The sequence below is a fragment of the Clostridium sp. BIOML-A1 genome (genome assembly GCF_009874105.1).
GTDB lineage: Bacteria > Bacillota > Clostridia > Lachnospirales > Lachnospiraceae > Coprococcus.
The window spans coordinates 1-115,343 of sequence record NZ_WWTL01000004.1 but is presented as its reverse complement, the minus strand read 5'-3'; the positions used below and the strand labels follow the sequence as shown (position 1 = coordinate 115,343).

At 41.3% G+C, this 115,343-nt stretch carries 94 protein-coding genes, 1 tRNA gene, 2 pseudogenes and 1 riboswitch (1 of these 98 running past the window's edge); of the genes and pseudogenes, 80 read left to right on the top strand and 17 right to left on the bottom strand.

The features are described from left to right. Window positions 1-222 carry the final stretch of an elongation factor P gene (gene efp, locus GT641_RS04350; protein WP_044946272.1) on the top strand. 336 nt of this gene lie to the left of the window's left edge, so only the last 222 of its 558 coding nucleotides appear in the window; its start codon lies beyond the left edge, outside the window; its stop codon occupies window positions 220-222. A gap of 91 nt (window positions 223-313) precedes the next feature. After that, window positions 314-2,731, top strand: coding sequence for a leucine--tRNA ligase (gene leuS, locus GT641_RS04345; protein ID WP_008403056.1), 2,418 nt, complete (start codon window positions 314-316; stop codon window positions 2,729-2,731). Between the two features lie 331 nt (window positions 2,732-3,062). Here the strand turns inward: leuS and GT641_RS04340 are convergent, their stop codons facing one another. From GT641_RS04340 to GT641_RS04330, 3 genes are all read right to left on the bottom strand, one after another. After that, window positions 3,063-3,320, bottom strand: a complete 258-nt coding sequence (locus GT641_RS04340; protein ID WP_117785442.1) for a hypothetical protein — start codon at window positions 3,318-3,320, stop codon at window positions 3,063-3,065. A 77-nt stretch (window positions 3,321-3,397) separates the two neighbouring features. Beyond that, on the bottom strand, window positions 3,398-4,009 hold the full coding sequence (locus tag GT641_RS04335; RefSeq protein ID WP_119962711.1) for a hypothetical protein: 612 nt from the start codon (window positions 4,007-4,009) through the stop codon (window positions 3,398-3,400). Window positions 4,010-4,331: 322 nt separating this feature from the next. Beyond that, a complete protein-coding gene (locus tag GT641_RS04330) occupies window positions 4,332-4,580 on the bottom strand; it encodes a hypothetical protein (protein ID WP_008403060.1) in 249 nt (82 codons plus the stop codon). Between the two features lie 262 nt (window positions 4,581-4,842). Here GT641_RS04330 and GT641_RS04325 point away from each other — a divergent pair, with 262 nt between their 5' ends. The 3 genes from GT641_RS04325 to GT641_RS04315 are packed head-to-tail and all read left to right on the top strand — an operon-like array spanning window position 4,843 to window position 7,635. Beyond that, complete coding sequence (locus GT641_RS04325; protein WP_008402956.1) at window positions 4,843-5,829, top strand: hypothetical protein; 987 nt, start codon at window positions 4,843-4,845, stop codon at window positions 5,827-5,829. 1 nt (window position 5,830) lies between these two features. Then, complete coding sequence (locus GT641_RS04320; protein ID WP_008402955.1) at window positions 5,831-6,718, top strand: TPM domain-containing protein; 888 nt, start codon at window positions 5,831-5,833, stop codon at window positions 6,716-6,718. Between the two features lie 5 nt (window positions 6,719-6,723). Continuing rightward, window positions 6,724-7,635 (top strand): hypothetical protein, encoded by a 912-nt coding sequence (locus GT641_RS04315; RefSeq protein ID WP_161116907.1) that lies wholly within the window; start codon window positions 6,724-6,726, stop codon window positions 7,633-7,635. A 68-nt stretch (window positions 7,636-7,703) separates the two neighbouring features. On the opposite strand, the gene GT641_RS04310 is transcribed toward GT641_RS04315, so the two are convergent. Beyond that, a complete protein-coding gene (locus tag GT641_RS04310) occupies window positions 7,704-8,129 on the bottom strand; it encodes a hypothetical protein (protein ID WP_008402953.1) in 426 nt (141 codons plus the stop codon). Window positions 8,130-8,394: 265 nt separating this feature from the next. Here GT641_RS04310 and GT641_RS04305 point away from each other — a divergent pair, with 265 nt between their 5' ends. Both GT641_RS04305 and GT641_RS04300 read left to right on the top strand, forming a co-directional pair. After that, on the top strand, window positions 8,395-10,200 hold the full coding sequence (locus tag GT641_RS04305) for a DNA mismatch repair protein MutS (protein WP_243143691.1): 1,806 nt from the start codon (window positions 8,395-8,397) through the stop codon (window positions 10,198-10,200). Between the two features lie 183 nt (window positions 10,201-10,383). Next, complete coding sequence (locus GT641_RS04300; RefSeq protein ID WP_008402949.1) at window positions 10,384-12,456, top strand: hypothetical protein; 2,073 nt, start codon at window positions 10,384-10,386, stop codon at window positions 12,454-12,456. A gap of 214 nt (window positions 12,457-12,670) precedes the next feature. Here the strand turns inward: GT641_RS04300 and GT641_RS04295 are convergent, their stop codons facing one another. Continuing rightward, entirely contained in the window at window positions 12,671-13,177 is a 507-nt protein-coding gene (locus tag GT641_RS04295) for a YqeG family HAD IIIA-type phosphatase (RefSeq protein WP_008402948.1), read from the bottom strand. Window positions 13,178-13,300: 123 nt separating this feature from the next. Between GT641_RS04295 and ribD the strand changes: the two genes are divergently transcribed. The 12 genes from ribD (at window position 13,301) to proC (ending at window position 25,864) form a co-directional block, all read left to right on the top strand. Continuing rightward, a complete protein-coding gene (gene ribD, locus GT641_RS04290) occupies window positions 13,301-14,395 on the top strand; it encodes a bifunctional diaminohydroxyphosphoribosylaminopyrimidine deaminase/5-amino-6-(5-phosphoribosylamino)uracil reductase RibD (protein ID WP_161116906.1) in 1,095 nt (364 codons plus the stop codon). Between the two features lie 33 nt (window positions 14,396-14,428). Further along, a riboswitch (FMN riboswitch) is annotated at window positions 14,429-14,560 on the top strand. A 357-nt stretch (window positions 14,561-14,917) separates the two neighbouring features. Then, window positions 14,918-15,574: a riboflavin synthase gene (locus tag GT641_RS04285; protein WP_119962705.1), complete on the top strand. Its 657-nt coding sequence runs from the start codon at window positions 14,918-14,920 to the stop codon at window positions 15,572-15,574. A 29-nt stretch (window positions 15,575-15,603) separates the two neighbouring features. Next, complete coding sequence (locus GT641_RS04280) at window positions 15,604-16,800, top strand: bifunctional 3,4-dihydroxy-2-butanone-4-phosphate synthase/GTP cyclohydrolase II (RefSeq protein ID WP_008402942.1); 1,197 nt, start codon at window positions 15,604-15,606, stop codon at window positions 16,798-16,800. 37 nt (window positions 16,801-16,837) lie between these two features. Next, window positions 16,838-17,299, top strand: a complete 462-nt coding sequence (gene ribE / locus GT641_RS04275) for a 6,7-dimethyl-8-ribityllumazine synthase (protein ID WP_008402941.1) — start codon at window positions 16,838-16,840, stop codon at window positions 17,297-17,299. Between the two features lie 124 nt (window positions 17,300-17,423). Next, entirely contained in the window at window positions 17,424-18,227 is an 804-nt protein-coding gene (locus GT641_RS04270) for an HAD family hydrolase (RefSeq protein ID WP_161116905.1), read from the top strand. Next, on the top strand, window positions 18,227-19,039 hold the full coding sequence (locus GT641_RS04265) for a DUF1189 domain-containing protein (RefSeq protein ID WP_161116904.1): 813 nt from the start codon (window positions 18,227-18,229) through the stop codon (window positions 19,037-19,039). The genes GT641_RS04270 and GT641_RS04265 overlap by 1 nt, the downstream gene beginning before the upstream one ends. Before the next feature lie 25 nt (window positions 19,040-19,064). After that, window positions 19,065-19,595, top strand: coding sequence for a CYTH domain-containing protein (locus GT641_RS04260; protein WP_161116903.1), 531 nt, complete (start codon window positions 19,065-19,067; stop codon window positions 19,593-19,595). 22 nt (window positions 19,596-19,617) lie between these two features. Next, on the top strand, window positions 19,618-20,163 hold the full coding sequence (locus GT641_RS04255; RefSeq protein ID WP_008402936.1) for a DJ-1 family glyoxalase III: 546 nt from the start codon (window positions 19,618-19,620) through the stop codon (window positions 20,161-20,163). A gap of 32 nt (window positions 20,164-20,195) precedes the next feature. Continuing rightward, window positions 20,196-22,739, top strand: a complete 2,544-nt coding sequence (locus GT641_RS04250) for a helicase C-terminal domain-containing protein (protein WP_243143690.1) — start codon at window positions 20,196-20,198, stop codon at window positions 22,737-22,739. A 150-nt stretch (window positions 22,740-22,889) separates the two neighbouring features. Continuing rightward, window positions 22,890-24,257 (top strand): UDP-N-acetylmuramoyl-tripeptide--D-alanyl-D-alanine ligase, encoded by a 1,368-nt coding sequence (gene murF, locus GT641_RS04245; protein WP_044946221.1) that lies wholly within the window; start codon window positions 22,890-22,892, stop codon window positions 24,255-24,257. A gap of 252 nt (window positions 24,258-24,509) precedes the next feature. Beyond that, window positions 24,510-24,989 (top strand): DUF6465 family protein, encoded by a 480-nt coding sequence (locus tag GT641_RS04240; RefSeq protein ID WP_119962700.1) that lies wholly within the window; start codon window positions 24,510-24,512, stop codon window positions 24,987-24,989. An 80-nt stretch (window positions 24,990-25,069) separates the two neighbouring features. Next, a complete protein-coding gene (gene proC, locus GT641_RS04235) occupies window positions 25,070-25,864 on the top strand; it encodes a pyrroline-5-carboxylate reductase (protein ID WP_192919798.1) in 795 nt (264 codons plus the stop codon). 187 nt (window positions 25,865-26,051) lie between these two features. Here proC and GT641_RS04230 read toward each other — a convergent pair whose 3' ends face one another. Continuing rightward, window positions 26,052-26,390 carry a P-II family nitrogen regulator gene (locus tag GT641_RS04230; RefSeq protein ID WP_008402931.1) on the bottom strand — a complete coding sequence of 113 codons (339 nt, stop codon included), beginning with the start codon at window positions 26,388-26,390 and terminating at the stop codon, window positions 26,052-26,054. A 369-nt stretch (window positions 26,391-26,759) separates the two neighbouring features. Between GT641_RS04230 and clpX the strand changes: the two genes are divergently transcribed. The 11 genes from clpX to GT641_RS04175 all read left to right on the top strand — a co-directional run bounded on the left by clpX (window position 26,760) and on the right by GT641_RS04175 (window position 43,707). Beyond that, window positions 26,760-28,175 (top strand): ATP-dependent Clp protease ATP-binding subunit ClpX, encoded by a 1,416-nt coding sequence (gene clpX / locus GT641_RS04225; protein WP_347562847.1) that lies wholly within the window; start codon window positions 26,760-26,762, stop codon window positions 28,173-28,175. 52 nt (window positions 28,176-28,227) lie between these two features. After that, window positions 28,228-30,120 carry a DUF885 domain-containing protein gene (locus tag GT641_RS04220; RefSeq protein ID WP_119962698.1) on the top strand — a complete coding sequence of 631 codons (1,893 nt, stop codon included), beginning with the start codon at window positions 28,228-28,230 and terminating at the stop codon, window positions 30,118-30,120. Window positions 30,121-30,180: 60 nt separating this feature from the next. After that, on the top strand, window positions 30,181-31,911 hold the full coding sequence (locus GT641_RS04215; RefSeq protein ID WP_008402928.1) for a S8 family peptidase: 1,731 nt from the start codon (window positions 30,181-30,183) through the stop codon (window positions 31,909-31,911). Between the two features lie 174 nt (window positions 31,912-32,085). Then, window positions 32,086-32,844 (top strand): hypothetical protein, encoded by a 759-nt coding sequence (locus GT641_RS04210; RefSeq protein WP_161116899.1) that lies wholly within the window; start codon window positions 32,086-32,088, stop codon window positions 32,842-32,844. A 24-nt stretch (window positions 32,845-32,868) separates the two neighbouring features. Further along, window positions 32,869-34,287 carry a DUF512 domain-containing protein gene (locus tag GT641_RS04205; RefSeq protein WP_008402926.1) on the top strand — a complete coding sequence of 473 codons (1,419 nt, stop codon included), beginning with the start codon at window positions 32,869-32,871 and terminating at the stop codon, window positions 34,285-34,287. A 171-nt stretch (window positions 34,288-34,458) separates the two neighbouring features. Next, complete coding sequence (locus tag GT641_RS04200) at window positions 34,459-35,571, top strand: 4-hydroxybutyrate dehydrogenase (protein ID WP_161116898.1); 1,113 nt, start codon at window positions 34,459-34,461, stop codon at window positions 35,569-35,571. Between the two features lie 342 nt (window positions 35,572-35,913). Beyond that, window positions 35,914-36,738: a sporulation transcription factor Spo0A gene (spo0A, locus tag GT641_RS04195; RefSeq protein WP_008402922.1), complete on the top strand. Its 825-nt coding sequence runs from the start codon at window positions 35,914-35,916 to the stop codon at window positions 36,736-36,738. 171 nt (window positions 36,739-36,909) lie between these two features. After that, window positions 36,910-37,722, top strand: coding sequence for a sporulation transcription factor Spo0A (gene spo0A, locus GT641_RS04190; protein WP_161116897.1), 813 nt, complete (start codon window positions 36,910-36,912; stop codon window positions 37,720-37,722). 184 nt (window positions 37,723-37,906) lie between these two features. Next, window positions 37,907-38,851: a M14 family metallopeptidase gene (locus GT641_RS04185; protein ID WP_008402919.1), complete on the top strand. Its 945-nt coding sequence runs from the start codon at window positions 37,907-37,909 to the stop codon at window positions 38,849-38,851. After that, complete coding sequence (locus GT641_RS04180) at window positions 38,844-39,782, top strand: M14 family metallopeptidase (protein WP_117807395.1); 939 nt, start codon at window positions 38,844-38,846, stop codon at window positions 39,780-39,782. The genes GT641_RS04185 and GT641_RS04180 overlap by 8 nt, the downstream gene beginning before the upstream one ends. Window positions 39,783-39,951: 169 nt before the next feature. Next, on the top strand, window positions 39,952-43,707 hold the full coding sequence (locus GT641_RS04175) for a phosphoribosylformylglycinamidine synthase (protein WP_119962695.1): 3,756 nt from the start codon (window positions 39,952-39,954) through the stop codon (window positions 43,705-43,707). A 9-nt stretch (window positions 43,708-43,716) separates the two neighbouring features. On the opposite strand, the gene GT641_RS04170 is transcribed toward GT641_RS04175, so the two are convergent. Beyond that, complete coding sequence (locus GT641_RS04170) at window positions 43,717-44,757, bottom strand: LysR family transcriptional regulator (RefSeq protein WP_161116896.1); 1,041 nt, start codon at window positions 44,755-44,757, stop codon at window positions 43,717-43,719. A gap of 416 nt (window positions 44,758-45,173) precedes the next feature. On the opposite strand from GT641_RS04170, the gene leuC reads away from it, so the two are divergent. The 10 genes from leuC (at window position 45,174) to GT641_RS04120 (ending at window position 57,482) form a co-directional block, all read left to right on the top strand. Further along, window positions 45,174-46,439, top strand: a complete 1,266-nt coding sequence (gene leuC, locus GT641_RS04165) for a 3-isopropylmalate dehydratase large subunit (RefSeq protein ID WP_044946197.1) — start codon at window positions 45,174-45,176, stop codon at window positions 46,437-46,439. A gap of 244 nt (window positions 46,440-46,683) precedes the next feature. After that, the gene (leuD, locus tag GT641_RS04160) at window positions 46,684-47,169 is read left to right on the top strand and encodes a 3-isopropylmalate dehydratase small subunit (RefSeq protein ID WP_008402914.1); all 486 of its coding nucleotides are present in this window, start codon (window positions 46,684-46,686) and stop codon (window positions 47,167-47,169) included. Between the two features lie 397 nt (window positions 47,170-47,566). Continuing rightward, window positions 47,567-48,652, top strand: a complete 1,086-nt coding sequence (leuB, locus tag GT641_RS04155; RefSeq protein ID WP_161116895.1) for a 3-isopropylmalate dehydrogenase — start codon at window positions 47,567-47,569, stop codon at window positions 48,650-48,652. A 15-nt stretch (window positions 48,653-48,667) separates the two neighbouring features. Further along, window positions 48,668-50,344: a dihydroxy-acid dehydratase gene (gene ilvD, locus GT641_RS04150; RefSeq protein WP_008402912.1), complete on the top strand. Its 1,677-nt coding sequence runs from the start codon at window positions 48,668-48,670 to the stop codon at window positions 50,342-50,344. Between the two features lie 25 nt (window positions 50,345-50,369). Further along, window positions 50,370-52,052: a biosynthetic-type acetolactate synthase large subunit gene (gene ilvB, locus GT641_RS04145; protein ID WP_161116894.1), complete on the top strand. Its 1,683-nt coding sequence runs from the start codon at window positions 50,370-50,372 to the stop codon at window positions 52,050-52,052. 34 nt (window positions 52,053-52,086) lie between these two features. Further along, window positions 52,087-53,169 (top strand): 3-phosphoserine/phosphohydroxythreonine transaminase, encoded by a 1,083-nt coding sequence (gene serC / locus GT641_RS04140; protein ID WP_119962692.1) that lies wholly within the window; start codon window positions 52,087-52,089, stop codon window positions 53,167-53,169. Window positions 53,170-53,185: 16 nt separating this feature from the next. Then, the gene (locus GT641_RS04135; RefSeq protein ID WP_008402909.1) at window positions 53,186-54,349 is read left to right on the top strand and encodes a phosphoglycerate dehydrogenase; all 1,164 of its coding nucleotides are present in this window, start codon (window positions 53,186-53,188) and stop codon (window positions 54,347-54,349) included. A gap of 26 nt (window positions 54,350-54,375) precedes the next feature. Continuing rightward, a complete protein-coding gene (asd, locus tag GT641_RS04130) occupies window positions 54,376-55,461 on the top strand; it encodes an aspartate-semialdehyde dehydrogenase (RefSeq protein WP_008402908.1) in 1,086 nt (361 codons plus the stop codon). Between the two features lie 210 nt (window positions 55,462-55,671). After that, the gene (locus tag GT641_RS04125) at window positions 55,672-56,466 is read left to right on the top strand and encodes a glycosyltransferase family A protein (protein ID WP_008402907.1); all 795 of its coding nucleotides are present in this window, start codon (window positions 55,672-55,674) and stop codon (window positions 56,464-56,466) included. Between the two features lie 68 nt (window positions 56,467-56,534). Further along, window positions 56,535-57,482 (top strand): glycosyltransferase family 2 protein, encoded by a 948-nt coding sequence (locus tag GT641_RS04120; protein WP_161116893.1) that lies wholly within the window; start codon window positions 56,535-56,537, stop codon window positions 57,480-57,482. A 61-nt stretch (window positions 57,483-57,543) separates the two neighbouring features. Here the strand turns inward: GT641_RS04120 and GT641_RS04115 are convergent, their stop codons facing one another. Both GT641_RS04115 and GT641_RS04110 read right to left on the bottom strand, forming a co-directional pair. Beyond that, a complete protein-coding gene (locus GT641_RS04115) occupies window positions 57,544-58,419 on the bottom strand; it encodes an FkbM family methyltransferase (protein WP_161116892.1) in 876 nt (291 codons plus the stop codon). Between the two features lie 6 nt (window positions 58,420-58,425). After that, window positions 58,426-60,411: a hypothetical protein gene (locus tag GT641_RS04110; protein WP_161116891.1), complete on the bottom strand. Its 1,986-nt coding sequence runs from the start codon at window positions 60,409-60,411 to the stop codon at window positions 58,426-58,428. A gap of 1,611 nt (window positions 60,412-62,022) precedes the next feature. Here GT641_RS04110 and GT641_RS04105 point away from each other — a divergent pair. The 18 genes from GT641_RS04105 (at window position 62,023) to GT641_RS04020 (ending at window position 83,705) form a co-directional block, all read left to right on the top strand. Beyond that, on the top strand, window positions 62,023-62,589 hold the full coding sequence (locus tag GT641_RS04105) for an AAA family ATPase (protein ID WP_008402902.1): 567 nt from the start codon (window positions 62,023-62,025) through the stop codon (window positions 62,587-62,589). Between the two features lie 151 nt (window positions 62,590-62,740). Next, window positions 62,741-63,976, top strand: a complete 1,236-nt coding sequence (locus tag GT641_RS04100) for a DUF1015 family protein (protein ID WP_161116890.1) — start codon at window positions 62,741-62,743, stop codon at window positions 63,974-63,976. Window positions 63,977-64,003: 27 nt separating this feature from the next. Continuing rightward, window positions 64,004-65,917: an alpha amylase C-terminal domain-containing protein gene (locus GT641_RS04095; RefSeq protein WP_119962686.1), complete on the top strand. Its 1,914-nt coding sequence runs from the start codon at window positions 64,004-64,006 to the stop codon at window positions 65,915-65,917. Window positions 65,918-65,921: 4 nt separating this feature from the next. Next, window positions 65,922-66,857 carry a mechanosensitive ion channel family protein gene (locus GT641_RS04090; RefSeq protein ID WP_161116889.1) on the top strand — a complete coding sequence of 312 codons (936 nt, stop codon included), beginning with the start codon at window positions 65,922-65,924 and terminating at the stop codon, window positions 66,855-66,857. A gap of 302 nt (window positions 66,858-67,159) precedes the next feature. Beyond that, window positions 67,160-68,266, top strand: a complete 1,107-nt coding sequence (locus GT641_RS04085) for a GTP-binding protein (RefSeq protein ID WP_119962684.1) — start codon at window positions 67,160-67,162, stop codon at window positions 68,264-68,266. Window positions 68,267-68,275: 9 nt separating this feature from the next. After that, window positions 68,276-69,238 carry a GTP-binding protein gene (locus tag GT641_RS04080; RefSeq protein ID WP_243104384.1) on the top strand — a complete coding sequence of 321 codons (963 nt, stop codon included), beginning with the start codon at window positions 68,276-68,278 and terminating at the stop codon, window positions 69,236-69,238. A 160-nt stretch (window positions 69,239-69,398) separates the two neighbouring features. After that, a complete protein-coding gene (locus GT641_RS04075) occupies window positions 69,399-70,982 on the top strand; it encodes a YifB family Mg chelatase-like AAA ATPase (protein ID WP_243143689.1) in 1,584 nt (527 codons plus the stop codon). After that, window positions 70,972-72,072, top strand: coding sequence for a DNA-processing protein DprA (gene dprA / locus GT641_RS04070; RefSeq protein WP_161116887.1), 1,101 nt, complete (start codon window positions 70,972-70,974; stop codon window positions 72,070-72,072). The genes GT641_RS04075 and dprA overlap by 11 nt, the downstream gene beginning before the upstream one ends. 113 nt (window positions 72,073-72,185) lie before the next feature. After that, window positions 72,186-74,261: a type I DNA topoisomerase gene (gene topA / locus GT641_RS04065; protein WP_044946190.1), complete on the top strand. Its 2,076-nt coding sequence runs from the start codon at window positions 72,186-72,188 to the stop codon at window positions 74,259-74,261. A 182-nt stretch (window positions 74,262-74,443) separates the two neighbouring features. After that, the gene (gene codY, locus GT641_RS04060; RefSeq protein WP_008402891.1) at window positions 74,444-75,208 is read left to right on the top strand and encodes a GTP-sensing pleiotropic transcriptional regulator CodY; all 765 of its coding nucleotides are present in this window, start codon (window positions 74,444-74,446) and stop codon (window positions 75,206-75,208) included. Between the two features lie 24 nt (window positions 75,209-75,232). Further along, window positions 75,233-76,345, top strand: coding sequence for a hypothetical protein (locus tag GT641_RS04055; protein ID WP_161116886.1), 1,113 nt, complete (start codon window positions 75,233-75,235; stop codon window positions 76,343-76,345). A gap of 35 nt (window positions 76,346-76,380) precedes the next feature. Further along, window positions 76,381-76,995 (top strand): hypothetical protein, encoded by a 615-nt coding sequence (locus tag GT641_RS12955; protein WP_192919797.1) that lies wholly within the window; start codon window positions 76,381-76,383, stop codon window positions 76,993-76,995. Between the two features lie 295 nt (window positions 76,996-77,290). Next, a complete protein-coding gene (gene rpsB, locus GT641_RS04045) occupies window positions 77,291-78,028 on the top strand; it encodes a 30S ribosomal protein S2 (protein WP_044946188.1) in 738 nt (245 codons plus the stop codon). A 42-nt stretch (window positions 78,029-78,070) separates the two neighbouring features. Next, window positions 78,071-79,141: a translation elongation factor Ts gene (gene tsf / locus GT641_RS04040; protein WP_117807412.1), complete on the top strand. Its 1,071-nt coding sequence runs from the start codon at window positions 78,071-78,073 to the stop codon at window positions 79,139-79,141. 102 nt (window positions 79,142-79,243) lie between these two features. After that, complete coding sequence (locus tag GT641_RS04035) at window positions 79,244-80,227, top strand: alpha/beta hydrolase (RefSeq protein ID WP_243143688.1); 984 nt, start codon at window positions 79,244-79,246, stop codon at window positions 80,225-80,227. A gap of 223 nt (window positions 80,228-80,450) precedes the next feature. Beyond that, complete coding sequence (locus GT641_RS04030) at window positions 80,451-81,836, top strand: condensation domain-containing protein (protein ID WP_161116885.1); 1,386 nt, start codon at window positions 80,451-80,453, stop codon at window positions 81,834-81,836. Window positions 81,837-81,863: 27 nt separating this feature from the next. Continuing rightward, window positions 81,864-82,106 carry a phosphopantetheine-binding protein gene (locus tag GT641_RS04025; RefSeq protein WP_008402883.1) on the top strand — a complete coding sequence of 81 codons (243 nt, stop codon included), beginning with the start codon at window positions 81,864-81,866 and terminating at the stop codon, window positions 82,104-82,106. A 54-nt stretch (window positions 82,107-82,160) separates the two neighbouring features. Next, window positions 82,161-83,705, top strand: a complete 1,545-nt coding sequence (locus GT641_RS04020; RefSeq protein WP_161116884.1) for an AMP-binding protein — start codon at window positions 82,161-82,163, stop codon at window positions 83,703-83,705. Here the strand turns inward: GT641_RS04020 and GT641_RS04015 are convergent. After that, window positions 83,702-84,280 (bottom strand): TetR/AcrR family transcriptional regulator, encoded by a 579-nt coding sequence (locus GT641_RS04015; RefSeq protein WP_161116883.1) that lies wholly within the window; start codon window positions 84,278-84,280, stop codon window positions 83,702-83,704. The two genes, GT641_RS04020 and GT641_RS04015, sit on opposite strands and share 4 nt — an antisense overlap. 175 nt (window positions 84,281-84,455) lie before the next feature. On the opposite strand from GT641_RS04015, the gene GT641_RS04010 reads away from it, so the two are divergent. Next, on the top strand, window positions 84,456-85,274 hold the full coding sequence (locus tag GT641_RS04010) for an HAD family hydrolase (RefSeq protein WP_161116882.1): 819 nt from the start codon (window positions 84,456-84,458) through the stop codon (window positions 85,272-85,274). A gap of 166 nt (window positions 85,275-85,440) precedes the next feature. After that, window positions 85,441-86,895 (top strand): NCS2 family permease, encoded by a 1,455-nt coding sequence (locus tag GT641_RS04005; protein ID WP_161116881.1) that lies wholly within the window; start codon window positions 85,441-85,443, stop codon window positions 86,893-86,895. Window positions 86,896-87,350: 455 nt separating this feature from the next. Here the strand turns inward: GT641_RS04005 and GT641_RS04000 are convergent. Beyond that, window positions 87,351-87,422 (bottom strand) — tRNA-Arg (locus GT641_RS04000). 143 nt (window positions 87,423-87,565) lie between these two features. On the opposite strand from GT641_RS04000, the gene GT641_RS03995 reads away from it, so the two are divergent. Then, the gene (locus GT641_RS03995) at window positions 87,566-88,297 is read left to right on the top strand and encodes a hypothetical protein (protein WP_161116880.1); all 732 of its coding nucleotides are present in this window, start codon (window positions 87,566-87,568) and stop codon (window positions 88,295-88,297) included. Between the two features lie 176 nt (window positions 88,298-88,473). Here the strand turns inward: GT641_RS03995 and GT641_RS03990 are convergent, their stop codons facing one another. After that, a complete protein-coding gene (locus GT641_RS03990) occupies window positions 88,474-88,941 on the bottom strand; it encodes an Lrp/AsnC family transcriptional regulator (RefSeq protein ID WP_119962675.1) in 468 nt (155 codons plus the stop codon). 266 nt (window positions 88,942-89,207) lie between these two features. On the opposite strand from GT641_RS03990, the gene GT641_RS03985 reads away from it, so the two are divergent. From GT641_RS03985 to GT641_RS03970, 4 genes are all read left to right on the top strand, one after another. Further along, window positions 89,208-90,026, top strand: a complete 819-nt coding sequence (locus GT641_RS03985) for a pseudouridine synthase (protein ID WP_008402876.1) — start codon at window positions 89,208-89,210, stop codon at window positions 90,024-90,026. Beyond that, the gene (gene ligA, locus GT641_RS03980) at window positions 89,996-91,957 is read left to right on the top strand and encodes an NAD-dependent DNA ligase LigA (RefSeq protein ID WP_161116879.1); all 1,962 of its coding nucleotides are present in this window, start codon (window positions 89,996-89,998) and stop codon (window positions 91,955-91,957) included. The genes GT641_RS03985 and ligA overlap by 31 nt, the downstream gene beginning before the upstream one ends. A gap of 51 nt (window positions 91,958-92,008) precedes the next feature. Continuing rightward, window positions 92,009-92,935, top strand: a complete 927-nt coding sequence (metA, locus tag GT641_RS03975) for a homoserine O-succinyltransferase (RefSeq protein WP_008402874.1) — start codon at window positions 92,009-92,011, stop codon at window positions 92,933-92,935. Window positions 92,936-93,041: 106 nt separating this feature from the next. Beyond that, a complete protein-coding gene (locus tag GT641_RS03970; protein ID WP_161116878.1) occupies window positions 93,042-95,372 on the top strand; it encodes a hypothetical protein in 2,331 nt (776 codons plus the stop codon). A 149-nt stretch (window positions 95,373-95,521) separates the two neighbouring features. Here the strand turns inward: GT641_RS03970 and abc-f are convergent, their stop codons facing one another. Then, window positions 95,522-97,453 carry a ribosomal protection-like ABC-F family protein gene (gene abc-f / locus GT641_RS03965; RefSeq protein WP_161116877.1) on the bottom strand — a complete coding sequence of 644 codons (1,932 nt, stop codon included), beginning with the start codon at window positions 97,451-97,453 and terminating at the stop codon, window positions 95,522-95,524. A 239-nt stretch (window positions 97,454-97,692) separates the two neighbouring features. Here abc-f and GT641_RS03960 point away from each other — a divergent pair, with 239 nt between their 5' ends. The 14 genes and pseudogenes from GT641_RS03960 (at window position 97,693) to GT641_RS03900 (ending at window position 109,781) form a co-directional block, all read left to right on the top strand. Further along, entirely contained in the window at window positions 97,693-99,480 is a 1,788-nt protein-coding gene (locus GT641_RS03960) for a hypothetical protein (RefSeq protein ID WP_161116876.1), read from the top strand. Window positions 99,481-99,558: 78 nt separating this feature from the next. Next, a complete protein-coding gene (locus tag GT641_RS03955) occupies window positions 99,559-100,197 on the top strand; it encodes a hypothetical protein (RefSeq protein ID WP_161116875.1) in 639 nt (212 codons plus the stop codon). Between the two features lie 162 nt (window positions 100,198-100,359). Next, window positions 100,360-101,460: an FAD:protein FMN transferase gene (locus GT641_RS03950; RefSeq protein ID WP_161116874.1), complete on the top strand. Its 1,101-nt coding sequence runs from the start codon at window positions 100,360-100,362 to the stop codon at window positions 101,458-101,460. Beyond that, the gene (locus GT641_RS03945; RefSeq protein ID WP_161116873.1) at window positions 101,457-101,822 is read left to right on the top strand and encodes a NusG domain II-containing protein; all 366 of its coding nucleotides are present in this window, start codon (window positions 101,457-101,459) and stop codon (window positions 101,820-101,822) included. Before GT641_RS03950 ends, GT641_RS03945 begins: the two co-directional genes overlap by 4 nt. 44 nt (window positions 101,823-101,866) lie before the next feature. Continuing rightward, window positions 101,867-102,433, top strand: a complete 567-nt coding sequence (locus GT641_RS03940; RefSeq protein ID WP_119962666.1) for a Gx transporter family protein — start codon at window positions 101,867-101,869, stop codon at window positions 102,431-102,433. 96 nt (window positions 102,434-102,529) lie between these two features. After that, the gene (gene rsxC / locus GT641_RS03935; RefSeq protein WP_044946183.1) at window positions 102,530-103,855 is read left to right on the top strand and encodes an electron transport complex subunit RsxC; all 1,326 of its coding nucleotides are present in this window, start codon (window positions 102,530-102,532) and stop codon (window positions 103,853-103,855) included. A gap of 11 nt (window positions 103,856-103,866) precedes the next feature. Next, a pseudogene (locus GT641_RS13165) lies at window positions 103,867-104,802 on the top strand (RnfABCDGE type electron transport complex subunit D); the annotation flags it as partial. Between the two features lie 42 nt (window positions 104,803-104,844). Further along, on the top strand, window positions 104,845-105,456 hold the full coding sequence (locus GT641_RS13160) for an RnfABCDGE type electron transport complex subunit G (RefSeq protein ID WP_243104387.1): 612 nt from the start codon (window positions 104,845-104,847) through the stop codon (window positions 105,454-105,456). Beyond that, window positions 105,456-106,112, top strand: a pseudogene (locus tag GT641_RS13155) (electron transport complex subunit E); the annotation flags it as partial. The gene GT641_RS13160 and the pseudogene GT641_RS13155, both read left to right, overlap by 1 nt. A 743-nt stretch (window positions 106,113-106,855) precedes the next feature. Continuing rightward, window positions 106,856-107,431, top strand: a complete 576-nt coding sequence (locus tag GT641_RS03920; RefSeq protein ID WP_117785396.1) for an RnfABCDGE type electron transport complex subunit A — start codon at window positions 106,856-106,858, stop codon at window positions 107,429-107,431. Between the two features lie 12 nt (window positions 107,432-107,443). Further along, window positions 107,444-108,235, top strand: coding sequence for an RnfABCDGE type electron transport complex subunit B (locus GT641_RS03915; RefSeq protein WP_008402862.1), 792 nt, complete (start codon window positions 107,444-107,446; stop codon window positions 108,233-108,235). A gap of 140 nt (window positions 108,236-108,375) precedes the next feature. After that, window positions 108,376-108,624: a YlmC/YmxH family sporulation protein gene (locus GT641_RS03910; RefSeq protein ID WP_008402861.1), complete on the top strand. Its 249-nt coding sequence runs from the start codon at window positions 108,376-108,378 to the stop codon at window positions 108,622-108,624. A gap of 56 nt (window positions 108,625-108,680) precedes the next feature. Beyond that, window positions 108,681-109,148, top strand: a complete 468-nt coding sequence (gene nrdR, locus GT641_RS03905; protein ID WP_008402860.1) for a transcriptional regulator NrdR — start codon at window positions 108,681-108,683, stop codon at window positions 109,146-109,148. Window positions 109,149-109,160: 12 nt separating this feature from the next. Beyond that, window positions 109,161-109,781 carry a YigZ family protein gene (locus tag GT641_RS03900; RefSeq protein WP_161116870.1) on the top strand — a complete coding sequence of 207 codons (621 nt, stop codon included), beginning with the start codon at window positions 109,161-109,163 and terminating at the stop codon, window positions 109,779-109,781. A gap of 258 nt (window positions 109,782-110,039) precedes the next feature. Here GT641_RS03900 and GT641_RS03895 read toward each other — a convergent pair whose 3' ends face one another. From GT641_RS03895 to GT641_RS03880, 4 genes are read right to left on the bottom strand one after another with little or no spacing between them, the layout of a single operon-like run. Beyond that, window positions 110,040-111,071, bottom strand: a complete 1,032-nt coding sequence (locus GT641_RS03895) for an ABC transporter permease (RefSeq protein WP_161116869.1) — start codon at window positions 111,069-111,071, stop codon at window positions 110,040-110,042. A 21-nt stretch (window positions 111,072-111,092) separates the two neighbouring features. Further along, window positions 111,093-112,211: an ABC transporter permease gene (locus GT641_RS03890; RefSeq protein ID WP_161116868.1), complete on the bottom strand. Its 1,119-nt coding sequence runs from the start codon at window positions 112,209-112,211 to the stop codon at window positions 111,093-111,095. A 24-nt stretch (window positions 112,212-112,235) separates the two neighbouring features. Further along, window positions 112,236-112,874: an ATP-binding cassette domain-containing protein gene (locus tag GT641_RS03885; RefSeq protein WP_161116867.1), complete on the bottom strand. Its 639-nt coding sequence runs from the start codon at window positions 112,872-112,874 to the stop codon at window positions 112,236-112,238. A gap of 1 nt (window position 112,875) precedes the next feature. After that, on the bottom strand, window positions 112,876-113,148 hold the full coding sequence (locus GT641_RS03880) for a hypothetical protein (RefSeq protein ID WP_008402855.1): 273 nt from the start codon (window positions 113,146-113,148) through the stop codon (window positions 112,876-112,878). A gap of 279 nt (window positions 113,149-113,427) precedes the next feature. On the opposite strand from GT641_RS03880, the gene GT641_RS03875 reads away from it, so the two are divergent. Next, window positions 113,428-115,137, top strand: coding sequence for a trypsin-like peptidase domain-containing protein (locus GT641_RS03875; protein WP_243143687.1), 1,710 nt, complete (start codon window positions 113,428-113,430; stop codon window positions 115,135-115,137). Window positions 115,138-115,343 lie beyond the last annotated feature (206 nt).

Sequence of the window (115,343 nt, the reverse complement as noted above, 5' to 3'; positions counted from 1 at the left end):
CTTGTTTCTCACAATGGTTCTGTATTTGGTGTAGAGCCACCTTTATTTGTAGAATTACTGATCACAGAGTGCGAGCCTGGTGTAAAGGGTGATACAGCTACAGGTGCTACAAAGCCTTGTGTAGTTGAGACAGGAGCAACACTCTATGTTCCTTTATTTGTAAATGAAGGAGATACGATCAAGATCGATACACGTACAGGCGAGTATCTTTCAAGAGTTTAATCCGATCAGAATATAAGAGAGATAGTAGGAGCTGGTCATATATGATTAGGCTCCTATTACACTTTACAAACATTTTTCAGGAGGAAATGACATGGCAACAGCATATAATCATAAAGTTGTTGAGAAGAAGTGGCAGAAGGTCTGGGATGATAACAAGGCTTTTGCTGCAACAGATGATTACAGTAAACCAAAGTATTACGCATTAGTTGAGTTCCCTTATCCATCCGGACAGGGACTTCATGTTGGTCATCCAAGACCATATACAGCACTCGATATTGTAGCCAGAAAGAGAAGAATGCAGGGCTATAATGTTCTTTATCCAATGGGTTGGGATGCATTTGGACTTCCGACCGAGAATTATGCGATCAAGAACAAGATCCATCCAAAGGAAGTAACAAAGAATAACGTAGCAAGATTTAAGGCACAGCTTCATTCCCTTGGATATTCATTTGACTGGGATCGTGAGATCAATACAACAGATCCGGAATATTACAAATGGACACAGTGGATCTTCCTGAAGTTATTCAAGGCAGGTCTGGCATATAAGAAAGAAATGCCGATCAATTGGTGTACATCCTGTAAGGTTGGTCTTGCAAATGAGGAAGTTGTAAATGGTGTCTGCGAGCGTTGCGGTGCGCCGGTTGTCCGTAAGGTCAAATCCGAATGGATGTTAAAGATCACAGAATATGCAGATAAGCTGATCGAAGGGCTCGATACTGTTGATTATATTGAGCGAGTAAAAGTATCACAGAAGAACTGGATCGGACGTTCTACAGGTGCGGAAGTAGATTTCCGGATCAAAGGAAAAGAAGATAAGCTTCGTATCTACACAACCAGATGTGATACATTATTTGGAGCAACTTATATGGTTGTATCACCGGAGCATCCATTGCTTGATAAATATAAAGATGAGATCAAGAACTGGTCTGAGATCGAAAGCTACAGAGAGCAGGCTGCCAGAAAGTCCGATTTTGAGCGTTCCGAGCTTGCAAAGGATAAGACCGGTGTAGCTATCGATGGTCTGGTAGCGATCAATCCTGTAAATGAGAAGGAGATCCCAATCTGGGTATCCGATTATGTACTGATGTCATATGGTACAGGTGCGATCATGGCGGTTCCTGCACATGACGAAAGAGACTGGGAATTTGCAAAGAAATTCGACCTGCCACTTATTCAGGTAGTAGCAAAGGACGGAGAAGAAGTAGATATCAATGAAGCAGCATTTACAGATGTTGCAACAGGTGTTCTGATTAATTCCGGCTTCTTAAATGGCTTACAGGTAAAAGATGCAAAAGAGAAGATGATCGAGTTCCTGGAAGAAAAGGGAATCGGTAAGGCAAAGGTTAATTATAAGCTCCGTGACTGGGTATTCTCCCGTCAGAGATACTGGGGTGAGCCGATTCCGATCATTCACTGTGATAAATGTGGTTATGTTCCTCTTAACGAAAGCGAACTTCCGTTGATGCTTCCAGAGGTAGAGAGTTATATGCCGACTGATAACGGAGAATCACCGCTTGCAGCTATGACAGACTGGGTAAATGTGAAGTGTCCATGCTGTGGAGGACCCGCAAAGCGTGAGACAGATACCATGCCTCAGTGGGCCGGTTCATCATGGTATTTCTTGAGATACACGGATCCAAAGAATACAGAAGCACTGGCAAGCAAGGAAGCATTAAAATACTGGCTGCCGGTTGACTGGTACAATGGTGGTATGGAGCATACAACACTTCATCTGCTTTATTCCAGATTCTGGCACAAGTTCCTGTATGATCAGGGTGTTGTTCCTACACCGGAACCATATCAGAAGCGTACTTCCCATGGTATGATTCTTGGTGAGAATGGCGAGAAGATGAGTAAGTCCAGAGGAAATGTTGTAAATCCGGATGATATTGTAAATGCATATGGTGCAGATACATTAAGAACATACGAGATGTTCATCGGAGCCTTTGATCTTGCTGCATCATGGTCAGATGATGGTGTAAAGGGATGTCGTCGTTTCCTTGAGAGAGTATGGAAGCTGCAGGATATCGTAGTAGATGGTGATGCTTACTCTAAGGATATGGAGACAAAGATGCATCAGACGATCAAGAAGGTTTCAACTGACTTTGAGAATCTGAAGTATAATACAGCTATTGCTGCTATGATGGCACTTGTAAATGATTTCTATAAGAAGAATGCAGTAACAAAGGGCGAAATGAAGACGCTTCTTACATTATTGAACCCGGTTGCACCGCATATCACAGAGGAAATGTGGAGCATTCTTGGTTACGAAGGATATCTTTATCAGGCATCCTGGCCGACATTCGATGAGGCAAAGACAGTTGAGTCGACAGTAGAGATCGCAGTTCAGATTAATGGTAAGATGAAGGCGACTCTTGCTATCAATAAAGACGATCCAAAGGATGATGTTATTGCAAAGGCAAAAGAAGCTATCGCAGACAAGCTGACCGGTAACATCGTAAAAGAAATTTATGTACCGGGAAGAATCGTAAACATTGTGATGAAATAAATCTGTCAAGCAAATAAAAAACAACATAAGCATGTAGAGCGGATGCTCGGAATGCGCATGTTGTGGGATGATTTCGGGAGTTCGAAGAACGTAGAAATCATATTATTTCATAAATAAAAATACAAAATAAGCAGTGTGCCTGCAAGGCAGGCAAAACTGCTTATTTATTTGACGGAAAAAACAACATAAGCATGTAGAGCGGATGCTCGGAATGCGCATGTTGTGGGATGATTTCGGGAGTTCGAAGAACGTAGAAATCATATTATTTCATAAATAAAAATACAAAATAAGCAGTGTGCCTGCAAGGCAGGCAAAACTGCTTATTTATATTTTACAGGAAATTGCGGAACATAGCGATCTTCTGGCGTTCGGCAGGGGAAGCCTGTTCCATCATAATATCCATGATAAGATTGGATTCCTCTTTTGAGAAAGACAGATTACGTTTTTGAAGCTCCCGGTTTAACTGCATGATCTGAGGGAGCATCTGTTCCATAGTAGCATTGTGGGAACCGTTTGCAAGCTCCAGAATAATCTGACGTTTCAGGGGCATAAGATTTTTCAGGCGGGGGTCGTTTTCAAATTGATTCATGGCAATGGATCGTCCTTTCTGTTTTATAGGATTTATTTTGATTCCGGTTATATGTATGGATAATCTATAATGACCGGTTAGATTGCAGACCGGGTGTTCGTGTCGTATTCCTGTAACAACTGCATGATGTGATCCATGGAATTGTCGCTATGTTGGGATGATGACTGATCAGTTGTATCAGTATTTTCCGTGTTTTCATGTGTGGAGGAATCGTGAATTTTCTCATCTGTTCTGTTCCCCTGTATGGATGGATTATTATTTGTATATTCTGTATCTGTGGATATAGATGTATTATCCGGTGCAGCTTGAACGGTTTGGTCATAAGCCTGGAAAATGCTTTGAAAATCCGAAAACGCAGAATCGGTCCGGCTCATATCATTCATAACCTGCATCATATTCATTGCCTGCTGCATATTTTTCATTTGATCGGCGATATCCGGAAAACCACATTGAGCTAACGATGCCAGAATATCATTCTGATTATGGAAATCGCGGTTGAAATCACACTGACGAACATAGGACTGGTTGTTGATCACACGCATGATCTGTTGGAGTTCCATCATTTTCAGATAGATAATGAGCGGCATACGCATAGGTCCGTCAACAAAGGGGAGAATTGCTTCCAGAAGAAACAGACGATCATCGGATATTAATTTGTCAAGAGGATGAGAATGTGGTATCTGTGCCATACAATGCAAGGCTCCCTTCATTTCTTCAAAAGTAAGAGACGGTTTATCCGGATGGATTTTTCAGGTATGTAATGTAGTGCTTACAATTATTATTTATGAAAGAAATGGATATATAATGCATAAAAATATGAAAAAGAAATAACAACAGAATGAGTTGTTCCCTGTCTGTTATAAAGGAACAACCGGAATTATCAGGCGATTTCGGTGATAATTCCGGCATATAGTTCTTTTTTTACAGTTTTATATCCGTACAGAGGCTTTATAGCTGTTAAGGATATAGAACTGATATAGCTTATGACAGTCGGGGGTCAGAATTTCAGGATTAGCATCCACATCCACAACCGCAGTCATTTCCGTTGCCGCATCCACCACAGCAGCAAAGGAGGATCAGGATGATCCAGATGCAGTCGCATCCATTACTTCCGCCGCCACAGCCACAGTCATTTCCAAAACCATTTCCGCAGCATGAGAAGAGAAGAAGAAGGATGATGATGCAGGAGCAGCTGCCTCCGCCGAAACCAAACATTCCGTTTTTTCCACAACCGCACTGTGTTGCTGATAAATCACTCATGGTAAATACCTCCAATTTTCTTTATGCTATAGACTATTCGGTATTGATTCAAATGTTACAAAAACAGAAAAACAATATACGAAAAAAAAAGGATATGATATAATGAACGCAAAATTATTTGCTCGCAAGAATGCTGATTTTGCGAAATGCATAGAATGTGCGAAGCATATGATATAATGAGTGCAAAATCACTTGCCTGCAAGGATGCAATAATTATCAAAAATTAATGTTAAAAAGGGGTTAACCCGGGAGGAGAGAATACATGATTTATAAGTGCATGAATTGTGGTGGAAATGTTGTGTATGATCCACAAAGCGGACATATGAAATGTATGAGCTGTGGTGGAAGTGACTGCGAACAGAGTATTCCATCCGAGACACCGATGATATGTCCTGCGTGCGGAACACAGATTACATACCGGAACGAGTACGGATCTGCCGGTAAATGTCCGGCTTGTGGGGTGCCGATCATCAGGGATGATTTTATCGTATATCCATATGGACCGGATGTAATTCTGCCATTTAAGGTGTCAAAACGAGATGCAGAAGAAAAGTTAAAACAGGAATTTGGAAAGAAGCTGTTTCTGCCATCTGATTTCCTGTCTACAAAGACACTGGAGCGGCTTCGAGGAGTCTATGTTCCGTTCTGGCTGTATGATTTTGATACAAACGTAGATTATAAAGCCGTTGGTACAAAGGTTCGTACATGGACCTCCGGCGACAGAAAATACACAGAGACATCCTATTTTGATGTCTACCGCAAACTGCATATCAAGTATAACGGTATCCCTGTTGATGCTTCGATCGAGATGCCGGATGGTATTATGGATCAGATGGAGCCATATGGTTATGATCAGCTGACTCAGCATGATAACAAATATCTGTCAGGCTTTGAGGCGGAGATATATAATTATACGCCGGATCAGTTATCGGGAAGAGCAGTAACCAAGGTAAATGATACATCAAAGAAATGGGCAGAGCAGAAAGCTTCCGGTTATACCAGCCTGACATCTGAGAATATGAACGCAAATAATAAACTGCTGGCGAACCGATTTGCATTGATGCCTGTATGGATCTATGAATATCGGTATCAGGGACAGAATTATATGTTCTATGTAAATGGTCAGACAGGTAAGTGTGTGGGTACACCACCGAGAAGCGTCAGCCGTGCGATCGGACTTACAGCAGCATTTGCTGCATCGGTAGCTGCGTGTGCTTCCGGCATAGCTATGATCCTGGAGGTGATTTAATATGAAGAAATATAAGATCACCGTTTTAGTATTATTTGTTATCGGATTTGTTCTGATGATTGGAAGTGCGCTGATCAGCAAACAGAATCTGAAGCATGATAAGAGAAGCAACACAGAATGTCTGACGGATCAGAGAGTATTTGATTATGCAGACAAACTTACATCTTCTGAAGAGAAGAGCTTGGAAGATGTCATTGCAGAATATGAAGATAAGATAGGTGCGGATATCGTAGTTGTAACGATCAACAATGAACAGGCACAGGATATGTTTGATACATATTGGTCTGATACATATTATGCCGAGTTTGAAGCAATTAAAGCAGTTGCAACGGCAATGTGTGATCAGAACCGTTTCGGTTGGGAGAACTGGGAATATGATCCTTCAAGCAATCGGAGCACAAGTGATGGCTATGTTCCGAGTGACAGTATTGTAATTGCAGCTAACTATGAGGCCGGAGATGTATGGATGAGTACATCGGGAACCAGAGTGCGTGCCCGGATCAGTGATTCAAAGGCATCATCATTAACCGAGGCCGGTGGTAAATATCTGCGTTCGGATGCCGAGAAAGGATTTACGGTCATGATCGAGAAAGCTGCTATTTGCATGAAGAGTGCAAATGGCGGAGGAATTCATGTATCACCGTTGTTTATATTTGTAGCGGTTATAGTATGTGCGGTAGTCTTCTTTATCACCAATATGTCAAAGAAGGCGGGCAAGGATACAACTACATTAAATACATATGTAAATGGAAATGTAGAGCTTCTGGATCATCGTGATATCTTCATCCGTAAAGATGTCACAAGCGTAAAAATTGAGTCGTCAAGCAGCGGTGGCAGCAGCGGTGGCGGTGGAGGCGGCAGCCATGGCGGTGGCGGCAGTCATTTCTAAGGCTTATGATGCAGAATAAACGATTAAATCTGTTTTTATTAAAAAATACAGTCATGTCGCTGCTTGGAAGTGCAGTTATAATGGCAGTTCTCACAGGCTTGATGGTACAGTTTCATCTGCTTGGAAATTTTACATTTCATACCATAAAGCAGCTATCAGATATTCCGGGATTGTATAATTCCGGAATATCGAATGTAGAGATGGCTTTTGATAAGCTTCAGTATATGGGGTATGATTACTGTATGGATGGTAAACGTGTCGGGGGATATTACTGTGCATGGATAAATGATAAATTCATGATCGTGTTGATCGATGATACGGAGACTGTTATAAGAGATTATACGGTGCAGGGACAGTTGAAGAAAGATCCGGCTACCTGTAGCTATATTTTATCCCAGTGTGCGGAAAGTGCGGGAATAAGCAAGGAGCAGCTTGAAAAGATAACATATGATTATATGATCAGCGAGATGGATTATCCGAAGACATTTTACGGAATTGTGAAGCTGGCATTTTATCTTGCACTTGCTATGATGGCATTATCGCTTGTTGAGATCGTCTGCTGTATCTTTTGTCCGTGGTATCATCCCCGGATCAGACACTTACAGGGAGTGTTTGACAGGAAGCTGGTTGTGCGTGATATAAACCGCCAGCTGCATGATGCGGTCGTATATGAGAGTCATAATTGTTATGTGACAAAGAAATATCTGATCATCAGTACGTTATTTCGAACAGACATTGTATTGTTAAGGAATATAGAAGTAATTTCAAAACATACAGAGCGTAAGGGCAGGACAGGACATAATATTTATAAGCTGATCATATCAAATGCTGCCGGAATGATATATGAGCATAATTTTAAATCTGAGAGCATCGTGGATGATATAATTCCATTGATACAGAAGAAAAACACCCGTTGATCCGGATGTGCTGTTGTACAGTGTGACAACGATTCGGATCGGACGGGTGTATTTGTTTTTAATTGATATTAAAGATCCAACTTATCCTGTTCTTCGATAACATCGAGATCCTCGGATACATCGGATAATCCCTCGTTTTCATAGAGGATAGGGCTTTCTTCTTCCGGTGCAGCGTCTTCCGATGTGGAAGGTATATCGGAGAGAAGATCGTCTACTTTGGCGGTAACATCTGATACACTTTCAGCTACAGTAGCAGCTTCAGCGTTTGTATCGGTATTATCGACAGCATCATCCAGAGAGAAATAATCGCGGTCTGCGGTTTCTTCTTTTGCAGGCATCTTTTCCTTGATCGTATGCTTAACCTTTTCTACCTTATCATCCATATCTAAAGACTGGTATACGGTAGAATTCTTGATCTTGTCCCTGAATACATAGCAAACACCGCCGATCGCAGCGATCGTAGCAGCGGCTTTGAATAATTTACCTTTTCCCATAATGCATAATCTCCTTCTATATATGATGTAAAAGTCGTTATAAATAACGTTTCCATAATTTTAATATGTATACACTTAAAAAGCAAGAAAACATTGATAAACAAAAGGGATGACAGGCAGATTTTACGAACTTTTAACATTTGCCTGATAGGATGAAGTATGCTATAGTTTTCAAAGATATACAACGTATATGAAAGATAAATGTGATGATCGGATTAAAGCTGATCAAAAGAAATTAAGAAGACAGGATCAAGGAGAGATAGAAATGACAGAGAGCAAAGGGGGACGCGGTATGGAACGTTTTAATACAGAATTGGAAGAATTAAAAAAGAAACAGAAAGAATTGGAAAGCCGTTATTCCGGCATCGGTACGATTCGTTTTCTGATGTTTTTGGTGATGGCAGGCGGATTGATCGTTGGTTTATATGATTCCAATATACCATTTCTTATAGCAGGAATTCTTGCGGTGGTGGCCTTTGTATTCTTAGTATTTAAGCATGGCAAATTAAATGAACAGCTGGAATATAACAAGGCAAAGGTAATAGTATATGAACGTTATCTGAAACGTTACGATGACAGCTGGAAAGAATTTGAAGAAGACGGATCAGAGTATCTGACCGATGAAGATCTGGTCGCAAAGGATCTGGATATTATGGGTAAAAATTCGCTCTATCAGTTTATCTGCGTAGCAGGAACGGAGGATGGCAGACAGCTACTTGCGGAGACGCTCAGACAGCCGGAATTTGCATCAGAAGACAGAAAGAAACGACAGGATGCTGTAAGAGAACTGACAGAGAAGCATGATTTTTCAATGGGATTTGAAACCTTATGTGTGAAGTCCGGAATGGGTAAGAAGAAAAAATATTCATCTGATGAATTTGTTGCTTATTGTACCAGCGATGAACATATATCAGGAATATTTAATATACTTCGTTTCCTGCTTCCTCTTGTGACGATCGTTTTACTGATCCTTGGCATCATGGGAAAAGTAAATCTCGGATATTCCCTGATTTCATTTTTTGTTGTTTTGTTATTTGCATGGATCACTTCGGGAGTGGCAGGTCAGGCTGTTATGCCGATGATCTCATTCGGTTATGTGATCGATGATTATATTAAAATGTTTGAACAGATATCGGATGAGAATTTTGATTCAGAGCTGTTAAAGGATATAAAGAATACGATCTCAGAGGATACAGGTGCTTTAAACGCTGTAAAGAAGCTGGAGCGGATCAGTTCGGCATTTAATATCCGCTATAATCCGATCATCCATCAGGTTCTCTGCGGTCTGCTTTTATGGGATTTTCATCTGGGCTTTATGATGGATAAGTGGAGAGATCGGTATGGAAGTCAGGTGAAAGACTGGATCCATGCAATCTCAAGAATGGAAGAACTGTTATCATTTGCGGCACTCGCACGGACCAGAGATGTATCATATCCTGAGGTGACAAGACGCGATAAAGTAGAGGTAACGGCAGAGAATATGCGTCATCCGCTGATCGATCCGTCAAAGGTAGTTCCAAATGGTGCAGCATTTAAGGGCGGAACGACTATCATCACAGGATCGAATATGTCAGGTAAGACGACATTCCTGCGTACTCTTGGAATCAATCTGATCCTTGCATATGCAGGCGCACCTGTATGTGCGGAGAATATGCACGCGGATTACATGAAGATTTTTACATCGATGAGAGTAACAGATGATGTCAGTAATGGTATATCCACGTTCTATGCAGAGATCCTTCGGATCAAATCCATGGTAGAGTATAAGAAAAATGATATGCCGATGTTATGCCTGATCGATGAGATATTCAAAGGAACCAATTCGGCAGATCGTATCGTGGGAGCGTCTCAGGTTATTAAAAAGTTATCGGATGATAATTCTATGACAATCGTGTCTACCCATGATTTTGAATTATGTGACCTGAAAAATGAAGCCGGTGTGCCGGCGGTAAATTATCATTTTGAAGAATACTACGAAGGTGATCAGCTGCGATTTGATTATAAGAAGAAGGATGGCAGATGTACGACGACAAATGCAATGGCGATCCTTCATATGGCAGGACTTGATTAGTAAATACTGACAAAACGTTTTTTGATTCATGTGATTTGAATTTTCAGCAATTATGCACAATGCTGATTTGTAGAAATTACCAAAAATTCATTGAACAGTAAAATGTTTTGTGATATAGTTATAAATATGAAAGTGATTTTATCGAAAGCATACAAAGAATAGACAAAAAAGGAGGAATAGAATATGCTACCAGCTAACATTGCATCGGACAATGATAATAATGTTCTATCCATAGCAGCATCCAATAATAAAGGATTATTGATCAGATTTTTGAATGAACAGGTTGAGGACGGATTTTATGCACTTGTTATCGATTATCTGAAAGACAGTAATTTTGATTTATCATCCATGATGGTTGATGACGAGGTAAAGGCTCAGTGTACAAAGTTATACGAGCTGGCTGAGTTTGTTGATTTTAACATTAAAGCGACCGGTCGTTATGAGATCGAAGAATGGATAGAGCCATTGTTCAAATTCATATATGGTGATATTGATCCGGCTGATATTGATGCACCTATCAGTGCAACCGGCATTTACAGATACAGTATCTGGTTGATCTACTTATATCAGACAGAGAAGTTCTCGGAGGCTATGCGCCTGATCGGGGAGCGTATCGCCCCATTACTTATCAATGTAAGCTATCAGATCTTAGAGGACGATGACAGACCTAAGAATTTTGATAAGGCGGTTATGGGATATCTGGATCTGATCAATGTTGTTATGGAGATGGGACTTCCGCTTTCAACAGCAAAGTCAGATGCATATATCAATAATCTGGAAGTACTTTTTGATTATGTAGTAGAAGACCCACATGTTGGGAATGATTACAAGATCCAGTTCAGCATTGGCTTATTTAATGCATATATCAATGATAAGAATTATGCAAAAGCATTTGAGTTCTATGGCTTGAATGCAGAATATATCCCTATTGATAATCTTGCGGTATACGAGAACTTCAAGGAACTGATCCGTAACTGTAACAGTGCACAGAGTACAAGCGTGTTGTCCAGAAGCGTTGTATCAGCTATCTCCAAGCAGGAGATCTACAATAAGAGAATTGACACCCTTCTTACAGAAGTCGCAGGCTTTATCAAGAAGGTATACAAGTATATCGAAGACGAACCTGAGATGAAGAAGAATCTTCAGACTCTCGGAACCGGTTCTCAGTTAAATGGTAAGACCAATATCTTTGAAGGATTATATGAATATAACCTCGTTTTCTATGAATGCGGTATCAAGGCCATTGTAAATCAGGATATGTCATCTCGTTCATGGGAAGAGAAGTATGAGATGCTTGAACTTCTCTATACAACATTAAACGTAGTATTTGATGGTTACAATGTATATGAGATTTCAAATAAGATAGAGCATCAGTACATTGAATTAACATGGATCAACAATTATGTGAATGCAAATCCTAACCTTCTGAAGCAGTTCTTCAGTGTAAAAGAAAAGATTAAAGCATTCAAGGTTCGTAAGAATTCAATCCTTGAAAAGAGCAAGACTAATTATGAGATCAAGAAGATGATCGATGACAGACAGAAGCATCTGTTATTCATGGCTGCCGAGGACATGGTTGTAAACGGACTTGGTGGTGGTAAGATACAGATCATCAGTTCGGGATATGATTTGAATACTGCAAAGAGATATTTACAGGAAACTTATAATAAGATTGTTTTACCTGCAAAATATGGTCAGGAGACTCAGACTTCCGGTGGCGGATTCTTTGGAAAGAACAAAGGCTCAGCTGCAGATGCTGACCTTGCAAGATTATTACGTGATGCTTCCGTGGAAGAGATGTTATGCAAGTCCGAATGGTTATGGAATCAGCATAATGATAAGGGACTTGAGAAGCCGACTGCAGAAGAAGCTACTTATGCCGTTGCATGTCTTGTAAAAGTAATTCACAGAATGCTTGACAAGAAGGGAACTTCGAAGGCTGCAAGCTCTCCGAATAAGAAGGTAATCATTACCAAGACAGGTAAGGTTATCGAGTTATCTGATGAATCAGGTCAGTCACCTGTAAAGCAGCAGGAGTCCGGTGTGATTGAAGCAATCGATAACATCGTAGTTCTTCTGAAAGACAAGTCAGAAGAAAACGTAAAATATGTAAAGGCGTATATCGAAGATCTGTTAAATGCACTGATGAAGACAAAGTGGGACAAAGATACCATGCTGTCACAGTTTGATGCAGAAGAGCTTCGTGCAAAATCCTTCCAGGTAATCAAACGTCTGAACATGGATATGTTAGTATAATATTTATTATGCTACAAATTAATTGTGTAAATAAAAATGAGAGCTGATACTATTATTATGGAACAAGCCTACCTGAGCGTCGGTACTTAGGTTGCGTATTTTGCAACCTTATGTACCGTTACGTCGAAGGTAGAGCGAAAGCGACTTGTGTAATAATAAGTAGTATCAGCTCTCATTTTATATAGATACATATTTAGAAGGAAGCCTGCCTGATTTACCGTACAATCTGATGCTTTTTCAGGTAGGAATGTAAGATCCACTTTTCAGGAATCCGCTTCAGGATAATCTGGATCTCCTCTTTTTTATCGATTGGCTGCACTAACAGTGAAGTGATACCGGTGTTATTTGCGCCCCAGAGATCTGTAAACAACTGGTCTCCGACAAAGAGAGTATTTGTAGTATCGGTGCCGAGAAGCTGCATGGCTTTCTGGTAGCCGGAGCGTTTTGGCTTCCCGGCTTTATAGATGTACTTTACATCCAAAGGCTTGTTGAATTCCGCAACTCTTGGCTCTTTGTTGTTGGATACCAGACAGATACCAAATCCAATCTCTTTTAACCGGTGGATAAGTCTGATTGCTTCCTTTGTTGCCGGAGCATTATGGGGAACAAGGGTATTGTCAATGTCAAATAAGATGCCACGATAGCCTTTTTTATAATATTCGGCAAAGTCAATGACATAGGTTGATGTATAATATTCTGATGGATAAAATTTCTGAAACATGTTAAACTCCAATAGTATAAGATAGTGAAATTATAAATAGTGTAAAACAGATTTGTCAAGAAGTATACAGGAAGTAAATAAGAAGCAGATAATGATCAGATAAGGAATACGAGGTTAGACAGTATGCAGGAAACATATATGAGGAGAGCCATCGAATTGGCAAAAAAAGGAATCGGAGCGGTAAATCCAAATCCGCTGGTCGGAGCAGTGATCGTAAAGGATGGGCGGATTATTGGAGAGGGATATCACAGAAGATACGGAGAGCTTCATGCGGAGAGGGATGCATTTGCACATCTGACAGAGGACGCAGCGGGAGCGGAAATGTATGTGACGCTGGAGCCATGCTGCCACTATGGCAAACAGCCTCCGTGCGTGAATGCGATCATCGAGCATAAGATCAGCAGAGTCTATGTCGGATCGGATGACCCAAATGCGCTTGTATCTGGAAAGGGATATCAGATACTACGGGATGCAGGGATTGAAGTTATCACACATGTATTAAAAGAAGAATGTGACAGCCTTAATCCAATATTTTTCCATTATATTGTAAATAAGACACCATATGTCGTAATGAAATATGCAATGACTATGGATGGTAAGATCGCAACCTACAGTGGAAAGAGTAAATGGATCACCGGCGAAGAAGCAAGAGCCCATGTGATGGAGCAGAGAAATGCACTTACAGGTATCATGGTTGGAAGCGAGACCGTGATAAAAGATGATCCGGCACTTACCTGTAGGAGAGCAGGAGGCAGAAATCCGGTCCGTATTATTTGCGACAGCAGACTTCGGATTCCTATGGATTCACAGATCGTAAGAACAGCGTCTGAAGTACCGACGATTCTTGCAACCATACAGTCAGAGGATCAGACAGATAAGAAGCAGAAGCTGATCGGGGCAGGCGTTGAGATCATCGAGACGGAGAATGTGGATGGTCATGTGGATCTGCAGGAACTGATGAGACAGCTCGGCGCAAGAAACATAGACGGAATTCTGCTTGAAGGTGGCGGAACCTTAAATGAAAGTGCATTAAAAGCAGGTATCGTAAAAGAGGTCGATGTCTATATAGCACCGAAGATCTTTGGAGGAAGTGCAGGTTATACACCGGTCGGTGGTATGGGAGTAGAATCACCGGAAGAAGCCTATCCGTTTGAGCTTGGTTCCGTTCAGAGGTTTGGAGCAGACATCATGCTTCAGTATTTTCAGATAACAGCTTGACAAACATAACAAACTGTGCCAATATAACCATGTTGAAGTCTTCAGGGCGGGGTTCGTTTCCCCACCGGCGGTGTACATAGTAATTTATGTGAGCCCGCGAGCCGTAAGGCATGATTTGGTGAGAATCCAAAGCCGACAGTAAAGTCTGGATGAAAGAAGAATGCAGATAACAGGTATCAGCATGCGTAGAATCTGCACCAACATTTCATAACAAACAACCCGCCGGAGACATAGTCTCCGGCTTTTTTATGTTAAGTTATATGGAAACTTAATATGTTAAAAGAAGAAATTCAGCAAGTAAGTTGTTAATTAATCAGGTTGATGTTTTTTTAAACAATCAGTTCGTTACTCCATTGATCTTGTGCAGTAAACCTTTTTTCATGTCGGTTCTTAACGAACTGCAAAGGGCAGTGAGTTTAGTACCGTTACATGAAAATAGAGCGCAAGCGTTTTGCGGAACAAGAGTCAATGGGGTGACGAAATGACTGTTTGCAAAAAAACGTCCCCGAAAAGGAGGCAGTCATGTTCACAGGCATTGTGGAAGAGACAGGCACGATAAAGAAGATAGAAAAAGGCACATCCTCCGGTCGCCTGACCATAGAGGCTGACAAGGTTCTGCAAGGAAGTAAGATCGGTGACAGCATAGCTGTCAATGGGGTATGCCTGACGATCACAGGAATGTCGGGGCATTTGTTTACGGCAGATGTGATGGCAGAGACGATAAGAAGAAGCAATCTGGGTACCTTAAGCTCCGGCAGCAAGGTGAATCTGGAGCGTGCGATGGCGGCAGATGGAAGATTTGGCGGACATATCGTATCCGGGCATATCGACGGAACCGGGGTGATCACAGATTACACCGGAGAAGAAAATGCGATCTGGGTGACAGTAACATGTGATAAAAAGCTGTTAAAGTATATCATCGAGAAGGGATCGATCGCGATCGATGGAATCAGCCTGACGGTTGCTTATGTCGATGACCGCTGCTTTAAGGTTTCGATCATTCCACATACGGCAGAGGAGACAACGCTGATCCGCAGGCAGACCGGAGCAGTGGTCAATCTGGAAAATGATGTGATCGGCAAATATGTAGATAAGCTGCTTCATTTTAAAGACAAAGAAGAATCGGATACAGGAAAAAAAGTAGATATGAATTTCCTGGCAGAGAATGGATTCTTATAAAATAAATATTCCTATGGAGGTAAAGACAGATGGAATTAAACAGCATAGAAGAAGTATTAGCTGATCTGGCAGCCGGTAAGGTTGTCGTTATGCTCGATAATGAAGACAGAGAGAACGAAGGAGATGTCATTTGCGCATCTGAATTCGCAACCACGGAGAATGTGAACTTTATGGCAAAATATGCCAGAGGCCTGATCTGTATGCCGATGGATGATTCTTATGTGGAGAAGTTAAATCTTCCGCAGATGTGCATCACAAATACAGATAATCATTGTACTGCATTTACAGTGTCGGTTGACCATGTAAGCACTACAACCGGAATCTCAGCGTATGAGCGTGGCATTACAGCCAGAAAGTTCGTAGAAGAAGATGCAAAGCCGGAGGATTTCCGCAGACCGGGTCATATGTTCCCATTACGTGCAGTTCCGGGCGGCGTGATCGAGAGAGGCGGACATACAGAGGCAACGGTCGATCTGTGCAGACTTGCAGGCTTGAAGCCATGTGGTCTGTGCTGTGAGATCATGAAGGATGACGGTACAATGGCAAGAAAGGACGATCTGCTTGCATTTGCTGAGGAGCACAACCTGAAAATCTCCACGATCGAAAAGCTGGTTCAGTACCGTAAGGAACATGAAGTATTTGTAGAATGTGTAGCAAAGGCAAAGATGCCGACCAGATATGGTGAGTTCACGATCTATGGATATATCAATAAATTAAATGGTGAGCATCATGTAGCACTGGTAAAGGGCGATATCACCGATGGAGAGCCGGTATTATGCAGAGTTCATTCTGAATGTCTGACCGGAGATGCACTTGGTTCAGCCCGTTGTGACTGTGGCCAGCAGTATGATGCAGCGATGAAGATGATCGCAAAGGAAGGCAGAGGCGTGCTTCTGTACATGAGACAGGAAGGACGTGGAATCGGTCTGATCAATAAGATCAAAGCATATCAGTTACAGGATCAGGGCTTAGATACCGTAGAGGCAAATCTGAAGCTTGGCTTCCCTGAGGATGCAAGAGATTATACGATCGGAACACAGATCTTGGTTGACCTTGGTGTCAGGAAGATGAGACTGCTTACGAACAATCCATTAAAGGTATATGGTTTGTCAGGATACAATCTTGAGATCGTGGAACGAGTACCGATCCAGATGCAGCCGGGCAAGTTCGATGCATTTTATCTGAAGACAAAGAAAGAAAAGATGGGACATATACTTGATCTGTAAGATGATATAATGAACGTAATAACAGGAGGATAATAAAATGAAGAAGATTGAAGGAATGATCGTAGCAAATGGTGCCAAGATCGGTATTGTAGCAGCAAGATTTAATGAATTTATCGTATCAAAACTGGTAAGCGGTGCAGAGGATGCATTATTACGTCACAGCGTAAATCCGGATGACATATCTGTTGCATGGGTCCCGGGAGCATTTGAGATTCCGGTTGTAGCTAAGAAGATGGCTATGTCAGGAAAATATGATGCAGTGATCTGCCTTGGCGCAGTTATCCGCGGAGCAACCAGCCATTATGATTATGTATGCAATGAAGTGTCCAAGGGAATTGCATCTGTTTCACTTGAATCCGGTATCCCTGTTATGTTCGGTGTAGTAACAACGGAGAACATTGAGCAGGCAATTGAGCGTGCCGGAACAAAGGCAGGTAACAAGGGTTATGATTGTGCAATGGGCGCACTTGAGATGATCGACCTTATGAAGCAGTTATAAAAATTGCATAGCATAAAATAATGTTCAGGGTTTTATGATGCAAAAAAGGTCATAGAACCCTGAATGCATTCATACTGCGTGGAGCGCTTTTGTTCTTATGCGGTAATAACCGGAGGAAATAGACATGAATAAGACAAGAAAGATTCTTTTTTTTGATATCGACGGAACTCTGATCACGGATGATGGAAAACGATATTTTCCGGACAGTGCAAAAGAGGCAATACAAAAGGCAAGAGAGAACGGACATCTGGCATTTATCAATACGGGAAGAGTATTTTGTAATGTAACGGAAGAAATCAGAAGCGCAGGCTTTGATGGTTTTGTCTGTGGCTGCGGAACTCATATTGTGTATAATGGTGAGACATTGTTTCATCACGTTACGCCATATGATGTCTGCGCAGGTGTGATTCGGAAATGTCGTGAATATAAAATGGATGCCGTATATGAACATGCGGACAAAGTGTTTACAAGCGCTGCTTTTTCCGATAATGAGCATTTAAAAGAACTAATCAGTTATTTTAAGGCAACTAGCACCTATATGGAATATGACGATCCTGCAAACGATCATATCTTTGATAAATTTTGTGCATGGTATGATGCTGACACTCCGTATCTGGAAGTGTTTAAGACATATCTGGAAAAAGATTATATGTATATCCAGAGAGAGGGAAATTTTTGTGAGGTCGTACCAAAGGGATATACGAAGGCAACCGGTATCCGGTATCTGCTTGATTATTTTGACCTGCCATTGGAAAATGCATATGCATTTGGAGACGGAAGTAATGATGAACCGATGTTGGCATATGTGCCAAATAGTATTATAATGAAAAAAGGTCCGGAGTATCTGAAGAAGAAAGTCCGTCTCGTAACGGATGATGTCAGAGAAGACGGAATCTATAAAGCTATGAAAAAAATGGAGATTATCTAATGGACGAAGAATATTCAAAAGTAACGATGGTCGATCAGTTAGCTATCGCAGTATCCAGCCCGAAAAATTATAAGCATCTGACGAAGTTAAAAGCGAGCAAGACGGTAGGATTTATGATATTGATCGCTTTTATCCTGACCTTTATCGAGTTTGGAATCGGTGTCATTACCTTTATAATGCATGTGGGAGGGTTAAATAACCTGATCACGAATAAGGTTCCGCAGTTTGTGATCGAGGATGGTAAGCTTACGGCAGAGGCGGAGATGTCACTCGATATCGGAAATGCAACAATCTATATGAATACGGATTATGACAGGATCACACTCGATGATATCAAGACAAATGGCGTGTATATCGCATTTGGCAAAGAGAACGTAGTCATGGGAATGATAAACGGCGGACAGACGTATGAATACTCGACGATGGATCTCGACAAATTATTCTATGATGGATTTAACAATGAACAGCTTGCATCCGCAGTACCGGCGTTCTATGTTGCGATTATCATTATGTATATTGCTATGATGTTCGGAAGTGTGATCAGGATGATCTTCCTTGCACTTGTATTTTCGATCGTTGCACGGACGCTTGCGAAAGGACTTCACACAGGTTTATCTTATGGGAATGTATTCCGTGTATGTCTTTACGGACTGACCTTGCCGATGCTGCTGACATCGGTAAATACCTGTCTGGATTTTCTTATACCGTCATCTATTATGTTTGTGATCACCTTGATCCTGGCATTTTCTATGATAAACAGGGGAATCGCAAGCCATGTGGGAACAACGGCACCACCGGAGGACTGGTTATAAAGTGCTGATATAAAAGGAGGCTTTTATGGAGATTGAAAGAAAATATCTGATAAAAGAGATACCGTTTTCACTGGAAGCGTATCCATATAAGGAACTGGAGCAGGGGTATATCTCGACCAGCCCGGTGATCCGTATCCGAAAGGCAGATAAACAATATATTCTTACAGTAAAGTCGAGCGGATTACTGGAACGACAGGAATTCGAGCTTCCGATGAATGAAGCAGATTATAAACGACTGCTTGGCAAGGTTGAAGGGAATCTGGTGACGAAACGCAGATATATCATCCCGCTAACGGATACAGAGGGTACAACAGGTGATAAGCAAAAGGATGCAGGACTTAAGATCGAACTGGATGTCTTTGAGGGGTTGTATCAGGGACTGATCTATGCAGAAGTCGAATTTGAGACGAAGGAAGATGCAGATAATTTCGCAGCACCGGCATGGTTTACCAGAGATGTATCGATGGATGGAGCGTATCATAACAGTGCATTAAGCAGTATGAATGAGGAACAGCGACTTGCATTTATGACAGGTGTGTCGAAACTCGGCGAATAGTATAGATAGAAATGGAGGAAGAATGATGAAAGTCAGAATGTTATTTGAAACAGGATATGAAGAAGTAGAAGCATTAACCGTTGTAGATCTGTTAAGACGTGCAAAGGTTGACTGCCTTATGGTGGCGGCAGACGATCAGGATACGGTTACAGGTTCACATGGGATCACAGTAAAGATGGATGAGAAGATCAGTGCACTTACCGATGATGCAGATATGATCGTACTTCCGGGTGGTATGCCCGGTGTGACAAATCTGATCGCAAATGAGAAGGTAAAGAATCTCGTATGCGGACAGTATGAAGCAGGAAGATATGTTGCAGCGATCTGTGCGGCACCGACTGCCTTTGGAGTCTTTGGCATCTTAAAGGATAAGGAGGCTACCTGCTATCCGGGAATGGAAGCGGGACTTCATTGTGCGAAAGTATCATATGAAAATGTAGTAACAGACGGTAAGGTGATCACAAGCCGCGGTATGGGAACAGCTATTGATTTTGGTTTGAAACTGGTTGAGATCCTGACAGATCGGGAGACAGCAGAGAAGCTGGCAGCAGCCATTGTTTACAAATAAGAATTATGGAATTTAAAGTATCGGTCAGGCATATGGTAGAATTTATATACAGATGCGGCGATATTACAAGCAGCAGTAATGGGACTCTGTCAAAGGAAGCGATGAATGCGGGAAGTAAGATGCATCGAAAGCTTCAGAAAATGGCAGGGTCTTATTATGATGCGGAAGTTCCTTTAAAGATCACGATGAAGAAGGGAATTCATGATCTGGATGTCACGATAGAGGGCAGAGCAGATGGGATCATAGATCTGAGAGATGAAAAGAATCGAAGCAGGAAGAAGAAGGAAATCGAGCGGCAGGTGATCCGGGTAGAGGACAGATATTGGGACCGGCTGCTGCTCAAAAAAACGGAGAGCCCGGATCCGGAAGCAGTTGAGAGCCTCATGGAACCAAATGCTGCCGAAGTGACCGGTCAGATGCCGGAAACGGATGAACCTGCGGATGTTACGATCGACGAGATCAAAGGCGTGTACAGAAAACTTGCCGATATCGAAGTACCGGAAACAGTTCATGTAGCCCAGGCAATGTGCTATGCCTATATTTATGCAAAAGAACAGTCTTTGGATCAGATCAATGTACAGATCACATATGTGAATCTGGAAAGTGAAGAGGTAAAACAATTTTTTTATGTATTTTCTTTTTCATTTCTTGAGGAATGGTTTCATGATACAGTGGATGAGATGATGAAATGGATCGATCATGCCATATCACATGCAAGAATCAGAGATGCTTCGATTACAGAACTGGAATTCCCATATGAATACAGAAAAGGACAGAAGCAGATGGCTGCCTGTGTGTATAAGGCGATCGAAGGGGAGCACAGATTGTTTGTACAGGCTCCGACCGGAATCGGTAAAACGATGGCGGCAATGTTTCCTTCCGTTAAGGCATTTGCAACCGGGCTGGTATCGAAGATTTTTTATCTGACGGCCAAGACGATCGCCGGAACCGTACCGGATCAGGCACTTACATTGCTGCGGAAACATGGATTGAAGTTTTCTTCCGTTATGCTGACTGCCAAAGAGAAGATATGTCTGAATGAGACAATGGAATGTGACGCGGAGCATTGCCCTTATGCAAAGAGACATTTTGATCGTGTCAATGCTGCATTATTTGAAATGATCACGCAAGAGGAAAGAATGGATCGGGAGGTTATCCGTTCTTATGCGGAAAAGTATCGGGTCTGTCCGTTTGAACTGGGTCTGGATGCGAGTCTGTTCGCAGATACTATCATTGGAGATTATAATTATGTATTTGATCCGAGGGTGAATCTGAAACGGTTTTTTTCTCAGACAGCATATGATACAGGACGGTATGTATTTCTGGTGGATGAAGCACACAATCTGGTGGATCGTGCATCATCCATGTACAGTGCGACTTTGTATAAAGAAGATTTCCTTGCAGTGAAAAAACTTGTAAAGCCATATAGTAAGAAGCTTGTTCGAGGTCTGGAATCCTGCAACCGGGAGCTTCTGGAATTGAAGAAGCGATGCCCGGAGCATGGATATCAGATTCTAAATGATATCGGGGTTCTGTATCTGAAGCTGCTGCAGCTTCATACGACGATGGAGACATTTTTAGAAGATTACAAACAGATCCCGGAACGTAAGGAGATACTGGAGTTTTATTTTGCACTTACGACATTTTTAAATATTGCGGATCTGATCGATGAAAGCTATGTGATCTATGATGAGCTTACTTCGGATGGCAGATTTATGGTGCGGTTATATTGCGTCCATCCGGCGAATAATCTGAAGCTTTGCCTGGATAAGGGGGTATCGACTGTTTTCTTTTCGGCAACGATCCTGCCGGTAAAGTATTACATGGAGATGCTGTCCGATACGGATACCGATCAGGCTATCTATATTCCTTCTCCGTTTGATCAGAAGAAACGACAGATCATGGTCGGCGTGGATGTATCTACGAAATATACCAGACGTTCGGTAAAGGAGTATAAACGTGTGGCAGAGTATATCAGACATCTGTTTAAAGTACATCCCGGCAATTATATGGTATTTCTGCCATCCTATAAGATGCTTCGGGAGGTCTATGAGCAGATGACGGCTGAAGATTGTTCTGTTATGGAACTGCTGTGTCAGGAACAGAATATGAAAGAGGCAGACAGAGAAGCATTCCTGGAGCATTTCTCATCACAAAAGAATGTAGTCGCCTTTTGTATCATGGGTGGTATATTCTCTGAGGGAATCGATCTGACCGGGGACAGATTGATCGGATCGGTTGTAGTAGGACCGGGACTTCCGCAGGTGTGCAATGAGAGAAAGATCATGATGGATTATTTCAATACCGGAAAGAGGACGGATACAAATGCGGATTCGTCTGTTGACGGTTTTAAATATGCGTATCTGTATCCGGGTATTAATAAGGTATTCCAGTCAGCCGGGCGGGTGATCCGGACAGAAGATGATACCGGAGTGATCCTGTTATTGGACGAACGATTTGGCACCGGGGAATATAACTCGTTATTTCCGGTGGAATGGCAGGATGCGGTATTTGGAAATTTTGACCGGCTTGCTCAGAAGGTGGAGAATTTCTGGAAAAGAGAGGAAGAACCTTAATCTTTCTTCAAAATGGGAATATGTACACAAGAATACTGGAAATTCGCATATATATGTGATAAAATGGACGCAGGCTTTTTCTACTGGCCTGCATGCAGTGCATGCTTTTATATGAAATATGAAACTGTTCTGGAAAGGCAGATAGGGGAAATGAAAAATATTACAGTAAAAGATATTGTGAATGCAACAGGAGGGTTCCTGCTCTGTGGCGATGAAGATACACCGATTACAGGTCTGTGTATTGATTCAAGAAAAGCACAGGCGGGAGATTTATTTATTCCTCTGTTGGGTAATAAAGTTGACGGACATCGTTTTATTGAGCCAGCGATGGAGAGAGCTTCGGCAACTCTGACATCAGAGCATGATAATGTCGTTATTTCGGAGAAACCATTTATCCGTGTTGATGACACGATGAAAGCGCTTCAGGCGATTGGAAAAGATATCCGCGGTCGATATGATATTCCATATATCGGAGTGACCGGAAGTGTGGGAAAGACAACGACCAGAGAGATGATCGCAGCGGCTGTCGGCACAGGCAGACATTGTTTTCAGACAAATGGAAATGAGAATTCTCAGATCGGTGTACCAATGACGCTTTCCAGAATGACAGACGGATATGATGCAGCGGTGATCGAGATGGGTATCAGTGAACCGGGACAGATGGAGATATTATCTGATATCGTAAGACCATCAATCTGTGTAGTGACAATGATCGGTGTTGCACATATAGAATTTATGAAGACGCAGGAGAACATCAGAGACGAGAAGCTTTCTATTGTGAATCATATGAAGGAGAATGGCTTATTGCTGTTAAACGGTGATGATCCGTTACTGCGGGAGATAAAAGATGATATGTCATGTCAGACACTTACTTTCGGTATCGATGAGGTCTGTGATTTTCAGGGATCCGATGTACAATGCGGAGAGCAGGGTATGGAGTTCGACTGTACGCATAATGGCGAGACAGTTCATGTTGTTATGGATGTACTGGGAAAACATAATGTAAGGAATGCACTGGCGGGAATCGCAGTTGCATATCAGCTCGGGATTCCGATGGCAACAGCCGCAAAGGCTTTCGAACATTTTGAAGGACAGAGACAGCGGATCATTCGTATGGAGAATCGATATACGATCCTTGATGATACTTATAATGCAAGCCCGGATTCGATGAAGGCAAGCATTGATGTACTCTGTGATCTGGATTGTAAAGGGAAAAAATATGCAGTCCTTGCCGACATGAATGAACTCGGAGATGACAGTGTATCTTATCACAGACAGATCGGGGAATATCTTAGAGATAAGAAGATTGATGAAGTGATCGTGGTTGGAGAAAAAGCACTTGATATCAAGAAAGCTTTAGATGAATGTGATACAAAATATGCAAAGACCTTCTCCTTTATGGATAATGAAGAGGTTGCGTTGTATCTCATGGCAATCATGAAGCCGGAGGATATTGTATTATTAAAAGGCTCCAATAGTATGAAATTAAACGAAATAGTCAAAATTCTCACTAATTAATTATACAAATTGTATAAAACGACCATAAAAGCTACCAAAGTTCATAAAATTCGGTAGCTTTTATTGTTTAATATGACTTTGTATTTTTGAAAAAAACACATGATGTGAGACAAAACGTAGAAAAACAGGCACCTATATTGAAAAAACACGGAAAATGGAGTAATATCAAATCTAGCTTGAGTAAGATATACATAAATAAAATTAGGCGTACGTAAAATGATAGAATAAGATTTAAAACGGAGGGTTTTAATTATGGCTACAAAGAAGACTGAAGATGCAAAGAAAGTTGTAACAGCAAAGGCAACCGTAGCAGGAGTTATGGCAAAGGCTGAGGCAGCAAAGAAGGCAGAAGCTGCTAAGGAAGCAAAGGCAGCAGTAAAGGCTGAGCCGGTTAAGGCAGAAGTGAAAGAAGAAAAGAAGCCGGCAACAAAGAAAGCACCGGCAGCTAAGACCGTAGCAACTAAAGCTGAACCGGCAAAAACAGAAGTTAAAGCCGAAGAAAAGAAGCCTGCAGCTAAAAAGCCTGCAGCAAAGAAACCGGCAGCAGTTAAGACAACTGAGACAGTTTTCATTGAATATAACAATGGTCAGATCAATGTTTCTGACATTGTAGCAAAAGCAAAAGAAGCACTTGGCAATAAGGCAGTTAAGGAATTGAACGTATATTACCAGCCAGAAACAGGTATGGTATACTATACAGCTGATGGAGAATCAGGTTCTTACAGTCTTTAATCTATAAATAGTTTGAAGGGCAGCGTTCTTAACATAAGGATGCTGCTTTTTCTGTATAAAAGGAAAGGAAGAATATGCATATGAAGATCGGTTTTGTCGGATGTGGCAATATGGCGACAGCTATCATAAAAGGAATTATTAAGAAGCAGATTATTGAAGAAGAGAATATCATGGCTTCGGCAAAGACAAAGACAACATTGGAACGAGTTCAGCGAGAACTGGGCATTAAGGTATCGCTGGATAATTCGGAAGTCGTTAAGAACAGTGATATCGTTGTTTTGGCGGTAAAACCACAGTATTATCAGGAAGTGATCGAACAGATCAAAGATACAGTAAGCGATAACCAGATTATTATCAGTATCGCACCCGGCAAGACTCTTGCATGGTTACAGGATTGTTTTGGTAAGAATGTGAAGCTGGTACGGACGATGCCGAATACACCGGCGTTGGTAGGCGAGGGCATGACAGGTGCATGTCGGAATGAATATGTTACCGATGAAGATTATGCAACAGTTCTTCAGATCCTTGGAAGCTTTGGTGAAGTAGAGACGATACCGGAGAACCTTATGGATGTCTGTGTATCCGTCAGCGGAAGCTCTCCTGCATATATCTATATTCTTATAGAAGCAATGGCAGACGGGGCAGTAGCAGATGGAATGCCAAGAGCGCAGGCATATAAGTTCGCGGCACAGTCTGTTCTTGGAAGCGCAAAGATGGTACTTGAGACAGGAAAGCATCCTGGTGAATTAAAGGATCAGGTCTGCTCCCCGGGTGGAACGACAATGGAAGCTGTCCGCGTATTAGAAGAAAAAGGCTTCCGTTCCTCCGTGATCGAAGCAATGAAAGCCTGTGTCCGCAAAGCCCGCGGGTTATAATAATTGACTACAAACAAATCCGCTGTGCTATACCACATCTGTTATTCCGCAAAACACTTCCGTTCTAGTCCTCGTGCAGCGGTACATAAAGTTGCAAAAGACGCAACTTAAGTACCGGCCTCGGACAAGGTTTGCTTCATAACAGTGTGGCATAGTACAGCGGATTTGTTTGTATGCCGGATAGATTTTATAAGGCGGTGTCACCGTGTTCCCCGGTACGGATACGGATGACGTCGGCAACGTCATAGACGAAGATCTTGCCATCGCCTACTTTTCCGGTTGAGATCTTTTCACATACCTTAAAGATGATGTTGTCCGCAACATCATCCTTGACGATGGTTTCAATCTTGATCTTCGGGATCAGATTGACCACATATTCACTTCCGCGGTATGTTGTTTTATAACCCTTCTGATTTCCATATCCCATAATATTTGATACTGTAGCACCGGTTGACCCGCATTCGTCCAGAATGGCTTTTACATCATCCAGTTTTTCAGAACGGACAATAATTGATAATTTCTTCATATATATAACCCTCCATTCTATACTTGTAACTGAGAATATGATACCATATTCTTTTTTTCATTTCTACAGGTAGGGCATAATGAAAGTTTTTGTATATTATCTGAAGAAAAAGCAGAGGAACAAAGAGATATAAGAGCAATTACACTTAATTAAATTAACAGATGCGGATGATATGAAATTTATTTAGAAAAATTTAACTGCTTTACCGGAAATAATACTGTTTTCATATAGGTGGAATCTGTGGTATCATGTAGCAAAGTTATATGATGTAATATAGATAGCTTTTTTAGGCAGAAAACGAAAGTGTGGAGGATAAAAATGTCTGATTATAGAAATGATGATGAGAATAAAGAACTGACCGGTCAGACCATGTCTGATGATCATAAAACAGAAGAAAAGCATGAGGATGAATACGAGAAATACTGTTATCTGTGCAGGAGACCGGAGAGCGTGGCCGGTAAGATGATCGATATGCCGGGTAATATACATATCTGTGCAGATTGTATGCAGAAAACCATGGATACAATGAATAATAACGGATTCGGGGGAATGCAGTTCCTGGATCTTTCGAATATGCCGAATTTTGGGAATATTGATCTTTCCAGATTTATGGGACAAACGGATATTCCGCAAAAGCAGAAGGTTAAGAAAAAAACAGAAAAGCCAAAGAAAAAAGAGGTAGAATTGTCACTTGCGACCATACCTGCACCGCATAAGATCAAGGCAATGTTAGATGAATATGTAATCGGTCAGGAATATGCCAAGAAGGTAATGTCTGTTGCGGTATATAACCATTACAAACGGGTGCTTACAGATTCTATGGACGACATCGAGATTGAAAAGTCCAATATGCTGATGGTGGGACCTACCGGTTGTGGAAAGACCTATATCGTAAAAACGATCGCGAAGCTGTTAAATGTACCACTTGCGATTACGGATGCAACGACGCTTACAGAGGCAGGTTATATCGGTGATGATGTAGAAAGTGTACTGTCCAAGCTCCTTGCGGCAGCAGATAATGATGTAGAAAAGGCTGAAAAGGGAATTGTGTTCATCGATGAGATTGATAAGATTGCAAAGAAGCAGAACAGTAACAGCCGTGATGTAAGCGGAGAATCCGTTCAGCAGGGCTTGCTGAAGATCTTAGAAGGAGCAGAGATTGAGGTTCCGGTAGGTTCGGGAAGTAAGAACGCAATGGTTCCGATGACGACGATGAATACAAAGAATATTTTATTTATCTGTGGAGGTGCGTTCCCGGCGATCGAAGATATTATTAAAGCAAGATTGAATAAGCAGTCCTCGATCGGTTTTCGTGCAGACTTAAAGGACAAGTATGATAAGGATCCTAATATCTTAAAACAGGTGACAAATGAGGATCTCCGTGAATTTGGTATGATACCTGAGTTCCTCGGACGACTTCCGGTTCTGTTCACCTTGGATGCATTGGATAAGGACATGTATATTAAAATCTTAAAAGAACCGAAAAATGCGATCTTAAAGCAGTATAAGAAGCTGCTGGCTCTCGATGAAGTTGATCTTCAGTTTGATGATTCGGCATATGAAGCAATTGCGGAAAAGGCAATGAAGAAGAATACAGGAGCAAGAGCACTCCGGGCGATCATTGAAGAATTTATGTTAGATATCATGTATCAGATCCCGAGAGATGACAGCATCGGGCGTGTGATCATAACAGGTGATTATGTAAATGGTAAAGGCAGCCCGATCATTGAGCTGCGTGGTGTAGAACCGTTGCAGATCGAAGCCTGTGCAACAGAAAATAAATAGAATGGCGTATCTTTGGGTAAGATAAAGGGAAAGGTTTGAAAAGGAGAAAGGTATGTTTAAGAAAAAAATGCTCAGATGCCGCAGGCAGATTCTGGCAGCTGCTTTATGTGTATCAATGACGTTGGCACTTTCTGCTTGTGGAGAAGACAGCGGAGAGCGTAAGCATCTCTCGGACGGTCAGGGAACAGATAGAACAACCGAGACTGTAACAACTGAGGAGGAACAGGAAGTTTTCTCAGAGAATGCAGAGAAGGTGCAGAAGGAATTTGAACAGTATCTGGATGATTATTTTAAAGATGCTGTTACAGAAGATACAATGACCTATAACTATTCTATAAAAAATGGTGCAGATTATGGAATCGAGGAGCCGGAGGTGACACTCGGTGACCCGGGCATGACCGAAGAAGGAATCAAGGAAGATAAGGCGGAATTTGATAAGTGGGTAGATGAACTGGAGAAAATTGACAGAGCATGTCTGACAGAAGACCAGAAGCTGACATACGATGTGCTTGATGAGTATTTTGACGTTGCAGCAGGTGTATATGATAATGTATATCTGTATGAACCGTTTTCTCCGATGAGAGGACTTCAGGCGAATATTGCTTCGATGTTTACCGACTATCGGTTTGATGATAAGGGTGATGTTGAACGATATATAGAATTACTGGGGCAGATCCCGGAGTATTTTCAGGAATATCTGGATTTTGAAAAAGAAAAATCTGAGAAAGGATATTTTATGAGTGATGAAGTCTGTCAGAAGGTAATCAATCAATGTCAGACTTTTATAGAGAATAAAGATGATCATTTTATGGTGACCGTATTTAACGATAATATGGATCGACTTGATTTTCTGTCTGATGAGGAAAAGACGGAATTCAAAGAGCAGAACAAAGAGGCTGTTCAGAATTCTCTTATTCCTGCTTTTGAGAATATCATAACTGTATTTACAGACCTGAAGGGAACAGGAAAGAACCGGATGGGGATCTGTAACTATGAAGGGGGTAAAGAGTATTATGAATATCTGCTGAAGACATATGCAGGGACTTCAAAGAGTGCGGATGAAGTGATCGATATGTTAGATAATGAGCTTAAGAACCTGATGACAGATATTTATCAGGTGTATTTCATGAATAAAGATGCTTATGAATATTTTGCATCCAATTATGATGATATCTTTGCAGCTACAAATGAGATGTCTGCTTCTGATATGATCGATCGGATGATGGAGGACGCATCGGAGAACTATCCGGATATCGGAACCATACATTATCAGGCAGAGCCGCTTGATAAGAGTCTGGAAACAATCATGGACGATGTATTAGCTTATTATATGGCACCTGCTATTGATGATCCGGATAACAATCTGATCCGTTACAATGGCATGCATACAGATGGTATGTGGACAACTCTGGCACATGAAGGGTATCCGGGACATATGCTTCAGAATGCATATTATATGTCTACAGATCCGGAACCGGTAAGAACCCTTATGAGTTTTCTTGGTTATAAAGAGGGCTGGGCGATGTATGCATGTTATGATTCCCTGTACTATTATCAGTATGAAGAAGAGTCATATGGAGATGCCATTGCAGATCTGTATAAATTGAATGATGAGATGAGTTATCTGATCATGGGAAGAATTGACCTCGGAGTTAATTACGAGGGATGGTCATTGGATGAGACGAAGCAGTACCTGACGGAACAGGGCATGGATGCCGGTAGTGCAGATGAGCTTTACTATACATTAGTGGGGGATCCTGCGGTATACCAGAGCTATTCAACCGGATATTATGAGTTGAAGGAACTGCGGGATTATGCTGAGGAGAAGCTCGGTGATGCATTTGATGTAAAAGAGTTCAATACGATCATTTTAGAGACCGGACCATGTCAGTATGACATATTAAAGAAGCAGATCGATAAGAAATTACAGGGAAATGTGATCTAGGAAATATATTTTTGCCTTTTTCGGAATATGTTTATTATAAAGGGAAAAAGGATCTAAAATATGATATGCGATGATGTTGCTTACCGGGAAGATTATGTGGACTATCTGATTGAATACAATGGAGAAACCGAAACGGTTCTGGATATTTATAAAGATACAGGATGTGTTAATTTTATAGATGAGCGGTTTGCCGTGTTATACCGTCCGAAACCGGATGATTATATGGAGAGTTTTTCCAGACTGGAATATACATTGTTTCCCAAGTTATACGGATTGATGGATACCAGCAGCGTAGAGGCTGTTGGAGCAGTGAATGTACAGCAGGAGAATATTTTGGGATTGACAGGTAAGAATATCATTATCGGAATCATAGATACCGGAATTGATATACAGAACCCGTTGTTTCAGAATGCGGTAGGTCAGACGAGGATTCTTGCTGCATGGGATCAGTCCGTGCCGGGAGGAGAACAGACCGGAGAGTTTCCCGGATATGGAACCGTGTATACCGGAGATGAGATAAATGAAGCGATCCGAAATGGTACTTCTGTTCTGCAGGATGAGAACGGACATGGAACTTTTCTTGCCGGAATAGCGGCCGGAGGAAAGACCGATGATTTTACAGGAGTCGCACCGGAGGCAGATTTTGTAATTGTCAAATTAAAACAGGCAAAACAGAATCTCAGAGGGCTCTATGGTGTACCGGAAGATGTAGATGCCTATCAGGAAAATGATATTATGATGGGCATCTCTTTTTTATGCAGACAGGCAAGCATAGAACAGAAATATCTGTCGATACTGGTTGGAGTCGGTTCGAACAGTGGAAGTCATACAGGAGCATCGGCATTGGAATCCCTGATTGCAAATGTTGGTATTATGACCGGAATTGCAGTGTCTGTTGCGGGAGGAAATGAGGGCATCGCAGGGCATCATTTTCATGGTATGATACCGAGAGATCGGTTATATACGGAGATGGAGATCAATGTAACCGGGAATGACAGCTTTACCCTTGAGATATGGGGAGCGGTTCCTAATATATATTCAGTTGCTTTTGAGATTCCGGGTGGGGAATATGTGAGCCAGATTCCACCCCGATTTGATAAAAGTGAGACAATACGTCCGATCTTTGGTGGAGGTATCATCTATGTTGATTATTTTCTGGTCGAGGATCAGTCGGGAGAAGATCTGATCATGATGCGCTTCTTTGATCCGCCGAACGGTCTGTGGAGAATACGTGTCTATGGTGTGGGAGATACCGATAAATCTTTTCATGCATGGTTGCCGATCACACGATTTTTATCGGAGAATACCAGATTTGTAAGTCCATCACCGGAAACTACACTTACGAATCCTGCGACGGCAGTTATTCCTATGTGCGTATGTGCCTATGATCATTATTCAAACAGTCTTTATTTGAATGGCAGCAGGGGATATACGGCAGCAGATGATATCAAGCCTGATTTTGTCGCACCGGGAGTGGATGTCTATGGACCGGGAAAAGCACGCACATTTGTACGAAGATCCGGGACTTCGGTTGCAGCAGCCCATTGTGCCGGTTGTGCAGCATTGATCCTGCAATGGGTAAGAGATCGTGATATTACACGTTTTATTAATGGAAACCAGATCAGGAATTATTTTATACGTGGAACGATACGACCGGGAACGGATCAGGCTCCGATCGAGAATATCGTACATGAGGGAAGCGGGTATGTCTATGCGAGAGAATATCCAAATCGTGAATGGGGATATGGAATATTGAATATCTATAATACATTTGACAGACTTCGTACCTGACCGGTTATATCATGAAAATTGTATCTAAAATGTGAAAATTGTAAAAGATTTATAATTTTTAACAAAATGGTTTTACAGAATTTGAGAGGTGTATTATACTATACATGTTTGTAAAAGAAATGTATAAAAAAATTAAAAAACTTATGAAAAATTGTAATGATTTCGGAGGATTTTATGGATAAAGATCAGGAATTACTGGATCCATTTCAGGATGATTTGGATATTTCTGAAGTATTGGATGATTCGGAGGATGAGATATATGATTCCGAAGATGATCCGGAAGCTTCAGAGGAAGACGAAACAGAAGAATACGAAGAAAACGAAGAAGCCGAAGAAGACGATTCTGATTTGAATGATAAAAAAGCGAAAAGAATTCGTGCTATTCATATTGCGGTCGTTGTACTTGGTGTATTGATCGTTTGTGAATATACTTTTTTCGGAGTGTTCTTCCATAATAATAAGAAAAAGTATGAAAAGGCGCAGAAAGCAGCTTCGGTCACGGAAGCAGAGGCAGAAGAAGATACGGAAGAGAATGTAGTAACGGAAGCCCCGCTTCCTACTACAAATGTAAATGATGACCGGACAAGCACGACAGCTGAGGCAACGACAGAGAATAGAACATATGAGCCTTCGACCACCTCAACAGAGAGCCAGAGAACAGAGAATCCGACTGAGGCTCCTACGACAGCATCAACAACAGAAGAAGTAACAACTGAGAAACCTACAGAGAAGCCGACGGAAGCACCTACAGAGAAGCCAACGGAGGCACCTACAGAGGCACCGACGGAAGCCCCTACAGAGAAGCCTACTGAGAAACCAACGGAGGCACCGACGGAAGCACCTACAGAGGCACCGACGGAAGCCCCTACAGAGAAGCCAACGGAGGCACCGACGGAAGCACCTACGGAAGCGGCTGTTGAGAGCGTAGAATAAGCAGAATATGAGTGAGGAACTACGTTGAAAAAAAATGAGCATTTAATTACTGTAGTCTATCCCGGCTCCATAGCGGAAGAAATGGAGATTGAAACGGGAGATTATCTGCTTGCAATAAATGATAAAGAGATAAAAGATGTATTCGATTATCGATACATGATAAAAGATGAATATATAGAGGTTCTGATTCGTAAATCCTATGGAGAAGAATGGCTGCTTGAGATTGAAAAGGATTATGATGATGATCTGGGTGTGGAATTTGAAAATGGTCTTATGAGCGATTATCGATCCTGCACCAATAAATGCATGTTTTGTTTTATTGATCAGATGCCTCCGGGAATGAGGGAGACACTTTATTTTAAAGACGATGATTCCCGTCTGTCCTTTTTACAGGGAAATTATATCACACTGACAAATATGACAGATGAGGATGTTGACCGTATTATAAAGATGCAGCTTGCACCGATCAACATATCTATTCAGACGACCAATCCTGATCTGCGGTGTAAGATGCTGCATAATCGTTTTGCAGGCGACCGGTTAAAATATCTGGATCGTCTGTTTGAAGGACATGTAGAGATGAATGGCCAGATCGTTCTCTGTAAGCATGTAAATGATGGAACGGAGCTTGAACGGAGTATCAGGGATCTGGGGAAATATCTGCCTTTCATGCGCAGTGTATCTGTTGTTCCGGCAGGACTTACGAAATACAGACAGGGGCTGTATCCGTTAGAATTATTTACGAAAGAAGAAGCGGGACAGGTCATTGATCTGATCGAGAGTTATCAGAAAAAATTTTATGAGCAATATTCGCTTCATTTTATCCATGCAAGTGACGAATGGTATATAACGGCCGGGAGGGATTTCCCGGAGGCGGAACGATATGATGGGTATATCCAGCTGGAAAACGGTGTCGGAATGATGCGCTTATTCTTAGAAGAATTTGATGAAGCATATCGGGAGATGCTGGATGCACCTGATTATCAGGTCAGGAGGGAGACTTTTCATCGAACGGTCTGTATGGCAACCGGTAAATTGACCTACAGTACGATCGATAATTTTGCAAATCGTCTGATGGAGGCGTTCCCGGGACTTACGATCCGGGTGTATTGTATCAGAAATGATTTTTTTGGAGAAACGATCACTGTTTCAGGACTGATCACCGGTATCGATCTGACAACACAGTTAAAGGAGATACAGGACGCAGGTGTTGATCTTGGAGAAGCCTTGCTTATTCCGTCGAATATGCTTCGTATGGGAGAAAAGGTATTTTTAGATGATATGACGGTGGATCAGGTAGAAGAACGGCTGGGACTGCATGTGGTTCCGATCGAATCAGGCGGTGCGGATTTCATTCAGGCAGTTATTGATCCTTCGTATTCCATGGATCGAAATAATGAGACATTAGGATATATTCAGGCATTTGATGATGACGAGAATTAATGCGTTTATCCGGGTTAACAGCAATAAAAATATGACAGAGCATCTTTTTCAGGTTGACATAAATCTGAAAAAGATGCTCTTTTTGGGTAATTGTAATTTCATTCTAAAGTGGTACAATGTGAGCACTAAATTGTGATACAAAAATAATAAGAAGACGAATGGAGGACACGCATGAAACAGCTAATGATTAAACCAACGATTTACAAGTATGATACATGTAAGAAATTTGCAGAAGAATTTCATATCGAAAAAGGTGATCTTGTTATCACAAACGAATATATCTATGAGCCATTCTTCGGGAAGTTAAATCTGGAATGTGATGTTATTTATCAGGAAAAATACGGAGCCGGTGAACCGTCTGACGATATGGCAGAAGCAATCTATAAGGATATTAAGGGGGAGCATAAGCGTATTATCGCGATCGGCGGAGGAACAGTTATTGATATCTCCAAGCTGTTTGCATTAAAGTATGTGTCACCGATCTTAGACCTTTATGATGGTAAACTTCCGATAGAAAAGGACAAAGAGCTGGTGCTGGTTCCAACTACCTGTGGAACCGGGTCTGAAGTGACGAATATAGCCATTCTGGCATTAAACAGTCGTGGAACTAAAAAAGGTCTTGCGGTTGATGAAATGTATGGAGATTCGGCTGTTTTGATACCGGAGCTGTTGACAGGACTGCCGTTCCGTTTCTTTGCAACCAGCTCGATCGATGCCTTGGTACATGCGGTTGAATCAAGCTTATCACCAAAGGGCAATGAATATACCAGAATGTTCGGTTATAAGGCTATTGATATGATCCTTCATGGTTATATGGAGATTCGTGATAAGGGTCCGGATGCAAGAATTCCGTTATTAGATCGTTTCCTTGTAGCTTCTAACTACGCCGGTATTGCATTTGGAAATGCGGGATGCGCAGCAGTACATGCCTTAAGCTATCCGCTTGGAGCAACCTATCATGTGGCACACGGAGAATCTAATTATGCCATGTTTACAGGAGTTATGAAGAACTATATGGAGATCAAACAGGATGGGGAGATCGCGAAGCTTAATTCTTTTATAGCAGATATTCTTGGCTGTGATGTTGAAAATGTCTATGAGTCTCTGGAGGATTTGTTAAATATCCTGATTCCGAAGAAGGCTTTACATGAGTATGGAGTAACAAAAGAGGATCTTGTCGAATTCACAGATTCTGTAATGACGAATCAGGGGCGTCTGATGGCGAATAATTTCGTAGAGCTTGATCGTGACAGGGTCTATAAGATATACAAAGAACTTTATTGATTCGAACAAAAATAAACCAACCCTTGCAGCCTGTATATTTTACGAAGCAAACCTATTCGATCGCCGGTCCTTAGTGAGACGTATTTACGTCGAACTTAGTACCGTTGCGTGAGAATCGAGCGCAAGCGTTTTGCGTAGTAAATATATACAGGCTGCAGGGTTGGTTTATTTTTGTTCGGATTTAGACATAATTCCCCGCGTTTCATCTTAGATTATGTCGAGATCATACAGAATTACTCCGTAGAGGCGAAAAGCTGTCGCAACTTGCGGAGAGTAGGATATTCCAAAGGCAGAACCAAGGTACTATAATGTTGTCCAAGGCAGAAGATCAGGAGGGACATTATGAATTATGTAAAAATAATGATGGTAAAGCGCGACAAAAGAGAAATCGAACAGTTAAGGGATATTATACAGTCAGTTGCAACGTATGAATTGGTGGGGATATGTGACAACGGACAAGATGCTGTCAGGGGAATTGCCGAAAAGAATCCGGATATTGTCATTTTAGATGAAGTCTTACCGGGAAAAGATGTACTTGAGATAGCAGAATCAGTAATACATAATAAAAATCTGAAAAATGTAAAATTTATTTTATGCGGCTCAAAGACACATAAACAATATCTGGATTTTATTTACTATAAGATCGCTGATCGTCTGATATTAAGGCTTCTCGATCTGCCATATGATGACAGAAAAGTCAGGGAAGTAATTGACGATGTTATGAAAGCAAAACGAAATGACAATTATCAGAATATGGTAGAGCCGGAGAATGACAGCACGGTTTTAGAAGCAGTCGTAACAGATATTATTCATGAGATCGGTGTTCCTGCTCATATAAAAGGATATCAGTATCTTCGGAGTGCTATATTAATGGCTGTTCAAGATATGGATATATTGAATTCCATTACAAAACAGTTATACCCATCGATTGCAGAGGAGTATGGGACAACCTCATCGCGGGTAGAGAGAGCTATCCGCCATGCGATCGAAGTTGCATGGGGCAGAGGCAGTATGGATACGATCAACGACCTGTTCGGATATACGATCAATGCAGGCAAAGGGAAGCCTACAAATTCGGAATTTATTGCACTGATTGCAGATAAGATTCGTCTGGATAATCGTCAGTTGATTCGAAAACCGGAGTATACCTTAAAAAGTATTTCCTAAAATATCGGGTTGCGTTACTATTTGTCGACAAATGTCGAAAAATGGCGCAAATTTCACTTCTCAGGGGTACATGAGGTAAACCTGAGAAGTTCTTTACAAATTGGATTTTGACAAATATACTTAGAAAACAGTCGATTTTTCAAAAAAAAATAGAATTAAGGGGGATTGAAGATGAACAATCAGGGTATAAGTATAATCATCGCAGATGGAGATTGTGAGGTGGTTGCAAAACAGCTGCTCGCAAATACATCAAGAGTTGACATTAAAATTGTCGACAAAGTAACAGATGGAGAAAGTGCAATTGAGTCGATCAGGAAGTATCAGCCGGATGTGGTGCTGCTAGACATCTGCCTGCCGGTAATGGATGGACTCGGAGTAATGGAAACGATTCGGGATTCGGGGGATTGTCCTGAAACGTTGTTTGTGGTAATTACTTCCGTGGGCTCACAGAGACTGATCCGTTGTGCATTTGATCTGGGCGCTTCATTCTATGTTCTGAAGCCTTATAATTCAGATCAGCTTGTTGCCAGGTTAAAACAGATGCATGAAAGAAAACAGGAGATACTTGCTGAGATGTCCAATGATCTGATCTGCATCCCGAATAAAAGTATGACCGATAATGTGGCGAATAACATCGAGAGTGATGTAACAGATATCATAAGAGATATCGGGATTCCCGCCAACATCAAAGGGTATCAGTATATCCGGGAAGGAATCATAATGGCGGTAAATGATGTTAATATGTTGAATTACATTACGAAACTGTTGTATCCGAGTATTGCAAAGAAGTATAAGACCACATCATCCAGCGTAGAACGTGCGATCAGACATGCAATCGAGGTTGCATGGAATCGTGGACAGATTGATGTGATCAACGATATTTTCGGATATACGGTAAATGCGGGAAAGGGCAAACCTACCAATTCGGAATTTATCGCTTTGATCGCGGATAAGCTTCGGATCGAGTATCGGAAAAGAGCTTAATTAACCCAAAATCAGCCTCTTGTTTATTGACGTATGAAGTGAGAAATGTGTATAATAGATAAGGTGCTGAACATAATAGCAATATGCAGACAGGGCACTTGGGTGCCCTGTCTTTTACTGCGTAGGAAAAGAATGCTCCGATTTGCAGAAGGAGTATTTAAAATAGAAGGACAAGGATGAAGGTATGATAGAAACAGTAGCATCAGCAGATATGCTGATCGATGAGGTAATGCGGGTAAAAAAGAATCATCTTGCACCTGATTTTGCCACAGGAAAAGAAAAACGATTGAGTATTGTTTCCGGTGTTCATGGAGATGAAGTAGCAGGACAGTATATCTGTTATGAGGTGATCCGCCGGATCAAAAAGGATTTTGACAAATTAAAAGGAATTGTGGATGTGTATCCGTTTATCAATCCTATGGGATTGGAAGCACAGGTAAGGGATGTACCGGTGTTTGATATTGATATGAATACATTATTTCCGGGTTCGACGGAAGGAACGGTCGGAGAATATACGGCGGCACTTGTGCTGCAGGATATTAAAGGATCGGATATCTGTGTCGATCTGCATTCCAGCAGCGTATATTTGAAAGAATTGCCACAGGTACGGGTGAATTCGGACATTGCCGATGATATTCTTCCGTATGCAGCCAGAATGAATACGGATGTTGTATGGGTGCATCCATCCTCTACCGTTATGGAAGGAAGCCTTGCATATTCGTTAAATGAGATCGGAGTAAAGAGTATGGTCGTAGAATCAGGTGTTGCACTTATGATCGATTATGACTATGCGGATCAGATCGTTGAAGGATTATTTTCATTGATGGAATATATGGGGATCTGGGACGGCTGCGCATATAATACACATATGCCGAAGATTGCCCGAGATACGGATGTTTCTTTTGTGAATGCGGAGAGCAGTGGTATCTTTATACCAAAGGTAAAGCACTCAGGCGTAGTCGAAAAGGGAGATGTGATCGGACAGATCGTAAATGTACTGACCGGTTCTGTCGAAGAGACGATCCTGTCACCAAGAAGAGGCGTGGTATTCTCACTTCGCGCTTATCCGGTGATCGAGGAAGGCTCGCTGGTTGCCAGAATATTTGGAGGTGTGACAAATAATGCGTAAAGAGATCATATATACGATGAACACCGCCTATCGTGGAGAATATTCCATTAAAGGCTTCAGCTTCGGAACAGGAGAAAAGGCAGCATGTATCATGGGAGCTATGCGCGGAAATGAATTCCAGCAGTTATATATCTGTTCCCTGCTGTCGAAAAAATTAAGCGAACTTGAGACAAGAGGAGCAATCGTATCGGGAAAACAGATACTGTTGATCCCATCTTTAAATTACAGTTCCTTTAATGTCGGTAAAAAATACTGGATCTCTGATAATTCTGATGTGAACCGTGCTTTTCCGGGAAATCCGGAGGGACAGGCGACCAGCAGAATAGCGGCAGCGGTTATGGATCAAGTAAAAGATTATGCGTATGGAATACAGTTTGCAAGCTTTTATATGGATGGAGAATTTATCCCGCATGTCAGAATGATGGAGACGGGAAAGCAGAGTACCAGTCTGGCCAATCTGTTCGGTCTTCCTTATGTTCTGACAGCAGAACCGAGGGCATATGATAAGGCAACTTTAAATTATAACTGGCAGATCGGAGGAACAGAGGCGTTTTCTGTATATTCCGGTGTGACGGAGAAGATTGACAGTGAGAGTGCGTCACATGCGGTTTCGGCGGTACTCCGATTCCTGACCAGAATGGGAATCATCCGGTACAACTGTCATGCGGGTTATATATCGACTGTTCTTGATGAGGAGGAGCTGCTGTCTGTCAAGTCGGATAAATCCGGTGGTTTTTTAAAGCGGTTTGTAAGTCCGGGAGATGAAGTGGTTCGGGGAAATGTTATTGCAAATGTTATAAATCCGATGACCGGAGAGATCGCAGCCGATATTTACGCACCGACAGATGGAATTATTTTCTATGCGCAGAATGCACCGATGATCTATCAGAATTCAGTGGTATTCAAGCTTATCCGCAGACTGCACAATTAAAGATGGCTGTTTTGAGGTTTATTCGGTAAACAGCAACAATTTGAAAAGAAAAGCTGAAAAAAGCTATTCAATGAATTTCAAAAGTGGTATCATAGGCGTTGTAAAACGCTTGTAATAATATGAATTCCCGGAATATGGGAAAAAACATATGATAAAAATGGAGGTTTTTATGAGCACAGTTAAGAGAGTTTATGTTGAAAAGAAGCCTGACTATGCAGTTAAGGCAAAGGAACTTCATGACGAGATCAAGAACTATCTGAATATCGATGCCGAGTATGTAAGAGTACTGGTTCGTTACGATATTGAGAATCTGTCTGAAGAAACATATAAAAAAGCACTGGTTACAGTATTTTCAGAGCCACCGATCGATATGATCTACGAGGGAGATAATCTTCCAATGGCAGATACAGATAAGGTATTTTCTGTTGAGTTCCTTCCGGGACAGTTCGATCAGAGAGCAGATTCAGCAGAACAGTGTGTTAAGCTTTTAAATGAAGATGAAGATCCTATCATAAAGACAGCCACAACATATATTTTATCCGGTAATGTAACGGATGAGCAGTTAAAAGCAGTTATGGAATACTGTATCAACCCGGTAGATTCCAGAGCCTGTGGTATGGAGATCCCTGAGACACTTGTTACCGAGTATGAAGAACCGGCCGATGTTATTGTCTTTGATGGCTTTAAGGATATGGCAGAGGACAAGTTAAAGGAGTTATATGATTCCCTCGGACTTGCGATGACATTTAAGGATTTCCTTCATATCCAGAAGTATTTCAAGGGTGAAGAGAAGCGTGATCCATCTATGACAGAGATCCGTGTGCTGGATACATACTGGTCTGATCATTGCCGTCATACCACATTCTCAACAGAGCTTACAAATGTTGAATTTGATGATGGTGATTATAAGGAGATGCTTGAGAAGACATTTGATGCTTACCGGGCAGAGATGAAAGAAATGTACAAGGACAGAGATGATAAGTTCATCTGTCTGATGGATATAGCCCTTATGGGTATGAAGCAGTTAAAGGCAGCAGGCAAATTAGACGATATGGAAGTATCCGATGAGATCAATGCCTGCAGTATCATCGTTCCTGTAGAAGTAGACGGTGAGACAGAGGAATGGCTCGTATTCTTCAAGAATGAGACACATAACCACCCAACTGAGATCGAACCGTTTGGTGGTGCTGCTACCTGTCTTGGCGGTGCGATCCGTGATCCGTTGTCAGGTAGAGGATATGTATATCAGGCTATGCGAGTAACCGGAGCAGCAGATCCTACAAAGTCTTTAAAGGATACTCTTCCTGGAAAGCTTCCACAGAGAAAGATCGTTACGACCGCAGCAGCAGGTTACAGCTCATATGGTAACCAGATCGGCCTTGCAACAGGACTTGTAAATGAAATATATCATCCGGATTATGTAGCAAAGAGAATGGAGATCGGAGCAGTTATGGGTGCAGCTCCAAGACGTGCGGTAAAACGTCTGAATTCTGATCCGGGAGATAAGATCATCCTTCTCGGCGGACGTACCGGTCGTGACGGTTGTGGTGGAGCAACCGGATCATCCAAGGCACATAACAGTCAGTCTCTTGAGACCTGTGGTGCAGAAGTACAGAAGGGTAATCCTCCAACAGAGAGAAAGATCCAGCGACTGTTCAGAAGAGAAGAAGTTGCTTCTATCATAAAGAAATGTAATGACTTTGGTGCCGGCGGTGTATCCGTAGCGATCGGAGAACTTGCTCCCGGTCTGGTTGTAGATCTGGACAAGGTTCCAAAGAAATATGCAGGCCTGGATGGAACAGAGCTTGCTATTTCAGAATCTCAGGAGCGTATGGCTATCGTAGTAGATCCAAAGGATGTAGATACGATGCTTAAGTATGCGGATGAAGAGAATCTGGAAGCCGTTGTTGTAGCAGAAGTAACAGAAGAACCAAGACTGGTTCTGACATGGAGAGGAAAAGAGATCGTAAATATCTCCCGTGCATTCCTTGATACAAACGGTGCACATCAGGAAACAGATGTTAAGGTAGAGATCCCTGCAAAGACAGATAATTATTTCGATTCTGTAAAAGAACCGGAAGATGTAAAGAAAGCATGGATCGCTACATTGTCAGATCTGAATGTTTGCTCACAGAAGGGGCTTGTTGAGATGTTCGACAGTTCGATCGGAGCAGGCACAGTAACGATGCCATATGGTGGAAAGTATCAGCTTACACCGACACAGACAATGATCGCAAAGCTTCCTGTTATGAAGGGTAAGACCGATACGATCACAATGATGAGTTATGGATTTGATCCATATCTGTCAAGCTGGAGCCCATATCATGGTTCCGTATATGCAGTTGTTACATCTGCAGCAAAGATCGCAGCAGCCGGTGGTGATGTATCAAAGATCCGTCTGACTTTCCAGGAGTATTTCAAGAGACTCGGAACAGATCCATACAGATGGGGTCAGCCACTTGCAGCTCTGCTTGGTGCATATGATGTTCAGGTCGGACTTGGACTTCCGTCTATCGGTGGTAAAGACAGTATGTCAGGAACCTTCAATGATATCGATGTTCCTCCGACACTTGTTTCATTCGCAGTTGATGTTGCAAGCTACATGGACGTGGTTACACCGGAGCTTAAGAAAGCAGGCAATGTGCTTGTTAAGCTTGATATAGAAAAAGATGAAAATGATATCCCTGTATACCGGAATGTACTTGCCATGTACGATCTGTTACATCAGGCAATCCTTGCAGACAAGGTAGAATCTGCTTACGCTGTAGGATTTGGTGGTATGATCGAAGCTGTCAGCAAGATGGCATTTGGTAATAAACTGGGTGTAGATATTGATACCTGTATTACAAAGAGAGAACTGGTTTCCAAGGATTATGGTTCAATCATCCTTGAAGTGAAGCCGGAGAATGTAAATACACTTGGTATTCCGGTTAAGAAGATCGGTACTGTAAATGACAGTGCAGCATTTACCTATGGTGATGTAACAGTTACAATGGATGAAGCACTTGCTGCATGGACAAAGACACTGGAGAAGGTATTCCCGACAGAGTCAGGTGTAGAACAGAAGAAGATCGAGACAGGTCTCTTTGATGCAAAGACCGTATATACAGCAAAGAATAAGGTTGCAAAGCCAAAGGTATTCATTCCTGTATTCCCGGGTACAAACTGTGAATATGATTCTGCAAAGGCATTTGAACGTGCAGGTGCAGAGGTTGAGACGATCGTATTCCGTAACATGACTGCACAGGGCATCCGTGATTCAGTAGATGCATTTACAAAGGCAATCAGCCAGTCACAGATCATCATGTTCCCGGGTGGATTCTCCGCAGGTGATGAACCGGATGGTTCCGGTAAGTTCATCGCAACAGCATTCCGTAATGCGAAGATCGCAGATGAGGTTATGAAGCTGTTACAGCAGAGAGATGGTCTTGCACTTGGTATCTGTAACGGATTCCAGGCACTGATCAAGCTCGGACTGGTCCCTTACGGTGAGATCCGTCCACAGACAGATGATTCACCTACATTGACGATCAACAGCATCGGCCGTCATCAGTCCAAGATGGTTTATACCAAGGTGGTAACAAACAAGTCCCCATGGTTAAAGGAAGCTGAGCTTGGCGGCGTATATACAATTCCAATCTCACATGGCGAGGGCAGATTTGTTGCAAGCAAGGAATGGTGTGAGAAGCTGTTTGCAAATGGTCAGGTTGCAACACAGTATGTTGATATGAATGGTAACCCGACAATGGATGAGTACTACAATGTCAATGGTTCTTACTATGCGATCGAAGGTATCACAAGCCCGGATGGTCGTGTACTTGGTAAGATGGGACATTCAGAGCGTACCGGTCGTGCGGTTGCAGTCAATATCTATGGTGACCAGAACCAGAAGATCTTTGAAAGTGGTGTAGATTACTTCAAGTAAGAGAATAGATTAAGATATTTTACAATAATCTAAAAAAGTGCATAATGCTTTTGACTGGTGTCGGTTTTGCAAATAGGCGAAGCCGACACTTCTTTTTGGGATAGGTGTTGGAAGGGGAATTTCTACGATGCGACCATCTTTCAGGTAGCTTTCAGAGAATTCCCGGACAACACTGGCGATTCCCATACCGATCGCTGCGAAGTCAAGCAGGAGATCCATGTTATTGATTTCAAGAAGCTGGTTACAGTGGAATGAATGTTCATTCAGGTAGTTATCAACATGGGTTCTGGTTACATTTGCTTCTTCTAACATCATAAGCGTAGAGTGACGGAAGATATCTCGGATATGTTCTTCAGTCAGAGATTCGGAATCCGAAACAGATTGCTGCACATTCATAAGCGGGATCAGGTTTCCTATGATAGAACCGGAAAATACCGGATAGCCGGCAGCCTTCGTCTGTGTATCGGCTGTTTCTTCGTCCGTTTCCGGATCGGCTTCCGTCTCCCGGTATGGGAAATTGTCGATATAATCACTATTTGCCACGAAAATATCATGGATGGAGCGGACATGGGAATAAGTGATATTTTTAGGCAGTTCTGTTTCACAGATCAGACCGATGTCGATTTCCTCATTTTTTAAGAGCCGGATCGTATTTTTGGTAGAGTGGCAGTCGATGCTGACCTTGATATTCGGATTATCCTTGATAAAGGGCTTCAGGTAGTCCAACAGGATATGCTTGCAGAGAGAGGTGCTGACACCGATACGGATATGACCGATTCCAAGTTCGTTATATTTTTTCAGACTTTCTTCGCCCTTTACAATGTTATCCAGAGCACGTTCGATATAGTCATACAGGATTGTTCCTTCTTCGGTCAGGGCAACGCCCCTGGAATTGCGGACAAAGAGTGCGATTCCCATGTTTTCTTCCAGATTACTGATCGCCTTGCTGACAGCGGGCTGGCTGATATAGAGCTGGTTTGCGGCGCGGCTGATGCTGCCGGTCTTAGCAACCGTATAAAACACGTTATAATAATTCAGATTATTGATCATGGCGTTCCTCCTAGTAAGATATGTATATTTAAAATTATTTAATCTGAACTTTGATTAACTTCTTTGATTTGCCAAAGCAGGGACATTTGAGTCCGCCGGTACTTGATGGTGCATATGCAGCATCTTAGTACCGTTGCAGGAGTAACTGAGACCTTAGCGAGGCTTAGCCGAGGTTAGTTCGAAGTTACACAGAGTGGAAACGAGCGGAAGCGTTCCCTGTTTGGTAAAGTCAAAGATAGTTAAATAGAGTTCAGATTAAATATCATTATAAATATAAGTTATATAATGTATTACTATTATATATTGTAATTATACCATCCAGTGTGGTAAAATCAATAAAAATATTCAATAACAAAATGCGTGAAATAGCGACAGTTATTTACAAAATAAGATTTTGGATCAGGAGGACAAAGCACATGGGTATGACAATGACTCAGAAGATTTTAGCTGCACATGCAGGACTTGACAGCGTGGAAGCCGGACAGTTGATCGAGGCAGATTTGGACCTTGTACTTGGAAATGATGTTACAACACCTGTAGCAATTCATGAGATGGACAAATTCAATAAGAAAGAAGTATTTGATAAGAATAAGATTGCACTTGTAATGGATCACTTTACACCAAATAAGGATATCAAGAGTGCAGAGCACTGTAAATGCGTCAGAGAGTTCTCGGCAGAGAACCAGATCAAGAATTTCTTTGATGTAGGTTCTATGGGTATTGAGCACGCTCTGTTGCCGGAGCAGGGACTGATCGTTGCAGGCGAGACCTGTATTGGTGCAGATTCTCATACATGTACATATGGTGCACTTGGTGCATTTTCAACCGGTGTTGGAAGTACCGATATGGCAGCCGGTATGGTGACAGGCAAAGCATGGTTTAAAGTACCATCTGCGATCAAGTTCAATATTGTAGGAGAGAAAGCGCCTTGGGTCAGTGGTAAGGATGTTATCCTTCATATCATTGGTATGATCGGTGTGGACGGTGCATTATACAAATCAATGGAATTTGTTGGTGATGGTATTAAGAATCTGACAATGGATGATCGTTTTACTATCGCAAATATGGCGATCGAAGCAGGTGCCAAGAACGGAATCTTCCCGGTGGATGAATTAACAGAAGCATACATGAAGGAACATTCCACAAAGGCTTACAAGAAGTATGAAGCAGATGCTGATGCGGTTTATGATGAAGAGTATACGATTGATCTTTCCACACTTCGTCCAACAGTTGCATTCCCACATCTGCCGGAGAATACAAAGACAATTGATGAAGTTGGCGATATCAAGATCGATCAGGTTGTAATTGGCTCCTGTACAAATGGACGTATTTCCGATATGCGTATTGCAGCAGATATTATCAAGGGCAGACAGGTAGCACCTGGCGTTCGTGTCATCGTGATTCCCGGAACACAGGAAGTATACTTACAGTGTATCGAAGAAGGACTTATGACGATATTTGTAAAGGCTGGGGCTGTAGTTTCTACGCCTACCTGTGGACCATGTCTTGGTGGACATATGGGTGTTATGGCTGCAGGTGAGAGAGCCGTATCCACAACAAACCGTAACTTTGTAGGACGTATGGGTCATGTTGATTCAGAAGTATATCTGGCAAGCCCGGCTGTTGCAGCAGCATCAGCGATCACAGGCAAGATCAGCAGTCCGGAAGAACTTGGATTATAAAGATAACATTAGAATAGTAAGTTTGGGTTATTAATAGCGTTATATATGTTGCATCAGAGTTGTTTAGCATTACCAATCAGGGGAATACGAAGTCGCCGGTCCTTAGATGGTGCGTAGCGGCATCTTAGTACCGTTGCAGACTGAGTTAAGCGGGAGCGACCCCAGATTGGTATGCTGGAACAGCTCAATGCAGATGTGTTATATATTAATAACCCAAACTTCATAAAAAAAAAGGAGACAGACTATGAAAGCATATGGTACAGTACACAAATATGGTGACAACGTAGATACAGATGTTATTATCCCTGCAAGATATCTGAATTCATCAGATCCTGCGGAGCTTGCAAAACACTGTATGGAAGATATAGATAAGGAATTTGTAAACAACGTAAAAGCAGGAGATATTATCGTGGCAAAGAAGAACTTTGGCTGTGGTTCCTCCAGAGAGCATGCACCGATTGCAATCAAGGCATCCGGTGTAAGCTGTGTTATCGCAGATACATTTGCAAGAATTTTCTATCGTAACTCGATCAATATCGGACTTCCGATCATTGAGTGTCCGGAAGCAGCAGAAGGTATCGAGAACGGTGATGAAGTAGAGATCGATTTTGACAGTGGTATCATCTACGACAAGACAAAGGATACCCGGTATAAGGGTCAGGCATTCCCTCCATTCATGCAGGAGATCATTAAGAATGAAGGTCTGATTAACTACATTAATAACAAGTAATGCACATTTGAATAACTCTATGCTATGCAAGCTTGCTTGCATATAGCATAGGAGTTATTCAAATGTATAGTGCGCAGCACAAACCGAGCCGAAAGGCGAGGTTGCATTACTTGGTAAAGAAAAGGCATATGCCAATAACTCTATGCTATGCAAGCTTGCTTGCATATAGCATAGGAGTTATTCAAATGTATAGTGCGCAGCACAAACCGAGCCGAAAGGCGAGGTTGCATTACTTGGTAAAGAAAAGGCATATGCCAATAACTCTATGCTATGCAAGCTTGCTTGCATATAGCATAGGAGTTATTCAAATGTATAGTGCGCAGCACAAACCGAGCCGAGAGGCGAGGTTGCATTACTTGGTGTGCATTACCTGGTGAAAGAAAGGCAGGAATAAAAGATGAAATGTAATTTGGCAGTGATTAAGGGTGACGGTATTGGCCCTGAGATCGTAACAGAAGCAATGAAGGTTCTGGATAAAGTCGGTGAAGTATATGGTCATACATTTGATTATGATCAGATACTGATGGGTGGATGCTCGATCGATGCAACCGGAGTACCGCTTACAGATGAGGCAGTAGCAGTAGCAAAATCAAAGGATGCCGTATTGTTAGGTTCCATTGGTGGAAATACTTCAACCTCACCATGGTATAAGCTCCCTCCAAACTTAAGACCGGAAGCAGGACTTCTTAAGATCCGTAAGGAGCTTGGTTTATTCGCGAACTTAAGACCGGCAAATCTTTATGAGGAGTTAAAGAGTGCCTGTCCGTTAAAGGAAGAGATCGCAGATCGTGGATTTGACATGATGATCATGCGTGAACTGACAGGTGGTCTGTATTTTGGAGCAAGAAGTACAGAGGAGATCGATGGTGTGTTAACTGCACATGATAATCTTGTATATAATGAGAACGAGATCCGTCGTATTGCGATCAAGGGCTTTGATATCGCAATGAAGAGAAGAAAGAAAGTTACATCTGTAGATAAGGCAAATGTTCTGGATTCCTCCAGATTATGGAGAAAGATCGTAGAAGAAGTGGCAAAGGACTATCCGGAAGTAAGTTATGAACATATGTTAGTTGATAACTGTGCAATGCAGCTTGTAAAAGATCCTGCACAGTTTGATGTTGTATTAACAGAGAATATGTTCGGTGACATCCTTTCCGATGAGGCATCCATGATCACAGGTTCGATCGGTATGCTTCCATCTGCATCCTTAAATGAGACGAAGTTTGGTATGTATGAGCCAAGCGGCGGATCAGCACCGGATATTGCAGGACAGAACAAGGCCAATCCTATCGCAACGATCCTGTCGGCAGCTATGATGCTTCGCTTCACATTTGACTTGGATAAGGAAGCAGATGCAGTAGAACAGGCTGTAAAACAGGTACTGGTAGATGGTTACAGAACATGTGATATCATTTCGGAAGGAATGACACCGGTAAGCTGTTCTGAAATGGGAGATTTAATTGCAGAACGCATAAAATAAAGGAGAGTATAGAAGATGAAGAGTGATAATGTAAAAGTTGGAATGCAGCAGGCACCACATCGTTCCCTGTTTAATGCACTCGGTATGACAAAGGAAGAAATGGAACGTCCGCTGGTAGGTATCGTATGTTCTTACAATGAGATCGTTCCGGGACATATGAATCTGGATAAGATCGCACAGGCAGTTAAGATGGGAGTTGCCATGGCTGGTGGTACACCTGTCATGTTCCCTGCAATCGCAGTATGTGATGGTATCGCTATGGGACATATTGGTATGAAATATTCATTAGTAACCAGAGATCTGATCGCTGATTCTACAGAAGCAATGGCAACCGCACATCAGTTTGATGCACTGGTTATGATCCCGAACTGTGATAAGAATGTTCCCGGTCTGTTAATGGCTGCAGCAAGAGTAAATGTACCAACCGTATTTGTATCCGGTGGTCCAATGCTTGCAGGTCATGTAAAAGGTCATAAGACCAGTCTTTCCAGTATGTTTGAGGCTGTTGGTTCTTATTCGGCAGGCACCATGACAGCAGAAGATGTAAATGAATTTGAATGTAAGGCATGTCCTACCTGCGGTTCCTGTTCCGGTATGTATACAGCGAATTCCATGAACTGCTTAACAGAAGCACTTGGTATGGGACTTCCTGGAAACGGAACGATACCTGCGGTGTATTCTGAGCGTCTGAAGCTTGCAAAGCATGCAGGTATGGCTGTTATGGATATGTACAGAAAGAATATTAGACCAAGAGATATCATTACAAAAGAAGCAATAATCAATGCCTTAACCGTTGATATGGCACTTGGATGTTCTACCAACTCCATGCTTCATATTCCGGCTATCGCACATGAGATCGGATTTGACTTTGATATTTCCTATGCAAATGAGATCAGTGCCAAGACACCAAACTTATGTCATCTGGCTCCTGCAGGTCCTACTTATATGGAAGATCTGAATGAAGCCGGTGGCGTATATGCTGTTATGAATGAATTAAAATCCGCAGGTCTGTTAAATGAAGACTGTATGACAGTAACCGGTAAGACGATCGGTGAAGCTGTTGACGGCGTAGCAAATAAGAATCCGGAAGTTATCCGTACACTGGATAATCCATATAGTAAGACCGGTGGTCTTGCAGTATTAAAGGGAAATCTTGCACCGGACGGTTCTGTTGTAAAGCGTTCCGCTGTTGTACCTGAGATGATGGTGCATGAAGGACCTGCAAGAGTATTTGACTGTGAAGAAGATGCGATTGCAGCGATCAAGGGCGGTAAGATCGTACCCGGTGATGTCGTTGTTATTCGTTATGAAGGACCGAAAGGAGGCCCTGGTATGCGTGAGATGTTAAATCCTACATCAGCGATCGCAGGTATGGGACTTGGATCATCAGTAGCCCTGATCACAGACGGAAGATTCTCAGGAGCCAGCCGTGGTGCATCCATCGGACATGTTTCACCGGAAGCAGCCGTTGGTGGTCCGATCGCACTGGTAGAAGAGGGAGATATCATCAAGATCGATATTAACAATACTACGATCACGTTGGATGTACCGGATGATGTGCTTGCGCAGAGAAAGGCTGCATGGAAGCCAAGAACACCAAAGGTAACAACCGGTTATCTTGCAAGATATGCCGCTATGGTAACATCAGGAAACCGTGGAGCAATCTTAGAGGTACCAAAGGCTGATAAGTAGAGAGTATTAAAGGAGCAAAAGGAAAATGGCAAAGAAGATATCAGGTTCTGAGATAGTAATTGAATGTTTAAAAGAACAGGGTGTTGATATTGTGTTCGGGTATCCGGGGGGCGCGATCTTAAATGTCTATGATGCCTTATATAAGCATCAGGAAGAGATCACGCATGTACTTACATCACACGAGCAGGGGGCAGCACATGCCGCTGACGGATATGCAAGAGCGACAGGTAAGGTCGGTGTCTGTATGGCTACATCCGGTCCCGGTGCAACAAACCTTGTAACGGGAATTGCAACTGCATATATGGATTCCGTTCCGATGGTTGCGATCACCGCAAATGTCGGAGTAAATATGCTCGGTAAGGACAGCTTTCAGGAGATTGACATTGCAGGTGTTGTAATGCCGATCACAAAGCATAGCTTTATCGTAAAAAATGTAGAAGACCTGGCACCGACGATCCGTCGTGCATTTAGGATCGCAAAGAGTGGAAGACCGGGTCCTGTCCTTGTTGATATTACAAAGGATGTTACGGCTGCAGAGACAGAGTATACATATGAAGAACCGGCAGTGATCGAACGTAAGACAGATACGATCCGGGAAGAAGATATAAATAAAGTGATCGAGATGATCAAAGTATCCAGAAGACCATATATCATGGCAGGCGGCGGAGTGATCATTTCAGGAGCTTCCGAAGAATTAAAAGAATTTGCTGAGAAGGTAGATGCACCTGTATGTGACACACTTATGGGAAAGGGTGCATATGATGGTACAAGCGAGCGTTATACCGGCATGATCGGAATGCACGGAACCAAGGTATCGAATCTTGGAGTATCCAGATCCGATCTTGTGATCGTGGTAGGAGCACGTTTCTCCGACCGTGTAATCGGAAATGCTTCCAAGTTCGCACCAAATGCAAAGATCATTCATATTGATATCGATGCAGCCGAGATCGATAAGAATATTCCGGCAAATGCAAGCATTGTGGGTGATGCTAAAGAAGTTCTGACGATATTAAACAGTAAACTTCCAACTCAGTCAAATCGTTCCTGGATGGCAGAAATCAAGGATTTAACAGAGAAAAATCCGGTTACATACGACATGGATCACTTAAATGGACCGGCAACTATCAAAAAAATCTATGAAATTACCGAAGGAAATGCTATAATCACTACTGATGTAGGTCAGCACCAGATGTGGGCGGCACAGAATTACACTTATAAGGAGCCAAGAACCTTCCTTTCATCAGGAGGACTTGGTACTATGGGATATGGCGTCGGTGCAGCTATCGGTGCAAAATATGGCAGACCGGATAAGACTGTAGTAAATATCGCAGGAGATGGATGCTTCCGTATGAACATGAACGAGATCGCAACAGCGGCTCGTTATAAAGTACCGATCATTCAGGTGGTATTAAATAACCACGTTCTCGGAATGGTAAGACAGTGGCAGAATCTGTTCTACGGACAGCGGTATTCGAATACAGTATTAGATGATTCTGTTGATTTTGTAGCAGTATCAAAAGCACTTGGTGCAAATGCAAGTAAGATCACATCGATCGAAGAGTTTGAAACAGAGTTTAAGAAGGCATTGACAGCAGATGGTCCGACCGTACTGGATGTTATGATCGATTCCGATGATAAGGTATGGCCTATGGTAGCTCCGGGTGCTGCGATCGACACCTGTTTCACAGACAAAGATCTTGATAATTAAAAATAACAATATTTAATAAAGAAGGAGATAAAAAATGGCAAGAGTATTTAACTTTTCAGCAGGTCCATCCATGCTTCCTGAATCTGTATTAAGAGAAGCAGCAGAAGAAATGCTTGACTACAGAGGAACAGGCATGAGTGTTATGGAGATGAGTCATCGATCGAAAGCATTCGATACGATCATCAAAGAGGCAGAACAGGATCTTCGTGATATCATGGAAATCCCTGATAATTACAAAGTATTATTCTTACAGGGTGGTGCTTCCCAGCAGTTCGCTGCAATTCCTATGAACCTTATGAAGAATGGTGTAGCTGATTACATTATCACAGGTCAGTGGGCAAAGAAAGCATACGAAGAAGCTAAAAAATATGGAAAGGTAAATGCTGTTGCTTCATCAGCAGATAAGACATTCTCCTATATTCCGGATTGTTCTGATCTTCCGATTGATGAGGATGCAGATTATGTATATATCTGTCATAACAATACAATCTATGGAACTACATATCACAAGCTTCCAAATACAAAGGGCAAGATCCTGGTAGCAGATATGTCATCTGACATTCTGTCCCAGCCGGTCAATGTATCTGACTATGGTATGATCTACTTTGGTGTACAGAAGAATGTAGGCCCGGCCGGTGTAGTAGTTGTTATCATCCGTGAAGACCTGATCCGTGATGACGTTATGCCTTTCACACCAACCATGTTAAAGTATAAGACACAGGCAGATGCAGATTCTCTTTACAATACACCACCATGCTACGGTATCTATATCTGTGGCAAGGTATTCAAATGGGTAAAAGAGATGGGTGGCCTTGCAGCTATGAAAGAGCACAATGAGAAGAAGGCAGCAATCCTTTATAATTTCTTAGACAGCTCTAAGATGTTCAAGGGGACTGTAGTAAAAGAGGATCGTTCTTTAATGAATGTTCCGTTTGTTACAGGTGATGAAGAATTAGATGCCAAGTTCGTAAAGGCTGCAACAGAAGCCGGTTTTGTAAACCTGAAGGGCCACAGAACTGTTGGTGGTATGAGAGCATCCATCTACAATGCAATGCCAATCGAGGGTGTTGAGAAGTTAGTAGAATTCATGAAGGATTTCGAAGAGAAGAATTCATAATAAAGGAGAATTTAAAATGGCAGTTAAAGTGAATTGTTTAAATCCGATCGCTGCATGTGGCATGGAGTTGTTACCGGATACATATGAAATAACGGATAATTATGCAGACGCAGATGCAGTTCTGGTAAGAAGCGCATCCATGCATGATCTGGAGCTTTCAGATAAACTCCTGTGTGTTGCAAGAGCAGGTGCAGGTGTAAATAATATTCCGCTTGATAAATGCGCAGAAAAGGGTGTTGTAGTATTCAACACACCTGGTGCAAATGCAAATGGTGTTAAGGAACTGGTTGTAGCAGGCCTGTTACTTGCTTCCCGTGATCTGATGGGCGGATACAACTGGGTAAAGGACAATGCTTCTGATGAGAACCTTGCAAAAGCAGTTGAGAAGCAGAAGAAGCAGTATGCAGGTAATGAGATTGCCGGCAAGAAGCTCGGTGTTATCGGTCTTGGAGCGATCGGTGCCAAGGTAGCAAATATCGCAGTCAGACTTGGAATGGAAGTATATGGTTATGATCCGTTTGTATCAGTTGATGCAGCATGGGGCTTATCCAAATACATCAAACATATTACAAATGTAGAAGATATCTATAAAGAATGTGATTATATCACAATCCATGTTCCTGCACTTCCTGCAACAAAGGGAATGTTGAATGCAGATGCATTTGCAATGATGAAGGATGGTGTCAGAATCCTGAACTTTGCAAGAGACGTTCTTGTAAATGATGAAGATATCAAGGCAGCACTTGCAAGTGGCAAGGTAGCAAAATATGTAACAGATTTCCCAAATCCGGCAATCGCAGGTACAGAAAATGTAATCGCATTACCACACCTTGGTGCCTCCACAGAAGAATCTGAAGATAACTGTGCGATCATGGCATGCAAGGAGATCAAGGACTTTATGGAGAATGGTAATATCAAGAACTCCGTAAACTATCCAAATGTAAATATGGGTGTATGCGGTGACACTGCCAGAGTTACGATCTGCCATAAGAATATTCCTAACATGCTGACACAGTTTACCGGAGTATTTGCAAAGCAGGGTGGAAATGTATCAGGAATGATCAGTCAGGCAAAGGGTGAATATGCATATTCAATCCTTGATATTGATAAGGTTCCTACAGAAGACGATATCAATGCATTACTTGCAATTGATGGCGTTATCAAAGTTCGTGCGATCTAAGAAAAAAGATTAGGAGATTAGTAAAAATGAGTGATAAACTGAAAGTCGGTATTCTTGGTGCTACCGGTATGGTAGGACAGAGATTTATAGCATTATTAGAGAATCATCCATGGTTTGAGGTTGTAACAGTGGCTGCAAGCCCAAGAAGTGCCGGAAAGACATATGAAGAGGCAGTTGGCGACAGATGGAAGATGGATACTCCGATGCCGGAGGGCGTTAAGAAGCTCATCGTTCATAATGTAAATGAAGTAGAACAGGTTGCTGCAACTGTAGATTTCGTATTCAGTGCAGTTGATATGTCAAAGGAAGAGATCAAGGCGATCGAAGAAGCATATGCAAAGACAGAGACTCCTGTAGTATCCAACAACTCAGCACACCGCTGGACACCGGATGTTCCTATGGTAGTACCTGAGATCAATCCGGAGCATATGAAGGTCATTGATTTCCAGAAGAAGAGACTTGGAACAACCAGAGGCTTTGTAGCAGTAAAACCAAACTGCTCCATCCAGTCTTATGCGCCGGTTCTTACAGCATGGAAAGAGTTTGAACCATATGAGGTAGTTGCTACCACATATCAGGCAATTTCAGGTGCAGGTAAGACATTTAAGGACTGGCCGGAAATGGTTGGAAATATCATTCCATATATCGGTGGAGAAGAAGAAAAGTCAGAGAAGGAACCACTTCGTATCTGGGGTAAGATCGAGGATGGTGTGATCGTTCCTGCAACAACACCGGTTATCACATGTCAGTGTATCCGTGTCCCTGTATTAAACGGACACACAGCAGCTGTATTTGTTAAGTTCAAGAAGAATCCTACAAAGGAACAGTTGATCGAAAAGCTGGTATCCTATAAGGGCGTTCCTCAGGAACTTGAGCTTCCGAGCGCACCAAAGCAGTTCATCCAGTATCTGGAAGAAGACAATCGTCCACAGGTATCAATGGATGTTGACTTTGAACACGGTATGGGAATCAGCGTTGGCCGTCTTCGTGAAGACACTGTATATGACTGGAAGTTTGTTGGTTTATCCCATAATACAGTCAGAGGTGCAGCAGGTGGTGCTGTTCTTTGCGCAGAGCTGTTGAAGGCACAGGGATATATCACAAAGAAATAAATATATGATGGAAGATATCGCATAAGTAACTGTTAGCGAATAACAGAGATGCAGATATGTATCATATAAAGAAATAGAATAGGCATGGAATATGACGTTTTAGTTGTATTCCATGCCTGTTTGCATTAAAATGATAAATGAGTTAAAAGAAAGGAATGGATCATTAATTGACTTAGAGATCATATAGTGTTCCATAAATAGTATATAGTAATGCGACATTCGACGAATCACACATTTGTTGTCTGTGCTTATAAAGAGTCACCATATCTGGAAGAATGTATCCGGTCATTGGTAGCACAGACTGTAAGATCAAATATCGAAATCTATACATCAACGCCTAATGAACATATCAGAAATATTGGTGAGAAATATCATATTCCTGTATATGTAAACGAAGAAGCGGGACAGGGAATACAGGCAGACTGGAATTATGCATATAATCATGCAAAGACAGATTATGTAACTGTTGCTCATCAGGATGATGTGTATGAACCGGAGTATGTCCGCGCTTTCTTAAAATGTATAAAGACATATGATGATTGGAGCATATACTATACTGATTATACACCGATCAAGCATGGGGACAGTAGCAAGCGGGATGTAAACAGTAAAATCCGAAGGCTTCTTCGTTTTCCTGTAAAGAATCGTAGAAAGGCGAATAAAATCTGGCGGAAGAAATTAACTCTCTGTCTGGGTAATTCAATCGTATGTCCGCTTGTTACATATAACAAGAAACGACTTGGTGATACTGTGTTTACATCGGAATATGGGTTTAATCTCGACTGGGATACCTTCTACAAGCTGGCATGCCAGCCGGGAAGGTTCTTATATATGGATATGGTACTGGGACATTACCGCGTCCATGATGGCGCCACCAGTAAAGATTTTATAGAGAATCACAATCGCGAGATAGAAGACCAGAGCATGTTCGAGAAATTCTGGCCGAAATGGGTTGTGAAGGTGATCATGGTGTTCTACCGGTTGGCGTATAGGACGTATGATTAGCAGAAAGATAAGAGTAAGTATAATTGGAAATTATCATATAAAATCTATGAAAGTGAACATAAAAAAGTATGAGAGATACATTATATATTGTTGTACCTTGCTATAACGAGGAAGCAGTTATTGATGAAACAACAAAAAGATTAACAGAAAAATTGAAAAATTTAATTATGACAGAGCGCATATCGGAAAAAAGCCGCATTTTATATGTAAATGATGGTTCTAAAGATAATACATGGGCTATTATTGAGCGATTGTATAACGAAAATGAATTTGTTACCGGATTAACGCTATCCAGAAACAGAGGACATCAGAATGCATTGTTAGCAGGTCTGTTCGAGGCAAAAGAGCATGCGGACATGATTATATCAATGGATGCAGATTTGCAGGATGATATAGATGTTATTGATAAATTTGTAGATGAATATTATAATGGTTCTCAGATAGTTTATGGAGTTAGAAAATCCAGAAAGACTGATACGTTTTTTAAACGGACGACAGCGATAGCTTTTTATAAATTGATGCGTATGATGGGAGTTGAATTAGTTTATAATCATGCTGATTATCGCTTGATGAGCAAGAGGGCAGTAGAGGAACTGGAGCAATATAAAGAAGTAAATTTATTTTTACGTGGACTTGTACCATTGATTGGCTTTGAAAGTTCTGTTGTGGAATATGACAGAGGTAAGAGATATGCAGGGGAGAGCAAATATCCTTTAAAGAAAATGATCTTTTTTGCAATAGATGGCATAACATCAACGAGTGTTAAACCTATAAGAATGATTACAGCCCTTGGATTTATAACAGCATTCATTAGTGTAATATTTTTGATTTATGTTATAATAGGCCATTTAATTGGGCATACCGTATTAGGATGGACGACCATTATTGTATTAGTTTGTCTGTTTGGAGGTATGCAGATTATGTGCATTGGAATAGTTGGGGAGTATGTAGGAAAAATATATCTTGAAACGAAGAAAAGACCGAGATATATTGTTGAGGAGAAAAAGCTAAAATAAAGACAATAAATAAAAAACACTAAGGCTTTATTAGATTAAAACCTTAGTGTTTTTGTATATATTAATTCCATATCCTTAGGACACCTGTACGGACATATGGTTCTGAGAAGTAAAAATCGTAATAGTATAGCATATAACCATTCGATGAGCAGATATTCCAGTTATGAAATAGTTTCCTAAAATATTTTTCATGCCATGCACAGTGATAGACGCATAGTGCAAGTTGAATTGATTGTTTAGAAGAGAAAAGAAATGATCCGCCTTTGATAATGTCTGGTTCGCTTCCTTCGGCGTCGATTTTAATGAATAAATTATCATTTTCAAGATGTTTTTCTTTTATAAAATCATCAAGGGAAATGTGTGTATCATCAGAATAGGATGAAACAAATTTTTTAATTATGACAACTTTGTCTTTGTAGTTTTTGTATGTTTTTTTCAGTGCCTGAATCCATTCATTAGAACATTCAAAAATGTATACTTTCTTTACAGCGTCGATATAATCAATAGGGAAAAAACCTTCAGCACCACCAATATCTAAAATTACACTATCTTTTTGAGGATGAAATTCTTCTGTTGTATATCTGTGTGGTGAATGTTTATCCTGTTCAAGTAGTATATTTTTAAAGTAGCGTGCAGCACGGTATTTATTTGTAAATGCAGGTTTTAAATAAATATCAAAATTATGATAATTTGTAAAATATAAATTACTTGTCTTATCTTTTTTGATAGAAATATCAGAAGATTTGTATTGCTCTGTAAATTTATATGGAAATACATTTACTTTATTATCGTTTAAATATTTAGCTATTTTCATGTAGTCAGGGTTATCTTGTCTGGCTAGGTAATTGATTATTTTTTTCTTTTTTAATCGGCCGGATAATTCACATAAAATAAATTCCAAATCGTTTTGAGCTAGTTTATATGGTAATCTTTGCATAATGTATTACTCCTTTTCAAAGGTTATTTCATATACGTTAAATTCTGCACCGAAGTCAACTGCATCGGTAATAAGATTTAAGTATTTAATATTATTATCTTTAGACAAATAATTTAGATAACTATCGAGATAGAGAAGTTTTTTGTTTCCTAAGTTTAAGTTATGCAAGCGTTTATTAAGTATGATTGAACGTGTATTAACTTCATTGTAATTGTATGTAGACATATCAGAATAACTAGCACTGTCATTTGCATCTTCAGAACTATCAAGGAATTGTGTAGTATCAATAAATAAGTATGTTTTTTTCGTCTGATCAATTGACGACAATAAATTTGACTGATCAAAAAAAGATGAATTGGACATATATATAAAACTATCACATTTATATATTAATGGTGCGTATATTGTCATATGCCAACGACTTGGAGAAACAATTATTATATTTGAGTTTGTTGACAGATTTTCAATATAGTCGATATTTTTAGTTGTTGGAAAGAAATAAGAACATTGTTTTGTAGCAAGTATGATATCTATTGATAAACTTAAAACTATAACAATTGAAAATAAGGTCATGTATATTTTTGCGTTGTGAAATAGTTTGTTAAATAATGAAAAAGTAATGTAAACAAATAAAATGCTTATTATAGGATAAACAATAAAAAGATAACGTGTAGTGAAATTGGACATTAATGATATATCAACGCGATAACTGCAGATAACAACAATAAATATAAATGTAATTATAATTGATAGTACAAACCAATTAATTTTTTTAAACAGAGAAACGATTGTTTTTTCTTTCAGAAAGGTTTTGAAACGTTTCTTCAGTTTTATGAAAAACGTTTCTTTTCTAAATAGAAAACTAAAAGAAAAGAATAAAATGATTAATACTAATAAAACTACAGGAAAATAGAGCATAATACCTTTACTGTATGGAGAGACGATGGAAAATCCAAATATATCTACAAAAACCATATATATACAGGTGAAAAAGTAGTATTTAAAAATAATCTGGTCATAATTTTCAATATCATCAGTTGTAAATGCCTTATAGGATGTGTCAGTATCATCTACAAGATCTGATGCGTCATTATTATTAGTAAAAGCTTGAGCAGTGGATGTAGTATATTTTCCCTCATCACGGAATTTGAATGTCTGAACTCCGAGCATATGATCAAGTGTAGCGGGGAAGATAGCAATAGAAAGAGCAACTCCAAGGATCATGAATCCTGCATATTTAGCCAAGACATGCCATTCCTTTTTAACCATCCAACATATACACATAATGGCAGTAAGCATAAATGCATATGGAAGGAAGAAATGATGTGTTAAGGCTCCCAGACACGTAAATATTGCTAACTTGATATAAGTTGAGATTTTTTTTCTGGAAGCGGTATCATAGTATAATTTGGCGTTATAATAAGCGAGAATAACGGCAAACATTGTAACCATAGTATACATACGGATAAATATCACCATAGACAAAGTTCCGACATTAAATGTGTTAAAAATAACACCTAATATTCCAACATATCTGGATTTGGACATGATTAATAAAAGCCTATAAAGAAATATAGACATAATAATATAGCACACAATATTAATAATAAAGCCTAATGCGGGAATGTATTGGTCAACAAAAAAAGATGATAAAAAGTGTAATGCAAAGAAGTAAAGAGGTGGGTGCATATCACAAGCCATATTATAATATACAGAACCAAATGAAAAACGTTCTCCTTTCTGAACAGTTAAATAATTTTTAAGCACTTCACCGGAAAGCCATTCATTACAGTTTTTATCATAATTATCATCATCAGATGAATATATATATGGTTCATAATAACTATTTGCAAGTCCAAAACTCCATTCTTCGTCAGAATGCGTTCCCTGTTTTTCTACAAAAAAACCATAACTAAATCTACAAATTCCAGCAAGAATAACTAAACATAATATGATATATACTGTTTTGTTAGAGTTAAAAAACTTTTTCATGTAATCCTCCTATGATAAACGAATAACATAAATTTAACATATTTGAAAAGAGAATGCTATATGTGTGTATTCGTTTTATTTAATATTTGTATTAACATTTTTCTATATAAAATAAAAATAATGAGGGCTATTGATAAAACATATAGTATAAATGCAAACATAGGTTTAAATTTTAAATAAAATAGGAAGATGACTATAGAAAGGATGATAAATAAATAACGTTTCCAGGTATATTTAATAGAATTTTTCAGTTTGTAGCATAATACAGTTTCGGAAATTACATACCAAATTATAAATGTACATAAACTGGAAAATGCAATATAGGTTATATGGGATGAGGATAAACATATAAATAAATCAAGGCAGGAACATAAAAGGAGTGCAATAGAATTGATTGTTGTATATGCCCTGCTGCATTTTAATACTTTAAAGAAGTTGCAACTTACCAATAAAAGCAATGATCGGAAAATAATTGTACAATATAATATAGAAAGTATAGAGATACAATTTTTATATAAAGGCAGAAAATGTTCAATAAACATTTTCATAATATAAAAAGATGATAAAAGAAGAATAGTTACTATACACAGAATATTACTGGATATATTATAATATTTTAAATACTTTTTTGAGTCGATACGGGAAAGATACGGATAAATTAAATTTGATATTATAGAAACGATCATATATATGCCGGAAATTAGTGTAGCAGAAAAAGAGTACATTGCAAAATCTGTACTTGAATAAAAAATATTAACGAAGACACAATCAACGTTTAGTATTAGTAGTCCGATATGCTCGGATACCATAAATGCTATTCCTTTTTTTAAAAGAACAAATATATTTGCTTTTGAAGGTATTGTGTATTTGCCAAATACTAAGGTGCGATTTTGACATAACGAAAGAGTTGAACTAAACATAATAATGGCTGTTGATATAATTAAAGTATAAATATATGTTGTTTTAGAGAAAACAGCCATTGATATTATCATTAAAAGAGTCAGACAATAGTGCGATATTAATAATACCGCATCTTTGGTAAAATTTTTTGTAAATTGATTTATACTAGAAAAATAGCATCTAATATTGATTATAGGAATATTGAATGCTATAAATACAAATGTAATATATTGTTTATATGATAAGTGACTTTTTGATATAAATAAAATGGCAGACAAAAATATATAGGATAAAATTGTAATTATAATGAGTAAACGATTGTAATATCGGAAATGTTCCTCAGGTAAGGCATCAAAATTCAGACTACCATATTTGATGTAAATTCCATGAATTAATCCAAAAGATAACAGCCCAGAATAAGATGAATACAGTAAAAATGTACGATAAAGGGAATAATCATCTATATTCATTATTTTTGGAAGAAAAAGGCAGGTTAATACATTAACTAAAATTGTAGAAATGTTTGTAAGAACAACTGCAATAACATTTTTTTTATCTGAAGCTTTAATCATAATTATTTCCTTGATTATATGTATTGTTACAATTTATTTTAGCAGAAAAGACAAGAATAGCAATATAATTCTTGCTACCATCATACAATTGTGCTAAAATCAAACAGGATTGAGATAATGAGAAAATGGAGGCACACACATGAAGAAATTAATTTTAGTTACATCACCACCAGCCTGTGGAAAGACATTTATTTCCAAACAGGTGGCAAAGGCACTGCCTAATTGTGTATATCTTGATAAGGACACATTAATTGTTCTTTCAAAGCAGATCTTTGTAGTAGCTGGTGAGGAATATAACCGTTCATCCGATTTCTTCCAGAAGAATATCCGCGACTACGAATATTATTGTGTACTGGATCTTGCATTTGAAGCACTGGAATACAATGATACAGTTCTTATAAATGCACCATTCACGGATGAGATCAGAGATGATGAATATCTTGACAATCTCCGCGCAAAGCTTGCAGAAAAAGGTGCAGAGCTCTTTGTAATCTGGGTAAATACCAGAAAAGATGTCTGTCACGAAAGAATGATCAAGCGTGCATCAGACAGAGATACATGGAAGCTGGAGCACTGGGATGAGTATATCAACAGCCAGAACTTCAATCCACCGACAAATATCAAAGAACTCTTTATATTTGAGAATTCTTCCGATGAAGAGTTTAAAGCGTCTATAGAAAAGGTTGTTAAGGCAATCAGAGGTTGATAGGGATTTTGAGTATTGCAACAGGAATCAGCGATGTTTTCTGTTGCAATATTTATATAGAAGAGCAGTTGATTACGAGATCTTCAGATTGATTACATTTGTATAAAATTCATATTGAAGACAGATAAACAGAAATCAGGAGGAACAGGACATGGCGGTTATCAGAAGCTTTAAAGCATTCAGACCAAGACCGGATATCTGCGACAGAGTGGCAGCATTGCCATATGATGTATATAACAGAAAAGAAGCCTGCGAGGAAGTGCGTCGGGAGCCGATGTCATTCTTAAAGGTAGATCGCGCAGAGACATCATTTGATGACAGTGTAGATACCTATGCACCGGAAGTATATAAGAAGGCTGGGGATCTTCTGCATGAGATGATGGAGGATGGCACTTATATCGAAGAAGAAAAGCCGGTTTACTACATATATGAATTGATTATGGACGGACGTCATCAGACAGGTTTAGTTGCCTGTGCATCGATTGATGACTATATGAATAACGTGATCAAGAAACATGAGAACACCAGAGAAGACAAAGAACAGGATCGTATCCGCCATGTAGAAGCCTGCGGTGCGCAGACCGGACCGATCTTCCTTGCCTATCGTTCGATTGATATCGTAAATCAGATCATTGACCGGGTAAAGGCAGGAGAGAAGCTGTATGGCTTTACTTCCCCTGATGGTATTACACATAATGTATGGATCATTAATGATGCAAATGATATTCGGACAATTCAGAATGCGTTTGCCGGTATCAATGAGATCTACATAGCAGACGGACATCATCGTTCTGCTTCCGCTGTAAAAGCAGGACTGCATATGAGAGAGAAGCATCCGGATTATACCGGAGAGGAAGAATTCAATTATTTCCTGTCGGTTCTGTTCCCGCATGATCAGTTGATGATCCTTCCGTATAATCGTGTTGTAAATGATCTGAACGGCATGACGGATGAAGAATTTTTAAAGAAGCTTGAAGATAAATTTGAAATAGAAGCCTGCAGCGAAGCTGTATCACCGGAGAAGAAGGGCAGCTTTGGCATGTATATGGATGGCAGCTGGTATAAATTAACAGTGAAGGACGGCGCGGTTCCGGAGGATGTCGTCGGTTGTCTGGATGTATCTGTGCTTCAGGAAAATGTTCTGGCACCGATGCTTGGAATCGGCGATCCGAGAACGGACAAACGGATTCAGTTTGTCGGTGGTATTCGCGGACTGTCCGAGCTGGAACGATTGGTAGACGGCGGAAAGAAGGTAGCATTTTCCATGTATCCGACATCGATCACGGAGTTATTCGATATCGCAGATGCAGGCAAACTGATGCCACCGAAGTCAACATGGTTTGAACCAAAGCTTCGAAGCGGAATCTTTATCCACAAGATAGTATAAACAGAGTACACAAGAGGAGAATGGGTTATGACAAAGAACACAGAGATTTTCGTTCTGAATCAGGATGAGGTTATGGCGATTACGGGGGCGAGACATGGTGATCCACATCATATACTGGGGATGCATGTCTGTTTGGCTGATGTATACGTAAATGCATTTCTGCCGGATGCGGCAGAGGTTTATGTAGTGGATGAAAAAAATCAGACAGAATATCCGATGCACGTGGAATACGCCGATGGATTTTTTACTGTAAAGCTTGAGAATAAAAAGCCGTTTGCATATCAGTTGAAGATTGTTCGGAAGGTATGGGATGCAGACGGAGAAGAAGCAGATGAAGCGATCATGATAAAGGATGCGTATAGCTTTTCTTATTCTGCGGATCTTGAAAAAGTAATGCAGGTGGTAAACGGAGAGGATGACATTGAATCAGGCTTCCGTATCAAAGAGTTATTTGGTGCAAGAAAGATGAACTTTGATGGCACAGAGGGCGTGGCGTTCTGTATTCAGGTTCCGGGCTGTGTCAGAGCCAGTGTGGTTGGTGATTTCAATAACTGGGACGGCAGAGTGAATCCGATGCGGAAGATTGACTATACGGATTTATTTGAGCTCTTTATTCCTTATGATATTGACCGGACCAGATACAAATTTGAAGTATTATATGAAAATGGTGCAACAGACATTTTCTCAGATCCATATGCAACGGCATTTGAACCGGTTCCGGGTAATGCGTCCTTATTTACAGAGCTAACCTATGACTGGACGGATGCAGCATATATGGCTGACCGAAAGAAGAAGGATATCAGCATGGAACCTGTGAATATTTATGAGGTTCATATGCAGACATTTAAGACCGGTAAAGATGGAGAACAGCTTTCTTACCGGACATTTGCAAAAGAGATTGCGGCCTATGCAAAGAGTATGAAATATAATTATATAGAGCTTATGCCGATCATGGAATATGCGGAGGATGATACATGGGGATATGATACGACGGGTATCTATGCGCCGACATCCAGATTTGGAACACCTGTGGATTTTATGGAAATGGTTGATTATCTTCATGCAAAAGGCATCGGTGTGATCCTTGATATGGTACCGGTCATGGATATTGATTGCATGACTTACTGGTTGGAGATGTATCATCTGGATGGTATCCGTCTGGATAATAAAGAGTTGATCCGCTCCTTCCGTAAGGTGACAGGAGACAGATATGCAGATGTTATGGTAGATCTTACATGGAATACCACAGGGGTTGCAAAGCTTACGGAGTATATGAAGACTGCACCGGATCGCAGGGAGAATTTTGTAGACTATGTATCCGCTGTGACCGGATTTATTTCAGAAGATGAAGAAGTGAACGCATTATCACATGATCAGGTGGCATATGGTCAGGGCAGCTTCATAGAGAAGATGCCGGGCGGCTATGAAGACAAATATGCGGATCTTCGTACATTTTATGGCTTGAATATGTTCCTCCCGGGTAAAAAACTGATGTTTATGGGACAGGAGCTTGGAATGTTTGGCGGCTTTGATGGCTATCATGTTATTGATTGGAGTGTTCTGGAGTTTGAAGCAAATAAATATCTTCAGAAGTATGTAAAGGATCTGAATGCCTTATATCTTACAGAGCCGGCATTTTATGAAGCGGACAAGCTTCCATTTGTATTTGCAGGAGAGCAGGAGCCACATACCGTATGCTTCACAAGAACAGACAGTAAGGGTTCTGTCTGTTATGTAGTTGCGAACTTTGGAACTTCAGATCAGAAGAACTATGTATTACAGACCGGAGCTCCGGGAACTTATAAAGAGATCTTCTCCAGTGATGCTGCAAAGTATGGTGGAGAGGGGAATAACAACAAACAGCAGAAGGTGACGAAGGACGGAAATATCGAGATTGTTCTCCCGGCACTTTCAATCACAGTATTGAAGAAGGTGAAATAATTAAGTGATAGGTATAGCATTGACGGAGAAGCTGGCAGATACTACAGAGTCAACATCAGAAACGGCATCGGAGATCGTACAGGATGCAGAACAAAAAGCTGGATTGCTCAGACAGTATATGACAGATCTGCTGGATTGGTGCATGTCAAAGGTTGGAAGCCTGGTAGTGGCGGTTATCTTTATGGTGATCGGATTTCGGGTTGTGAAATGGATCATCAAGCTGATAAAGAGAACCTTTGACCGTTCCAATATGGATGTCAGTGTCGCAGGATTTTTACTGTCTGCCATCCGTATTCTGATGAATTTTATAATATTGATAACAGCGGCATCCATTGTCGGTTTTCAGGTTACTTCATTTGTCACATTGCTTGGAACGGCGGGTGTGACGATCGGTCTTGCGTTGCAGGGCAGCCTGTCCAATCTTGCCGGTGGTGTGCTGATCCTGATATTGAAACCATTTCATGTAGGCGACTATATCATCGAGAATAATACCAAATGTGAAGGTGAGGTTGTATCGATCGATATATTCTATACAAAGCTTAAGACGATCGATAATCGTTCCGTAGTCATACCAAACGGAAATATATCGAATACATCACTTGTGAATGTTACTTTACATGATAAGAGACGGGCAGAGATCAAGATAGGTGTCGGTTACGAAGAAGATCTGGACAAGGTAAAGCGTGTGGTACTGGATGCGGTAAAGACAGTTCCGGGATATCTGGCGGACGAAGCTGTGGATTTCTTCATTGATGAATTTGCCGACAGCAGCATTATGATATGTGTTCGGTTCTATGCGAAGATCGACCGGTACTGGGATTCCGTCTGGGCAGCCAGATGGAATATCAAGAAAGCATTTGATGAAAACGGCATCGTTATTCCATACAATAAACTGGATGTCAACCTCGATTCTTGCAAAAAAACAGATAATCGAGTATAATAATCGGTTGTGATATGAAAACTAGATAATTGTGTTATAGTTTTACTATATTCGAGTTCAATAGACATTACCAATCAGAGGACGCTTTCGCTCGTTTTCCCGCTGTGTAACTTCGAACTAACCTCGGATAAACCTCGGTAAGGTCTCAGTTAGGTCTGCAGCGGTACTAAGATGCCGCTTATATGCGCCATCTAAGGACCGGCGACCTCAAATGCCTCTGTATTGGTAAGTCATTAAACTCGAATAAGCTAAAAATATCACACAATTATCCGTAGATATAATAGATTAGGAGTGATTTAGAAATGACAAAGATTGATATTATTTCCGGTTTCTTAGGTGCCGGAAAAACAACTCTGATCAAGAAGCTGATCGAAGAAGGTTTTAAGGGCGAGAAGCTTGTGCTGATTGAGAATGAATTTGGCGAGATCGGTATTGATGGCGGATTCTTAAAGGATGCCGGTGTACAGATCACTGAGATGAATTCCGGTTGTATCTGCTGCTCCTTAGTTGGAGATTTTGGTACGGCTTTAAAGAAGGTTATTACAGAATATGCACCGGACAGAATCATTATCGAGCCATCCGGTGTTGGTAAGCTTTCAGATGTTATCAAGGCTGTAAAGGATGTTGCAGAAGAAGTTGAAGTACAGCTTGACAGCTATACAACAGTTGCAGATGTATCCAAATGCAAGATTTACATGAAGAACTTTGGTGAATTCTTCAATAATCAGATCGAGAGTGCAAATACGATCGTATTGAGCAGAACACAGACAGCTTCTCAGGATAAGATCGAGAAGGCAGTTGCCATGATTCGCGAGCACAATGCAGAAGCTACGATCATCACAACTCCATGGGATGATATTGATGGTTCTAAGATCAAAGAAGCTATGCAGAATCATAAATCCGTTAAGGACGCTTTATTTGAGGATGAAGATGAGCATGAGCATCACCATCATCACGACCATGATGACGAATGTGGTTGTGGCTGTCATGACCATGATCATGAACATCATCATCACGACCATGACGATGAATGTGGCTGTGGCGATCATGATCATGAACATCATCATCACGACCATGACGACGAATGTAGTTGTGGCTGTCATGATCACGATCATCACCATCACCACCATGCAGATGAGGTATTTACAAGCTGGGGTAAGGAAACTCCACATAAGTTTAATGAAGATAAGTTAAAAGAGACTCTGGATGAGCTTGCTAACACAGAGGAATATGGTATTATCCTTCGTGCAAAGGGTATCGTTCCAAGTGATGGTACAGACTGGTTATACTTTGATCTTGTACCGGGTGAGTATGAGATCCGTAAGGGAAATCCGGATATCACAGGTAAGTTATGTGTGATCGGAAGCAAACTGGCAGAAGACAAGCTTGCAGAGCTGTTTGAGGTATAGGAGAAAATGATGGCAAGACAACAGGAAACAGAGATTCCGGTTTATGTATTTATGGGCTTCCTTGATAGTGGTAAAACTACATTTGTGAAGGAGACATTATTAGACCGGGAATTCACCGGAGGCGCAAAGACCCTGCTTCTTGTATGCGAAGACGGTGAAGAAGAATATGACGAGAAAGATCTGAAAAAGAAAAATATTTTTCTGGAATTCATAGAAGAAGATCAGTTGAACACAGAGCACCTGTTAGATCTGCAGGACAAATATCAGCCGGAGCAGGTTATGATCGAATACAATGGTATGTGGAAGCTGGATAAGATCTTTGATATCCGTGTGCCGAAGGGATGGACCGTTGTCCAGGTATTATCCTTTGTAAATGCTGAGACATATGATGTATATCAGCAGAATATGAAAGCAACTATGATGGATCAGGTTAACAGTGCGGATATGGTAGTATTTAACCGTTGTGATGAGAATTCCAAGCGTGCAGAATGGCGCAGAGGGATCAAGGCAGTCAACAGACGGGCACAGATCATCTTTGAGATGAAGGATGGTTCGATCGCACCGGATGTGAATGACGAAGAAGATCTGCCATATGATGTAAAGGCTGACGTGATCGAGCTGAACGATGAGGATTTCGGTATCTGGTATGTGGATGCCTCCGATCAGCCGGATCGTTATGTCGGTAAGAAGATCCACTTCCGTGGCATGGTATTCAAGCCGAAACAGTATGGTAAGAATGCATTTGTACCGGGACGTTTTGCGATGACCTGCTGTGTAGAGGATATTACATTTGTAGGCTTCAAATGCTATTACGATGGCTCTAAGAATCTGGTTGACAGACAGTGGGTAGATGTAACAGCAACGATCAAGAAAGAATACTATCCTGATTTTGAGGGAGATGGTCCGGTTCTCTATGCAGAGAAGGTTGTGCTGACCGGTCCGCCGGAAGAAGAGGTTGTATACTTCAGTTAAAGGAATAAAGTAAAAAGAATAAAATGCATTTGACTTTTTGAGTAGATACAAGTAGTATAAATGCAGGCGTATAAAAAGCTGCCGTCAGGCAGCTTTTTATATTCAGGTCTGACTTGCTCCCGTGGAGAGACGGCAGGGATGTCGAAAGGAGCAGATGCAGATGTACAGTAAAGTAACAAGTGGTGGAGTCCTTGGCGTAGAAGGACTTCTGATCCAGGTAGAAACAGACATTAATGATGGTTTACCAATGTTTAATATGGTAGGCTTTTTGTCTGCGTGCGTAAAAGAGGCCGGAGAACGAGTGAGAACAGCCCTTAAGAATTCCGGCTTTCAGATACCTCCTAAAAGGATTACGATCAATCTATCACCGGCAGATATCCGTAAGGAAGGAACTGCCTATGATCTTCCCATTGCCATAGGAATTATGGTATCTATGGGGATTATTCCGTCTGAAAGAACAGAAAATATTTTAATCTTAGGCGAACTGGGGCTTGACGGCAGAGTAAATGCTGTGTCAGGAATACTCCCGGTTGTTCATCATGCAGTAAAACAAGGTATCACACGCTGTCTGGTTCCTGCCGATAATGCTGAAGAAGCAGCATTGATCCGCAATATGGAGGTTATACCGATTCATACTCTATGTGAAGCGGAAGCATATCTGAATGACAGGATTGCGATCGAACCGGCGTATGTGGATGTTGAAGCCCTGCTTGATCAGGAAGAAAATGATGAGACAGGAGATTTTGCGGATATTAAAGGGCAGGAGATATTAAAACGAGGAATGGAGATTGCGGCTGCCGGTATGCATAATATACTGATGACAGGCCCTGCCGGTTCAGGGAAATCCATGATCGCCAAATGTCTGCCGACCATTCTTCCCGGACTTTCGTTTGAGGAAAGTATCGAGATAACAAAGATTTACAGTGTGGCAGGTCTTTTGAAAAAGAATCAGTCGATCATTACCGGACGCCCATTTCGTTCTCCGCATCATACGGTATCGGCCATTGCTCTTGCCGGGGGTGGAACGATCCCAAAACCGGGTGAGATCAGTCTCAGTCATAATGGGGTGTTGTTCTTGGATGAATTGCCGGAATTTAACCGGAATGCTCTCGAGGTTATGCGGCAGCCGTTAGAGGATCGGGAGGTTACGATTGCAAGGATTCATGGCAAATATGTATATCCTGCGGGCTTTATGCTGGTAGCAGCCAGAAATCCATGTCCCTGTGGTATGTATCCGGATCTGAATAAATGCACCTGTTCGTACAGACAGATCCGGCAATATAATGCAAAGATCAGCAGACCGTTATTAGATCGAATCGATATCAATGTAAACGTACAAAAAGTTGCTTACGAAGACCTTCTCGGAACGAAAAAAGCAGAGACATCAGCACAAATTCGAAAGCGTGTGCTGGCTGCACAGAAGATACAAAGGGAACGCTATAGATCAGAGAGCTTTCATTTTAATTCACAGTTAGACGGCAGACGCACACAGAAGTATATCAAGTTGGGATCGGCGGAAGAGGCGATGATCCGTGATGTATTTGAGGAGACAGATCTGTCGGCGAGAGGATATAACAGAGTGCTTAAGATAGCGAGAACTATCGCGGATCTTGATGGAAGTCCCGAGATCAGGGAGATACATCTGAAAGAGGCCTTGTTTTTCCGATATCAGAATCTTCTTGAGGATGGTGAGACGGGAAGAAACAGATCTTACGGAAAGGGGGCTTTCGGATATGGATCTTGACTTACTCCATTTATGGCTTGGGATGTTCCCTGATATAACGAATATGACCATGGGAAAGATCCTTGCGTATTTTGGCGGGCTGCAGGAGCTGTGGGAAGCACCTGACCGGGAGGTTCAGGGAGCTTTGACAGAGATACAGGGAAGCAAGATTTTGGAACTTCGGGATGAGAAGAAGATAATAGCATATAAAAACAGACTAAAAGAGAGAAATATTACATATATATATCCCGGACACCCTTATTTTCCGGAAGAATTACTTAACATTCCGGATTGCCCAAGGCTGTTATATGCCAGAGGCAGGGTGGAAGAGCTTGCATTAAATCGTCCGGGGATTGCTGTTGTAGGAGCCAGAAAGGCTTCCGCATATGGAAAGGAGATCGCGAGGTCATTTGTTTCTAAGCTTGCGTCATATCAGACCAATATCATCAGCGGGTTGGCTGCCGGTATTGATGGAACGGCGCAGCGGGCGGCGGTAGAAATAGAAAATGGATTTACCATTGCGGTACTTGGATGCGGGATCAATATCTGTTATCCGAGAGAGAATTATGATTTGTATGAACGCATTGAAAGAAGCGGTGTGATCTTGTCGGAATATGGGCTGGATGTGGAACCGGCAAAATGGCGGTTCCCACTTAGAAACAGGATCATCAGTGGCTTGGCAAAAGGGGTTCTGGTTGTGGAAGCGCAGAAGAAAAGCGGTTCACTGATAACGGCAGATCAGGCACTTGAACAGGGACGGGAAGTATATGCGGTTCCTGGACGAATCGGAGACAGGAACAGTGAAGGCTGTAATCAACTGATTCGGCAGGGGGCAATGCTTGTAACAGATGCAGCGGATATAATAGACGAACTGGGACTCTGTAAAAAAGAAGAAATTGCACAAAAGAAAGACATGGTATGCAGGGAACAGCTTGATTTACCGGAGCAGGAGATCTTTGCCTGTTTGGGTAGGGATGTTGTATATATAGAAGACATCTGTTCGCGGGTTGATCAGCCTCCGGCACTTGTTCTGAGCACTCTGTTTGACATGGAGAAAAAGGGATATATCAGGCAGCCGATGCGTTATTATTTTACTGCTGTTTTTTTTTAGAACAGGAAGCTTGATGCATTTTGATAAAGAAGGTAATAAAATATTCACTTGCATGGCAGGAAAAAATGGTGTATAGTTTGTGTCGTTTAAACGAACAGGAAAGGAAAGAGTACATGGCTAAATATCTTGTTATTGTAGAGTCTCCGGCGAAAGCCAAGACGATTAAAAAGTTTTTGGGCAGTAATTATGAAGTGATTGCGTCGAATGGTCATGTGCGTGATCTGCCTAAAAGCCAGATGGGCATTGATGTTGATAATGATTTTGAACCGAAATATATAACGATCAGAGGAAAAGGAGATATACTTGCACAGCTTCGAAAAGAAGTAAAGAAAGCTGACAAAGTGTACCTCGCAACTGACCCCGACCGTGAGGGAGAAGCAATCTCCTATCATTTATCAAAAGCACTGAAACTGGATGATAAGAAGTACAAGCGAATTACCTTCAATGAAATTACGAAAAATGCAGTAAAGAATTCAATTAAGCAGGCACGCGATATCGATATGGCACTTGTGGATGCACAGCAAGCGAGACGTGTATTGGACAGACTGGTTGGTTATAAGATCAGTCCGCTTCTCTGGGCAAAGATTAAGAGAGGTTTAAGTGCCGGACGTGTACAGTCTGTAGCATTAAAGCTGATCTGTGACAGAGAAAAAGAGATCAATGAATTTATTCCAAAGGAATACTGGACACTTTCTGCTATGCTGGCACCGGAAAAGGCCAAGAAAAGCATTGAATTCAAATACATGGGAAATGGGAGCGATAAGGAAGAAATATCTTCCAGAGCGGAACTGGATCATATCATAGAAACGATCGGAAAGCAGTCTTTTAAGATCGCATCGATCAAGGACAGTGAGCGTCATAAGAAAGCGCCACTTCCATTTACAACCAGTACGTTGCAGCAGGAAGCTTCCTCCAAGTTGAACTTTGCGACATCCAAAACGATGCGTATCGCACAACAGTTATATGAAGGTGTGGAGATCAAGGGCAGAGGTTCCATCGGTCTGATCTCTTATCTGAGAACGGATTCTACCAGAATATCAGATGAAGCGGCAGCAGCAGCCAAAGATTATATCATAAAGAATTTTGGAGAAGATTATACAGCGGGAATACCTCGGGCAGACAAACCGGGTAAAAAGATCCAGGACGCGCATGAAGCAATCCGTCCGACGGATATCACACTGTCACCGGCAGCTATCAAGGATCAGTTAAGCAGAGAACAGTTCCGTCTGTATCAGCTGATCTATAACCGCTTCCTTGCAAGCCAGATGGCAGAGGCAGTATACAGCATTAAGACCGTAAAGGCAGAAGTAGCAGGCTATCGGTTCCAGACCTCAGTATCAAAGATTGCATTTGCAGGATTTACAACGGTTTATAATGTGGACAATGAGAAGAGTGAGCATATTGCCGGCATTAAGGATCTGAATGAAGGAGATCTGTTAAAATTAGAAGATTTTGACGAGAAGCAGCATTTTACACAGCCACCGGCAAGATATACAGAAGCACTTCTGGTAAGAACCTTAGAGGAGCTTGGCATTGGAAGACCAAGTACTTATGCACCGACGATCTCAACGATATTGAATCGTCGTTATATCACAAAAGAGAATAAGAAATTATACGTAACAGAACTGGGAGAAGCCGTTAATCAGATTATGGAACAGGCATTTCCGGTTATTATCGACGTGAATTTTACAGCGAATCTGGAGTCCCTTCTCGATAAGATCGGTGAGGGTGCTATCGAATGGAAAGTTGTAGTAAGAAACTTCTATCCAGATCTCGATGCGGCGGTTAAGAAAGCCGAGAGTGAGTTGCAGTCCATTAAGATTGAGGATGAAGTAACGGATGAGGTATGTGACGAGTGCGGACGCAATATGGTCGTTAAGTATGGTCCACACGGTAAATTCCTTGCATGTCCGGGCTTCCCTGATTGTAAATTTACGAAGCCGTTCTTTGAAAAGACAGGAGTTCCTTGTCCGAAATGTGGTGGTGACATAGTAATAAAGAAGACCAGAAAGGGCAGAAGATACTATGGATGTATCAATGCTCCTGAATGTGATTTTATGTCATGGGCGAAACCATCAAGGGAAAAATGTCCGGTATGTGGCAGTTATATGGTTGAAAAGGGTAATAAGTTACTTTGTTCAGCAGAAAACTGTGGATATTCCAGAGATAATACCGAAAAGGGAAAATAGGCATAAGTGATCGGATGAAGTTGTCCGGCCTGCCATATAAAAAAAGTTGTTTTTAAATATTAAATCTCTCGTTTGACAGGAAAGGCTATTGTTATCTCATGACCATTGTGATAGAATGTCAAATAGTGTAGATTTTTTATGCAAAAACAACTTTTTTGTATTTTACATACGGAGGAACAGAAATGAGTGTTCAATTATTAGATAAAACACGAAAAATTAACAAATTATTGCACAATAACAACTCGCATAAGGTTGTTTTTAATGATATTTGTGATGTTTTAAGTGATATTTTAAAATCAAATGTACTGGTTATCAGTAAAAAAGGTAAGGTTCTGGGAATTAAGAACCGTGAAGATATACCTGAGATCCATGAACTGATCGAGGATAAGGTCGGTCTGCTGATCGACAGTATGCTGAATGAGAGACTTCTCCTTGTATTGTCAACAAAGGAAAATGTAAATCTGACTACGCTCGGATTTGACAGTGATAACATAGAGAAATATCAGGGACTTCTACTTCCAATCGATATAGCAGGAGAACGGCTTGGAACGTTATTTCTGTATAAGCTGGATGCACAGTATGATATTGATGATATTATTCTCGGGGAATACGGAACAACGGTTGTAGGACTTGAGATGATGCGGGCTTTAAATGAAGAAAATGCAGAAGAAGATCGTAAGATCGCAATCGTGCGTTCGGCAATCAGTACTTTATCATTTTCAGAATTACAGGCGATCAAGCACATTTTTTCGGAACTGGATGGAAAAGAAGGAATTCTTGTTGCAAGTAAGGTCGCAGACCGGGTCGGAATTACCCGTTCCGTAATCGTAAATGCACTTCGAAAGTTTGAGAGTGCGGGTGTTATTGAAGCAAGATCCTCGGGCATGAAGGGAACTTACATTAAGGTTCTGAATGATGTTGTATTTGACGAATTAAAAGCCGTATAAAATTTTGCAAAGGAGAGTAAAGAAATGATATTACCAATCATAACATTATTAGTTGGCGTAGCAGTTGTAGGTGTAAGCTTTTTTATTCTGGATAGTCATGATTTTAAAGAGGAAGATGAGATATATAATGAAAGCTCAGAAGAGTTAAAACGAAAGATTACGGAATTATGTGATTCCCTTCTTGAGCAGAGCAAGACATCATTAGACGAATACAGCGAAGATGTCCGCAAGAAGACAGAAAAGGAACTGAAGGAACAGCTTGAAAAATGGGCATCCAAGTTGTCTGAAAAGGCAAAGAAAGAAATGATCGATTATATCAATCAGAGCCTTGCGGAAGCCTATGAAGAATACAATCCTGATGCAGAAGAGAAGCCTGAAACGGTCACTTATGAAGAACTCCTTGAAATGGAAGTAAAAGAAACCGAAGAAGAGATTGCAAGAGAAAAAGAGAAACAGATAGAGAAAACGGTTTCTGAAGAAAAAACGGAGACAGAACATCCTGAGAAAAATGAGAAGCCGGAAGATATCGAAGAAGAGCCGGATGAGAATTCTCTCGGAGCATTAGAGGCAAGCGAGACGGAGACAGTTATTTCCGGAGATGCGGTTGCAAATGGTGATATAACCGAGACTGTACCGGAACAGGATGTTGAAGAGAACGCGGCAGAAGATGATGCGGAGGAACCAAAGGAAGAAGTAGAGGAAGCTGTTGCAGAAGAAGCTGTTGCTGAGGAAGCCGAGGAAGAAGCGGCAGAGGAGAAATCCAATGTTGTTGCTTTTAAGAAAGCAGAAGAATCTGCTGTTGAGTCAGAGACAACCGAGACCGCAGAAGAAACGACAGTCGCAGAAGCAACCGGAACCGAGCCTGTACAGAAGCCAGAACAGCCTGCAGGAGGCAACCGCTCAAGAAAGAAGAACCGCAAGAAGAGCAGAACAAACAGAAATCAGAATCGTGTACAGGAGGCAAAGAAAGAAGCTCCTGCGCCGGAAGAGATCTGGGATGATGAGAAGAATATCGATGAAGAGGTGGCAGAGCTTTACAAGCAGGGATTTGGGATCATGGAGATTGCAAATCAGCTTGGAATCGGTGTTGGTGAAACCAAGGTGATCATTAAAAATATTGAGAATCAGAAGCAGTAAATGAAATTGTTTTATACGATAGGAGAAACGGCAGTATGAAGAAAAAATATTTTTTCAGAGGATTAGGCTTTGGACTTATCATCGGTGCGCTTGTCATGATGGTTGGTATCAAGTCCGGAAGCTTTGCAGATACAAAGAAGAATGATCCGTCAAAAGAAGATGTGGTAGGAGTTGTTGCATCGGAAGAGGCTACTGAATCAGCGAAAACGACAGAGACTGCAACGGAAACGACAAAAGAGGATGCAGCTAAGGCAACGACGGAAGTGACGACAGAAGCTACAACAGAGGCGACAAAGGAAACCACAACGGAAAATACAACCAAGGCAACCACGGAAGCCACAACCGAAAGTACAACCAAGGCAACGACAGAAGCTACAACAGAGGCTACGACAGAAGCAACTACGGAGGCTACGACAGAGACAACTACAGAAGAAAAGAAAAAGGGTGGTTCGATCACGATCAGGCCGGGTATGTATGCAGAGGCAATCTCTCAGGCATTATATGATATCGGAATGGTAGACAGTGTACAGGATTTTTATGATTATCTTGTAAGCTCCGGTAATTCCATGAAACTGATGTGTGGAACTTTCACATTCAAGGGTGATGAAACCTACGATGAGATGATCACTATTATGAGAGATGGACGATAGTTATAGCATGAATTAAAACAAAATATGAGATAATGAGCATTGCGCTGGAATGTGCTCGCACATACCAGCATAATGCGAAAAAGACATGGAACTGTTAAGTGACATGAGATTATAAAAAGAAAGTGCTTGCATGCACTTTCTTTTTGTGTTATTATCGTTTTTGTGTGTGGGCTTGTATATAGCAGGCTCATAAAAATAATATACATGCTGGTTGATTCCTGAAGTGGTGCCTATAGCTCGGGTGACTCGGTGAAAGAGAGATCAGCAGAAGAATATAACCATGGAGGTAGAAAAAATGAGCGTTATTTCAATGAAACAGTTATTAGAAGCAGGTGTACATTTCGGACACCAGACAAGAAGATGGAACCCTAAGATGAAGCCATACATCTACACAGAGCGTAATGGTATCTACATCATCGACCTTCAGAAGTCAGTAGGAATGGTTGACGATGCTTACAATGCAATCGGTGACTGCGTAGCAAATGGTGGAAAGATTCTTTTCGTTGGTACAAAGAAGCAGGCTCAGGACTCAATCAAGAGTGAAGCAGAGCGTTGCGGTATGTACTATGTAAACGAGAGATGGTTAGGCGGTATGCTTACAAACTTCAGCACAATCCAGACAAGAATCGCTACTCTTAAGAAGTACGAAGCTATGGAAGCTGACGGAACATTTGATGTTCTTCCTAAGAAGGAAGTTATCCAGATCAAGAAAGAGATGGAGAAGCTTCAGAAGAACCTTGGCGGTATCAAGGAAATGAAGGAAATTCCTGACATGATCTTCGTTGTAGATCCTAAGAAGGAAAGAATCTGTATCCAGGAAGCTCATTCACTTGGAATCAAGCTTGTAGGTATTGCTGATACGAACTGTGATCCGGAAGAATTAGATTACGTTATTCCTGGTAACGATGATGCTATCAGAGCTGTAAAGCTTATCGTTTCAAAGATGGCAGATGCAGTTATCGAGGCTCAGCAGGGTGCTGATGCAACAGATGCTGAAGAAGTTGCAGATGAGGAAGCAGCAGTAGAAGAGTAATATTTTTAGAATATAAACACTAGAATTTTGGAGGTTATTACGATGGCTATTACAGCAAGCATGGTAAAAGAGTTAAGAGAACTCACAGGTGCTGGTATGATGGATTGTAAGAAAGCACTTACAGAGACAAATGGTGATATGGACGCCGCTGTAGAAGTACTCAAAAAGAGTGGTGCAGCTAAGGCTGAGAAGAAAGCAGCAAGAATTGCAGCAGAAGGTATCGCTAAGGTTGCAATCGATGGTAATACAGCAGTAGTTGTTGAAGTTAACTCAGAGACAGACTTCGTTGCAAAGAATGCAATTTTCCAGGAGTTTGTACAGGCAGTTGCAGATAAGGCACTTACAGTAGATACAGAAAAGGCCGGAGATGGCGAAGACGTTGTTTCAATCCTTGATATGAAGGCTGATCTTGATGATAAGATCCTCAAGATTGGTGAGAAGATCTCCATCAGAAGATTTGAGAAGGTTACAGCAGATGTTGTTGCTTCTTATATCCACGGTGGTGGAAGAATCGGTGTTCTTGTAGCCGGTAACGGTGCTTCAGATGATGCAGCTAAGGAAGCACTTACAAACATCGCAATGCAGATCGCAGCTATGAATCCACAGTACATCTCAAGAGACGAGATCTCAGCAGATGAGCTTGCTAAGATGAAAGAGATCACAATTGACAGTGCATTAAATGATCCGTTCTCACTTCCAAAGCCGGTTCTTTCCAAGTTGATCGAGAAGGCTGTAGCAGGTGTATGGAGCGCAGAAGATGTAGCTATCTACGAAGAGAAGAAGTCAAACATGAACTTCTTACCTAACTTCCTTTCAAAGGAAGCTAAGGCTCAGTTAGCAGAGATTGCTTGTGCTGATAAGGAAGAGATCTCAGGCAACAAGATCTTCTCAGGACTTGTTGAAGGACGTATCTCCAAGCAGATGAAGGAAATCTGTCTTCTTGATCAGGTATATGTTAAGGCTGAAGATGGCAAGCAGACAGTTGCAGCATATCTGAAGTCTGTAAATCCTGCTCTTAAGATCGCTAAGTTTGTTCGTTTCGAAGTTGGTGAAGGTATGGAGAAGAAGAACGAAGACTTCGCAGCAGAAGTTGCTAAGCAGATGAATGTATAATTTTATTTGTTGAATAATAAAGAATTTTAGGCCCTTGAAAACATTATGTTTTCAAGGGCTGTTTTACAAATACGCAAAAAAGAAGCGGAGAAGATAACGATTATGAATGATACAGGGAATAAGCAGAAAATATTAAGATTACTGGAAATAGCAGCCGGTGCATTTGGTCTGTTTGTTGCTTTTGGCTGGTCTTTCTTTGATATGCTTGTTCGTTGCAAAGGGAAAAAACGACAGAAAAAAAAGAAATGGTTTCAACTGTCTCATATAAAGAAAAATCATCCAAGAGACAAATATGAAAAAGAATATGAAGAAGGAAAATTGTGGTGTGCTGAACAGCAGATGAAGGATTGCTTTATCAGAAGCAGAGATGGACTGTATCTGCATGCTTATTATCTTCCGGCAAAAGAAGCGAAACGTTTTGTTTTGTTAAGTCATGGATATAAAGGTAGCGGTTTTGGCGATTTTGCATATACAGCACGTTTCCTTCATGAGAATGCGTGTAATTTATTGTTTATTGATCAGAGATGCTGCGGTTTGAGTGAGGGTGAATATATTACATTTGGTGCAAAAGAGCAATGGGATGTACAGCAATGGAGTTATTATATTGCTGCAAGAAACAGAGAGAAGCTCCCGATCTATCTTTATGGAGAATCCATGGGGGCTGCGGCGGTGCTTATGGCTTCCGGACATAAACTGCCGGAAGAAGTGAAAGGCTTGATTGCAGATTGTGGATTTTGCTCGATGAAACGGCAGCTTCAGGATATCGCAGCTAACTGGTTTCATTTGGGTTGGGTAGAACTGCTTTTGTTCCGTGTAGATCTGTTTTGTAGGATGTTTGGAAGATTTCGTATGAGTGATGCTGACACGATAGAAGCAATGAAGAAAAATAAACGTCCGGTTTTGTTTTTTCATGGGGAGGCAGATACCTATGTAGTTCCGGAGAATTCTGTATATAATCATGCATTATGCAGTGGTCCCAAAGAACTGGTCATTATACCGGAAGCACGGCATCTATGCGCGCCATATGCAGCTCCGGAGCTTTATCGACAAAAGCTGCTTGATTTTTTTGAAAAATATGATAATTAAAATAGAATCATCGGAAGTAACAGGATCCCTCTTAAGCAGATAAGGTAAATGCCGAATCTGTTTAAGGGGGATTTTTGTATCAGGATAATTCTGATCCATAGATTACTTTTAAAGTTTCGGTCAATTTCATGTAAAGTGTTTGTTAAGTTGTACAAGGGGTGGAATTCAAAAATGAAATGTGATAAGTTCACAAAAGAATAAAGAATACAGGAGGTTATCCATAATGATGAAACAATATCCCTTAACAGCAGCACAAAAAATGCATGATGACTGGATAAAAAAATATAAAACACAGCAGGTGTCCGGTGTCAGTGTTGTGGCATCTTTAAAAGCAGAACTGGATTTCGGACTTTTAAAAAAATGTATTCAATTGGAATATGAGAGATATGGATGTATGCGTATTCGTTTTACGAAACGTGATAAAAATGGTGATGTGAAGCAATATCTTGCTGAAAAAGAGACCCGTGACATTCCTTTAAAAGATTTATCAGGAATGCGGATGGAAGAAGCAGACAATCTAATGCAGCAGTGGGCATATGAGACATTTGACGGAGATGATATTCCGCTTTGCGATGTAGTGATGGTAAAACTGCCGGATGGATATAATGGTTTCTTCATCCATATGGATCATAGATTGATTGATTCCTGTGGACTGGTTGTGATGATCAATGACCTGATGCAGTTATATACGCATTATAAATTCAATACACCATATCCGCAGAAGTTAGCTGATTTTGAGGAAGTGCTGGTTAAAGATCTGAATCGTGCAAATAATGAAAAACGGTTTGCCAAAGATAAAAAGTTCTGGGATGATCAGCTGGATGCATGGGGGGAACCCCTTTATTCTGATATCCAGGGTTCAGATGTACTGGAAGCATCAAGAAAGTTACATAGGAATCAAACACTCAGAGCTGCCGATATAGAATTAGATCAGTTGTTTGTGGCAGTAAAGGATTATCAACTGGAGCCGGAGCCAACGAAAAATCTGATAGATTTTTGCATGAATCATCAGCTTTCAATGACAAATCTGTTGTTGCTTGGTATTCGTACATATCTGTCAAAGATGAATCATGGACAGGAAGATATTACGATAGAAAACTTCATTTCAAGACGGTCTACCCATGATGAATGGACCTCTGGTGGTAGTCGGACTATTATGTTTCCATGTAGAACTGTGATTTCCGCAGATACAGATTTCCTGTCGGCAGCATATGAGATCCAGAATATGCAGAATCGGATCTATATGCACAGTAACTATGATCCGGCGTTGATCAGAGAGGAAATGCAGAAACGATATCATACACCGAAGAATACAGCCTATGAAAGCTGCTACCTTACTTATCAGCCGATGCCGGTAAAATTGGATAATCCTCATCTGGTACAAATTCCACAGCATGCAAAATGGTTTGCAAATGGTGCAGCTACAAAGAAAATGTATCTGACAGTATCTCATACAGATAATGGTGGTATGAATTTTTCATATCATTACCAGACTGCACATTTGGCAGAACATGATATGGAATTGTTATATTACTACATGATGCGGATACTGTTTAAAGGAATCGCGGAACCTGATATGAGCATCGGAGAAATCATGGAACAGGTATAAAATAAAACATATAAAGGAGAAATTATTATGACACAGGAAATGCAATTTAAGAAAATCATAGCACAGTATTGTGATGTTAAGCCGGAGGAGATGACAAACGATATGAAGTTCAGAGAAGATCTGGGCTTTAGTTCGCTTGATTTTATGTCTTTCTTGGGAGAGATTGAAGACACATTCGACATTGAACTGGAGGAAGACGATGCACTGCATGTATTCACAATCGTAGAAGCACTTGATCTGTTAGAGCGGTTACAGCAGGAAACTGTATAATCAGAGAATATAAGTATATGATCGCAGTAAGTATGTGCGGAGGTATAATAAGATATGTTAATTCGTGATATTTTGGAAGAAAGCGAAAAAAAGTTTTCAGAAATAAAGGCAGTAAAATGGTTGAAGAAAAAGGAGATCTGTGATAGAAGCTACCGGGAGCTGATGGAGAATGCCAAGTCTGTCAGAAAAGGATTGTGTGAGGAAAGCTTTCAGGGAAAGCATATAGCATTGATCGGTAGTAGTTCTGTGGAATGGATAGAAGCTTATCTGGGAATTATAACAGGTCAGGCAGTAGCCGTTCCTCTTGATGCAGGACTTCCGGCAGAAGATCTGATAGATCTTCTGAATCGTTCAGATGCGGAAGCACTCTTTTTAAGTCCTAAAATTCAGACCTTGTCGGAACGGATATTGGAGGAATGTCCAAAACTGAAAAAAATCTGGATATTACAGGAAGAAAACATCGAAACAAATCAGAAAAAAGTTGCATCTGTAGCAGAATTAATGACATCAGGTATAAATGGTACAGATGATTTTGCAGCACCGGATCCGGAAGATATTGCTACGATTATTTTCACCTCCGGAACTACAGGAAAAAGTAAAGGTGTTATGCTGACACAGAGAAATCTGGCAGAAAATGTAAAATCCGTTAATTATACTGCGGATCCCGGAACCATAGTATTAAGCGTTTTACCGATTCATCATGCATTTTGCCTTGTTATGGATTGGCTCAAAGGTTTTTCCTTTGGAGCAACGGTATGTATCAATGATTCTCTGTTGCATATGGTAAAAAATATGGGCGTCTTTCATCCTGATATTATGCTGATGGTACCTTTGATGGTAGAAACAATTTACAAACGTCTTTCGGCAATGAACCCTTTGATCCCAAAGAAAATAGTTGCAGCCAAGGCATTTGGGGGAAAGCTGAAAACAATATTTACAGGTGGAGCACATCTGGATCCGTTTTATATTGAGAAATTTGCAGAATATGGTGTAAATATTTATGAGGGATATGGAATGTCGGAATGTTCGCCTGTCATCAGCAGCAATGTACCGGAAGATCATAAGGCCGGTTCTATAGGACGACCGCTTTCCAATGTTGAGATTTCTTTTGAGGATGGTGAGATTCTGGTACGAGGCAGCAGCGTTATGAAGGGTTATTATCAGATGCCGGAAGAGACTGCAGAAGCCTTAAGAGGTGGATGGCTGCATACAGGAGATAAAGGATATCTGGATAAAGATGGATTCTTATTTATAAATGGAAGAATAAAGAATCTGATCATTCTTTCAAACGGAGAAAATATATCACCGGAGGAAATAGAAAATAAGCTGGCTCTTGGAAAGTTGGTGGGGGAGGTGATTGTGACAGGAGAGAACAATGGTCTTATTGCAAGGATCTATCCGGATCAGGATGCTGTCTCGGCAAAACGGATGAATGAGGAAACAATCAGATCAGAGCTTCAGGCATTTATCGACAGTTATAATAATACGCAGCCGACCTATCGTCGGATTACGGGGTTGGTTATTCGTAAATATCCATTTATCAAGAGTGCGACTAAGAAGATAAAAAGGCAGGAAGTTCTGATTGATGAAGCACTTTAAGACAGATAAGGAAGTATACCTGTGAGAAATGACTGTGTCAGTATTCCGACAATGATTTCTTCGGAACTCTTAAAATTTTCTCTTGTCCATTTATGGAGAACACCCAAGGTACTGCCAATGCTGCATGCGATCATATATGAGACCTCTTCTTTGGAGTGCACGGAAGACGTTGTTTTCCGGGTGGCATCTGTTACATAGCGGTGGAACATAGTTAAAGCCTTTTCAAAGAATTCATCGCCTCTCGGACTCCGGAGAATATTTGCCAGAAACGGATTCGTTTTGGTATAATTACAAATTGTCAGAAAGAAAGATTTGCATATATCCTGATTATTTTCAGGATGAAAGTCTTCCATGAGGGTGAAAATATCCTGGATAGTTTTATCTTCAACAGCAGTTATAAGAGCTGGAATATTTTCGTAGTGGTTATAGAATGTACTGCGAACAATTCCGGCTCTTTTTATGATGTCTGTCACGGTTATTTTATCTATTTCTTTTTCTTTTAATACCAATAAAAATGCATCACAAATGGTATCTTCAATAAAGCAGTAGCGTTCATCGGATATTTCATGCAACATAGTGGTCTCCTTTCTGATGTATATTTATTTTATCACAGTTTTTATATAACCGGGTAAAAATGTAATGAAAATAGTGCCTTTTTATATATTTATGTAAAAAAGTTTATAATATCTTTATTTCCCTTACGAAATATGGTAACATATAAAAGTAAATTCGAAAATAGAGGAAAAGCAGATGAAGTACAGATGCGTGGTTTCAGATTTGGACAGAACGATTTTAAGACGGGATGGGATTTCCCATAGAACAAAGGAAGTTCTTGAAAAACTGGCAGATAGCCACGTTATTTTTATTCCGGCAAGTGGAAGATCTGTTTATTCCATTCCAGAATGCATCCGGGAGATTCGGGGTATCCGGTATGCGATCACATCCAATGGGGCAGCAATCTATGATTTATCAGATGATCATTCAGTATATAATTTAAAATTACGACCGGAAGTACCGGAGCAGATATTTGATCTGGTTACGGATAAAGATGTATTCTTTGAATGTTTTATAGACGGTAGAGGATATACATCTGAGATGTATTATGAGAATCCAATGAATTTTGGAGAGTCAGAGGATATCAGTGCTTATGTAAGAAGCACCAGAACGCCGGTGCCTGATATAAGGCAGTTTATTTTACAGCATAATACGGAGTTGGATTCGATTTCAATTGTAGGACCGACAGAGAAAAAATACCGTATCATGCATGAATTAACGCAAAATATCCATACTGTTTATGTAACATCCGGAGCGCCGCGGCTGATCGAGATATCTGATCGTCATTCCGGCAAACATAATGGGTTAAAGGAAGTTTTACGATTCCTTGGAATATCAATGGAAGAAACAATTGCTTTCGGCGATGGAGATAATGACAGTGAGATGTTAGCAGAAGCCGGACTTGGAGTTGCGGTTTTAAATGCGACAGAGCGTTGCAAGGAAGCGGCAGATCTTGTGATCGGTGATTATCTGGATGACAGTGTAGCCGATTTCTTAGAGAAAATGGTGCTGTGAGGTACATTCATAAAAAGTGTTTTGACAGCAGGTACGTTTTCTGAAAGAAACAGTGCTGTAACGGCACACAGAGTTTTGATTATAAAGCATGGCGGATATCTGTAATGAGGGGCAGGTAGACAACCAATGCTTTTAATAAGAATAAACAAAAGAAAGGAAGGGAAATATGGATAAATTTTTCCACATTTCAGAGCGCGGTTCTAATGTTCGTACAGAGATTATGGCCGGACTCACAACATTTTTTGCCATGGCATACATTGTCCTGGTAAACCCAAATCAGGTAGCAGCAGATGGTAAGGCTGGATGGCTTGTTGCAGAAGGCGCAAGCGCAGCAGAAGTAGGCAGGGTTTGGAATGCAGTATTTATCGCATCCGTTCTTGTGGCTGTTATCGGTACACTTCTTATGGCATTCCTTGCCAGAATGCCGTATGCACAGGCATGTGGTATGGGACTGAATTCATTCTTCTGTACCTCATTTGTATCCGGTGCATTCTTTGCAGGCTGCAGCGTGATTGAAGGTTATCAGTCAGGTCTTGTTATCATCCTGTTATCAGGTATCGTATTCCTGATCCTGTCTGTAACCGGACTTCGTAAGTACATTGCGACAGCCATGCCGGAATGCCTGAAGAAATCAATACCGGCCGGTATCGGTTTGTTCATCGCATTGGTTGGTTTAAAGGGTTCAGGTCTTGTACAGGCGAATAAGTATACACTGGTACAGATCTTTGATTTCCATGGAGCAATTTCAGGCGCAGAGACACCGGCAGATGCATGGAAAGCAGTTATTCCACCAGTTGTAACTATCATCGGTATTATCCTGATCGCAGTTCTTGCAAAGTTAAATGTAAAGGGAAATATCGTAATCGGTATCATTGTTTCCACAGTTCTTTATTATGTATTTAATCTGGAGACACCATCTTTTGATGTATCCAGCATCGGTCAGTCTTTCAAAGACTTTGGCGAGATCGGTTTCCTTGGATGCTTCAAGGCGGATGCATGGAGAAATGCATTTGAAAGCCCATATGTTGGTGGCGTATTCTCAGGTATCATGCTGATCGTAGCATTCTGTCTGGTAGATATGTTTGATACGATCGGAACCTTATACGGAACCGCATCACAGGCAAATATGTTAGATGAGAATGGTGACCCGATCAACTTAGATAAGAGTATGATGTGCGACTCTATCGGTACAGCAGCAGGTGCTATTCTTGGTACATCGACATGTACAACCTTCGTTGAGTCAGCATCCGGTATCGCAGCAGGTGGAAGAACAGGTCTTGCAAGTTTAGTTACGGCAGCCTGCTTCGCAGTATGTCTGTTCTTAAGCCCGATCGCAGGTGTGATTCCAACATGTGCAACAGCTCCGGCATTGATCTTTGTAGGTGTATTAATGGCTAAGAATTTTGCCAAGATCGATATGGATGATATGCGTTCAGCAGTTCCTGCGTTCCTTACCTTCCTTATGATCCCATTAACTTACTCTATCTCAAATGGTATCGGTGTAGGATCGATCTCATATGTTTTGATCACCTTATTCACAGGTAACTACAAGAAGAAAGATATCGTTGTAACGATCATCGCTGCGTTATTCGTTGTGAAGTTTATCTTTGTTACAATGTAGGAAGGTATCTTATTTCTAATGAAATGGATTCTTATATTATCATGTAAAAGATACATTTCGTTTTCTGTTCGGTTTGCACGCTCATTAGCCAGCAGTCGCCCAGACTCGTCCTTCGGACTCAGACATGGGCTTGATGCTGGCAGCTAGTGCAAAGCCTCACAACGAAAACTGCATGAACATCTTTGTACATGATAATATAAGTAATCATTTCATAAAGAAATAAGGTATTTTATTTTTGAAACAGGCAATAATTTTTTTGTTGTTGTGCTGCCAAAGACAGAAAACGTCTGCCCTGAAAACTATGTTCTATAAGCAAACCTGTTCGAACGTCGGTCCTTAACGAGTCACCACAGGTGAGGAGTTTAGTACCGTTACGTGAGAATAGAACGCAAGTGTTTTGCGATAGAACATAGTTTTCAGGGCAGACGTTTTCGTCCGTTTAACCATAAAAAATATGCACCAGAGTGGAATCGAACCACCGCACACGGCTCCGGAGGCCGTTGCTCTATCCACTGAGCTACTGGTGCATGACTTATATATAATACAATATTTCCCTGAAATAATCAAATAGTTTCTTGTATTTCTTAATAGTTTTGGTATGTCCTTGCAAAATCAGTTTTGGAATGGTAGAATTTTGTCGATATAAAATATGAAAAGGAGCATAGGAAAATTGAGAAATAAAAAAAGCAGTTTTCTTGGTGATACATATATAAAAACCAAAAACGGAGAAATCGTGATCCGGGCAGGAATGAAAGTCGTAATCGGATGGATAGTATTTGCATTATTGTGTGTCGGTTATGTATATGCATTTTTTATCAGAGAACCAAAGGCTGAGCCGGGCGCAGATAATACTGTCGAGCTTGCGATTCCGGAAAATGCATCATATAAGAAAAGCAATGTTTCAGAGATCAATGATCTGGTAAGTAAATATCTTACAGCAAAAGTAGCCTGTGATCAGGCAACACTTCAGTCGTTAGTTACAGATCCGACAGAATTTGATGATATGTCAGTGTTGGAAAGTTCTGCCAAATATCTGAAAGGCTTTGAAGATACGACCTGCTATCTTGCAGATGGCTATGCAGAAGACGAGTATGTAGTGGTAGAATTGTCCTATATGGATATTGCAGATGTAGAATCAAAACCGCTTGATATTGTGACCTTCTATATTATAAAGGATAAGGATGGTTCCTATAAGATTGATAATGGGGAACTGTCAAATGCGCAGCTTTCTTATCTGAATAGCTTTAAGGCATCAAAGGATATTCAGGATATCTATGTTCATGTAAAGGAAAATACAGAATATCTGTTGGATACCGATAAGACATTCCGGGCATTTTATGATCTGATCAGCAAGCCGGCTACAACAGAGAATACTGCAGCTACACCGGAAGATGCACAGTAAATGGAAGGTGTTATCCGGTTTTGTAAATAAGAGAAACGGGTTCGGTGTAATTTGGTAGATATGAAGTAATGTAAAAGTTCCGTAAAAGAATCCTTATGGTATGACAGGATTCCGGTACGGAACTTTTCTGTGTTGTTATTTATATAGAAGTTATAGGTGGAAGTGCCGTTATCTGCTTAAATGGCATTTTCTTCATTTTCAGGAGATACAATACCGATGTCGATTCCACGGGTCTGTACCGGAGTGGAGAATACGATCTGTGTTTCTGTATTTCCGAATCGCTGTAGCTGTCCGATAAAAGAATCCAGCTCCATCGTACTTGGGAAGCAGACCTTTATCAACATGGAGTAAGCACCGGTCACGCAATTACATTCCAGCACATTCGGACAAGCATCGATAAAAGGATAAAAAGTCGGTTTCTGTTTCGGATCGAGTGCCATGTGTATAAATGCGGTAATGTGATACCCCAGAGCTTCCGGGTTGATGCCTGCATGGTATCCGGTGATCACACCTGTTTTTTCCAGCCGGTCGATTCTTGCGGATACCGCAGGAGAGGAGAGAAATACTTTATTTGCCAGATACTTTAAAGGGGTTCTGGCATTGTGCTGTAATAAATGTAATATTTTCTTATCGATATTATCCATATATTCACGTCCTTTATAAAATGTTATAACTTAAGCTTCTAAATTTAAATACAAAAAAAGGTGCGTTTCCGTAGAAACACACCTTTGCGTTTGCTTTATTATACGTCGGGAAAAGAGAAAAAACAAGCCCCGAAATTGAAAAGTTGTAATTGTTTACTTTTAATGGCCAGAATGGTATGATTAAAAAGATATGGTTATAAAGAAAACAGATAAAAAAGAGCGGCGAGAAAGCTGTAACAGAGAGACAGAACAGGAAGGGTCATGATATGGCAGAAGGTATTCGAATCAATAAATATCTGAGCGAAGCTGGTATTTGTTCCAGACGTGCTGCAGATGAATATATATTAAAGGGCAGGATCACAATAAATGGGAAGCCTGCGGAGATGGGACAGAAGATAGAGGCAAATGACAGGGTAATGGTTGATGGAAAGCCTGTAAGAAAGCGTGAAGAGACAGTTATTCTTGCATACAATAAACCATTGGGACTGACCTGTACGGCAAGTCATGATGATCCGGATAACATCTTCGATCATATAAAGTATCCGATCCGATTGCAGTATGTAGGAAGATTAGATAAGGATTCACAGGGATTGCTGCTTCTGACAAACGATGGAGATCTGTCAAACAGTATCCAGAAGTCAGTCAATAATCATGAGAAGGAATACCGTGTCCGCGTGAATAAGCCGATCACGGATGAATTTTTAACACAGATGGCGGCAGGTGTTCCGATTCTTGATACGGTGACAAAAAAATGTCGTCTGTATAAGATCGATAATTATTCCTTTAAGATCATAATTACACAGGGGCTGAATCGCCAGATCCGTCGAATGTGCGAATACTTTGGATACAAGGTCGTAAATCTGAAACGGCTTCGAGTGATCAATATTCGTCTGGGGAATCTGAGACCGGGTGAGTACCGCCATTTGACAAAGGAAGAAGAAACAGAACTCAGACGTTTAGTGGAACGAAAAGAAGAAGTAAAAACAAAGCGGGAAGAAGCACAGCCGGATAATAAAAATGAACAGAATGTTGTTGGAAACAAGAGGTATGTCAGTTGGAAAAGAGAGACAGGATCAAAGAATTAGTTGAAAAACTGAATGAGGCATCAAAGAAATATTATCAGGAAGATACCGAGATCATGAGCAATCTGGAATATGATGCCTTGTATGATGAACTGGTAGAACTTGAAAAAGAGACAGGAATCGTAATGTCGAACAGTCCGACGGTTCATGTTGGATATGAGATTGTAAGCGAGCTTCCGAAAGAGGCTCATGAGCATCCAATGCTTTCTTTGGATAAGACCAAGAGTGTGGAAGCACTGGCAGCATGGCTTGGCGCACATCAGGGTGTGATCTCATGGAAGTTAGATGGTCTTACCGTTGTCCTTACCTATGAGAATGGTACGCTTGTAAAAGCAGTAACCAGAGGAAATGGCTTAGAGGGCGAGGTTATAACGAACAACGCAAGAGTATTTGCAAATATTCCGAAAGAGATTCCATATAAGGGTAAGTTGACGATCCGTGGAGAGGCAGTTATCAAGTATTCAGATTTTGAGAAGATAAATGAGCAGATCGCAGATGCAGATGCAAAATATAAAAACCCGAGAAACTTATGCAGCGGCTCTGTCAGACAGCTGAATAACCGAATCACAAAAGAGAGAAACGTGCATTTCTTTGCCTTTAATCTGGTGGATGGAGAAGATGTGGACTTTAAGAATTCCTTTTCCTATGAATTAGACTGGCTGGAGCAGCAAGGCTTTGATGTCGTAGAGCATTATCTGATCGATGCTGATAAGCTTCCGGAGCGTGTTGCCCAGTTTGCAGAACAGATCGAGAAGAACGATTTTCCATCGGATGGTCTGGTACTGGTGTTAGAAGATCTTGCATATGGAAAGAGTCTCGGTAGAACAGCGAAGTTCCCAAGAGACAGTATGGCATTCAAATGGGCGGATGAACAGGCAGTGACCCATCTGCAGTATGTGGAGTGGAGTCCTTCCAGAACGGGACTTATCAATCCGGTTGCGGTATTTGATCCGGTGTCCCTTGAAGGAACAACAGTCAGCCGTGCAAGTATCCATAATGTCAGTATCCTTCGGTCGTTGCAGCTTGGGATTGGAGATGAGATCTCGGTCTATAAGGCAAATATGATCATTCCGCAGATTGCCGAAAATCATACCAGAAGTGGAAATGTACCGATCCCGGAATCCTGTCCTGCCTGTGGTGGCCTGACAAAGATCGTGACGGAGGGAGAGGGTGTAGATCAGGTAGAGACCCTTTATTGTACCAATGAATTCTGCCCTGCAAAGAAGTTAAAATCATTTGCGCATTTTGTAGCCAGAAATGCAATGAATATTGACGGTCTCTCAGAAGCCACGATTGATAAATTTATCGAACAGGGATATCTGGATCATTTGGATGATCTCTATCACCTGAATCGTCATGAAGAAGAGATCGTTGAGTTGGAAGGCTTTGGAGAGAAGTCTTATGCGAAGCTGATCCAGGCTGTTGATACATCCAGACATACAACGATGAACCGCTTTGTCTATGGCCTTGGAATTCCGGGTGTCGGAGATGCAACAGCGAAACTGATCTGCAAACATTTTAAAAATAACCTGGATCAGATCATGCATGCGGATGTAGAAGCATATACAGAGATTGATGGAATCGGAACAGTGATCGCGGAGGAAATTGTAAGATATTTTAAAAATCCGTCGAATTGTGCTATTATAGATAAGTTACTTCATGAATTAGAGTTTGAAGCAGAGACCGAGACTGTACCGCAGACACTTGCAGGTATTACCTTTGTAATAACCGGAAGTCTGGAGCAGTTTGCAAACCGGGATGAGATGAAACAGTATATCGAAGACCGGGGTGGAAAGGTAGCAGGTTCCGTATCATCAAAGACCGGATATCTGGTCAATAACGATGTGACCTCTACGTCTTCAAAGAATAAAAAAGCACAGAGTCTGGGAATACCGATTATTTCAGAGACACAGTTTCTGGAACAGTTTTCCTGAGAATATAGAAACAGATAAATGGCAGTTGAAACAGAAAGGACTTGATAGAAAATGCCAATTAGAGTAGACGATGATTTACCCGTAAAGAAAATACTGGAGGATGAGAATATCTTCGTGATGGGTTCAGACAGAGCCATCCGTCAGGATATCCGTCCGCTTGATATATTGATATTAAATCTGATGCCTTTGAAGCAGGATGCAGAATTACAGCTTATGAGAAGCCTGTCAAATACACCGCTCCAGGTGAATATTTCCCTGATCCGTACGATGACATACGAATCAAAGCATGCGCCGAAGGGACATCTGGAACGGTTCTACACTGATTTTTCCAGCATCAAAGACCGAAAATGGGATGGATTCATCATCACGGGAGCACCGATCGAGAAGATGGAATTTGAAGATGTGGAATACTGGGATGAATTAAAAGAGATCATGGACTGGTCAGAGAAAAACGTAACATCCACGATCCATATCTGCTGGGGCGCGCAGGCAGGTCTGTACTATCGGTACGGGGTGCAGAAGCATGAGTTGGATAAGAAATTATCAGGAATCTATATGCATCATACCTTCCACAGAAAGACACCGCTTGTTCGTGGGTTTGATGATATCTTCTATGTACCGCATTCCAGATATACAGGTGTCGATAAAGATGAGATCGTAAAAAATCCGCATCTGGAGATCGTAGCGGAGTCCGATGAGGCAGGACCTTATCTGATCATTGGCGATGAAGGAAAGAATATTTTCGTAACAGGACATCCGGAATATGATATTCTGACGCTGGATAAAGAATATAAGCGTGACCTTGCAAAGGGGCTGAATCCCGATATTCCGGTAAATTATTATCCGGACAACGATCCGAGCAAGACACCGATCAAATCCTGGCGTTGCCATGCCAATACTTTATATGCAAATTGGCTGAATTATTACGTCTACCAGATAACCCCATATCTGTGGACAGAGAAGAAAGAAAACAAATAATATCTCCACAGCTAAAGACATTGTTATATTTTGTGATTTTCGTATTGCTTTTCGGGCAGATGGAGATTACACGGAGATTTTACATGATTATATGGAGATGAAACAGATGAAAAAACAAATGAGACTATTGCTGTGTTGCCTTATATTTGTATTGATGGCATCCGGTGTGTCATTTACCGCAGAAGCAGCAACACCAAAGAAAACGAAACTGACGCAGGATGAGGAAACACATACATTTTCAAATGCAAAGGATGGATCATTCCGGTATGATTATGCTGTAAAGTCTGATTATTACAAAGGCGTGGCGGTCGATGAGAGTACAAAGATCCGTTATATGCTGATCGATTACGGTGACAGATTATGGGCAGTTGTAGCAGATGGAGACAGTGAGTGGACCGGTTCCTATGATACTTCTTCTTATCTTGCCAATATGTCCACAAGCTTTAAGCCATCTACAACGAAGACGGTACTTCAGATCAAGAAGAATAAGACGGGAAATAAATATCTGGAAAATGGTTTTTATTATGCAGATGATTATTCGATCCTGACAACCGGATTTTCCATGGATACTTATTATATCAATGGGGCAAAGGCAAAGGGCGTAAAAGAGATCGACGGTGTTTATTCCTTCTTCCAGAAGGGAAAACAGGTGACAAAGACCGGTTGGTACCAATCCGGCAAGACATATGTCTATGTATCAAAGAAGCAGGTGAAATATCGTTTTAACGGTCTCGTTTGTTATCAGTACAAGGCAAGTGGTAAGAAGCGTGTTACAAACAAGTTTCTTACGATCAATGATGTAGAGTATCGATTTGATAAAGCCGGGAATCTGGAACAGGGCTTTCAGGAAATAGCCGGAGAGTACTATTATTTTCAGGATGGACGCGCAAGAACCAACTATTATAAAAAAGTTGGAAAATACGGCTATTATTTTGGAGCGGACGGAAAAGCGGTAAGAAATACATGGGTGAAGTTTAAGAAGATAGATCGCTATTTTGCGGCAAGTGGACATAATACCAGAATCTTCTATGCGGCTGATTATACAAAGGCAGATAAAGCCGGAAGATATATGCTTTATAAGAACAAGAAATGGTCATATGCGGCAGATGGAATCCATAAGATCAATGGGGTATATTATTACTTTAAGAAGTCGAAGCTTGGAACAACGTCCTGTTGGTATGATAAGAATGACACAACCTCTTATTATATGAAGAAAGGCACGGTTCTTTACAAACGTGTTTACAAAGATAATACATATAGATTTTATCAACTGATAAATAACAAATGGAAGAAAGCAAAGAATATCTGGACTCCTGCAAAGAAAGGCGAGATTCATTATTATAATGAAGATGGAGTGCTGCAGTACAAGTATTTTACCGAAAAATATAAGACCGGTGCTTATCAGAAAACAATGTGGTGTCATAACACAGATACAAACAGATGGCAGAAAATGAAGAATATGCTCGTGTCATACAAAACATATTATTACTATGCCGGTTTGGACGGCAAGCTGTTAACAGGGGAAGGCTGGCATACGATAGATGACTGGTCAGCAGTGTATACAGATGCTGCAGGCAAAGTGTCCAAGTATATATATTATGATGCGGAGCAGGATTGTTCTGTCTATAAGCAGGGAATATATCTGAATGAACCTGTGACCGGGCTTGTAACAGTACAGATAAATGGTAAAGATGTATACTATCTGATCGGTGAAAGCGGAACCGCAACGACCGGTAGTCAGGAGATCGGTAATTATATCTATGATTTTGATCGTTATGGAAGAGCATATACAAGACGGCTTGAGGGCACACTCTATTGGAATACCGATGAATGGATGGCACGAGTGATCAATACATATCTCGGTAAGACAAATATCCCATGTAATGTATTTGCCGATCAGGCATATGCACTTGCCGGCGGAGATAATCCTGTTTTTAAGTTGGCTGTGAAATATACAGATGAGGTGACAGGTGGTATTATTCTGGATCGTATGTATACAGGAACGGAATGGGGCGGTACTGCGACGATTTCAGCTAAGCTGACACTTTCAGATGGTACGAATTGGTTAGAACCTGATTCAGTTGTACTGAATTCGAATGTAACACCATTTTCATATGATGCACTTACTCCGGGAGATATGATCATATATTATAAGGGTAAGAGTAAAGAAGCCAGCCATGTATCGTTATATCTTGGTAAATTTGAAAATGCACAGGCAGTAAAGGATTATCTTGTGAAGATAGGAATATCCAAGAAGAAAGCAGAAGCTTGTGTAAAAGACTGGGGTACTTATTATGGAAATGACGGAACCTACTGGTGTATCCATGGCGGCATGGGTAAGACGAGTCAGGTGTATATCAGTAACAGCGTCTATTGCATACCAGCTTCTAACAATACAAATACATATGCAAGAAAGATTGTAAATGTTATTGATTAAAGAATATATGTAGTTTTATGTTATATTTTAGAAAAAGCATTAGATGACAGATTTGTTGATGTTGTGTATAACAGACAACATCGGAAGTCTGTATCTAATGCTTTTTATTAGATTGGAATTATAAAGTACAGACAAAAGGGGAGGGACATTTACTCCTCGGAAGATAATTCTTCCCATTGTTCATACAATGTGTTCAGCTCTTCTTCTACGGAGTTTCGTTCTTTCGTCAGATCATTTAACAGTGCAACATTTGTTGCATTTTCAGGAACCAGAAATTCTTCATCAATTTCAGCCAGATGATTTTCAAGCTGTTCGATCTTGTCTTCCAGTTTTTTCAGATCATTTGCTTTTTTACGAAGTCTTGCCTGTTCGGCTTTGTTTTCCTTCCAGGAGAGCTTTGCCTGAGATTCCGGCTGCTTTTCTTGAGAGACAGTATCAGAAACCGGTGCAAATGCCTGCTTTCCGGTGGAAACCGGCTGGACTCTGTGACTTTCGTAGTAATCATAGTTTCCGATATAATTCGTCAACTTCTTGTCCTTTAATTCGATGATCCTTGTTGCTGTCTGATTGATAAAATATCGATCATGAGATACATAAAGGACTGTTCCCGTATAGCTTCGTATCGCTTCTTCAAGGATCTCCTTGGATGTGATATCCAGATGGTTGGTCGGCTCATCGAGAATCAGGAAGTTTGCAGATGAGAGCATCATTTTAGCAAGGGATACACGACCTTTTTCGCCACCGCTCAAGTCTGCAATCCGCTTGAATACATCCTCTCCGGTAAACAGAAAGGCGGCAAGAACATTTCTGATCCTGGTATTGGTCAGATCAGGGTAGGCGTTGCTGATTTCGTCAAATACAGTATTATTCATATTCAGAACCTGATGCTCCTGATCGTAGTAACCGATCTTGACACGGGAGCCTAAGATTACGGTTCCGGCATCCTTTGGAACAAGCTTGTTGATGATCTTTAAGATCGTAGTCTTACCGGTTCCGTTTCCGCCGATCAGGGCGACATGCTCACCTCGTTTGATCTCCATATTCAGATCGGAGAACAGATTATACTGTTCAAATGCTTTGGACAGTCCTTCAATCGTAAGTACATCTTCACCGCTGATAACGGATGGTTCCAGTGTCAGCCGCATCTCGCTGTTTAATTCGGTTGGCTTGTCCAGACGTTCCACACGGTCTAACATTTTTTCACGGCTTTCTGCCCGCTTGATCGATTTTTCACGGTTGAACTGCTTGAGCTTTGTAATAACTTCTTCCTGATGTCTGATATCTGCCTGCTGGTTTAAGTAGGCTTTCATCATATTTGCCCGGATCTCAGCACGTTTTTGAGAGAAGTAGGTATAGTTTCCGTTATATATGGTGCTATGACCACGATCGAGTTCTACGACCTTTGATACGATCTTATCCAGAAAATAACGGTCGTGGGAGACGAGGATCACACTTCCCTGATAGCCTGTCAGAAAGGTTTCAAGCCAGCTGATCGAATCCATATCCAGATGGTTGGTCGGCTCGTCCAAGATGATGATGTCCGGTTTCGTAAGCAGAAGTCTGCCGAGAGAGAGACGGGTTTTCTGTCCGCCCGATAAGGTATCGGTATGACGATCGAAATCTTCTTTGGAGAAGCCAAGTCCCCTTAATACTCCGGTGATCTCGCTTTCATAGGCGTATCCGTTTTTATATTCAAATTCATGGGTATAACGATTATAGGTCGAGAGAGCAGCGTTCAGTTCATCACCGGTCAGTGTTGTCATATCCTGTTCCAGTTTGCGGATCTTATCCTGAAGCTCGATCACGGGCTTCATGGCATCCTCCATCACGCCGTATACCGTATCGTCATAGAAAATATCCTGATGCTGGGAGAGGTAGCCGATCGTACGGTCTTTAGATAACACAATCTGCCCGGAATCTGCTTCTTCTTCCTGCATAATGATCTTTAATAATGTTGTTTTTCCTGCACCATTGATACCAACGATCGCCATTTTCTCCTTATCTTCAAGATGAAAGGATACATTATCGAGAATTACGTTGGTTCCGAATGCTTTACTTATATTTTGACAATCGAGAATCATAAGATTCCTCCTACTTATTTTCTTGTATCTTGTCAGATCTCATAACATTATATCGGTGTGTCAGGAAATAAGCAATATCCAATGAAATAGATTTTTAATAAACGGGTCCGATTTTCACATAAAATTTAGAAAAAGGTTATGCCATAAAAATTGACTGACAAGGGAATAAAATGGTATCATAATAGTGTATTTTTGTGCGTTTTTTACGGGTGAAAGTTATTTGAAAAGCAGGTGGTTACATGGAACGTAATAATGAGTCTTTTGCACTGATCAGTGACAAAGATATTCAGGAATTGAATGATGTAAGAACGAAGCTGGAACAGACATTGATGACGAAGCTCAGAAATGCCGGAATCTATTTTCACAGCATGTCGAGAGTAAAGACACTGACGTCATTACAGCGTAAGTTAGATACAGGAAAATATGGCACGGGAAAAGATGATAAGAAGATACAGGATCTGATCGGTATCCGTATTAATTTATTTTATACAGAAGATATCAGGATCAGTGAAGCACTGCTCGAAGACACCTTTATGGTAGATAATTGGTCAAAGACAGCATGGGAAGAGAACCGGTTTGAAGCCCAGAAGTGCAATGGTGTATTTAAGATCCCAAGCAAATATCTGATCAATATATCCGATCAGTTGTGGGAGCAGCCGTTTGACCGGACCTTTGAGGTTCAGCTCAGAACGGTTCTGTTTGAGGGTTGGCATGAGATCGAGCATGAGATGCGGTATAAGTATAAAATGGATGAAGGCTTCGATGATAACAGAAGCAGTCTGTGGGACGGACAGGAGAAGGATGCCCGCATGATGAACAGTATTATCGCAAACCTAGAGCTGTGCGACTGGTCAATCGTGCAGATCTTCGATAATCTGGCCAGAGACCAGTATATCAAGAAAAACTGGGAAAATGCGATCCGAAGCAAATACCGGTTAAAGATTACACAGGATAAGATCAAGCCTGAGGTCCGTGCATATTTTGATGAACATCCCGAGGTGGTAGAGAAGTTCTGGGCGGTATCCAAGCAGCAGCTTGTAAATATTCTGCTGAATAAAAAATATCAGAAGGTATTGTCGCCGAATAGGGTAATCTACCTCATTAATAAAGAAGTGGTAAATGACGAATTCATATCAGCACAGCTTGACAGAGAACAGTTCGGCAGGGTGTTGAACAAGGAGATCAAGCAGGAGATCCGGCCGCTGGTATCGGATCTGGTATTTGACCAGACGATACGGATACGGGATGACGGATTTGACCGGGCAAGTGAGATCATATACGAATGGGCGTACCAGCATATCTCCCTGATATTTGGACAGATGCCAAAAAAAATGGAGTCTGTTTCTTATGAAGTGATGGGGTATAAGTTAAAGGTTGTTGCAGAGAAGGAATATTTTCTAATGGATATGCAGACGATCAGCAATGAAGAAGCCGGTATGATCTGGCATGTGGTTGCAGAACTCCGAAAAGAAAGCGATGGATTGTATCTGACCTGCCGTCATATCTGTGAGAATATCTATTCCAGAGAGCGCCGGTATAATCGACCGAAGTTTATGCGGGATATATTTAATCAGGTCGGATTCCTGGATGCGGGTGTATTTATGGATGAAGACACCGAAGCGGTTCCGATATCCGCGGACCAACTTAAAAATCTTCTTTCGCATGATGGTAGAAGTCTTCCGGTGATCCTTGTAGATAAGCCGGAGCAGATTCCGGATTGGGCGCAGGATTTTGACGGATATACGATCAATGCAGAGGTTCTCTGTAAATCATTAGCCGGTATCTGTCATGTGTTCCTGGGAGATGAGAGCTGCATCAGCCGGATGCAGGAGATCTATGGAAATGAAAGTATTGATGGTGCAGTGTTCTACTGGGGCAGAGACGACGAAAGCCCTACGATATTTACACAGGAAGCTATCCGCAAAGCCTGTTTTGAGGAGGTAAATCACAGCGTCGATGAAGACGAGGAATACGAGAAAGCTTTCCGATATCGACTGCGAGAACTGGTCTGTCAGGAATTCCATTAAAAACCGGGTTGCAAAGATCAGAAAATGGATGTATGATTTGAGCGGAACAAATTTGAATGAAGTGGAGACAATATACAAATGGAAATCAGAGATATAAATGAAATACGGTCAGCAATCAAGTACATGGACTACAAGCCTGTAATGCTGGCAAAGTTTTATGATATTAAGAGCTTATTGTTCAAGGAGATCTTAGAGAACGAAGACTATTACAAGGTTGCCAGCATATTACCGAATCCGGGAAATGACAACAAGATTGTAAAATGTGTCAACATTCTGGATAAGAAATATATGGCAGGACGTGAAGTTGTAGACTGCACGAAGACACCGGGAGCAATACCGGCCGAAGCAGCAGAGGTTCTGAAAAGCATTCGTGCGACGGAAGATCCTGTATCCGTAAAGCTTTCCTTCGGTAAAGAAATGAAAGCTGAGGTATATATGAATATTCCAAGAGGTAACAGCCTTACGATCTCAGATATGACGATCACACCGGAGACAGAGCTCACAGTGATGAATCTGTATAATACATATTATACAGAGGGCTTTACACTTGCACTTCACTTTGATGATTTTGCAGTTGCAATCGAGCCATCTGCTTTAGACGGAATTAAGGGTCAGGGTGATGTATTTGTCTATGCGATGACGAAGAATGCCATTTATAAAGATTTTGGAAGCAGATATTTTGATATAGCTGCGATCCTGAAATATTACAGAGGATAGAAAAAGCTGCGGAGCGAGGAGCTTTGCGGACAGAGACAAAAAGAGAGCTGGAACCGTGGTCGGCAACAGCTCTTTTTATTTACACGGGTGATGTTCCTGTGAATAAGTTTGCAAAGTGCGTTTAAGCCTGTAGTGGCTGTTATATATGGAGGAATAAATGCTTTGAAGAATAAACTTGCATTATTATCAGGCATATTGTGTATCGGGCTGGTAATTGCGTTTATCTTTTATACCGGAAAGGATAATCAGAAAAAAGAAGGGTATACGACGACCGGATTTGCCATGGGAACTGCAGTTACGGTATCGGTCTATTCGGATCAGGGTAGACAGGATGCGGATGCAGTGATCGACTGTGTAAGCAGACTGGAGCGTGAACAGATCTCATGGCGGATAGAAGGCTCAGAGGTATACCGTGTGAATCATGAATATAAGGCAGGAGAGCCTTATGAGATAAGCTATGACCTTGCATATGCGGTCTTACAGGAAAGGGAGGTAAGCGAAGCGGGGGATGATCTGCTGGCACTCACGATCCGACCGTTAGCATCCTGCTGGGGTATCGAAGACGGAAAGAAGCAAGTACCGGAGACTCAGAAGATAGAAGAAGCCTGTTCGGCAGTTGACGATTCGAAAGTGCATATCGTAGATGAACAGGGGAAAGAGCTGACACAGGTAAGTGATCTTTCAGAGAATGGAACATGGTATGTGCTGTTTGATGAAGCAGGCTTAAGCCTTGATTTCGGTGCGATGGGAAAAGGCATTGCCTGTGACCGGGTGGCAGAAAACCTTGAAGAAAATCAGGTGGAAGGCGCTTGTGTGGCAGTCGGCGGCAGCGCCTTATGCTACGGCGCAAAGCCGGATGGTTCCGTTTTCCGGATCGGTATTCGAGATCCGAGAGGAACTGAAAATGATATGATGGGAACCATAGAAGTCCGGTCAGACAAGCATCCGGTCTATATATCAACATCCGGAGATTATGAGAAGTATTTTATTCAGGATGGAAAACGGTATCATCATATCTTAAATCCAAAGACCGGATACCCGGCAGACACCGGAACGATATCAGCGACAGTGATCTGTGAAAGCGGAGCATTAAGTGATGCCTTATCAACGATGTGTATTCTGCTTCCTGTGGATCAGGCACTTAAGCTTGTAAAAAGCTTTGACGCAGATGCGATTCTGATTGATGAGGATAAGAATATACATATGACAGAGCAGGCAGGAAAACAGTTCACGATAACAAATGGAGACTATAAAGTAAAATGATTAAAAAAAGAGATATCATTCTGGCACTTATGATGATCCTTTTAGGAATTGCCGGTTATGGAGTTATCCGGCTGGGTCAGAAAAAAGGCAGTCAGGTTGTTATATATGTAGATCAGAAAGAAATCGGCAGATATGATCTGGATACAGATACCACGAAAGAGATTCAGACCGCAAAAGGAACAAATACGCTGGTGATAGAGAATGGCATGGCGTATGTAACAGATGCAGACTGTCCGGATCAGGTATGTATTCGTATGGGGAAGATATCGAAGACCGGAGAGAATATTGTCTGCCTGCCGCATAAGCTGGTGATTCAGGTGGAAGGTGATGTTGGACAGGAATCAGAATATGATAATCGATAAGATCCGTTCATAGTATAGCAGGAAAGGGATAATAGAAAGAAAAGATGGGCCAGAAACAAAAAACTTCCCAAAAAAAATCTACAAATAGAAAGAGACAGAAAAAGACGCACAACAGCGCAGGAATGATAGCACAGCTTGGAATGTTTATTGCGGTTGCAATGGTGTTTTCATATATCGAATCCTTTATCCGAATCGATATCGCGGTACCGGGAATCAAGATCGGACTTGCCAATATTGTAACTATTGTAGTGCTGTGCAAGCTTGGACTTGCGGATGCGGTTTTGGTATCCGCGCTCCGTATCTTCCTGTCGTCTTTATTATTTGGCAATTTTACCGTTATGATATACAGTCTTGCCGGAGCAGCAGTCAGTATGCTGTTTATGTGGATCTCCGTTAAGCTCGGATTCTTTTCAACAACGGGAACGAGTATTCTTGGAGGTGTCGGACATAATGTCGGTCAGCTTATCGTTGCATATCTGGTGATAAAGAATCAAAATATCCTGATATATGCTCCGGTTTTACTGGTCTCCGGAACGATCGCGGGAGTTCTGATCGGTCTTGCGGCAGCATTTGTCATACGGGCGGTTGGCGGTCAGATTGGCAAGTTTTAGGGTTGTTTTTGACCCTGTGAAGTATTATTATATGATTAGTTTTTCTCGATAACAGAGAATGAATTGATAAGAATAACGAGAGAAAGAGGTATGCAGATGGGTTTATTAACTTTTTCGGGTGGTATTCATCCATATGAAGGCAAAGATCTAACAAAAGACAAGCCTGTCAGAGAATATCTTCCAAAGGGAGAGTGTGTTTATCCGCTCAGTCAGCATATAGGTGCACCGGCTGTTCCGATCGTAAAGCGTGGCGACCGTGTACTGGTAGGACAGAAGATTGCAGAGGCAGGAGGATTTGTTTCGGCAAATATCCATTCTTCAATCTCAGGAACGGTAAAAATGATCGAACCGAGGATGACAAATGGCGGTAATAAAGTAAATTCAATCGTAATAGAGAATGACGGTTTATTTGAAACGATTGATTTCTCTGAGAATGTGAGAGATCTCTCTACACTCTACAGAGAAGACATCAAGGATATGATCAAGGAGGCAGGTATCGTCGGAATGGGTGGTGCAGGTTTCCCATCTCATGTAAAGTTGTCGCCGAAAAATGAAGATGATATCGAATATATCATTGTAAACGGTGCGGAGTGTGAACCGTATCTGACATCTGATTACAGAAGAATGTTAGAGGAGACAGAAAAGCTGATCCTTGGACTTCAGATCTGTGTAAATCTGTTTGATAAAGCAAAGGGAATTATCGCGATCGAAGACAATAAGCCGGAAGCGATCGCAAAGATCTCCGAGCATCTGGCTGATAACGATAAGATCGAGGTAAAGGTCTTAAAAACCAAATATCCACAGGGCGCGGAACGTCAGTTGATATATGCAACGACAGGAAGATATGTGAATTCCAAGATGCTTCCGGCAGATGCGGGCTGTATCGTACATAATACAGATACGATCGTTTCCATCTATGAAGCGGTGATCGAGGGTAAGCCACTGTACACCAGAATCGTAACGGTTACAGGTGATGCTATCGTTAATCCATGTAATCTGCTGGTTCATAATGGTACAAGCTGTCGGGAGATCATAGAAGCAGCAGGCGGTTTTAAGGATGGCAAGCTGCCGGAGAAGATCATTGCGGGTGGACCTATGATGGGTAAAGCGATGTTCTCACTCGATGTTCCGGCAGTAAAAGGACTGTCGGCACTTCTTTGTATGACACATGATGAGGTTCAGGACTGGGAGCCATCTGCATGTATCCGTTGCGGAAGATGCGTGGATGTCTGTCCGGGAAGAATTATTCCGTCAGATCTTGCAAAATATGCAGAGCATGGCAATATAGATGCATTCTTAAAACATGATGGTATGGAATGCTGTGAGTGTGGCTGTTGTTCTTATGTATGTCCTGCCAAGAGACATCTGACACAGACAATAGCAGGAACCAGAAAGAACATTCTGGCAAGTAAGAAGAGGTAGGAGGTGGAGACATGGAAGAAACAACATTGAAGATTTCCGCATCTCCGCACGTCAGAGATCGGAAAACGACATCATCCCTGATGCTGGACGTAATCATTGCGTTACTGCCGGCGAGTGTGTTTGGTGTATATAATTTTGGAACAAAAGCATTTGTGCTGATCTTAACCTGTATAGCATCCTGTATCTTTTTTGAATGGGGTGTGGAAATGCTCCTGCACAGGAATAGTACTGTAAAAGATTTCAGTGCAGTCGTAACAGGCCTGCTTCTGGCATTGAATCTTTCACCGGAGGTTCCGGTATGGATGGCGATACTCGGAAGCGCATTTGCTATTATTATAGTGAAGCAGTTATTTGGTGGTCTGGGTCAGAACTTTATGAATCCGGCACTTGGAGCCAGATGTTTCCTGTTAATATCATTTGCGGGAAAGATGACTACATTTACATATGATGGAGTCACAACAGCGACCCCACTTGCGATATTAAAGAGTGGCGGAACAGTAGATGTATTAGATATGTTTATCGGAAGAATCGCAGGTACGATCGGTGAGACATCTGCAATCTGTCTGTTGGTCGGTGGTTTATATCTGATTATTCGTAAGGTGATCAGCCCGATCATCCCATGCGTTTATATCGGAACATTTTCTGTATTTATATTCCTGTATTCCCTTGCTTCCGGTATGGGCTTTGAGCCATTATATCTGGCAGCGCACCTTTGCGGTGGTGGTCTGATGTTAGGTGCTTTCTTTATGGCGACCGATTATGTGACCTCACCTATTACGAAGAAGGGCAAGGTTGTATTTGGTATTATCCTTGGACTCCTGACCTTCCTGTTCCGAATCTATGGCGGATCGGCAGAAGGTGTATCCTATGCGATCATTATTTCGAACCTTCTTGTTCCGTTGATCGAACGGTTTACACAACCGAAGTCATTTGGTAAGGGTGCTGAGCTTCAGAAGGAAGAAGGCGGATCGGCAGCAGACGGTAAGAAGATGGATAAGAAGTCTATCGTGATCGCAACGGTAGCGATCCTTGTCATTACACTTGTTGCCGGCGGTGTGCTCGCATATGTACAGCAGATCACAAAGAAGCCGATCGAGCAGGCAGAACAGCAGGCAAAGGAGGACGCATACCGGGAAGTATTTACAGAGGCGGATAACTTCCGGACGGTAGATGGCTTCGACAGTGAGACTGCAGCTACATGGCTTTCGGATAAAGGCTATAAGGCAGATATAGATGAGGCAGTAATTGCCTGTGATAAAGACGGAAATGCACTTGGTTATGTATTTGTTATTACATCCCATGAGGCATATGGCGGAGATCTTCAGCTTGCCCTTGGTGTGGCAGAGGATGGAACTACAAACGGTATCTCCTTCCTGTCATTAAGTGAGACAGCGGGCCTTGGTATGCAGGCAGATACAGATGAGTTTAAATCACAGTTTGCAGGAAAAAATGTAGCACAGTTTAAATATACAAAATCCGGTGCAGCATCGGATGAGGAGATCGATGCATTAAGTGGTGCGACGATCACGACAAATGCAGTTACAAATGCAGTAAATGCAGGACTTTCCTATGCAGATTATCTGAAAGGAGGAGCAAACTAATGGGTAAATGTACAGAACGTTTATACAATGGTATCGTGAAAGAAAATCCAACCTTTGTACAGATGCTTGGTATGTGTCCGACACTTGCGGTTACATCATCAGCGATCAACGGGGCAGGTATGGGACTTTCTACAACGTGTATTCTGGTATTAAGCAATGCGTTTATCTCACTGCTTCGTAAGGTGATACCGGAAAAGGTCAGAATACCATCTTATATTGTTATCATTGCTTCCTTTGTAACGGTTATTCAGTTTTTAATGCAGGCATATCTGCCGTCCTTAAATGACAGTCTTGGAATCTATATTCCACTGATCGTAGTAAACTGTATTATTCTTGGACGTGCAGAGAGCTATGCTTCTAAGAATAAAGTCCTTCCGTCAATCTTTGACGGACTTGGAATGGGACTTGGATTTACGATCGGTCTTACTCTGATCGGTATGTTCCGTGAGTTGATCGGAAAAGGCTGTGTATTTGGATTTCAGATTATCGGAGAAGGCAACCTCCTTCAGAAGACATCAGGAATAGGAAAAGTAATCGGAGATGTGCTTGCAACATATACGCCGATCACAATCTTTGTACTTGCACCGGGAGCATTCTTTGTACTTGCTTTTATCATCGCAACGATCAACAAGAGAAATGCGAAGAAGGCAGCAAAGGCACTTGCAAATGGAGATGAGATCCCTGTAAGCTGTAAGCCGGAAGCCTGCATGGGATGTGCAAACATTATGTGTGCCGGAAGAAAGGCTGCTATGCAGGATACTCAGGCTAATGCACAGACAAATGCCGGCAAGGCATCCGTCGCACAGACGCCGACAGCACCGGTACCACAGTCGAAAAAGGTTGTGATCCCGGATAAGATAGCAAAGAAGCCGGTAGAGCGGGAAGAAGGACAGCCGGCACAGCAGGCACAACCAGTGCAGTCAGTACCATCAGCGCAGCAACCGGTTCAGGAGATGCAGTCGGCACCGGTCGTACAGCAGACTGCTACTCAGAGTACAATGCAGCCGCAGATGGCAGCTTCATCAGAGCCTGAGATGACAGTTCCGGTATCACAGGAGCCACAGATACAGGCAGCACAATCAGCGCAGCAGCCGGTTCAGGAGAAAACAGCGTCAACTGTACAGCAGACTCCGGTTCAGGTGGCGAAAGAGATGTCTGACAGACCGAGAATCCACATCCCGGTAAATCTGAACAGAGTACCACATGCAGTTGTACTCGCAGAGACAGACAATCCGGTTTCAGAGTCAGAGAAGGCGGAAGCCGTATCGGAAGAATCCGATACGGTGGACACATCAAAGCTTGTAAGACCGGATGTTGCAAGTGCAGATCAGGTAAACAAATATCAGGAATTTGATGAAAAATCTGCAGATAAAAAGAATAAGAAAAGGGGAGGTAGAAAATAATGCATATTTTATTATTGGCAGTTGGAGCAGCCCTCGTAAATAATGTAATATTAAGCCAGTTCCTTGGACTGTGTCCTTTCCTTGGTGTATCAAAGAGTGTAAACACAGCGACCGGTATGGGCGGAGCCGTTATATTTGTTATGACGATCGCTTCAGCAGTAACGAGTATTGTTTATTATGGAATTCTTTCTCCGTTGGGATTGGATTATCTGAATACGATTGTGTTCATTCTTGTAATAGCAGCATTGGTACAGTTTGTAGAGATGTTCTTAAAGAAGAATATGAAGTCTTTATACGAGTCACTCGGAGTATACCTTCCATTGATCACAACAAACTGTGCAGTTCTTGGTATCGCACTTTCGAATGTGCAGAATGAATATACGATTCTTGAGAGTATTGTAAATGGCTTTGGTTCAGCAGTAGGTTTTGCGATCTCAATTACGATCCTTGCAGGTATCCGTGAGAAACTGGAATACAGTGATATTCCGGAAGCATTTAAGGGTACTCCGATCGTTCTGATCACATCAGGTCTGATGGCAATAGCGTTCTTTGGCTTTGCCGGATTGATATAAGGAGGGATCGTTATGGATATTACAACAATTCTGATCGCAGTTGCAGTTGTAGCAGGCGTTGGTATTATCATTGGTGTTCTGCTTGGTGTAGCTGGTGAAAAGTTTAAAGTTCCGGTAGATGAGAAGGCAGTTATGGTGCGGGAACTTCTTCCCGGAAATAACTGTGGTGGATGCGGATATCCCGGCTGTGATGGTCTTGCAGCAGCCATTGCAAAGGGTGAGATGCCGCCATCTGCATGTCCGGTTGGAGGAACCGCCGTTGCAGAGGCAATCAGTGCAGCACTCGGCGTAGAGAATACAGCAAGCACCAAGTATGTAGCCTTTGTCAAATGCGCAGGTGACTGTGAGAAGGCAAAGGATGTTTATGATTACGTTGGACCAAAGACCTGTGTTCTTGCACAGAACAGTCCGAATAACGGACCAAAGGGCTGTACATATGGCTGTACAGGATATGGTTCCTGCAAGGCTGTTTGTGAATTCGGTGCGATTGATATTATAGATGGCATTGCAGTTGTAAATGAGGAAAAATGTAAAGCGTGCGGAAAGTGTGTAGATGTCTGTCCAAGACATCTGATCGAGCTGGTTCCGTATGATGCCCCTCATCGTGTCAGATGTAATTCAAAGGAAAAAGGAAAAGAAGTAAAGGCAGTTTGTTCAGCAGGTTGTATCGGCTGTTCACTCTGCGTCAGATCCTGTGAATTTGATGCGGTATCGGTAGATCAGAACCTCGCACATATTGATTATGATAAGTGTACCCATTGTGGCGCATGTGCCAGAAAGTGTCCGGTCAAGATCATAAGCTGATCAATGTGAGCGGATTCAGAGCCTGACTGCTGTGACTGATTCATAGGCAGATCGGTGCAACCGATAATTTATATGTCTAAATATATTCTCTGTTTCATATTATGATACGGAAGGTGGATTTTGTTGAAAAGGGAATATAGATGAGGTTTTGTGAATTAAAAGAAAAAGAAGTAATAAACTGCAAGGACTGCCAGCGACTTGGCTTTGTTGCAGATATTGAATTTGATCCCTGCTCCGGAAGAATTGAGACGATAATTGTTCCTGAGCAGGGAAAAATTTTCTGGTGCTTTGGATCTTGCGAGGAGTATCGCATTGATTTCTGTAATGTAGTAAAGATCGGGCCGGATATTATTTTAGTTGACATTCCTCCACGAATATGTAAAAGTTAGTAGCAGAAAGAATAGAGGGGATAAAATGATGTTCCCTGATTTACGGAGGCAAAAACATGAGATGTCCATTTTGTTATGTTGATGATACAAGAGTTATAGATTCCAGACCGGCGGATGACGGCTGTTCGATCCGAAGAAGAAGACAGTGCGATGCCTGTGGCAGACGTTTCACAACGTATGAAAAGGTTGAGACGATCCCGCTTATCGTAATCAAAAAGGATAAGAACAGAGAAACCTATGACAGGAAGAAGATTGAATCCGGTATCATAAGATCCTGCCATAAAAGACCGGTATCAGCGGAACAGATATCCAAATGCATCGATGATATCGAGAACGAGATCTTTAATCTGGAAGCAAAAGAAGTAGAGAGTACGACGATCGGTGAGATCGTTATGGATAAGATCAAGGATCTGGATCAGGTAGCTTATGTAAGATTTGCTTCTGTATACAGAGAATTCAAAGATGTGAATACATTTATGAATGAGCTGAGCAAATTATTATCGACAAATACCGACAGGAAATAGACGGGAACAATCATGGTAGATTCTTATAATACAATACTGACACCGGGCACCGATGAGATCGTTGAGAAGAAATCCAGATTTATCGGTTATGCACAGCCGGTTTCTTCGGAAGAAGAAGCGTATGCATTTGTCGAAAGTGTCAAGAAGAAACATTATGATGCACGACACAACTGTCATGCATTTGCGATTGGAAAAGAGAATACCCTCTATCGTTTTTCAGATGATGGAGAACCGCAGGGAACCGCAGGAAAGCCGATATTAGAAGTGATATCGGGAAATCAGGTAACAGATATCTGCATTGTGGTTACAAGATATTTCGGTGGTACTCTGCTTGGAACCGGAGGACTTGTCCGGGCATATACAGAAGCTGCCAAGCTTGCCCTTGCAGACGCCGGCATTCACCAGATGCAGCGCATGAAGCTTATGGATATCACCTGCTCCTATAATGATTCCGGCAAAGTACAGTATCTCTTATCAACAAATGAGATCAGTATAGAGAATACAGAATATGGTGCAGATGTAACTTTCCATACAGCAGTTCCTGTCGCCGATGTAACCATGATCGAAAAAAAGATTACGGAAGCAACAGCAGCCCGCGCTGTCATCGACGAAAAAGGCGAGAAATTCGTATAAACAGAGCTCATTCTTTTTGCGCCAATTAATTTAAAGCAAATATAAAATAAGCTTGCCTGTGACGCTATATGATTAATTATGACATTTGTATAAGTTTCGTTATGAGCCTTGCACTAGCTGTCAGCACCAAGCCCATGTTTGAACCCGAAAGGGTGAGTTTGGGCGACTGCTGACAAATATGCTGTGCTAGACGAATAGAAACGATACAACATCATAGTTAATCATATAACGTTACAGGCAAGCTTATTTTTGTTTCCCCTAAAAAAAGGTCGGCGGAAAGAGGTAGGACAGATACCGCAGGATCGGCGCATAATCCTCCAGATGCAGGAAGATCGGCGAGAAGATCAAAGTGCAGATTACAAGAACCGGAAGAGCCGATACAAACGGCTTATAATGTCGGAAGATAAGCAGACAGATAAAAGTGAACAGCAGACACAGCAGTATATATCCGAACATCTTTAACAGAAATGGCAGGATGGCTTCCGGCTGCTCATATAAGTAGAGCGTAACTACACTGACCAGCCATACCGGTGTTATATTAGCAAGAATACCGGTCAGACAGAAACGCAGTCTTTTCCGTTTGGATACTCTGTCATAGATGTGTTCATCCTGATCCTTCAGATAGACCAGCAAACCGACCAGAGAAGATAAGAACAGAAGAAAACCGGTAAATTCATGAACCGGGAACAGATCTACGCGGTCGGTTGTTCCGTGATAGGCTCCTGTATTATTGACAGATAACCGGAAGACAGAATCACTGTTCATATAATTTCTGTATTGATCTTCCAGATATGACTGGAAAGAACTCCGATAAAAGTCTTTTGTGGCAGAATTCGATGCCAGATAGTTGACGGCAATAGCCGGCGAGAAAGCATCCAACAGCCGGTCAAATAATGTTTCGGAAAAAATTGACTGGAACATCGAAGATGGGGAAGTGTATAAGCGGATGTGGCAGTTCTTGATATCATGTATAAATGCGTCAGAAAACCCATTGTCAAACGCAAATCCACAGTCATATCGCCCGGATGCAACCTGATCCTTTAATTCCTCCATAGAACTGCATTTCTCGAAAGTAAAGCAGTCCTGATGTCCGGAGAGCTCCTGCTCCACCTGTGCCAGGTAACTGTTTGATTCTTCCATATAATATCCACAGATGAATACCGTGCTTTTTTCTTCCACCGGCAAATTTTTTATATAGAATGCCGTGAACGGAATGATCAGCAGCAACAGAAGATTGATGAATTTTTTTGAAGTCCGTTTTAACAGGATTCTGTATTGACGTAACAGCATAAGCAGTTGTCCTTTCATCGATTAATGGTAAAACCCATTACATAAGTGGTTTAACAGTTGATAATACGGGGTATGTTCAGCAAAATTCTGGATGAAGTCAGGCAGAAGTCTGACCGGAACAATACCGCCTCCGATATAAGCCAGTAAGAAAGCTGTCAAAAATAACAGCAGGCATGCCCCGGAATATCCGGTTGGCAGATACCCGATCAGCAGGATAACGAATCCGATAAACAGGATCGCGGGTATTCCGGCAAAGAATCCCGATATATGAAACTGCAAAGGGGCAAAATGACCGATCGTACCTCCGGTCATACAGCTAAAGAACAGTATCGTATAGATCATAAATAATGTGATCGTAAGTGTCAGATACTGACTGATTATAATATGCGCTCCGGTGATTCCATGAAGCTTCAGACGAAGACGTAATGTATCAGAATTCCCTTTTATAAAAGATAAAAAGACGATTCCGCTGAAGAACAGCAGAAGCAGCAGCCCGGATACTATATAATACTGATAAGGGGTATAAGCTCCGGTAAGCTGTAAGTCTTCTCTGATATAAAGCTCTGTCCTGGATAAGACATAATCCATGTAGAGATTATCGGCATCCGTTGCGATTTGTTCTAGTGCGGTATCCGGAAGCCCCATTTGATATGCCCCCTGATAAATGATCGTAGTTGCAGCCTGTGCAGTAGCAAGCATTGATGAGGTGGATTTGAATACCTCATTTAGAGTGTAAGTATCTAAAGTACCATCCTGATTATAAATGACCGTGATCGGATTGTCCTCTCCGTATATAATGCTGTTGATGATATTATCGGGAATGATGATCAACGCCTTGATTTCGTCGTTTTCAAGCATCTGTCTGCCGTGATCTTCGGAAGCTATCTCGATGAAACGGCAGGTAGTCCGGTAGCTGTCCATTTCACTTACCATAGAATATGCCATCTTGGCATAAGGAGAAGAAGCATCGGCAACCAACCCGACATTGACCGGTTCGATGGTCTGTTCATTATATAATAACCGGTTTGACAGCAGAACGACGACAGAGAGTCCGACTGCCAGAATGAGAGTGATCAGGACAAGCGGAAGAAAACGCTGTTTTATTCTTTTAAGGTCTGTTAGAAATAATCGAAAAAACATAAGAACATTCACATCCAATCTGAATCAGGCACGAAGCATGGTCGCATAATCTGTACCTTTTGCTTCCTGTAGTAAACCATCCTTTAAGATATAGATGCGATTACAGATGGAGAGCGCATCTTCTTCATGTGTTGCAACGATAATGCTGCCACCATTTCCGGTATATTCCTTCAGATAGTCCAGAATTCCTTTTTTACAGAGAAGATCTAACGCAGCAAGTGGTTCATCCAGTAATAAAAGATCCGGCTGCTCCAGCATACAGATAGCAAGGCTCAGACGTTTCTTCATACCACCGGACATTGTACTTACCTTCTGATGGAGAAAAACATCTACACCGAGTCTTTTTAAGATAGAGAGGCTGTAGGTGCTGTTTAGCTCGGTAGATCTGCCGGAGTACCAGAGCTTCAGATTATCCAGACCGGACAGCTCCGGAATCAGTGGATTTTCCTGTGGAAGAAAGCTGACCGTTTTATCCGTTTCGTCAAAAGAATAAGTGCCATGATCCTGTCGGAGTCCGCCGGACAGAATACCAAGCAGCGTTGATTTTCCGGAACCGTTGATTCCCAGAAGTCCGATACATTCACCGGGTGCAACTTGCAGGGAGATATGATTTAGTACCATTTTCTTTTTATAATTTTTCCCGATATCATTTACAGTAAACATATTAATAATCCTCTTCAATAATCTGAAAATCCAGATAGTCGAATTCGATCGCTTCTACGAAATTATCATGATCGAAACGTGTTCTTGCGTGGAGAATAAAATCATTTTGATTTTTCTTCAGCCAGATCGGTTTTGCCAGATCAAATTCATAGCACATTTCCTCTAATGCTTTATATACCTTTTTTGTTCGTGTCAAAGATGCATCATCTATACAGACAACCGTATCCTTTACCAGGTGGTTATCCTTCATTATTTTACCCCATACTCGGAACATAAGTTAAAACCTCAATTTCTATATAATATATGTAAAAATATTGTATACCATAAAAATCATTCTGTAATCTGTCATTAAAAACTGTATTTCAATTTCCATATGAAGTCAAGCATAAATAGATGTAAGTTGTTCAAATTTTTTATACACGAAAAACACATTTCTTCTACATGGAAAACACACTTCTTACACAATTACAGATTATAGTATAACCTGTAAATAAGAAAGAGAGCAGTAAACAAAAGAAAGCTGCTGTTACATAGAAAGAAAGGATGATTGATTATGGATGAGAATTTTAGAGAAGAACAGGATTGTCAGTTCGACTCAGAAGGTCAGACACAGGAACAGACACAGACAGCTTCCGAACAGACGACTGAACAGATGAATATGCAGAATGAGAACAGCTCCTATAGACAGACCTATGGAAGCAGCAACGCATATGAACAGACCGGTTCAGGACAGAATACAAATGCATATAACCAGCAGAACTCACAGAACAGCATGTATCATGGAACACCGGGACAGAATATGTATTTTGGCGGTGCATTTTACTCCAGTAATCAGCATGCAGGATATAACAGTCAGACCGGCTATACATCAGCTTATACGAATCCTTCAGGAAATACAGCACAGGGTACAGGTGCTTCCACGCAGAATGTGACTGGTTATTCCGAAAATGTTAATAAAGCAATGCAGAAAGCTGCTGAGAAGGAAAAGAAAAAATCAGAAAAAATGGTACGCTCAGCAAAGAAGAAAGCAGATAAAAAAGCTAAGAAAGAAATGAAGAAAACAAACGGTGGAAGAAGTACAGGAAAGAAGGTGGCAACGACTATAGCTGCGGCAGTTGTCTTCGGACTGGTTGCAGGCTGTGTCTTCCAGGGTGTCCGGTATGGCAGCGATAAGTTCTTAAAGAAAGAAAAGCAGACGGTTCAGATCGGATCAGATACAACTACAAGCTCCGCTTTGCTCGATGCAAATGCCTCCGGAAGCACCGGTGACGGCAGTGTAGCAGATGTAAGTGCAACTGTAATGCCATCCATTGTATCCATAACAGGAACATATGTAACAACATATCAGTACTGGTTTGATACCTATGAGCAGGAGCAGTCAGGAGCAGGCTCAGGTATCATAATCGGAAAAGATGAAACAAGCCTTTATATCCTGACGAACTATCATGTAGTAAAGAATGCAAAAGAATTATCAGCAGGATTTATAGATGGTGAATCAGCCGGTGCAGAAGTAAAAGGCTATGACGAATCAAATGATGTAGCGGTTGTAACCGTTCCGTTAAAGAAGATCAAGGACGACACATTAAGTCAGATCAAAGAGATCACGATCGGTTCATCCGAGAACTTAAGAGTCGGAGATCCATGTATCGCCATTGGTAACGCACTTGGATATGGACAGTCGGTAACAGTAGGATATATCAGTGCTCTTGACCGTGAAGTTAGTGTAGATGACGGAACTGTAAAGGTTCTTCAGACTGATGCAGCTATCAACCCTGGTAACAGTGGTGGTGCTCTTGTAAATATGAAGGGCGAACTGATCGGTATGAACACAGCGAAATATGTAGACAGCACAGTAGAAGGAATGGGCTACGCACTTCCTATATCCGATATACAGGATATCATCAACGATATTCTTGCAGGCAAGAGTACAACCAAATCAGGATCAACATATCTTGGCGTAACCGTTAAAAATATCACATCTGAATATGCAGAAGGACTGAATATGCCGGAAGGAGTATATGTATATTCGGTAAGTGAAGGATCTCCGGCAGAGAAATGCGGACTTCTTACAGGTGATATCATTGTAGGTATTGATGGAAATGATATTTCAGACAGTACAGATCTTCAAAGTCAAATAGCAAGTGGAAAGGTTGGCGATGAGATCGAGATCGAATTCTACAGAAATGAAAAAGGTGAATATGTTAAGAAGACTGTAAAAGCAACGCTGGAAGCAAAGACAGAAGATTTGACCCAGAATAACTAGAAGTTTTAATATATACAGATAGAGAATATCAGACGGAAGCCTTGAATATGGGCAGTTATATATATAAGTATAACAGCCATATTTGGGGCTTTTTTCAGGCATAATAAAAAAATGAAAAAAATGTCAAAGAAAGTGTTGACATCTGACGTCTGATTTAGTATTATATCAACTGTTCGCGGTACGAAACACCGAACGAACAAAGATCA

What these genes read in the sequence shown, in the direction of transcription:
- GT641_RS03875 (WP_243143687.1), top strand. Translation starts at nt 113,428, where the DNA reads ATGGATGAGAATTTTAGAGAAGAACAGGATTGTCAGTTCGACTCAGAA.
- metA (WP_008402874.1), top strand. Translation starts at nt 92,009, where the DNA reads ATGCCAATTAGAGTAGACGATGATTTACCCGTAAAGAAAATACTGGAG.
- GT641_RS03985 (WP_008402876.1), top strand. Translation starts at nt 89,208, where the DNA reads ATGGCAGAAGGTATTCGAATCAATAAATATCTGAGCGAAGCTGGTATT.
- GT641_RS12955 (WP_192919797.1), top strand. Translation starts at nt 76,381, where the DNA reads ATGAAGAAAAAATATTTTTTCAGAGGATTAGGCTTTGGACTTATCATC.
- GT641_RS04315 (WP_161116907.1), top strand. Translation starts at nt 6,724, where the DNA reads ATGATGCAGAATAAACGATTAAATCTGTTTTTATTAAAAAATACAGTC.
- GT641_RS03960 (WP_161116876.1), top strand. Translation starts at nt 97,693, where the DNA reads ATGGAACGTAATAATGAGTCTTTTGCACTGATCAGTGACAAAGATATT.
- GT641_RS04080 (WP_243104384.1), top strand. Translation starts at nt 68,276, where the DNA reads ATGGCAAGACAACAGGAAACAGAGATTCCGGTTTATGTATTTATGGGC.
- GT641_RS04020 (WP_161116884.1), top strand. Translation starts at nt 82,161, where the DNA reads ATGTTAATTCGTGATATTTTGGAAGAAAGCGAAAAAAAGTTTTCAGAA.
- GT641_RS04215 (WP_008402928.1), top strand. Translation starts at nt 30,181, where the DNA reads ATGATATGCGATGATGTTGCTTACCGGGAAGATTATGTGGACTATCTG.
- GT641_RS04095 (WP_119962686.1), top strand. Translation starts at nt 64,004, where the DNA reads ATGACAAAGAACACAGAGATTTTCGTTCTGAATCAGGATGAGGTTATG.
- leuS (WP_008403056.1), top strand. Translation starts at nt 314, where the DNA reads ATGGCAACAGCATATAATCATAAAGTTGTTGAGAAGAAGTGGCAGAAG.
- GT641_RS04125 (WP_008402907.1), top strand. Translation starts at nt 55,672, where the DNA reads ATGCGACATTCGACGAATCACACATTTGTTGTCTGTGCTTATAAAGAG.
- GT641_RS04310 (WP_008402953.1), bottom strand. Translation starts at nt 8,129, where the DNA reads ATGGGAAAAGGTAAATTATTCAAAGCCGCTGCTACGATCGCTGCGATC.
- rpsB (WP_044946188.1), top strand. Translation starts at nt 77,291, where the DNA reads ATGAGCGTTATTTCAATGAAACAGTTATTAGAAGCAGGTGTACATTTC.
- GT641_RS03955 (WP_161116875.1), top strand. Translation starts at nt 99,559, where the DNA reads ATGGAAATCAGAGATATAAATGAAATACGGTCAGCAATCAAGTACATG.
- GT641_RS03915 (WP_008402862.1), top strand. Translation starts at nt 107,444, where the DNA reads ATGGATATTACAACAATTCTGATCGCAGTTGCAGTTGTAGCAGGCGTT.
- GT641_RS04330 (WP_008403060.1), bottom strand. Translation starts at nt 4,580, where the DNA reads ATGAGTGATTTATCAGCAACACAGTGCGGTTGTGGAAAAAACGGAATG.
- GT641_RS04265 (WP_161116904.1), top strand. Translation starts at nt 18,227, where the DNA reads ATGGACGAAGAATATTCAAAAGTAACGATGGTCGATCAGTTAGCTATC.
- GT641_RS04270 (WP_161116905.1), top strand. Translation starts at nt 17,424, where the DNA reads ATGAATAAGACAAGAAAGATTCTTTTTTTTGATATCGACGGAACTCTG.
- GT641_RS04005 (WP_161116881.1), top strand. Translation starts at nt 85,441, where the DNA reads ATGGATAAATTTTTCCACATTTCAGAGCGCGGTTCTAATGTTCGTACA.
- GT641_RS04325 (WP_008402956.1), top strand. Translation starts at nt 4,843, where the DNA reads ATGATTTATAAGTGCATGAATTGTGGTGGAAATGTTGTGTATGATCCA.
- ribE (WP_008402941.1), top strand. Translation starts at nt 16,838, where the DNA reads ATGAAGAAGATTGAAGGAATGATCGTAGCAAATGGTGCCAAGATCGGT.
- GT641_RS04255 (WP_008402936.1), top strand. Translation starts at nt 19,618, where the DNA reads ATGATGAAAGTCAGAATGTTATTTGAAACAGGATATGAAGAAGTAGAA.
- GT641_RS04285 (WP_119962705.1), top strand. Translation starts at nt 14,918, where the DNA reads ATGTTCACAGGCATTGTGGAAGAGACAGGCACGATAAAGAAGATAGAA.
- GT641_RS04200 (WP_161116898.1), top strand. Translation starts at nt 34,459, where the DNA reads ATGAAACAGCTAATGATTAAACCAACGATTTACAAGTATGATACATGT.
- GT641_RS04115 (WP_161116892.1), bottom strand. Translation starts at nt 58,419, where the DNA reads ATGCAAAGATTACCATATAAACTAGCTCAAAACGATTTGGAATTTATT.
- GT641_RS04120 (WP_161116893.1), top strand. Translation starts at nt 56,535, where the DNA reads ATGAGAGATACATTATATATTGTTGTACCTTGCTATAACGAGGAAGCA.
- GT641_RS04295 (WP_008402948.1), bottom strand. Translation starts at nt 13,177, where the DNA reads ATGTTTCAGAAATTTTATCCATCAGAATATTATACATCAACCTATGTC.
- clpX (WP_347562847.1), top strand. Translation starts at nt 26,760, where the DNA reads ATGTCTGATGATCATAAAACAGAAGAAAAGCATGAGGATGAATACGAG.
- GT641_RS04230 (WP_008402931.1), bottom strand. Translation starts at nt 26,390, where the DNA reads ATGAAGAAATTATCAATTATTGTCCGTTCTGAAAAACTGGATGATGTA.
- GT641_RS04075 (WP_243143689.1), top strand. Translation starts at nt 69,399, where the DNA reads ATGTACAGTAAAGTAACAAGTGGTGGAGTCCTTGGCGTAGAAGGACTT.
- GT641_RS04175 (WP_119962695.1), top strand. Translation starts at nt 39,952, where the DNA reads ATGAGCACAGTTAAGAGAGTTTATGTTGAAAAGAAGCCTGACTATGCA.
- GT641_RS04320 (WP_008402955.1), top strand. Translation starts at nt 5,831, where the DNA reads ATGAAGAAATATAAGATCACCGTTTTAGTATTATTTGTTATCGGATTT.
- GT641_RS04220 (WP_119962698.1), top strand. Translation starts at nt 28,228, where the DNA reads ATGTTTAAGAAAAAAATGCTCAGATGCCGCAGGCAGATTCTGGCAGCT.
- GT641_RS04305 (WP_243143691.1), top strand. Translation starts at nt 8,395, where the DNA reads ATGACAGAGAGCAAAGGGGGACGCGGTATGGAACGTTTTAATACAGAA.
- GT641_RS04110 (WP_161116891.1), bottom strand. Translation starts at nt 60,411, where the DNA reads ATGAAAAAGTTTTTTAACTCTAACAAAACAGTATATATCATATTATGT.
- GT641_RS04185 (WP_008402919.1), top strand. Translation starts at nt 37,907, where the DNA reads ATGATAGAAACAGTAGCATCAGCAGATATGCTGATCGATGAGGTAATG.
- rsxC (WP_044946183.1), top strand. Translation starts at nt 102,530, where the DNA reads ATGGGTTTATTAACTTTTTCGGGTGGTATTCATCCATATGAAGGCAAA.
- GT641_RS04025 (WP_008402883.1), top strand. Translation starts at nt 81,864, where the DNA reads ATGACACAGGAAATGCAATTTAAGAAAATCATAGCACAGTATTGTGAT.
- GT641_RS04210 (WP_161116899.1), top strand. Translation starts at nt 32,086, where the DNA reads ATGGATAAAGATCAGGAATTACTGGATCCATTTCAGGATGATTTGGAT.
- GT641_RS04280 (WP_008402942.1), top strand. Translation starts at nt 15,604, where the DNA reads ATGGAATTAAACAGCATAGAAGAAGTATTAGCTGATCTGGCAGCCGGT.
- GT641_RS04105 (WP_008402902.1), top strand. Translation starts at nt 62,023, where the DNA reads ATGAAGAAATTAATTTTAGTTACATCACCACCAGCCTGTGGAAAGACA.
- leuC (WP_044946197.1), top strand. Translation starts at nt 45,174, where the DNA reads ATGGGTATGACAATGACTCAGAAGATTTTAGCTGCACATGCAGGACTT.
- GT641_RS04085 (WP_119962684.1), top strand. Translation starts at nt 67,160, where the DNA reads ATGACAAAGATTGATATTATTTCCGGTTTCTTAGGTGCCGGAAAAACA.
- GT641_RS03945 (WP_161116873.1), top strand. Translation starts at nt 101,457, where the DNA reads ATGATTAAAAAAAGAGATATCATTCTGGCACTTATGATGATCCTTTTA.
- ilvB (WP_161116894.1), top strand. Translation starts at nt 50,370, where the DNA reads ATGGCAAAGAAGATATCAGGTTCTGAGATAGTAATTGAATGTTTAAAA.
- GT641_RS04240 (WP_119962700.1), top strand. Translation starts at nt 24,510, where the DNA reads ATGGCTACAAAGAAGACTGAAGATGCAAAGAAAGTTGTAACAGCAAAG.
- GT641_RS04015 (WP_161116883.1), bottom strand. Translation starts at nt 84,280, where the DNA reads ATGTTGCATGAAATATCCGATGAACGCTACTGCTTTATTGAAGATACC.
- GT641_RS03895 (WP_161116869.1), bottom strand. Translation starts at nt 111,071, where the DNA reads ATGCTGTTACGTCAATACAGAATCCTGTTAAAACGGACTTCAAAAAAA.
- GT641_RS04335 (WP_119962711.1), bottom strand. Translation starts at nt 4,009, where the DNA reads ATGGCACAGATACCACATTCTCATCCTCTTGACAAATTAATATCCGAT.
- GT641_RS04010 (WP_161116882.1), top strand. Translation starts at nt 84,456, where the DNA reads ATGAAGTACAGATGCGTGGTTTCAGATTTGGACAGAACGATTTTAAGA.
- asd (WP_008402908.1), top strand. Translation starts at nt 54,376, where the DNA reads ATGAGTGATAAACTGAAAGTCGGTATTCTTGGTGCTACCGGTATGGTA.
- spo0A (WP_161116897.1), top strand. Translation starts at nt 36,910, where the DNA reads ATGAACAATCAGGGTATAAGTATAATCATCGCAGATGGAGATTGTGAG.
- spo0A (WP_008402922.1), top strand. Translation starts at nt 35,914, where the DNA reads ATGAATTATGTAAAAATAATGATGGTAAAGCGCGACAAAAGAGAAATC.
- leuD (WP_008402914.1), top strand. Translation starts at nt 46,684, where the DNA reads ATGAAAGCATATGGTACAGTACACAAATATGGTGACAACGTAGATACA.
- nrdR (WP_008402860.1), top strand. Translation starts at nt 108,681, where the DNA reads ATGAGATGTCCATTTTGTTATGTTGATGATACAAGAGTTATAGATTCC.
- GT641_RS13160 (WP_243104387.1), top strand. Translation starts at nt 104,845, where the DNA reads ATGGATAAGAAGTCTATCGTGATCGCAACGGTAGCGATCCTTGTCATT.
- GT641_RS04300 (WP_008402949.1), top strand. Translation starts at nt 10,384, where the DNA reads ATGCTACCAGCTAACATTGCATCGGACAATGATAATAATGTTCTATCC.
- GT641_RS03885 (WP_161116867.1), bottom strand. Translation starts at nt 112,874, where the DNA reads ATGTTTACTGTAAATGATATCGGGAAAAATTATAAAAAGAAAATGGTA.
- GT641_RS04055 (WP_161116886.1), top strand. Translation starts at nt 75,233, where the DNA reads ATGATATTACCAATCATAACATTATTAGTTGGCGTAGCAGTTGTAGGT.
- GT641_RS04180 (WP_117807395.1), top strand. Translation starts at nt 38,844, where the DNA reads ATGCGTAAAGAGATCATATATACGATGAACACCGCCTATCGTGGAGAA.
- GT641_RS03910 (WP_008402861.1), top strand. Translation starts at nt 108,376, where the DNA reads ATGAGGTTTTGTGAATTAAAAGAAAAAGAAGTAATAAACTGCAAGGAC.
- GT641_RS04100 (WP_161116890.1), top strand. Translation starts at nt 62,741, where the DNA reads ATGGCGGTTATCAGAAGCTTTAAAGCATTCAGACCAAGACCGGATATC.
- GT641_RS04250 (WP_243143690.1), top strand. Translation starts at nt 20,196, where the DNA reads ATGGTAGAATTTATATACAGATGCGGCGATATTACAAGCAGCAGTAAT.
- GT641_RS04340 (WP_117785442.1), bottom strand. Translation starts at nt 3,320, where the DNA reads ATGAATCAATTTGAAAACGACCCCCGCCTGAAAAATCTTATGCCCCTG.
- GT641_RS03890 (WP_161116868.1), bottom strand. Translation starts at nt 112,211, where the DNA reads ATGTTTTTTCGATTATTTCTAACAGACCTTAAAAGAATAAAACAGCGT.
- ribD (WP_161116906.1), top strand. Translation starts at nt 13,301, where the DNA reads ATGCAGGAAACATATATGAGGAGAGCCATCGAATTGGCAAAAAAAGGA.
- serC (WP_119962692.1), top strand. Translation starts at nt 52,087, where the DNA reads ATGGCAAGAGTATTTAACTTTTCAGCAGGTCCATCCATGCTTCCTGAA.
- GT641_RS04170 (WP_161116896.1), bottom strand. Translation starts at nt 44,757, where the DNA reads ATGATCAATAATCTGAATTATTATAACGTGTTTTATACGGTTGCTAAG.
- leuB (WP_161116895.1), top strand. Translation starts at nt 47,567, where the DNA reads ATGAAATGTAATTTGGCAGTGATTAAGGGTGACGGTATTGGCCCTGAG.
- abc-f (WP_161116877.1), bottom strand. Translation starts at nt 97,453, where the DNA reads ATGATTCTCGATTGTCAAAATATAAGTAAAGCATTCGGAACCAACGTA.
- proC (WP_192919798.1), top strand. Translation starts at nt 25,070, where the DNA reads ATGAAGATCGGTTTTGTCGGATGTGGCAATATGGCGACAGCTATCATA.
- GT641_RS04030 (WP_161116885.1), top strand. Translation starts at nt 80,451, where the DNA reads ATGATGAAACAATATCCCTTAACAGCAGCACAAAAAATGCATGATGAC.
- GT641_RS03990 (WP_119962675.1), bottom strand. Translation starts at nt 88,941, where the DNA reads ATGGATAATATCGATAAGAAAATATTACATTTATTACAGCACAATGCC.
- GT641_RS03940 (WP_119962666.1), top strand. Translation starts at nt 101,867, where the DNA reads ATGGGCCAGAAACAAAAAACTTCCCAAAAAAAATCTACAAATAGAAAG.
- GT641_RS03970 (WP_161116878.1), top strand. Translation starts at nt 93,042, where the DNA reads ATGAAAAAACAAATGAGACTATTGCTGTGTTGCCTTATATTTGTATTG.
- GT641_RS04260 (WP_161116903.1), top strand. Translation starts at nt 19,065, where the DNA reads ATGGAGATTGAAAGAAAATATCTGATAAAAGAGATACCGTTTTCACTG.
- codY (WP_008402891.1), top strand. Translation starts at nt 74,444, where the DNA reads ATGAGTGTTCAATTATTAGATAAAACACGAAAAATTAACAAATTATTG.
- GT641_RS03880 (WP_008402855.1), bottom strand. Translation starts at nt 113,148, where the DNA reads ATGTTCCGAGTATGGGGTAAAATAATGAAGGATAACCACCTGGTAAAG.
- GT641_RS04135 (WP_008402909.1), top strand. Translation starts at nt 53,186, where the DNA reads ATGGCAGTTAAAGTGAATTGTTTAAATCCGATCGCTGCATGTGGCATG.
- GT641_RS03900 (WP_161116870.1), top strand. Translation starts at nt 109,161, where the DNA reads ATGGTAGATTCTTATAATACAATACTGACACCGGGCACCGATGAGATC.
- tsf (WP_117807412.1), top strand. Translation starts at nt 78,071, where the DNA reads ATGGCTATTACAGCAAGCATGGTAAAAGAGTTAAGAGAACTCACAGGT.
- ilvD (WP_008402912.1), top strand. Translation starts at nt 48,668, where the DNA reads ATGAAGAGTGATAATGTAAAAGTTGGAATGCAGCAGGCACCACATCGT.
- murF (WP_044946221.1), top strand. Translation starts at nt 22,890, where the DNA reads ATGAAAAATATTACAGTAAAAGATATTGTGAATGCAACAGGAGGGTTC.
- GT641_RS04035 (WP_243143688.1), top strand. Translation starts at nt 79,244, where the DNA reads ATGAATGATACAGGGAATAAGCAGAAAATATTAAGATTACTGGAAATA.
- topA (WP_044946190.1), top strand. Translation starts at nt 72,186, where the DNA reads ATGGCTAAATATCTTGTTATTGTAGAGTCTCCGGCGAAAGCCAAGACG.
- dprA (WP_161116887.1), top strand. Translation starts at nt 70,972, where the DNA reads ATGGATCTTGACTTACTCCATTTATGGCTTGGGATGTTCCCTGATATA.